The organism is Streptomyces sp. NPDC088817 (genome assembly GCF_044750345.1).
Lineage (GTDB): Bacteria > Actinomycetota > Actinomycetes > Streptomycetales > Streptomycetaceae > Streptomyces.
In genome coordinates this window covers 110,888-224,213 of sequence record NZ_JBIVJN010000004.1, presented here as the reverse complement: position 1 = coordinate 224,213, position 113,326 = coordinate 110,888, and the positions used below count along the sequence as shown (strand labels likewise).

97 protein-coding genes, 1 pseudogene and 1 riboswitch (1 of these 99 only partly in view) are annotated in these 113,326 nt (G+C 72.7%); of the genes and pseudogenes, 66 read left to right on the top strand and 32 right to left on the bottom strand.

Annotation, left to right across the window (positions count from 1 at the left end; all coding sequences use genetic code 11):
- The first annotated feature begins 107 nt into the window (after positions 1 to 107).
- From ACIP4X_RS09495 to ACIP4X_RS09465, 7 genes are all read left to right on the top strand, one after another.
- Positions 108 to 521 (top strand): ATP-binding protein, encoded by a 414-nt coding sequence (locus ACIP4X_RS09495; RefSeq protein WP_401347578.1) that lies wholly within the window; start codon positions 108 to 110, stop codon positions 519 to 521.
- Between the two features lie 30 nt (positions 522 to 551).
- A complete protein-coding gene (locus ACIP4X_RS09490; protein ID WP_358733913.1) occupies positions 552 to 923 on the top strand; it encodes a holo-ACP synthase in 372 nt (123 codons plus the stop codon).
- 71 nt (positions 924 to 994) lie between these two features.
- Entirely contained in the window at positions 995 to 2,431 is a 1,437-nt protein-coding gene (locus ACIP4X_RS09485) for an NAD(P)H-hydrate dehydratase (RefSeq protein ID WP_358733915.1), read from the top strand.
- Positions 2,432 to 2,522: 91 nt separating this feature from the next.
- Entirely contained in the window at positions 2,523 to 3,731 is a 1,209-nt protein-coding gene (gene alr / locus ACIP4X_RS09480) for an alanine racemase (protein ID WP_358733917.1), read from the top strand.
- Positions 3,732 to 3,852: 121 nt separating this feature from the next.
- The gene (locus ACIP4X_RS09475) at positions 3,853 to 5,106 is read left to right on the top strand and encodes an alpha/beta hydrolase (RefSeq protein WP_358733919.1); all 1,254 of its coding nucleotides are present in this window, start codon (positions 3,853 to 3,855) and stop codon (positions 5,104 to 5,106) included.
- Positions 5,075 to 5,626, top strand: a complete 552-nt coding sequence (tsaE, locus tag ACIP4X_RS09470; RefSeq protein WP_358733921.1) for a tRNA (adenosine(37)-N6)-threonylcarbamoyltransferase complex ATPase subunit type 1 TsaE — start codon at positions 5,075 to 5,077, stop codon at positions 5,624 to 5,626. The genes ACIP4X_RS09475 and tsaE overlap by 32 nt, the downstream gene beginning before the upstream one ends.
- A gap of 129 nt (positions 5,627 to 5,755) precedes the next feature.
- Positions 5,756 to 5,944 (top strand): hypothetical protein, encoded by a 189-nt coding sequence (locus ACIP4X_RS09465; RefSeq protein ID WP_358733923.1) that lies wholly within the window; start codon positions 5,756 to 5,758, stop codon positions 5,942 to 5,944.
- A 94-nt stretch (positions 5,945 to 6,038) separates the two neighbouring features.
- Here the strand turns inward: ACIP4X_RS09465 and ACIP4X_RS09460 are convergent, their stop codons facing one another.
- Positions 6,039 to 6,614 (bottom strand): hypothetical protein, encoded by a 576-nt coding sequence (locus tag ACIP4X_RS09460; RefSeq protein WP_358733925.1) that lies wholly within the window; start codon positions 6,612 to 6,614, stop codon positions 6,039 to 6,041.
- 94 nt (positions 6,615 to 6,708) lie between these two features.
- On the opposite strand from ACIP4X_RS09460, the gene tsaB reads away from it, so the two are divergent.
- The 4 genes from tsaB to ACIP4X_RS09440 are packed head-to-tail and all read left to right on the top strand — an operon-like array spanning position 6,709 to position 9,251.
- On the top strand, positions 6,709 to 7,362 hold the full coding sequence (gene tsaB, locus ACIP4X_RS09455) for a tRNA (adenosine(37)-N6)-threonylcarbamoyltransferase complex dimerization subunit type 1 TsaB (protein WP_358733927.1): 654 nt from the start codon (positions 6,709 to 6,711) through the stop codon (positions 7,360 to 7,362).
- A 44-nt stretch (positions 7,363 to 7,406) separates the two neighbouring features.
- Positions 7,407 to 7,889: a ribosomal protein S18-alanine N-acetyltransferase gene (gene rimI / locus ACIP4X_RS09450; RefSeq protein WP_358734099.1), complete on the top strand. Its 483-nt coding sequence runs from the start codon at positions 7,407 to 7,409 to the stop codon at positions 7,887 to 7,889.
- Positions 7,882 to 8,988, top strand: coding sequence for a tRNA (adenosine(37)-N6)-threonylcarbamoyltransferase complex transferase subunit TsaD (gene tsaD, locus ACIP4X_RS09445; RefSeq protein ID WP_358733929.1), 1,107 nt, complete (start codon positions 7,882 to 7,884; stop codon positions 8,986 to 8,988). Before rimI ends, tsaD begins: the two co-directional genes overlap by 8 nt.
- Positions 8,985 to 9,251: a hypothetical protein gene (locus tag ACIP4X_RS09440; RefSeq protein ID WP_358733931.1), complete on the top strand. Its 267-nt coding sequence runs from the start codon at positions 8,985 to 8,987 to the stop codon at positions 9,249 to 9,251. The genes tsaD and ACIP4X_RS09440 overlap by 4 nt, the downstream gene beginning before the upstream one ends.
- A gap of 441 nt (positions 9,252 to 9,692) precedes the next feature.
- Here the strand turns inward: ACIP4X_RS09440 and ACIP4X_RS09435 are convergent, their stop codons facing one another.
- The 4 genes from ACIP4X_RS09435 to ACIP4X_RS09420 are packed head-to-tail and all read right to left on the bottom strand — an operon-like array spanning position 9,693 to position 15,186.
- Positions 9,693 to 12,017: a glycoside hydrolase family 3 N-terminal domain-containing protein gene (locus ACIP4X_RS09435; RefSeq protein WP_401347569.1), complete on the bottom strand. Its 2,325-nt coding sequence runs from the start codon at positions 12,015 to 12,017 to the stop codon at positions 9,693 to 9,695.
- A gap of 58 nt (positions 12,018 to 12,075) precedes the next feature.
- Entirely contained in the window at positions 12,076 to 12,978 is a 903-nt protein-coding gene (locus ACIP4X_RS09430) for an ABC transporter permease subunit (RefSeq protein ID WP_391456047.1), read from the bottom strand.
- 4 nt (positions 12,979 to 12,982) lie between these two features.
- Positions 12,983 to 13,879: a sugar ABC transporter permease gene (locus tag ACIP4X_RS09425; RefSeq protein ID WP_358733933.1), complete on the bottom strand. Its 897-nt coding sequence runs from the start codon at positions 13,877 to 13,879 to the stop codon at positions 12,983 to 12,985.
- On the bottom strand, positions 13,876 to 15,186 hold the full coding sequence (locus ACIP4X_RS09420) for an extracellular solute-binding protein (RefSeq protein ID WP_358733934.1): 1,311 nt from the start codon (positions 15,184 to 15,186) through the stop codon (positions 13,876 to 13,878). The genes ACIP4X_RS09425 and ACIP4X_RS09420 overlap by 4 nt, the downstream gene beginning before the upstream one ends.
- Positions 15,187 to 15,337: 151 nt before the next feature.
- On the opposite strand from ACIP4X_RS09420, the gene ACIP4X_RS09415 reads away from it, so the two are divergent.
- The 4 genes from ACIP4X_RS09415 (at position 15,338) to ACIP4X_RS09400 (ending at position 19,380) form a co-directional block, all read left to right on the top strand.
- Positions 15,338 to 16,366 carry a LacI family DNA-binding transcriptional regulator gene (locus ACIP4X_RS09415; protein WP_358733935.1) on the top strand — a complete coding sequence of 343 codons (1,029 nt, stop codon included), beginning with the start codon at positions 15,338 to 15,340 and terminating at the stop codon, positions 16,364 to 16,366.
- Between the two features lie 94 nt (positions 16,367 to 16,460).
- Entirely contained in the window at positions 16,461 to 17,552 is a 1,092-nt protein-coding gene (locus ACIP4X_RS09410) for an LCP family protein (RefSeq protein WP_358733937.1), read from the top strand.
- Between the two features lie 158 nt (positions 17,553 to 17,710).
- Positions 17,711 to 18,067: a YciI family protein gene (locus tag ACIP4X_RS09405; protein ID WP_358733938.1), complete on the top strand. Its 357-nt coding sequence runs from the start codon at positions 17,711 to 17,713 to the stop codon at positions 18,065 to 18,067.
- A 44-nt stretch (positions 18,068 to 18,111) separates the two neighbouring features.
- A complete protein-coding gene (locus tag ACIP4X_RS09400; RefSeq protein ID WP_358733940.1) occupies positions 18,112 to 19,380 on the top strand; it encodes a sigma-70 family RNA polymerase sigma factor in 1,269 nt (422 codons plus the stop codon).
- Between the two features lie 38 nt (positions 19,381 to 19,418).
- Here ACIP4X_RS09400 and ACIP4X_RS09395 read toward each other — a convergent pair whose 3' ends face one another.
- Entirely contained in the window at positions 19,419 to 20,735 is a 1,317-nt protein-coding gene (locus ACIP4X_RS09395; protein WP_391456056.1) for a THUMP-like domain-containing protein, read from the bottom strand.
- Here ACIP4X_RS09395 and ACIP4X_RS09390 point away from each other — a divergent pair.
- The 4 genes from ACIP4X_RS09390 to groL all read left to right on the top strand — a co-directional run bounded on the left by ACIP4X_RS09390 (position 20,700) and on the right by groL (position 24,876).
- Positions 20,700 to 21,638: a polysaccharide deacetylase family protein gene (locus ACIP4X_RS09390; RefSeq protein ID WP_391456058.1), complete on the top strand. Its 939-nt coding sequence runs from the start codon at positions 20,700 to 20,702 to the stop codon at positions 21,636 to 21,638. The genes ACIP4X_RS09395 and ACIP4X_RS09390 overlap by 36 nt on opposite strands.
- A 26-nt stretch (positions 21,639 to 21,664) precedes the next feature.
- A complete protein-coding gene (locus ACIP4X_RS09385) occupies positions 21,665 to 22,474 on the top strand; it encodes a polysaccharide deacetylase family protein (RefSeq protein ID WP_391456061.1) in 810 nt (269 codons plus the stop codon).
- 337 nt (positions 22,475 to 22,811) lie between these two features.
- On the top strand, positions 22,812 to 23,120 hold the full coding sequence (gene groES, locus ACIP4X_RS09380; protein ID WP_100569792.1) for a co-chaperone GroES: 309 nt from the start codon (positions 22,812 to 22,814) through the stop codon (positions 23,118 to 23,120).
- A 130-nt stretch (positions 23,121 to 23,250) separates the two neighbouring features.
- Entirely contained in the window at positions 23,251 to 24,876 is a 1,626-nt protein-coding gene (gene groL, locus ACIP4X_RS09375) for a chaperonin GroEL (RefSeq protein WP_358733947.1), read from the top strand.
- A gap of 22 nt (positions 24,877 to 24,898) precedes the next feature.
- On the opposite strand, the gene ACIP4X_RS09370 is transcribed toward groL, so the two are convergent.
- Entirely contained in the window at positions 24,899 to 25,291 is a 393-nt protein-coding gene (locus ACIP4X_RS09370) for a hypothetical protein (protein WP_391456065.1), read from the bottom strand.
- Between the two features lie 261 nt (positions 25,292 to 25,552).
- On the opposite strand from ACIP4X_RS09370, the gene ACIP4X_RS09365 reads away from it, so the two are divergent.
- Both ACIP4X_RS09365 and ACIP4X_RS09360 read left to right on the top strand, forming a co-directional pair.
- Entirely contained in the window at positions 25,553 to 25,831 is a 279-nt protein-coding gene (locus ACIP4X_RS09365) for a type II toxin-antitoxin system Phd/YefM family antitoxin (RefSeq protein ID WP_358733949.1), read from the top strand.
- On the top strand, positions 25,828 to 26,085 hold the full coding sequence (locus ACIP4X_RS09360; protein ID WP_112469145.1) for a Txe/YoeB family addiction module toxin: 258 nt from the start codon (positions 25,828 to 25,830) through the stop codon (positions 26,083 to 26,085). The genes ACIP4X_RS09365 and ACIP4X_RS09360 overlap by 4 nt, the downstream gene beginning before the upstream one ends.
- Before the next feature lie 60 nt (positions 26,086 to 26,145).
- Here the strand turns inward: ACIP4X_RS09360 and ACIP4X_RS09355 are convergent, their stop codons facing one another.
- Positions 26,146 to 26,703, bottom strand: a complete 558-nt coding sequence (locus ACIP4X_RS09355) for an ATP-binding protein (protein WP_391456068.1) — start codon at positions 26,701 to 26,703, stop codon at positions 26,146 to 26,148.
- A 291-nt stretch (positions 26,704 to 26,994) separates the two neighbouring features.
- On the opposite strand from ACIP4X_RS09355, the gene ACIP4X_RS09350 reads away from it, so the two are divergent.
- Complete coding sequence (locus ACIP4X_RS09350) at positions 26,995 to 27,468, top strand: hypothetical protein (RefSeq protein ID WP_401347556.1); 474 nt, start codon at positions 26,995 to 26,997, stop codon at positions 27,466 to 27,468.
- A gap of 46 nt (positions 27,469 to 27,514) precedes the next feature.
- Positions 27,515 to 27,859 carry a hypothetical protein gene (locus ACIP4X_RS09345; RefSeq protein WP_391456072.1) on the top strand — a complete coding sequence of 115 codons (345 nt, stop codon included), beginning with the start codon at positions 27,515 to 27,517 and terminating at the stop codon, positions 27,857 to 27,859.
- 506 nt (positions 27,860 to 28,365) lie between these two features.
- Here ACIP4X_RS09345 and ACIP4X_RS09340 read toward each other — a convergent pair.
- The 3 genes from ACIP4X_RS09340 to ACIP4X_RS09330 all read right to left on the bottom strand — a co-directional run bounded on the left by ACIP4X_RS09340 (position 28,366) and on the right by ACIP4X_RS09330 (position 30,708).
- Complete coding sequence (locus ACIP4X_RS09340) at positions 28,366 to 29,073, bottom strand: ester cyclase (RefSeq protein ID WP_358733956.1); 708 nt, start codon at positions 29,071 to 29,073, stop codon at positions 28,366 to 28,368.
- A gap of 83 nt (positions 29,074 to 29,156) precedes the next feature.
- Positions 29,157 to 29,930 carry an SDR family oxidoreductase gene (locus ACIP4X_RS09335; RefSeq protein ID WP_358733957.1) on the bottom strand — a complete coding sequence of 258 codons (774 nt, stop codon included), beginning with the start codon at positions 29,928 to 29,930 and terminating at the stop codon, positions 29,157 to 29,159.
- Between the two features lie 97 nt (positions 29,931 to 30,027).
- Positions 30,028 to 30,708 carry an MOSC domain-containing protein gene (locus tag ACIP4X_RS09330; RefSeq protein ID WP_358733959.1) on the bottom strand — a complete coding sequence of 227 codons (681 nt, stop codon included), beginning with the start codon at positions 30,706 to 30,708 and terminating at the stop codon, positions 30,028 to 30,030.
- A gap of 81 nt (positions 30,709 to 30,789) precedes the next feature.
- Between ACIP4X_RS09330 and ACIP4X_RS09325 the strand changes: the two genes are divergently transcribed.
- The gene (locus tag ACIP4X_RS09325) at positions 30,790 to 31,686 is read left to right on the top strand and encodes a LysR family transcriptional regulator (RefSeq protein ID WP_401347552.1); all 897 of its coding nucleotides are present in this window, start codon (positions 30,790 to 30,792) and stop codon (positions 31,684 to 31,686) included.
- 161 nt (positions 31,687 to 31,847) lie between these two features.
- Here ACIP4X_RS09325 and ACIP4X_RS09320 read toward each other — a convergent pair whose 3' ends face one another.
- A complete protein-coding gene (locus ACIP4X_RS09320; RefSeq protein ID WP_358733963.1) occupies positions 31,848 to 32,177 on the bottom strand; it encodes a WhiB family transcriptional regulator in 330 nt (109 codons plus the stop codon).
- Between the two features lie 381 nt (positions 32,178 to 32,558).
- On the opposite strand from ACIP4X_RS09320, the gene ACIP4X_RS09315 reads away from it, so the two are divergent.
- The 4 genes from ACIP4X_RS09315 to ACIP4X_RS09300 all read left to right on the top strand — a co-directional run bounded on the left by ACIP4X_RS09315 (position 32,559) and on the right by ACIP4X_RS09300 (position 37,111).
- The gene (locus tag ACIP4X_RS09315; protein WP_003948568.1) at positions 32,559 to 33,170 is read left to right on the top strand and encodes a response regulator transcription factor; all 612 of its coding nucleotides are present in this window, start codon (positions 32,559 to 32,561) and stop codon (positions 33,168 to 33,170) included.
- Positions 33,171 to 33,621: 451 nt separating this feature from the next.
- Positions 33,622 to 34,206: a sigma-70 family RNA polymerase sigma factor gene (locus ACIP4X_RS09310; RefSeq protein ID WP_358733965.1), complete on the top strand. Its 585-nt coding sequence runs from the start codon at positions 33,622 to 33,624 to the stop codon at positions 34,204 to 34,206.
- A gap of 172 nt (positions 34,207 to 34,378) precedes the next feature.
- Positions 34,379 to 35,881 carry an IMP dehydrogenase gene (gene guaB, locus ACIP4X_RS09305; protein WP_358733967.1) on the top strand — a complete coding sequence of 501 codons (1,503 nt, stop codon included), beginning with the start codon at positions 34,379 to 34,381 and terminating at the stop codon, positions 35,879 to 35,881.
- A gap of 105 nt (positions 35,882 to 35,986) precedes the next feature.
- A complete protein-coding gene (locus ACIP4X_RS09300; RefSeq protein WP_358733969.1) occupies positions 35,987 to 37,111 on the top strand; it encodes a GuaB3 family IMP dehydrogenase-related protein in 1,125 nt (374 codons plus the stop codon).
- A 73-nt stretch (positions 37,112 to 37,184) separates the two neighbouring features.
- Here ACIP4X_RS09300 and ACIP4X_RS09295 read toward each other — a convergent pair whose 3' ends face one another.
- The gene (locus tag ACIP4X_RS09295) at positions 37,185 to 38,393 is read right to left on the bottom strand and encodes a nucleotide sugar dehydrogenase (RefSeq protein WP_358733971.1); all 1,209 of its coding nucleotides are present in this window, start codon (positions 38,391 to 38,393) and stop codon (positions 37,185 to 37,187) included.
- Between the two features lie 300 nt (positions 38,394 to 38,693).
- Between ACIP4X_RS09295 and ACIP4X_RS09290 the strand changes: the two genes are divergently transcribed.
- From ACIP4X_RS09290 to ACIP4X_RS09255, 8 genes are all read left to right on the top strand, one after another.
- A complete protein-coding gene (locus tag ACIP4X_RS09290) occupies positions 38,694 to 40,400 on the top strand; it encodes a glycerol-3-phosphate dehydrogenase/oxidase (protein WP_358733973.1) in 1,707 nt (568 codons plus the stop codon).
- Between the two features lie 360 nt (positions 40,401 to 40,760).
- Positions 40,761 to 42,890, top strand: coding sequence for a protein kinase (locus ACIP4X_RS09285; RefSeq protein ID WP_401347546.1), 2,130 nt, complete (start codon positions 40,761 to 40,763; stop codon positions 42,888 to 42,890).
- A gap of 177 nt (positions 42,891 to 43,067) precedes the next feature.
- Positions 43,068 to 45,698 (top strand): protein kinase, encoded by a 2,631-nt coding sequence (locus tag ACIP4X_RS09280; protein ID WP_401347543.1) that lies wholly within the window; start codon positions 43,068 to 43,070, stop codon positions 45,696 to 45,698.
- Positions 45,699 to 45,860: 162 nt separating this feature from the next.
- A complete protein-coding gene (locus tag ACIP4X_RS09275; protein WP_358734103.1) occupies positions 45,861 to 47,498 on the top strand; it encodes a protein kinase domain-containing protein in 1,638 nt (545 codons plus the stop codon).
- A gap of 96 nt (positions 47,499 to 47,594) precedes the next feature.
- A complete protein-coding gene (locus ACIP4X_RS09270) occupies positions 47,595 to 49,253 on the top strand; it encodes a serine/threonine-protein kinase (protein WP_401347541.1) in 1,659 nt (552 codons plus the stop codon).
- A 54-nt stretch (positions 49,254 to 49,307) separates the two neighbouring features.
- A complete protein-coding gene (locus ACIP4X_RS09265) occupies positions 49,308 to 51,017 on the top strand; it encodes a protein kinase domain-containing protein (protein WP_391456089.1) in 1,710 nt (569 codons plus the stop codon).
- Positions 51,018 to 51,141: 124 nt separating this feature from the next.
- Positions 51,142 to 52,755, top strand: coding sequence for a succinic semialdehyde dehydrogenase (locus ACIP4X_RS09260; RefSeq protein WP_401347537.1), 1,614 nt, complete (start codon positions 51,142 to 51,144; stop codon positions 52,753 to 52,755).
- Between the two features lie 18 nt (positions 52,756 to 52,773).
- Positions 52,774 to 54,570 (top strand): GMC family oxidoreductase, encoded by a 1,797-nt coding sequence (locus tag ACIP4X_RS09255; RefSeq protein ID WP_358733985.1) that lies wholly within the window; start codon positions 52,774 to 52,776, stop codon positions 54,568 to 54,570.
- Between the two features lie 466 nt (positions 54,571 to 55,036).
- Here the strand turns inward: ACIP4X_RS09255 and ACIP4X_RS09250 are convergent, their stop codons facing one another.
- The gene (locus tag ACIP4X_RS09250) at positions 55,037 to 55,348 is read right to left on the bottom strand and encodes a chorismate mutase (protein WP_358733987.1); all 312 of its coding nucleotides are present in this window, start codon (positions 55,346 to 55,348) and stop codon (positions 55,037 to 55,039) included.
- Between the two features lie 413 nt (positions 55,349 to 55,761).
- On the opposite strand from ACIP4X_RS09250, the gene guaA reads away from it, so the two are divergent.
- The gene (gene guaA, locus ACIP4X_RS09245; protein WP_358733989.1) at positions 55,762 to 57,342 is read left to right on the top strand and encodes a glutamine-hydrolyzing GMP synthase; all 1,581 of its coding nucleotides are present in this window, start codon (positions 55,762 to 55,764) and stop codon (positions 57,340 to 57,342) included.
- A 12-nt stretch (positions 57,343 to 57,354) separates the two neighbouring features.
- On the opposite strand, the gene ACIP4X_RS09240 is transcribed toward guaA, so the two are convergent.
- Complete coding sequence (locus ACIP4X_RS09240; RefSeq protein ID WP_358733991.1) at positions 57,355 to 57,828, bottom strand: pyridoxamine 5'-phosphate oxidase family protein; 474 nt, start codon at positions 57,826 to 57,828, stop codon at positions 57,355 to 57,357.
- A gap of 305 nt (positions 57,829 to 58,133) precedes the next feature.
- Between ACIP4X_RS09240 and ACIP4X_RS09235 the strand changes: the two are divergent.
- The 3 genes and pseudogenes from ACIP4X_RS09235 (at position 58,134) to ACIP4X_RS09225 (ending at position 61,138) form a co-directional block, all read left to right on the top strand.
- Positions 58,134 to 58,935, top strand: a pseudogene (locus ACIP4X_RS09235) (class II aldolase/adducin family protein).
- A 216-nt stretch (positions 58,936 to 59,151) separates the two neighbouring features.
- Positions 59,152 to 60,420, top strand: coding sequence for a hypothetical protein (locus tag ACIP4X_RS09230; protein ID WP_358733994.1), 1,269 nt, complete (start codon positions 59,152 to 59,154; stop codon positions 60,418 to 60,420).
- Positions 60,421 to 60,616: 196 nt separating this feature from the next.
- Positions 60,617 to 61,138, top strand: coding sequence for a DoxX family membrane protein (locus ACIP4X_RS09225; protein ID WP_401347530.1), 522 nt, complete (start codon positions 60,617 to 60,619; stop codon positions 61,136 to 61,138).
- A 36-nt stretch (positions 61,139 to 61,174) separates the two neighbouring features.
- On the opposite strand, the gene ACIP4X_RS09220 is transcribed toward ACIP4X_RS09225, so the two are convergent.
- Both ACIP4X_RS09220 and ACIP4X_RS09215 read right to left on the bottom strand, forming a co-directional pair.
- A complete protein-coding gene (locus ACIP4X_RS09220; protein WP_358733997.1) occupies positions 61,175 to 61,426 on the bottom strand; it encodes a hypothetical protein in 252 nt (83 codons plus the stop codon).
- Positions 61,413 to 62,891 carry a PspC domain-containing protein gene (locus tag ACIP4X_RS09215; protein ID WP_391456099.1) on the bottom strand — a complete coding sequence of 493 codons (1,479 nt, stop codon included), beginning with the start codon at positions 62,889 to 62,891 and terminating at the stop codon, positions 61,413 to 61,415. The genes ACIP4X_RS09220 and ACIP4X_RS09215 overlap by 14 nt, the downstream gene beginning before the upstream one ends.
- A gap of 234 nt (positions 62,892 to 63,125) precedes the next feature.
- On the opposite strand from ACIP4X_RS09215, the gene ACIP4X_RS09210 reads away from it, so the two are divergent.
- Positions 63,126 to 64,415: an ATP-binding protein gene (locus ACIP4X_RS09210; protein WP_100569991.1), complete on the top strand. Its 1,290-nt coding sequence runs from the start codon at positions 63,126 to 63,128 to the stop codon at positions 64,413 to 64,415.
- Positions 64,415 to 65,134 (top strand): response regulator transcription factor, encoded by a 720-nt coding sequence (locus ACIP4X_RS09205; RefSeq protein ID WP_358734001.1) that lies wholly within the window; start codon positions 64,415 to 64,417, stop codon positions 65,132 to 65,134. Before ACIP4X_RS09210 ends, ACIP4X_RS09205 begins: the two co-directional genes overlap by 1 nt.
- 35 nt (positions 65,135 to 65,169) lie before the next feature.
- Here ACIP4X_RS09205 and ACIP4X_RS09200 read toward each other — a convergent pair whose 3' ends face one another.
- Positions 65,170 to 66,234 carry an NlpC/P60 family protein gene (locus ACIP4X_RS09200; RefSeq protein ID WP_358734105.1) on the bottom strand — a complete coding sequence of 355 codons (1,065 nt, stop codon included), beginning with the start codon at positions 66,232 to 66,234 and terminating at the stop codon, positions 65,170 to 65,172.
- Between the two features lie 393 nt (positions 66,235 to 66,627).
- Here ACIP4X_RS09200 and ACIP4X_RS09195 point away from each other — a divergent pair, with 393 nt between their 5' ends.
- Positions 66,628 to 66,981 (top strand): hypothetical protein, encoded by a 354-nt coding sequence (locus tag ACIP4X_RS09195; protein ID WP_358734003.1) that lies wholly within the window; start codon positions 66,628 to 66,630, stop codon positions 66,979 to 66,981.
- A gap of 3 nt (positions 66,982 to 66,984) precedes the next feature.
- On the opposite strand, the gene ACIP4X_RS09190 is transcribed toward ACIP4X_RS09195, so the two are convergent.
- Positions 66,985 to 67,947 carry a tellurite resistance/C4-dicarboxylate transporter family protein gene (locus ACIP4X_RS09190; RefSeq protein ID WP_401347523.1) on the bottom strand — a complete coding sequence of 321 codons (963 nt, stop codon included), beginning with the start codon at positions 67,945 to 67,947 and terminating at the stop codon, positions 66,985 to 66,987.
- 102 nt (positions 67,948 to 68,049) lie between these two features.
- Entirely contained in the window at positions 68,050 to 69,363 is a 1,314-nt protein-coding gene (locus ACIP4X_RS09185) for an NlpC/P60 family protein (protein WP_391456104.1), read from the bottom strand.
- Positions 69,364 to 69,621: 258 nt separating this feature from the next.
- On the opposite strand from ACIP4X_RS09185, the gene pcrA reads away from it, so the two are divergent.
- Entirely contained in the window at positions 69,622 to 72,111 is a 2,490-nt protein-coding gene (pcrA, locus tag ACIP4X_RS09180; protein WP_358734008.1) for a DNA helicase PcrA, read from the top strand.
- 18 nt (positions 72,112 to 72,129) lie between these two features.
- Here the strand turns inward: pcrA and ACIP4X_RS09175 are convergent, their stop codons facing one another.
- Entirely contained in the window at positions 72,130 to 73,695 is a 1,566-nt protein-coding gene (locus ACIP4X_RS09175) for a peptidoglycan DD-metalloendopeptidase family protein (protein WP_391456107.1), read from the bottom strand.
- A 77-nt stretch (positions 73,696 to 73,772) separates the two neighbouring features.
- Complete coding sequence (locus ACIP4X_RS09170; protein WP_358734011.1) at positions 73,773 to 74,639, bottom strand: alpha/beta fold hydrolase; 867 nt, start codon at positions 74,637 to 74,639, stop codon at positions 73,773 to 73,775.
- Between the two features lie 491 nt (positions 74,640 to 75,130).
- Here ACIP4X_RS09170 and ACIP4X_RS09165 point away from each other — a divergent pair, with 491 nt between their 5' ends.
- Positions 75,131 to 75,547, top strand: coding sequence for a cobalamin B12-binding domain-containing protein (locus ACIP4X_RS09165; RefSeq protein WP_141359236.1), 417 nt, complete (start codon positions 75,131 to 75,133; stop codon positions 75,545 to 75,547).
- Positions 75,548 to 75,651: 104 nt separating this feature from the next.
- Here the strand turns inward: ACIP4X_RS09165 and ACIP4X_RS09160 are convergent, their stop codons facing one another.
- Positions 75,652 to 77,280 (bottom strand): DUF5691 domain-containing protein, encoded by a 1,629-nt coding sequence (locus ACIP4X_RS09160; protein WP_391456109.1) that lies wholly within the window; start codon positions 77,278 to 77,280, stop codon positions 75,652 to 75,654.
- Between the two features lie 254 nt (positions 77,281 to 77,534).
- Positions 77,535 to 78,890: an SWIM zinc finger family protein gene (locus tag ACIP4X_RS09155; protein WP_358734015.1), complete on the bottom strand. Its 1,356-nt coding sequence runs from the start codon at positions 78,888 to 78,890 to the stop codon at positions 77,535 to 77,537.
- 133 nt (positions 78,891 to 79,023) lie between these two features.
- Between ACIP4X_RS09155 and ACIP4X_RS09150 the strand changes: the two genes are divergently transcribed.
- The 6 genes from ACIP4X_RS09150 to sucD all read left to right on the top strand — a co-directional run bounded on the left by ACIP4X_RS09150 (position 79,024) and on the right by sucD (position 87,635).
- Positions 79,024 to 80,169 carry an AAA family ATPase gene (locus ACIP4X_RS09150; protein ID WP_391456111.1) on the top strand — a complete coding sequence of 382 codons (1,146 nt, stop codon included), beginning with the start codon at positions 79,024 to 79,026 and terminating at the stop codon, positions 80,167 to 80,169.
- A gap of 120 nt (positions 80,170 to 80,289) precedes the next feature.
- Positions 80,290 to 82,707, top strand: coding sequence for a DUF5682 family protein (locus tag ACIP4X_RS09145; protein ID WP_391456113.1), 2,418 nt, complete (start codon positions 80,290 to 80,292; stop codon positions 82,705 to 82,707).
- Positions 82,704 to 83,888: a VWA domain-containing protein gene (locus ACIP4X_RS09140; protein ID WP_391456115.1), complete on the top strand. Its 1,185-nt coding sequence runs from the start codon at positions 82,704 to 82,706 to the stop codon at positions 83,886 to 83,888. Before ACIP4X_RS09145 ends, ACIP4X_RS09140 begins: the two co-directional genes overlap by 4 nt.
- A 105-nt stretch (positions 83,889 to 83,993) precedes the next feature.
- Positions 83,994 to 85,115, top strand: a complete 1,122-nt coding sequence (locus ACIP4X_RS09135; RefSeq protein WP_391456117.1) for a hypothetical protein — start codon at positions 83,994 to 83,996, stop codon at positions 85,113 to 85,115.
- A 432-nt stretch (positions 85,116 to 85,547) separates the two neighbouring features.
- Positions 85,548 to 86,729: an ADP-forming succinate--CoA ligase subunit beta gene (sucC, locus tag ACIP4X_RS09130; protein ID WP_358734024.1), complete on the top strand. Its 1,182-nt coding sequence runs from the start codon at positions 85,548 to 85,550 to the stop codon at positions 86,727 to 86,729.
- A gap of 21 nt (positions 86,730 to 86,750) precedes the next feature.
- Complete coding sequence (gene sucD / locus ACIP4X_RS09125) at positions 86,751 to 87,635, top strand: succinate--CoA ligase subunit alpha (protein WP_358734026.1); 885 nt, start codon at positions 86,751 to 86,753, stop codon at positions 87,633 to 87,635.
- A 261-nt stretch (positions 87,636 to 87,896) separates the two neighbouring features.
- Here sucD and ACIP4X_RS09120 read toward each other — a convergent pair whose 3' ends face one another.
- On the bottom strand, positions 87,897 to 88,910 hold the full coding sequence (locus ACIP4X_RS09120; RefSeq protein ID WP_391456265.1) for an RNA polymerase sigma factor: 1,014 nt from the start codon (positions 88,908 to 88,910) through the stop codon (positions 87,897 to 87,899).
- Here ACIP4X_RS09120 and ACIP4X_RS09115 point away from each other — a divergent pair.
- Positions 88,893 to 90,725, top strand: a complete 1,833-nt coding sequence (locus ACIP4X_RS09115; RefSeq protein ID WP_358734029.1) for a DUF6350 family protein — start codon at positions 88,893 to 88,895, stop codon at positions 90,723 to 90,725. The two genes, ACIP4X_RS09120 and ACIP4X_RS09115, sit on opposite strands and share 18 nt — an antisense overlap.
- Here ACIP4X_RS09115 and ACIP4X_RS09110 read toward each other — a convergent pair.
- Positions 90,715 to 91,509 carry a hypothetical protein gene (locus ACIP4X_RS09110; RefSeq protein ID WP_358734031.1) on the bottom strand — a complete coding sequence of 265 codons (795 nt, stop codon included), beginning with the start codon at positions 91,507 to 91,509 and terminating at the stop codon, positions 90,715 to 90,717. The two genes, ACIP4X_RS09115 and ACIP4X_RS09110, sit on opposite strands and share 11 nt — an antisense overlap.
- Before the next feature lie 386 nt (positions 91,510 to 91,895).
- On the opposite strand from ACIP4X_RS09110, the gene purN reads away from it, so the two are divergent.
- Both purN and purH read left to right on the top strand, forming a co-directional pair.
- Entirely contained in the window at positions 91,896 to 92,525 is a 630-nt protein-coding gene (gene purN / locus ACIP4X_RS09105; RefSeq protein WP_358734033.1) for a phosphoribosylglycinamide formyltransferase, read from the top strand.
- Positions 92,522 to 94,087, top strand: coding sequence for a bifunctional phosphoribosylaminoimidazolecarboxamide formyltransferase/IMP cyclohydrolase (gene purH / locus ACIP4X_RS09100; RefSeq protein WP_401347511.1), 1,566 nt, complete (start codon positions 92,522 to 92,524; stop codon positions 94,085 to 94,087). The genes purN and purH overlap by 4 nt, the downstream gene beginning before the upstream one ends.
- 78 nt (positions 94,088 to 94,165) lie before the next feature.
- Here purH and ACIP4X_RS09095 read toward each other — a convergent pair whose 3' ends face one another.
- Complete coding sequence (locus ACIP4X_RS09095) at positions 94,166 to 94,897, bottom strand: FHA domain-containing protein (protein ID WP_401347509.1); 732 nt, start codon at positions 94,895 to 94,897, stop codon at positions 94,166 to 94,168.
- Positions 94,898 to 95,011: 114 nt separating this feature from the next.
- The gene (locus tag ACIP4X_RS09090) at positions 95,012 to 95,563 is read right to left on the bottom strand and encodes a hypothetical protein (RefSeq protein ID WP_391456125.1); all 552 of its coding nucleotides are present in this window, start codon (positions 95,561 to 95,563) and stop codon (positions 95,012 to 95,014) included.
- Between the two features lie 273 nt (positions 95,564 to 95,836).
- Here ACIP4X_RS09090 and ACIP4X_RS09085 point away from each other — a divergent pair, with 273 nt between their 5' ends.
- From ACIP4X_RS09085 to ACIP4X_RS09055, 7 genes are all read left to right on the top strand, one after another.
- Complete coding sequence (locus tag ACIP4X_RS09085; RefSeq protein ID WP_358734041.1) at positions 95,837 to 96,691, top strand: bifunctional methylenetetrahydrofolate dehydrogenase/methenyltetrahydrofolate cyclohydrolase; 855 nt, start codon at positions 95,837 to 95,839, stop codon at positions 96,689 to 96,691.
- A complete protein-coding gene (locus ACIP4X_RS09080) occupies positions 96,681 to 97,178 on the top strand; it encodes a DUF3017 domain-containing protein (RefSeq protein WP_358734042.1) in 498 nt (165 codons plus the stop codon). Before ACIP4X_RS09085 ends, ACIP4X_RS09080 begins: the two co-directional genes overlap by 11 nt.
- A gap of 460 nt (positions 97,179 to 97,638) precedes the next feature.
- Positions 97,639 to 99,033, top strand: a complete 1,395-nt coding sequence (locus ACIP4X_RS09075) for a DUF2690 domain-containing protein (RefSeq protein ID WP_401347505.1) — start codon at positions 97,639 to 97,641, stop codon at positions 99,031 to 99,033.
- 449 nt (positions 99,034 to 99,482) lie between these two features.
- Positions 99,483 to 100,472: a malate dehydrogenase gene (locus ACIP4X_RS09070; RefSeq protein WP_401347502.1), complete on the top strand. Its 990-nt coding sequence runs from the start codon at positions 99,483 to 99,485 to the stop codon at positions 100,470 to 100,472.
- 202 nt (positions 100,473 to 100,674) lie between these two features.
- Positions 100,675 to 102,408, top strand: coding sequence for a hypothetical protein (locus ACIP4X_RS09065; RefSeq protein WP_401347500.1), 1,734 nt, complete (start codon positions 100,675 to 100,677; stop codon positions 102,406 to 102,408).
- Positions 102,392 to 102,745 (top strand): hypothetical protein, encoded by a 354-nt coding sequence (locus tag ACIP4X_RS09060; protein ID WP_358734048.1) that lies wholly within the window; start codon positions 102,392 to 102,394, stop codon positions 102,743 to 102,745. The genes ACIP4X_RS09065 and ACIP4X_RS09060 overlap by 17 nt, the downstream gene beginning before the upstream one ends.
- 7 nt (positions 102,746 to 102,752) lie before the next feature.
- Positions 102,753 to 103,670, top strand: a complete 918-nt coding sequence (locus ACIP4X_RS09055) for a hypothetical protein (RefSeq protein WP_401347497.1) — start codon at positions 102,753 to 102,755, stop codon at positions 103,668 to 103,670.
- Between the two features lie 52 nt (positions 103,671 to 103,722).
- Here the strand turns inward: ACIP4X_RS09055 and ACIP4X_RS09050 are convergent, their stop codons facing one another.
- On the bottom strand, positions 103,723 to 104,253 hold the full coding sequence (locus ACIP4X_RS09050; RefSeq protein WP_401347495.1) for a carboxymuconolactone decarboxylase family protein: 531 nt from the start codon (positions 104,251 to 104,253) through the stop codon (positions 103,723 to 103,725).
- A gap of 47 nt (positions 104,254 to 104,300) precedes the next feature.
- Here ACIP4X_RS09050 and ACIP4X_RS09045 point away from each other — a divergent pair, with 47 nt between their 5' ends.
- The gene (locus tag ACIP4X_RS09045) at positions 104,301 to 105,719 is read left to right on the top strand and encodes a PLP-dependent aminotransferase family protein (RefSeq protein ID WP_401347492.1); all 1,419 of its coding nucleotides are present in this window, start codon (positions 104,301 to 104,303) and stop codon (positions 105,717 to 105,719) included.
- A 30-nt stretch (positions 105,720 to 105,749) separates the two neighbouring features.
- Here the strand turns inward: ACIP4X_RS09045 and ACIP4X_RS09040 are convergent, their stop codons facing one another.
- Positions 105,750 to 106,604, bottom strand: coding sequence for a hypothetical protein (locus ACIP4X_RS09040; protein ID WP_401347766.1), 855 nt, complete (start codon positions 106,602 to 106,604; stop codon positions 105,750 to 105,752).
- Between the two features lie 134 nt (positions 106,605 to 106,738).
- Positions 106,739 to 106,827, top strand: a riboswitch (ZMP/ZTP riboswitch).
- Positions 106,828 to 106,857: 30 nt separating this feature from the next.
- Here ACIP4X_RS09040 and ACIP4X_RS09035 point away from each other — a divergent pair.
- From ACIP4X_RS09035 to ACIP4X_RS09025, 3 genes are all read left to right on the top strand, one after another.
- Positions 106,858 to 108,312 (top strand): glycine hydroxymethyltransferase, encoded by a 1,455-nt coding sequence (locus ACIP4X_RS09035; RefSeq protein ID WP_391456141.1) that lies wholly within the window; start codon positions 106,858 to 106,860, stop codon positions 108,310 to 108,312.
- 124 nt (positions 108,313 to 108,436) lie between these two features.
- On the top strand, positions 108,437 to 109,450 hold the full coding sequence (gene trpS / locus ACIP4X_RS09030; RefSeq protein WP_358734056.1) for a tryptophan--tRNA ligase: 1,014 nt from the start codon (positions 108,437 to 108,439) through the stop codon (positions 109,448 to 109,450).
- Positions 109,451 to 109,613: 163 nt separating this feature from the next.
- The gene (locus ACIP4X_RS09025; protein ID WP_401347489.1) at positions 109,614 to 110,195 is read left to right on the top strand and encodes a 2'-5' RNA ligase family protein; all 582 of its coding nucleotides are present in this window, start codon (positions 109,614 to 109,616) and stop codon (positions 110,193 to 110,195) included.
- Positions 110,196 to 110,448: 253 nt separating this feature from the next.
- Here ACIP4X_RS09025 and ACIP4X_RS09020 read toward each other — a convergent pair whose 3' ends face one another.
- Positions 110,449 to 111,213 (bottom strand): decaprenylphospho-beta-D-erythro-pentofuranosid-2-ulose 2-reductase, encoded by a 765-nt coding sequence (locus tag ACIP4X_RS09020; protein ID WP_358734060.1) that lies wholly within the window; start codon positions 111,211 to 111,213, stop codon positions 110,449 to 110,451.
- An 85-nt stretch (positions 111,214 to 111,298) separates the two neighbouring features.
- Between ACIP4X_RS09020 and ACIP4X_RS09015 the strand changes: the two genes are divergently transcribed.
- Entirely contained in the window at positions 111,299 to 112,258 is a 960-nt protein-coding gene (locus ACIP4X_RS09015) for a YihY/virulence factor BrkB family protein (RefSeq protein WP_358734062.1), read from the top strand.
- On the opposite strand, the gene ACIP4X_RS09010 is transcribed toward ACIP4X_RS09015, so the two are convergent.
- Positions 112,206 to 113,326, bottom strand: partial view of a D-alanyl-D-alanine carboxypeptidase gene (locus ACIP4X_RS09010; RefSeq protein ID WP_358734064.1) — the 3' portion only. The gene runs 139 nt beyond the window's last position; 1,121 of the gene's 1,260 nt are visible here — the last part of the coding sequence; its start codon lies off the right edge, out of view — the gene reads right to left on this strand; its stop codon occupies positions 112,206 to 112,208. The two genes, ACIP4X_RS09015 and ACIP4X_RS09010, sit on opposite strands and share 53 nt — an antisense overlap.

The following is a 113,326-nucleotide window of genomic DNA, read 5'->3' as shown; positions in this document are numbered from 1 at the left end:
TACGGGATCGGCTCGCGAGACTTAAACAATTAGCCCTACCTTCGGTCACGCAGCGAACACGCTGCGGAGTCGTCCGCGACCTCTCGCTGCCCGAACGGAGTTGAGCCATGCCCGAAGACGTGTCGGAACCCTGGGAGTACTGCCTCTCCATCCCCAACGACCTCCGTGCCGTAACCGTCAGCCGACGTACCCTCCGGCTGATTCTCACCATGCACGGGCTGATCCGGCTCGTCGACGTGGCCGAGTTGCTCGCGACCGAGTTGGTGTCCAACGCCGTGCGGCACACGAAGGGGCCCGCCGCGCTCCGGCTGCGGTGGGCCGCGGGGGTGCTGCGGATCGGGGTGTGGGACGCCGACCCCGCACCCCCCGAGCCGCCCGTGCCCCTGGAACGCGTGGGCGAGGGGGAGGAAGGACGCGGCCTCGCACTCGTGCGGGCCCGCTCCGACCTGTGGGGCTGGCAGCCCCTGGCCAGAGAGGGCAGCCGCGGCAAGATCGTCTGGTGCGAACTGGCCGCCGCCTGACCCGGGACCGCGCGCCGTAGGGTGCTCCGCATGAGCATCATCGGGGTCGGTATCGACGTGGCCGAGATCGATCGGTTCGCGGCGTCGCTGGAGCGGACGCCCGGGCTGGCGGCGCGGCTGTTCGTTCAGAGCGAGCTGCTGTTGCCCAGCGGGGGGCGCCGGGGAATGGCGTCGCTGGCCGCGCGGTTCGCCGCCAAGGAGGCGCTCGCCAAGGCGCTCGGCGCGCCGGCCGGACTGCTGTGGACCGACGCGGAGGTGTACGTCGAGGACTCCGGCCGGCCGCGGCTGCGGGTGACCGGCACGGTTGCCGCCAAGGCCGCGGAACTGGGCGTCCGCTCCTGGCACGTGTCCCTGAGCCACGACGCCGGCGTGGCCTCGGCCGTGGTGATCGCGGAGGGCTGACACCCACGCGCCACCGCCCCCGTCATCGGTCCGCGTGCGGGACCGTAGGCATCCGGGGCAGACTCGACCGCATGCGTACCGCGTACAGCGTTGAGACGGTCAGGACAGCCGAGCGCGCGCTCATGGCGAGGCTCCCCGACGGCGCCCTCATGCAGCGCGCCGCCGCCGGACTCGCCGCCGCCGGCGCCGACTTGCTCGGGCGGGTGTACGGACGCCGGGTGGTGCTGCTGGTCGGCAGCGGCGACAACGGCGGCGACGCGCTGTACGCCGGGGCCCGCCTCGCCCGGCGCGGCGCCGGGGTCACCGCCGTGCTGCTCGCGCCCGACCGCACTCACGCCGGCGGCCTCGCCGCGCTGCGCCGGGCGGGCGGGAGCGTGGCCGCGGACGGTGCCGCCGAGGAGTCGATCGACCGGGCCGACCTCGTCGTCGACGGCATCGTCGGCATCGGCGGCAAGGGCGGCCTGCGGGCCGACGCCGCGCCGCTGGCCGAGCGCGCGGCACGCTCCGGCGCGGCCGTCGTCGCCGTGGACCTGCCGAGCGGGGTGGAGGCGGACTCGGGGCAGGTGCTGGGCGACGCCGTGCGCGCCGACCTGACCGTCACCTTCGGCACGCACAAGCCGGGGCTGCTCGTCGACCCGGCCCGCGAGTACGCCGGCACGGTCCGCCTCGTCGACATCGGCCTGGACGCCGAGCTGCCCGCCGAACCCGAACTGGAGGCGCTCCAGCACGCCGACCTGGCCGCGCTGCTGCCGCGACCGGCCGCCGAGAGCGACAAGTACCGCCGCGGTGTCGTCGGCGTCGCGGCGGGCTCGGCCCGCTACCCCGGCGCGGCCGTGCTCGCCGTGTCGGGCGCGCTGCGCGGCGGGGCGGGCGCGGTGCGGTACGTCGGCCCGGCCGGGCAGGCCGTCATCGCCCGCTTCCCCGAGACGCTGGTGTCCGACCAGGGCCCGCACAGGGCCGGCCGCGTGCAGGCGTGGGTGGTGGGCCCGGGCGCCGGGGACGACGCGGCCACCGTCGCCGAGGTGCTGGAGACCGACGTACCCGTACTGATCGACGCGGACGGGCTGCGCCTCGCCGACCGCGACGCCGTACGCGCCCGTACCGCACCGACCCTGATGACCCCGCACGCCGGGGAGGCCGCGGCCCTGCTCGGGGTGGCCCGCGAGCAGGTCGAGGGCGCGCGGCTGGCCTCCGTGCGCGAACTCGCCGCCGCCTACCGGGCGACGGTCCTCCTCAAGGGCTCCACCACCCTCGTCGCAGGACCGGACGGCGGCCCCGTACGGGTCAACCCGACCGGCACGTCCTGGCTCGCCACCGCCGGCAGCGGTGACGTGCTGTCAGGCCTCGCCGGTTCGCTGCTCGCCGCCGGTCTCTCCGCCCTCGACGCGGGCAGCGCGGCTGCCTATCTGCACGGACTGGCCGGCCGGCTCGCCGCGCACGGCGCGCCGATCGGCGCCCACGACATCGCGGAGACCATCCCGCGGGCCTGGCGGGACGTGCGCGCCTGAGCCGCCGAGGGCAACGCGGCGGCGCGACCGGGACCGCCACCGACCCGCTTCTCGAATGGCCGTCCGGTGCCTCTGAGACACTGGGGGCGCGATGAACGACACAGCACACCCACGAACGGCGCCGCTGCGTGCCCGTGCCGAAATCGATCTGGCCGCCGTACGGGCCAACGTGCGGGCCCTGCGCGGCCGCGTGTCCGGCGCCGCCGTCATGGCCGTGGTCAAGTCCGACGCCTACGGCCACGGCGCGGTCCCGTGCGCCCGCGCGGCCGTCGAAGCCGGCGCGACCTGGCTGGGCACCGCCACACCCGAGGAGGCGTTCGCCCTGCGCGCGGCCGGTCTCGCACCCGAGCGGGTGCGGATCATGTGCTGGCTGTGGACGCCGGGCGGGCCCTGGCGCGAGGCGATCGAGGCCGACCTCGACATGTCCGTGAGCGACCTGTGGGCGCTGGCGGAGGTCCGCGAAGCCGCCCGGCAGGCCGGCCGTCCCGCGCGCGTGCAGCTCAAGGCCGACACCGGACTCGGCCGCAACGGCTGCCAGCCCGCCGACTGGCCCCGACTCGTCACCGAGGCCCTGCGCGCCGAGGCCGAAGGGCTGATCCGGGTCACCGGACTGTGGTCCCACTTCGCGTGCGCCGACGAGCCGGGCCACCCCTCCATCGCCGCGCAGCTCGGCCTCTTCCGCGAGATGACCGCCCACGCCGAACAGCGCGGTCTGCACCCCGAGGTGCGGCACATCGCCAACTCGCCCGCCGCGCTCACCCTCCCCGAGACCCACTTCGACCTCGTCCGCGCCGGAATCGCCGTCTACGGCGTCTCGCCCAGCGCCGAACTCGGCACCCCGGCCGACTTCGGACTGCGCCCCGCCATGACCCTGTCCGCCTCGCTCGCCCTGGTGAAGCACGTGCCGGGCGGCCACGGCATCAGCTACGGGCACCACTACCTCACCCCCGGCGAGACCACCCTCGGCCTGGTGCCCGTCGGCTACGCGGACGGCATCCCGCGCCATGCGTCCGGCACCGGGCCGGTCCTGGTCGGCGGCAAGTGGCGTACGGTCGCCGGACGGGTCGCCATGGACCAGTTCGTGGTCGACCTCGGCGGCGACGAGCCGGAGACCGGCTCCGAGGCCGTGCTCTTCGGCCCCGGCGACCGCGGCGAGCCCACCGCCGAGGACTGGGCGCAGGCCGCCGGAACCATCGCGTACGAGATCGTCACGCGCATCGGATCGCGCGTCCCGCGCGTCTACGTCAACGAGGAGCCGGACGGGGCAGAGGGCGGGGAGCGGGCCGCGCAGGACGGGTGACCCGCGCGGACACCCGGCCGCGGCACGGCACCGCGCACGGGACGGCGGCACCCTCCGCACCCACCGGGACCGGTGCCGGCCACGGAAGCGAACAGCAGTACGGCAAAAAGAGGAGCGGTACGTGAGCGAGAGCAGTGCGGGGGGCGTCGCGAGGGCCGCCACGAAGGCCGTCGCCTCTGCCGCGGAGACGGCGGGCGGCTGGCGTCGGGTGACCGGCATCGCCGGCGCGGCGATAGGCGTGGTGGCGGCGGGCGCCGCCGCCGGGGTCGCCATCGAACGGATGACCGTCGGCCGCGGCATACGCCGCAAGGCCCGGCTCGCCCTGGACTCCGTGGGCCCCTACGGCGCCCTGCGCGGCACACCGGGCAAGGCACTCGCCGACGACGGCACCGAGCTGCACTACGAGGTCGACGACATCGACCCCGACGCCACCGCGAACCTCGGCCCGCGCCGCCGGCGGCTCTTCGGCCGCAAGGCACCCGCCCCCGTCACCGTCGTCTTCAGCCACGGCTACTGCCTCAACCAGGACTCCTGGCACTTCCAGCGCGCCGCCCTGCGCGGAGTCGTCCGCACCGTCCACTGGGACCAGCGCAGCCACGGCCGGTCCGCCCGGGGGCTCTCCCAGAGCCGCGACGGCGTGGAACTGACCATCGACCAGCTCGGCCGCGACCTGAAGGCCGTCATCGACGCCGCCGCGCCCGAGGGGCCCCTCGTGCTCGTCGGGCACTCCATGGGCGGCATGACGATGATGGCGCTGGCCTCCCAGTACCCCGAGCTGATCCGCGAGCGGGTCGTCGCCACCGCCTTCGTCGGCACCTCCTCCGGACGCCTCGGCGAGGTCAACTTCGGACTGCCCGTGGCCGGCGTCAACGCGGTGCGCCGGGTGCTCCCCGGCGTGCTCAAGGCGCTCGGGCAGCGCGCCGAGCTGGTGGAGAGAGGGCGGCGGGCCACCGCGGACCTGTTCGCCGGCGTCATCAAGCGGTACTCGTTCGCCGGCCGGGACGTCGACCCGGCGGTCGCCCGGTTCGCCGAGCGCATGATCGAGAGCACACCGATCGACGTGGTCGCCGAGTTCTACCCGGCCTTCACCGACCACGACAAGACGGAGGCGCTCGCCCTCTTCGCGGACATGCCGGTGCTGGTCCTGGCCGGGGTGCAGGACCTGGTCACGCCCAGCGAGCACAGCGAGGCCATCGCCGGTCTGCTTCCCGAGGCGGAGCTGGTGCTGGTCCCGGACGCCGGGCACCTGGTGATCCTGGAGCACCCGGAGGTCGTCACGGACCGCCTCGCCGACCTGCTCGCCCGCGCGGGCGCGGTCCCGGCAGGCACTAACGTTGACGGTTATGGAAGCACCAGCAGCACGGCACACCCCTGACCCCGGGTCCGTCGAGATCACCGTCAACGCCCCCGAGCAGATGCGCGAGCTGGGCCGCCGACTGGCCAAGCTGCTGCGCGCGGGCGACCTCGTGATGCTCAGCGGGGAGCTCGGCGCGGGCAAGACCACGCTGACCCGCGGCCTCGGCGAGGGGCTCGGCGTGCGCGGCGCCGTCACCTCCCCGACCTTCGTGATCGCCCGGGTGCATCCCTCCCTGGGCGACGGCCCGCCGCTCGTGCACGCCGACGCCTACCGCCTGTCCGGCGGGCTCGACGAGATGGAGGACCTCGACCTCGACGTGTCGCTGCCGGAGTCGGTGGTCGTCGTGGAGTGGGGCGAGGGCAAGGTCGAGGAGCTGACCGACGAGCGGCTCCAGGTCCTGATCCACCGGGCCGTCGGCACTGCGTCTTCCCGGGGGGAGACCCCCGGACCCCTGGGCACGGACGAGGTGCGGCACGTGACGGTGACGGGCATCGGGGACCGGTGGTCCGCCGTCGACCTGGGCGTTCTGACCGCCTGAGCGCCGGCCGAACTTTCCGACAGGACGTCGGCAAATTCTTGCGCAGGGTGCTCCGGGCGTGGTCACATGGTGTTCAGCCCGTGGTTAGGCGCGCCTAACCACGTCCGCCCCCGGCCCCAGGAGGCGTCCATGTCGGCCATGGAGAACAACGAACAGCGGCAGCGGCACCAGCCGGGGCCGCGGCCGTACACGGTGGGCGGTGTGTCCATGCACGACCTGCTGGCCTCCTGCGCCGCCGCCGAAGCGGTCTCCCGCCCGCCACGCGCCCCGGAGCCCTCGGACCCCCGTACCGCGGAGGAGACCCGCGAAGCGGCGTAACCCGATCGGCTGAGTTCCGGACGAACGGCGCCGGTGGCGGCGTGCCCGCGGACGGTGGGCACTCACGGAAGGCCCCCTCCGGTGACCGGCCGCCTCAGCGGATGACGACGACCTTCTGGCCGATCGTCGCGAACATCCACATCGTCTCGCCGTCCGCGCGGGACTCCCGGATGCCGCCGGTCCTGATCGCCGGGTTGGGCGTGGGCCAGGAGCCGTCCACCGCCGCGCTGAAGCCGATGACCGCCCCGTCCGTGCTGGTGAAGCGCACCACGTGCTCGACGGGGACGCCGTCGGTCCCGGTGATCGCCTTCGAACGGGACACGACCGCGTAGGTCCCCGGCGCCGGGTGGACGTTGCCGGGGCTGACCCTGAAGGTGTTCTGGACCGTCCCGTCCGCGCCGACCAGCCACACCCGGTCGTCGTCCAGCGAGTACACGACCCGCTCGCCCGTTCCCGAGCCCTTGGGCAGAGCGTTCGGGCGCCGCATGTCGCGGGGTGCCTTGGAGGCGCTCGCCGCGTGCGTAGCCTTCGGACCGGGCCGGCCGCTCAGGTTCCGCGGCACGGTCGCCTGCGCCTGGTAGGCGAGGAAGCCGACCGTGAGGACGGCCGCGGCGGTGAGCCCGGCCACGAACCCCGAACTGCTCCGTGCCACGGTCGTCCACCTCCGCATCGGTCGTACCAGCCGTCCCGCGGCGACCGTAGCAGCCGAGATCCGCCCGACCCGGGCGGCCGTGCCGGAGGCGCGGGAGCCGTAGGCTGTTTGCGTGCTCTTGCTCGCTCTGGATACCGCCACCCCCGCCGTCACCGTCGCCCTGCACGACGGCACGGCCGTCATCGCCTCCTCCAGCCAGGTGGACGCGCGCCGGCACGGAGAGCTCCTGCTGCCGGCCGTCGACCGGGTGCTCGCCGAGGCCGGGCTCAAGCTGGACGCCGTCACGGGCGTCGTCGTCGGCATCGGACCCGGCCCGTACACCGGCCTGCGCGTCGGCCTGATGACCGCCGACACCCTCGGACTCGCCCTCGGCGTGCCCGTGCACGGCCTGTGCACGCTCGACGGCCTCGCCTACGCGGCCGACGTCCCCGGCCCCTTCGTCGTGGCGACCGACGCCCGCCGCAAGGAGGTCTACTGGGCCCGCTACGCCGACTCGCGCACCCGGGTCACCGACCCGGCCGTGGACCGGCCCGCCGACATCGCCGACCAGGTCAGCGGCCTGCCCGCGGTCGGCGCGGGCGCGCTGCTCTACCCCGGGACCTTCCCGCAGGCGCACGAGCCCGAGCACGTGTCGGCCGCCGCCCTCGCCTCACTGGCCGCCGAGCGGCTGGCCGCCGGGGAGGAGCTGCCCGCGCCCCGGCCGCTGTACCTGCGCAGGCCGGACGCCCAGGTGCCCAAGAACTACAAGGTGGTCACCCCGAAGTGACGGGACAGACGACGACCGGGTCCGCCCGGTGCGCGCTGCGCGAGATGCGCTGGTGGGACATCGACCCGGTGCTGGAACTGGAGAAGGACCTGTTCCCCGAGGACGCGTGGTCCCGGGGCATGTTCTGGTCCGAGCTGGCGCACTCCAGGGGCCCGGAGGCGACCCGGCGCTACCTGGTGGCCGAGGAGGACGGCCGGCTCGTGGGGTACGCCGGGCTGGTCGCCTCCGGCGGGCAGGGTGACGTGCAGACCATCGCCGTCGCCCGCGACCACTGGGGCACCGGACTCGGCTCCCGGCTGCTGACCGAGCTGCTGCGGGCCGCGACCGCCTTCGAGTGCACGGAGGTGATGCTCGAGTGCCGCGTGGACAACGTCCGCGCGCAGAAGCTCTACGAGCGCTTCGGCTTCGAGCCCATCGGCTTCCGGCGCGGCTACTACCAGCCGGGGAACGTGGACGCCGTGGTGATGCGCCTGTCCGACCCGGCAACCTCCGTCAACGGTGTACAAGGAACCGAGATCCATGACTGACTTGAGGGACGAGCCGCTCGTCCTCGGCATCGAGACCTCCTGCGACGAGACCGGCGTCGGCATCGTCCGCGGCACCACCCTGCTGGCCGACGCGGTGGCCTCCAGCGTCGACGAGCACGCCCGGTTCGGCGGGGTCGTCCCGGAGGTGGCCTCCCGGGCCCACCTGGAGGCGATGGTCCCGACCATCGAGCGCGCGCTGAAGGAGGCGGGGGTCAGCGCCCGGGACCTGGACGGCATCGCGGTCACCGCGGGCCCCGGTCTGGCCGGCGCCCTGCTCGTCGGTGTCTCGGCGGCCAAGACGTACGCCTACGCCCTGGGAAAGCCGCTGTACGGCGTCAACCACCTCGCCTCGCACATCTGCGTGGACCAGCTGGAGCACGGCCCGCTCCCGGAGCCCACGATGGCGCTGCTGGTGTCCGGCGGGCACTCCTCGCTGCTGCTGTCCACGGACATCACCTCGGACGTGCGGCCCATGGGCGCGACGATCGACGACGCGGCGGGCGAGGCCTTCGACAAGATCGCGCGCGTACTGGACCTGGGCTTCCCCGGCGGGCCGGTCATCGACCGGTACGCGAGGGAGGGCGACCCGGCGGCGATCGCCTTCCCGCGCGGGCTGACGGGTCCGCGCGACCCCGCCTACGACTTCTCCTTCTCCGGCCTGAAGACGGCGGTGGCCCGCTGGATCGAGGCCAAGCGGGCGGCCGGGGAGGACGTGCCGGTGCGTGACGTGGCCGCGTCCTTCCAGGAGGCGGTGGTGGACGTGCTGACCCGCAAGGCCGTACGGGCCTGCAAGGACGAGGGCGTCGACCATCTGATGATCGGCGGCGGCGTGGCCGCGAACTCGCGGCTGCGGGCGCTGGCGCAGGAGCGGTGCGAGGCGGCCGGGATCCGTCTGCGGGTGCCCCGGCCCAAGCTGTGCACGGACAACGGCGCGATGGTCGCTGCGCTCGGCGCCGAGATGGTCTCGCGGGGGCGCGCGGCCTCCAGCTGGGACCTGTCGGCGGACTCGTCCCTGCCGGTGACGGATCCCCATGTGCCGGGCACCGGGCACACCCACGACCATGTGCACGAGGTCAGCAAGGAGAACCTGTACCCGTGACGGTGGCGCTGATGTGGGAGGCGCGGGCGGTCGCGGGCCGGGGGGAGGAACTGCTCACCTGGGCGCGGCGGCAGGAACTCGGCGGGCGGCCGCTGCGGCGGGAGACCTTCCGCGCCCCGCAGGACCGGGTGCTCGTGATCACCTGGTGGGACGCGGAGTTCACCGCGGAGCTTCCGGAACTCCCCGAGCCGTCGGGGGACTTGGTCACGCGGGCCGTGCATCGGTGGCGGTTCGAGTCGGTGGGGGACGGCCAGGACGGCTGATTGGCCTCCGGCCCCTCCGGTGGTCTATGATCATCACACGCAAGCGGCCAACTGAGGTTCGCGAGCAGTGCGTTGGTGGTCCAAGGAAAGACGTCCCGCTTCCTGCGGGGAGATGCAGGTGCAAGGCCTGCCCGGCGCTCGACGAAACCCCGCCCCCGGTGTAACCGGGGGCGGGTTTTTGTTTTTGGGGCTCCGGCCCAAACCCCGCTTTCCCACCCTCCCGCCCGTCTCGGTGAGTTGAGTGGTTCGAGCCCGACCCATGGGGCTCCGCTTTTCGGGGCTCCGCCCCGAGCCCGGCCGGGGCTCTGCCCCCGCGCCCCCGCTTCCCTCTCGCCCGTCTCGGTAGGCGCCGGGTGGGCTGGTTTTCAGCCCGTCCGGCGTTTGAGGACGAGGCCGTTCGGGCCGAAGCGGGGGGCCGGGGGCGGTAGGCCCCGGGGTGGGTCAGGGCGTCGGCGAGACTTCTGTCTCGCAGTGCAGGCGGCGCTCCGTGCCGACCTCCCGGACCTGGCCCGTCAGGGTCAGGCGGGCCGTGTGGCGGACGTCCGACGACGAGGCGGCCAGGCGGATTTCCAGGGCGCCCGGTTCGACCACGCGCCGGCCCGTGCGGTCGGTGAACGCGGACAGGTCCGCGTGGAAGCGGAACGTGACCCGGCGGGACTCGCCGGGCTCCAGCTCCAGCCGCCGGTAGCCGATCAGGCGGACGTCCGGGCGGGTCACCGACGCCACCGGGTCGTGCAGGTACAGCTGCACGACCTCCGCGCCGGCCCGGTCACCGGCGTTGCGCACGGTCACGGAGACGTCGTACGAGCCGTCCGTGCCGATCTCCGCGCCGGTCCCGATGACATCGTTGCCCTGGAAGTCCGACCACTCGAACGCCGTGTAGGACCCCCCGTGCCCGAACGGGTACAGCGGGGTCGGGTCCAGGCTGCTCACCTCGCCCGCCAGGCCCAGCGGCGGCTGGAGGTACGTCCACGGCTGGCCGCCGGGCCCGCGCGGCACGCTCACCGGCAGCCGGCCCGAGGGGTTCACGCGGCCCGACAGGACGCCCGCGACCGCCGGGCCGCCCTCCTCGCCCGGGAAGAACGCCTGCACGGCCGCGCCGAGCCGGCCGTCCCAGCGGCCGAGCGCGTAGGGGCGGCCGGTGAGCAGGACGAGGACGACGGGGACACCCGTCTCCACCAGCGCGTCGAGCAGGGCGCCCTGGACGCCGGGCAGCGAGAGGTCCGCCACGTCGCAGCCCTCGCCCGACGTGCCCCGGCCGAACAGGCCCGAGCGGTCGCCTAGGACGGCCACGCACACGTCGGCCTCCCGCGCCCGGGCGACCGCCTCCTCGAAGCCGGAGACGTCGGGTTCCAGGACGTCGCAGCCCTCCGTGAACGTCACCTTCGCGTCGGGCAGTTCGCCGCGCAGGGCGTCCAGCAGGGTGGGGATCTCGATGCCCATGGGCACCTCGGGGTGCTGGGTGCCCACGTGCGAGGGGAAGGAGTAGCAGCCGAGCATCGCCAGGGCGTCCGCCGCCCGGGGGCCGACGACCGCGATCCGGGTGTCGGGGGAGAGCGGCAGCACCCCGTCCGGGTTGGCCAGCAGCACCACCGACTCCTCGGCCACCCGGCGGGCCACGGCCCGGTTCTCCGCCGAGTCCAGGTCGATCGACTCGGCGGGGGTGTCCGCGGCCCAGTCCTCGTCCAGCAGGCCCAGTTCGCACTTCTGGAGCAGGACACGGCGGGCGGCGCGCTCCACCAGGGACTCCGCGACGGTGCCGTCCTGGACCGCCGCGACCAGTTCCTTGCCGTAGCACTTGAGCGTCGGCAGTTCGACGTCGATCCCGGCGGTCAGGGCCAGGTGCGCCGACTCGGCGGGAGTGCCGGCGACCCGGTGCAGGGTCCGCAGGAAGTCGATGGCGAAGTAGTCGGCGACCACGGTGCCGGTGAAACCCCACTGCTCACGCAGGAGTCCGGTGAGCAGCCGCGGGTCCGCGGAGGCCGGTACGCCGTCCGTCTCCGTGTACGCGGCCATCACCGAGCGCGCGCCGCCCTCGCGCAGCGCCATCTCGAACGGCGGGAGGGTGACGTCGGCGAACTCCCGGGTGCCGGCCCGCACCGGGGCCAGGTTGCGGGCGCCCGTCGAGGAGGCGTACCCGGCGAAGTGCTTCAGCGTGGACACGATCCCCGCCGACTCCAGGCCCCGCACGTACGCGCTGCCGATCGTGCCGACCAGGTACGGGTCCTCGCCGACGGTCTCCTCGACCCGGCCCCAGCGCGGGTCGCGGACCACGTCCAGGACGGGCGCGAGGCCCTGGTGCACGCCCACCGAGCGCATGTCCCGCCCGATGCGGCCGGCCATCTCCTCCACCAGCTCCGGATCGAACGTGGCACCCCACGCCAGCGGGACCGGATAGGCGGTCGCACCCCAGGCGGTGAAGCCGGCCAGGCACTCCTCGTGCGCGACCGCGGGAATGCCGAAGCGGCCGGCCTCGGCGATCCTGCGCTGGGCGCGGGCCAGTGCCTGCGCGCCCAGCGCAGGGTCCACGGGGGCGGTGCCGAAGGAGCGGGTGAGCTGGCCGAGCCCGAGGGTGATCAGCTCGTCCCAGTCGTAGTCCGTGTTCATCTGCTGCTGGTGCGGAGCGACGCCGTCGCCGTCCGTCGCGGCGCCCACCCACACGCCGTAGAGCTGGGCGACCTTCTCCGCGAGGGTCATCCGGGAGAGCAGGTCGTCGACGCGGGCGGCGGCGGACAGGGCGGGGTCGCGCCAGGGGGCGGTGGTCATGAAACTCCTGTCGGGTCTGTCACTGAGGGGGGAATCGGCTGCCGCCGGTCGGTCCGGGTCACTTGCCGCCCACTCCCATCAGGCCGCCCACGAGGGCGCGCCGGGCCACCAGGTAGACGGCGAAGATCGGGATGCCGGAGAGGACGACGGAGGCGAGCAGCGCGGGGATGTTCACGCCGAACTCACTGACGTAGTTGAACAGTCCGAGGGTGAGCACGCGCGGGCCGTCGGACTGGGTGAAGATCAACGGGAAGAGGAAGCCGTTCCAGGCCTGGAGGGCGGAGTAGACGACGACCGTGCTGATGCCGCCCTTGGCCATCGGGATGACCAGTTGGAACAGCATCCTGGTGGGGGAGGCGCCGTCCAGCGCCATCGCCTCGTAGAGCTCCTCGGAGATGTCCCGCAGGGTGCCGGTGAGGATGAGCGTCGAGACGGGCATCGCGAACGCCGCCGTCGGCAGGATGACCGCGAGCAGACTGTCGTAGAGTTCCAGCTTGGCGATCATCAGGTAGAGCGGGACGACGACCGCCTGGGCCGGGATCGCGACCCCGAGCAGGAACATGCGGAAGGCCGCGCCCGACCAGAAGCTGCGGGTGCGGACGGCGACGTAGGCGAGCGGGACGCACAGGACGAGGACGATGGCCACCACCGCCGCCGCGACGGTGATCGTGTTGGCGAGGAGATGGCCGAAGCCGTTGTGCAGGACGGTGTTGTAGTTCTCCAGGGTCGGGTGCCTGGGCGGGTCGAGGGCGCTGCCGCCCAGGCTCTCGTCCTGGTGGGTCAGCGACGTCGTGATCATCGCGTAGATCGGGACGATCACGACGATCAGCCAGATCACCGAGCCGAGGCCGGCCAGCGGGTTCGGGCGTTTGGTCCAGTGGCGCCGGCGGTGCGCCGGGGCCGTCCTCACCCCCGCCTCGGAGGCGTCCAGCGGACGGCGTGGCAGCGTATCGTGTGACACCTCGTCACATTCCTTCCCTGGTGCTGCGCATGGCGCCGAAGCCGGTCAGCCGGACCAGCAGCAGCGACAGCGCGGTGGCGGCCACGACGAGGAAGGACGCGATCGCGCTCGCGTAGCCGAAGTCGTAGCTCTTGAAGCCCGCCTCGTACATCAGGTACGGCAGGATCGCGGTGTCCGTCCCGGGGCCGCCCTGGGTCAGGATCAGGACGGTCTCGAAGTACGTGAGCGAGCCGACGATCATCAGCACGCTGGACGTGGTCGCCGTGTTGCGCAACTGGGGCAGGGTGATCGAGAAGAACTGGCGGTAGCGGCCGGCGCCGTCGATGGCCGCGGCCTGGTAGAGGACCTCGGGGATCTGCCGTGCCCCGCCCTGGTAGATCAGGGTGTGGAAGGGGATGAACTGCCAGCCGCCGACGAAGACGATCGCGAGGAAGGCGCCGGACGTCGAGCCGAACGTGTCCGCGTGGATGATGCCGAAGTTCGGGTTGAGCAGGGAGTAGAACAGCAGCGCGATCGCCGTCGAGGACAGCAGGAACGGCGTGAAGAAGATCGCCGACAGTACCGCCCGGTTGCGCTGCCTGCCCGCCGCCCACACGCCCAGCAGCAGCGAGATCACGGTCTGGAAGGTCCAGCTCACGACGGTGAGCAGCACGGTCACCGTCAGGGACTGGGTCAGGCGCGGGTCGTGCAGCAGCTTCTGCCAGTTGGCCAGGCCCACCGGTTCGGGGTCGCCGAGGCCGTTCCACTTGGTGAACGACAGGTAGAGGGCCAGGGCCATCGGCGCGATGGCGAAGAAGGCGAAGAACAGAACGCCGGGCAGGGCCCAGGCGGCGTGCGGGCGACCGGCCCGCACGCCCTGCCCGGGCCTGCCCTTCGTTCCGGTGGAGACCGTCGAACTCACTTCAGCCCCTGGAGCGCGGATACGAACTGGTTCGGGCTCGACTTGCCCACGAACAGCTTGTTGATCTCGGTGAGCATCGGCGTGGCCCAGTTCGGGTCGACCGCCTGGTCCCAGCTCAGGGTGAACGCGGGCGCCTGCTGCACCATCTCGTACTGGAACTTGGCGAACTCGGGGTTGGGGGAGGCGTCCAGCAGCGTGGCCGCGTTGGACGTGGTCGGGATGTCGCCGTTGGCGATCAGCGCCTTGGCGTACTCCTCGGAGGCGCACGTCCGCAGGAAGGCGATCGCCGCGTCCTTGTTGGACGTACGGGAGTTCACCGACCAGTAGTTGGTGGGGTTGCCGACGACGTTGCGGATGTCGCCGGCGCCGCCCTCGTACTGGGGGAACGCGAACCAGCCCAGGTTCTTCTTGGCGAAGTCCGGGAAGACGCCGAGCTGCGTGGAGTACTCCCACGAGCCCATCAGGTGCATGGCCGCCTTGCCCTTGGCGAAGACCGCCGGCGCGCCGTGGTCGTTGTACGCCACCGAGCTGAAGCCCTTGCCGAAGGCGCCGTCGTCGATGAGCTGCTTGACCGTCTGGGCGGCCTTGAGGACGGCCGGGTCGCCCCAGCCGGAGGCGTCGCCGTTCCTGATCTTGTCGAAGACGCCGGGGCCGCCGATGCGGTCGACCAGGTACTCCAGCCACATCAGTTCCGGCCAGACGTCGGCACCGCCGAGCGCGAACGGGGTGACGCCCGCCTTCTTCAGCTTGGCGTTGATGTCGAGCAACTGGTTCCAGGTGGTGGGCGGCTGGAGGTTGTGCTCGGCGAAGACGGTCTTGTTGTAGAAGACCATCACCGGCTGCATGCCGCGCATCGGTATGCCGTAGTTGCGGCCGCCCACGGAGCCGGCCGTGATGATCGAGGGCAGGAAGCCGCTCTTGAGGACCGGGTCGGACTCGATGATGTCGGTGAGGTCGACGAGCTGGTTGGCCTCCTTGTACGCCTTGATGGAGCCGCCGCCCCAGTTGAAGAAGATGTCCGGGGCGTTGGGCGAGCCCATCGCCGTGCGGAGCTTGGCCGGGTAGTCCGAGGCCGGCACCTTCTCCAGGTTGATTCTGCCCTTCGCCTTCTTGGCCTCGGCGGAGGCGTTGAACCGCTTGACGGCGGCGTTCTGCACCTTCACCGCGTCGTCGCCGTACACCATCGCCGTGAGGGTGTCGCCCGAGCCGCCGGATCCGCTGCCGGAGCCGCAGGCGGTCAGTCCGGCGGCCGAGATGAGGGTGGTGGCGCCGGCGCCGAGAAACCAGCGCCTGCTGTAGGACTCCATGTGACGGCACCTCTCACGAATGTCGTGTTCCGATTGTTCGTCTGGCCGAACTCGACTGGTCGAATGTTTCGTATGACCCTTCGAATGTTCCGGGAACCTAAAGCGGTCGAGGGGGTTCGTCAAGAGGTCGCGCAGAGATACGATCGCGACCATGAAGCCGACGAAGACCGCAGGAACGCAGACCGCCACGCTCGCCGAGATCGCCCGCGAGGCCGGCGTGTCGGCTCCGACTGTTTCGAAGGTTCTCAACGGTCGTGCCGATGTCGCCCCGACCACGCGTTCCCGGGTCGAGGAGCTGCTGCGGGCGCACGGCTACCGGCGCAGGCGGGCGGAGGCGACCCGCTCGCCGCTGATCGACGTGGTCTTCCACGAGCTGGAGAGCGCCTGGGCGATGGAGGTCATCCGGGGCGTGGAGAACGTGGCGCGGGACGCGGGGCTGAGCGTCGTGCTCTCCGAGAGCGCGGGCCGGCTCACTCCCGGGCGGACCTGGGCCGACCAGGTCGCCGCCCGCCGGCCGCACGGCGTGGTCCTGGTGCTGTCCGGGCTCGACGAGTCCCAGCGGGCGCTGCTGACCAGCCGCTCCATCCCGTTCGTGGTGATGGACCCGGCGGGCGATCCGGGCGCCGACGTGCCCTCGATCGGCGCCACCAACTGGCAGGGCGGGCTGGCCGCCACCCGGCATCTGGTGGAGCTCGGGCACACCCGCATCGGCGCCATCAGCGGGCCCTCCCGGATGATGTGCAGCCGCGCCCGCGTCGACGGCTACCGGGCCGCCCTGGAGACGGCCGGGCTGCCGGTGGACCCGTCGCTGATCGTGACCGGCGACTTCCACCACGAGGCCGGCTACCGGCTCGGTCTGAGGCTGCTGCGCCGCGAGGACCGGCCGACCGCCGTCTTCGCGGGCAACGACCTCCAGGCGCTCGGCGTGTACGAGGCGGCGCGCGAGCTCGGCCTGCGCGTCCCGGAGGACCTGAGCGTGGTCGGCTTCGACGATCTGCCGGTGGCGCGCTGGGTCGGGCCGCCGCTGACGACCGTGCGCCAGCCGCTGACGGAGATGGCCGAGGCGGCGGCGAAGCTGGTCCTCGACCTCGGGCGCGAGGAGGACGCGCCGGTGGCGACCCGGGTGGAGCTGGCCACGAGTCTGGTGGTGCGCAGCAGCACGGCGGCGCCCGCGAAGTGAAGCCCAAGTGCCCATAGGTTCCGGGAAGATGAGATTTTCCGAAGAAATCGGTCATGGGCGCCTCCCCCTGTCGGGTCCCGCGTGAGTCGGACGTATGTTCCTCCCCGTGAGGGGACACAACAGGGGACATGACAGCGGCCAGGGCGACAACGACAGCGACAGCGGGGACGCGGGCAAAGGCCCCGGCCGGCGGTCACGGGCCCTGAAGGCCGTGGGACTCGGCCTGACGGGTGTCCTGGCGCTGGGCGTCGCGGCGGCGGGCGTCGCGTACTGGCACCTGAACCAGAACATCAAGGGCGTCGACATCAACAGCGCGCTCGGGGACGACCGCCCGCCCAGACCGCTCAGCGCGCCGTCGGCGAACACGGCCGATCTGCCCAGCGGGGCCCTCAACATCCTGGTCCTCGGCTCGGACTCGCGCAGCGGCGCGCAGAACAAGGAACTCGGCGGCGGCGACAGCGAGGGCGCCCGCTCCGACACCGCGATGGTCGTGCACATCGACGCGGGCCGGACCTCGGCCACAGTGGTGAGCATCCCGCGCGACACGCTGGTGACCCGCCCGTCCTGCCCGCTGGAGTCCGGCGGGCACACGGCGGTGGCCGACTACGCCATGTTCAACAGCGCGTACTCGGTGGGCGGTCCGGTGTGCGCGGTCAAGACGGTCGAGTCGCTCACCGGCATCCGCATGGACCACTACGTCGAGATCGACTTCTCCGGCTTCGCGAAGCTGGTGGACGCGATGGGCGGGGTCACCGTCACCACCGAGCTGGACATCGACGACGACAAGAGTCATCTGCACCTGAAGGCCGGCACCCACCATCTGGACGGCACCGACGCCCTCGCCCTGGCCCGCACCCGGTACGGCGTGGGCGACGGCAGCGACCTGGGCCGCATAGGCCTCCAGCAGACGCTGGTCAAGGCGCTGCTGGAACAGGTGTCCGACTCCGGCCTGCTGAACGACCCCGCCGGGCTCTACCGGGTCGCCGACGCGGTGACCGGCAGCCTGACCACCGACACCGGCCTGGACTCGCTGGGCGAGCTGACGACCCTCGGCGAGAGCCTGCGCGGCCTGTCGGCGCAGGACGTGAAGACGGTGACCATGCCGGTGGTGACGGCCCCGTGGAACCCCAACCGGGTGGTGGCGCAGGAACCGGACGCGGCGGACCTGTGGGCGTCGCTGCGGTGACCGTGACCGTTGGCCACGGACCCCTCTGACCTGCTGAAACGCCCTTCGGGAAAAATCTCCGAAGAAATTCCGGGGAGTGTGTCGATTCCGCCGGCTCCTGTTCGACGTACGCGGTGAGAGGCGGGGAGAGGCCCCGCCGGCCGACCGAGGAGTCACCGATGCCGCGTTACCTGTCGCTTGTGAAGATCGACGAGAACACCGTGCCCGCCGAGGGGCCCAGCCCCGAGCTGATGCAGCGGATGGGGGAACTGATCGAGGAGGTCACCAAGGCGGGAGTGATGCTGGACACCGCCGGGCTGATGCCGTCCGCGCACGGCAGCCGGGTGCACTGGGAGGGCGGGCGGATCTCCGTCACCGACGGGCCCTTCACGGAGTCGAAGGAGGTCGTCGGCGGCTACGCGCTCATGCAGTGCAAGGACATGGCGGAGGCCGTCGAGTGGGCCAAGCGGTTCCTCCAGGTGCACGAGGAGTTCTGGACGGTGACCTGCGAGGTGCGCGAGATCACCGAGGGCTGAGTGCTCCTTGGCCCAGGGCCGCCGGGGGTGTTCGATGGTGTGTTGTGGAACAGCGGCACGCCCCCACCGAACCCCCCGGCGCCCCGGAGGCGGACCTCGAGACCGTCTTCCGGCTGGAGTCGCCGCGGGTCGTCGCGGCCGTCGCCCGGATCGTGCGGGACGTCGGCATCGCCGAGGAGCTGACGCAGGACGCAATGGTCGCCGCGCTGGAGCAGTGGCCCCGGGACGGGCTGCCGGCCAACCCCGGCGCCTGGCTGATGACCACCGCCCGGCGCCGGGCCGTCGACCTGGTGCGCCGCCGGGAGCGGTACGCGCGCAAGCTCCAGGAGATCGGCCGGAACCTGGAGACGGTCCCGCCGCCCGAGGAGCCCCCGGCCCCGGACGACATCGACGACGACCTGCTGCGCCTGGTCTTCACCACCTGCCACCCCGTGCTGTCCGCCGAGGCGCGCACCGCCCTCACCCTGCGGCTGCTCGGCGGCCTGACGACGGCCGAGATCGCCCGCGCCTTCCTCGTGCCCGAGCCGACGGTCGCCCAGCGGATCGTGCGCGCCAAACGCCTCCTGGCCGAGCGGAACGTCGCCTTCGAGGTGCCGTACGGCCCCGAGCGCGAGGCCCGGCTCGGCTCGGTCCTCGGCGTCATCTACCTGATCTTCAACGAGGGGTACGCCGCGACGGCCGGCGACGACTGGCTGCGCCCGGGGCTGTGCGAGGACGCGCTGCGCCTGGCCCGGCTGCTGGCCGGCCTGATGCCGAAGGAACCCGAGGCGCACGCCCTGGTGGCCCTGCTGGAGTTCCAGGCCTCCCGCGCCGCCGCCCGCACCGGTCCGCACGGTGAACCGGTGCTGCTCAAGGACCAGGACCGCCGTCGCTGGAACCGTATGCTCATCGCCCGTGGTGTTGCCGCGCTGGCCCGCGCCGACACCACCGGGGTCCCCGGTCCGTACGCCCTGCAGGCTGCCATCGCCGCCTGCCACGCGCGCGCGTACACGTATGAGGAGACCGACTGGCCCGCCATCGTCACCCTGTACGGCCTCCTGGCCGCCCGGTCCCCCTCCCCCGTCGTGGAGCTGAACCGAGCCGTCGCCGTCTCGATGGCGGAGGGACCGGCCCCGGCCCTGGAGATCGTCGACGCCCTGGCCGCCGAACCCGCCCTGCGCGCCTACCACTTGCTGCCCAGCGTCCGCGCGGACCTGCTGGCCCGTCTCGGACGCACCGAGGAGGCGCGCGCCGAGTTCGAACGGGCGGCGTCCCTGGCCCGCAACGAGCGGGAGCGGGAGCTGCTGTCGAGGCGGGCCGCCGAGAACGGCTGAGGGAGCCCCGGCGGGGTGGTCGCCGCCTCCCGCGCGCGTCAGCCCGCCGGGTGGCCGATCAGCATGGCCGGCGCCCCGGCGACCCGGGTGAGGAACACCGTCGCCGCGTTCTTCCCGTGCGGCTTCGGCAGGACCCTTCTGCGCAGTTCCTCGGGCTCCACCGCCGAGCCCCGCTTCTTCACGGTCAGCGTGCCCACCTCGCGCTCCCGCAGCAGCGCCTTGAGCTTCTTGACGTTGAAGGGCAGCCGGTCGGTGATCTCGTAGGCGGTGGCGTACGGGGTGGGGCGCAGCTCGTCGGCGGTCACGTACGCGATGGTCGCGTCGATCAGGCCGCCGTCGAGCTGCTGGGCGACCTCGGCGACCAGATGGGAGCGGACGACGGCGCCGTCGGGCTCGTACAGATAGCGGCCCGGGGTGCGGACCGCGGGGTCCGGCAGGCCGCGGCCGCGCAGGGTGCGCGGGCCGGGCAGCAGGGTGGCCCTGATCAGGCCCGGCTCGGTGCCGAACCACAGCACCGCCTCCTTCACGTCCCCGCCGTCGGAGATCCACTCGGCCTCGGCCTGCGGCGGGACCAGCTCGTGCGGGATGCCGGGGGCGATCTTCAGGGCCGCGCGGGGCGCCCGGAGCGCGGCGCCGACGGCCCAGGACAGCGGCGGAGAGTACGCCTCCGGGTCGAAGATGCGCCCGCCCCGACCGCTGCCCCCTCTGCGGGCCGGATCCACGAACACCGCGTCGTACGCCGCCGTGTCGACCTCCGTGACGTCCGCCTCCCGCACCTCGATCAGGTCCGCCAGCCCGAGCGCCTCGGCGTTCGCGCGGGCCGCGGCGGCGGTCAGCGGGTCCCGGTCCACGGCGAGGACCCGGATCCCGGCGCGGGCGAGGGCGACGGCGTCACCGCCGATCCCGCAGCACAGGTCCGCGACCGAGGTCACCCCCGACTCCCGCAGCCGGCCCGCCCGGTAGGCCGCCACGCTCGCCCGCGTCGACTGCTCCACCCCGTTCGGCGTGAAGAACATCCGCCCCGCGTCCTCGGCCCCGAACTTCGCGGCCGCCCGCTGCCGCAGCCGGGCCTGGCCGAGCGCCGCCGACACCAGTGCGGCGGGGTGCTCACGGCGCAGCCGGGTGGCGACGGCGAGTTCGTCGGCGGGCTCGGTGCCGCGCACCTCGTCGAGGAGGGCGCGGCCCTCGGGGGTGAGCAGCGAGGCGAAGGCGTGGAGGTGGTCGTTCACCGGCTCATTGTGGGCCAGTCGGTGGACGGTGTGCCTCCGGCCGCGGTGTCGCCCCGGGTTCCGGGCGGTGGCCTGCGAGGATCCGGCGCCATGAGGCTTGTAGGACAAAACGATAAAAAGAGTCATGAAAGGTTCCCGAGTCGCAGGAACCGGGTCCGCGGCGGGCTCGCGGTCCTCGCCGTCGCCACACTCGCCTCCGGCTGCGCGGAGCCGGCGGCGCAGGTGCGCCCGGCCCCCGGCCAGCCGCGCCACCAGGCGCCCGCCGCCCCCGCCCCCGGCTCCTACGCCGACCGCCTGCAGCCCTCCGCCGCGCAGCGTGCGGCCACCGCCAGGCGCTGGGGCCTGGAGCAGGTCCCGCTGATCCCCCCGAGGCCGCCCACGAGGAAACTCAGGGCCACCGCCCGCGCCGGTTTCGAGGTCAACCACCAGGAGGACTGGAACCTGCCCCCGGTCTTCACCACGGTCCCCACCAAGGACAAGGTCGTCTTCCTCACCATCGACGACGGAGCGGAGAAGGACCCGGAGTTCCTGCGCATGATGCGGGACCTGAAGATCCCGTACACCGCCTTCCTCAGCGACTACCTGATCAAGGACGACTACGACTACTTCCGGAAGATGCAGGCCTCGGGGGTCACCCTCAACAACCACACCCTGCACCATCCCTACCTGCCGGGCCTCTCCTACGAGGAGCAGCGCCGCGAGATCTGCGACACGCAGGACATCATGGAGAAGCAGTTCGGCAAGCGCCCGAGGATGCTCCGCCCGCCCTACGGCAACTACAACCAGGACACCCTGCGCGCCGCCAAGTCCTGCGGCATCGAGTACGCGCCGATCTGGAACGAGGAGGTCTACGTCGACCACTGGGAGTTCCGCGAGGACGACCAGCGGCTGCGCCCCGGCGACATCGTGCTCACCCATTTCCGCGGCCGCGGCGAGTGGAACGGCACGATGGCCGACGACATGCGCCGCTTCCTGAACAAGGTCACGGCCGACGGGTACGCGGTGGCCCGGCTGGAGGACTACCTGTGAGGCTGCGGCCCCTCAGGCCCCGGAACGTGGCGGTGGCTTTGCTCGCCGCCTCCCTGCTGACCGGCTGCGCCACGTCCGTCGACCCCCTCGAACGGCTCGGCCGCAAGGCGGCGCAGGGCGTACGGTCGCCGAGCCCGGCGGCGGCCGACCAGGCCTACCGGCGCTGGGGACTCAGGGCGCCGCTGCCCGCACCGCCGAAGCCGCCGGCCCGCCCGGCGCACCGCGCCGACGCCGCCCCGTCCGGTGGCCTGCCCGAGGTCGTGGACCGCATCGCCACCTCCGATCCGGTCGTCTTCCTCACCTACGACGACGGCGCGGAGAAGGATCCGCGGTTCGTCGACATGGTCCGTGAACTGCGGCTGCCGGTCAGCATGTTCCTCACGGACAGTGTCGTCGGACCGGGGTACGGGCACTTCGCGCACCTGATGTCGGTCGGCGCGGACCTCCAGAACCACACCCTGGACCACCCCTCGCTGCGCGGACTTCCCTACGCGGGCCAGCGCGCCGAGATCTGCGGCCAGCGGGACAAGATCCGCTCCCGCTTCGGCGTCACCCCCCGCCTCTTCCGCCCGCCCTACGGCAGATACGACACGACGACCCTGCGCGCCTCCGCCGACTGCGGGGTCTCGGCGGTCGTCCTGTGGCGCGCCGCCACGACCGACACCGGCCTGCGCTTCAGCCACGGCCCCCACGAGCTGCGCCCCGGCGACATCCTCCTGGTCGCCTCGGACGACGACGACCTCGACGGCCCACCCCTCCGCGACCGCACGACCCGCCTACTCCGCACCATCCAGGAAAAGGGCCTGACGGTAGGCCGCCTGCAGGACTATCTCTGAGGAGAGTCCGGCAAAAACAGCCCGTCCGGCGCTTGAGGACGAGGCCGTTCAGGCCGATCCGGGGGTCTGGGGGCGACAGCCCCCAGGGACGCCCACACACACCCACAGCACCTCGAACACACGTTCACTCAAGAGGCGCCACCCGCCGACGCGCCGCGAGGCAATTGGCACTCCGCTTGACCGAGTGCTAATCCCGGTCATAGTCTCAGGTCTGGCACTCCCCCCTGGAGAGTGCCAACACAGCGACGGGCAGGTCCGGCACCCGCGACGACGGATCGACCTGGTCGCCACCTCAGACAGTTAACCCCGTGAGATCTCCGAAGGGGGAGGTCGGATCGTGACGACCGCCAGCACCAAGGTTGCCATCAAGCCGCTCGAGGACCGCATCGTGGTCCAGCCGCTCGACGCCGAGCAGACCACGGCCTCTGGCCTGGTCATCCCGGACACCGCCAAGGAGAAGCCCCAGGAGGGCGTCGTCCTGGCCGTGGGCCCGGGCCGCTTCGAGGACGGCAACCGTCTTCCGCTCGACGTGAAGGTCGGCGACGTCGTGCTCTACAGCAAGTACGGCGGCACCGAGGTGAAGTACAACAACGAGGAGTACCTCGTCCTCTCGGCTCGCGACGTCCTCGCGATCATCGAGAAGTAGTTCACCCGCTTCTTCACGAAGACGAAGCAATTCTGCTTGAGCTGCGCCCCTGGCCCCCCGCGACCGATAAGAAGCCGGGCGCCCGGGGCGCAGTGTCTTTCCACCAGATTTCGAGAGGGCTCCCGCTGCCATGGCGAAGATCCTGAAGTTCGACGAGGACGCCCGTCGCGCCCTCGAGCGCGGCGTCAACAAGCTTGCCGACACGGTCAAGGTGACGATCGGCCCCAAGGGCCGCAACGTCGTCATCGACAAGAAGTTCGGCGCGCCCACCATCACCAACGACGGCGTCACCATCGCCCGCGAGGTCGAGATCGAGGACCCGTACGAGAACCTCGGCGCCCAGCTGGTGAAGGAGGTGGCGACCAAGACCAACGACATCGCGGGTGACGGCACCACCACCGCCACCGTGCTCGCCCAGGCGCTCGTGCGCGAGGGCCTGAAGAACGTCGCCGCGGGCGCCTCCCCGGCCGCTCTGAAGAAGGGCATCGACGCCGCGGTCAAGGCCGTCTCCGACGAGCTGCACGCCTCGGCCCGCCCGATCGACGAGAAGTCCGACATCGCCGCGGTCGCCGCGCTGTCCGCCCAGGACCAGCAGGTCGGCGAGCTCATCGCCGAGGCGATGGACAAGGTCGGCAAGGACGGCGTCATCACCGTCGAGGAGTCCAACACCTTCGGTCTGGAGCTGGACTTCACCGAGGGCATGGCCTTCGACAAGGGCTACCTGTCCCCGTACTTCGTCACGGACCAGGAGCGTATGGAGGCCGTCCTCGACGACCCGTACATCCTGATCCACCAGGGCAAGATCTCCGCCATCGCGGACCTGCTCCCGCTCCTCGAGAAGATCATCCAGGCCAACGCCTCGAAGCCGCTGCTGATCATCGCCGAGGACGTCGACGGCGAGGCCCTGTCGACCCTGGTCGTCAACAAGATCCGCGGCACGTTCAACGCCGTGGCCGTCAAGGCCCCCGGCTTCGGCGACCGCCGCAAGGCGATGCTCCAGGACATGGCGGTCCTCACCGGCGCCACGGTCATCTCCGAGGAGGTCGGTCTCAAGGTCGACCAGGCCGGTCTTGACGTCCTCGGCTCCGCCCGCCGCGTCACCGTCACCAAGGACGACACCACGATCGTCGACGGCGCCGGCAACAAGGACGACGTGGTGGGCCGCGTCTCCCAGATCAAGGCCGAGATCGAGAACACCGACTCCGACTGGGACCGCGAGAAGCTCCAGGAGCGCCTCGCGAAGCTGGCCGGCGGCGTGTGCGTGATCAAGGTCGGCGCCGCCACCGAGGTGGAGCTGAAGGAGAAGAAGCACCGTCTGGAGGACGCCATCTCCGCGACCCGCGCCGCGGTCGAGGAGGGCATCGTCTCCGGTGGTGGCTCCGCGCTCGTCCACGCCGTGAAGGTCCTGGAGGGCAACCTCGACAAGACCGGCGACGAGGCCACGGGTGTCGCGGTCGTCCGCCGCGCCGCCGTCGAGCCGCTGCGCTGGATCGCCGAGAACGCCGGCCTCGAGGGCTACGTCATCGTCTCCAAGGTGGCGGAGCTGGAGAAGGGCAGCGGCTACAACGCCGCCACCGGCGAGTACGGCGACCTGGTCAAGGCCGGAGTCATCGACCCGGTCAAGGTCACCCGCTCCGCCCTGGAGAACGCCGCCTCCATCGCCTCCCTGCTGCTCACGACCGAGACCCTGGTCGTCGAGAAGAAGGAAGAGGAAGAGCCGGCCGCAGCGGGCCACGGCCACGGCCACGCCCACTGACGCTCCGCTGAACCGAGCCGCGTCACCGGTGCCCGGCACCCCTTCGGGGGCGCCGGGCACCGGCGTTTGGGCTCCTGCCCCCCGGGGTTCCGATGCCGGGTGCGGCCCGACGGTGGTTGCTCGCGCAGTTCCCCGCGCCCCTTACGGCCGGACCAAGGAAGTGGCTCTTACCGGCGCCGAAGGAGCCGTGCAGGTAGGCGGCGTACGACGCGTTCTTCCGTACCGCGCCGCGCACCAGCTTCAGCGCCTTGTCGAACTCCTCCCGGAGTTGCGGGGTGACCACGTACTCCTCGACCCGCCCCGCCGAGCGTCCGGTGAACCCCTGGGACAGCTCGACCTTGAAGTCGCCGGCGTAGACGTCCTCCTTGATGTCGAGTACGTCCCTCAGCGCGACGGTGTTGGCGCCCCTGGTCATCAGCCGCTCCCGCTCCCCACAGCACACGCCCGGCCACCCCCGCGGCCGGGCTTCCTCGGGACCGGGTCGGTGAACCCGTGCCCCATACAACTCCTCCATATCGTGCCGGCTCGGACCGGGGCAATGGGCCGGGGAAGTATGAGTCCACCCGACTGGTACCAGGAACTTGTACCGGTCGAGTGGTACGGTTCTCCTGTACGAGTCGATACGAGCCTGTACGGGGCGGTACGAGTCCGTGCGGAGTCCTGGAGGAGGGGTCCCATGTCCATCACTGCCAGCGAGGCCCGAGCCAGACTTTTCCCGCTGATCCAGCAGGTCAACGACGACCATGAGCCCGTCGAGATCACTTCCAGGGGCGGCAACGCCATACTGATGTCCGCCGACGACTTCCGTTCCTGGCAGGAGACCGTCTATCTGCTGCGTTCGCCGGCCAACGCCGCCCATCTCATGGCAGCCGTCGCCGCGGACAAGGCCGCCGACACCCCGATGATCACCAAGAGCATGGACGAGCTGGAGGCTCTGGCGGAGGACGGTGAGTGAGGGACGTACGGTTCCGTCCCACCGGGTGGGAGGACCTCCTCTACTGGCAGTCCGCCGACAGGAAGCTGTTCCGCAAGCTCGTGCGTCTGATCGGCGAGATCCAGCGCGATCCCTTCACCGGCATCGGCAAACCGGAGCCGTTGAAGGGCGACCTGTCGGGCTACTGGTCACGCCGGATCGACGACGAGCACCGCCTTGTCTACCGGGCCACGGAGAAGGAAGTCGTGATCATCAAGGCCCGGTACCACTACTGACGTCCAGGTGCCCGGTCTTCCGCCAGCTCGGCCGGAGTCCGGCGCCTTTGTCACCACCGGTCAGATCAGCCCCATCTCCTGGCTCAGGGCGGTGAGTTCATCGGTCGCGGCACGCCGAGCGTGCTCGTCCTCCCCTGGGGAGGTGCGCGGTGCCGGTGCGGCCGGAGCCCCGGGGGCCACGACGGCCCAGACCGTCTTGCCGGGGGCGCCGGGCCGCGGGATCGTGCCCCACTCCTTGGCGAGGGAGGCGACGAGGAGGAGCCCCCGGCCGCCGTCCTCCCCGGTTCCGGCGTCCCGTACCGCGGGCAGCCGCTCACCCCGGGCATCGCTCACCTCGACGCGTACACAGCCGCCGCTCTCCCTGCTCGGCCGCAGTTCGGCGTCCCGGCCCGGAACCAGGCCGTGGGTGGCGGCGTTCGCGGCCAGCTCGGCGACGACCAGCTCCACGGCGTCGTGGGCGGGTGCGCCGTAGCCCCACCCCCAGGCGTCCAGCTGGTGGGAGGCGAGACGCCGGGCGAGCCGGGCGCCGCGCGGGGAGGCGGTGTAGCGGAGGGTGAGGACCGGCTGCTCGGCGGCCGGGGGCAGCGGCGGGCGCTGCCGGTCGTGGGTGGTCGTCATGGGTCGAAGATCTCGTGCCCGGACCCGTTGCCACCAGGAACGACGCCCGTACGGCAGGGGTCCGTCGTAGCCGGGCCCGGACGTGTAGGGCCTGTCGGGGCGCCGGGCCGACAGGCGGGCACACGACCGGGAGCAGGGGCCGCTGTGGTCCTCGGGCCTGCAAGATCCGAAACGGCGCAAAATCTCCCTTGTCCGGGCACAACGGCGCATGATGCGGTGAACGCGGCCTGGAGGCAAGGCCCACGAGACCGTGACCCCGCTGACCACGGGGTCATTTCACGAGGGGGACATGTGCGTCTCAACGTTTTCCGCGCGTTATACGCGGCACTGGCCGCCGCCATCACCACGTCGGCTCTGCTGATGCCGGCCGGCTCCGCGTCCGCCGCACCCGATCCGAGCGGAAGGGCCATCGGCGTCGCCGCCGACAGTATCGATGCCACGTGCAAGAGTCACAACCGCAACTACATCGTCCGGAAGTACTACCGCGGGCCCCGGCTCTACACGCTGCGGTGCGGTACCCAAACGTGGGGGTGGAAGCACATCAAGGCGCGCCATGGCTGGAACAACACCATGGACAGGAAGATAAGCACTGCCATCTGGTCCGGGGAGCCCAATGGACGTGGCGGGTTCTCCACCTACCAGAACACCTGCCCGCGCATCGAGAAGTTCCGCACGATCATCGGCACTCCGGCCGGGACCAACGACCTCCTGACCGCCTACAAGGTTGACCAACCCGCCGTCGCATCCGCTGTCGCCAGGTGCTGACGACTGAGTTGGAGCCGCAGTCGTCGCTCAGGGAAGGGGTGAGCTCATGACGACTCAGACGCCGGCCGAGCAGGCCCTGGCTCGTTCGTACACCACTGGTGACCGCAGCGTCAGGTTCAACATCGAAGATCTGTCGGTCGACCACCGCCCGAACGGTCATGCGGTGCTGACGTACCAGATCACCGTGGAGCGCCAGGGCCGCCAGGACGAACGGTGGGCCGTCACCCTCCCTTGGGAGGACAGGTCCTTCGCAGACGTCTTCGTCTCGCCCGCCCCCGATCCTGAAAGGCTTCAGCAGCTCGTGCACCTCGTCCACGCGCTGCTGGAGGAGTGGTGGGACACCAAGGCCCACAACCGGCAGTCGGCCAAGATGGGACGCCGACTGTTCTGAAGCCGTGGGTTTCACGGCCCGAACCCGCCCGGACCCCGCACCCTGAGAAGGGTGCGGGGCTCGGTCGCTATGGCGTTGCGCAGAGCGGGCAGAGGCGTTCGTCGCCGACGGGACGGAAGAGGCGCGGCTGCACATGGCCGCCTTCGCACTCGCGGGTGCCAGTCAGCCGGGCCGACAAGCGGGCGACCGGGCTCGGAAGGCTGGGCTCGGAAGCCGGAGCGGGAGTGGGTTCCCGTTGCTCGGTGGCGGGCGGCACGTCGCGGAGGGGGTCTGCACGGTGAGCAGTGTCGCTCCGACGGCCCAGTGCTCCAAGGCCGTCGGGGCAGGAATGTGCCGACGGCGGTGGCGATGCGGCTGTATCCGGTGCCACCGACCGCGCTCGCCCGGATCTGGGAACAGCTCGTTCGGGTGGATCCCTTGGAGCAGTGCCGCCGGCCTGCCCCTGGCCTGGCGCTACGCCGGGTGCCGCCGTCCGCTTTCGTGCCACCCGGTGAGCCTTGTCCTTACTACTGCTCCAACTCGTCAAGCGCCCCGAGCTGTTGCAGCAGTCCCAGTTGGTCGTGCTGCCACCACAGCTCGGTGATCCTGCCGTTGCCGCCGAAGCGGAAGACGGTCATGCCGGTCATGGTGACCCGCTTGCCGGTGGGCGCGATGCCGAGGAACTCTCCCCGGTGCGTGGCGGTCCAGGTCCAGCGGGCGCAGACCCGGTCGCCCTGCGCCATCAGGTCCTCGACCGTGAAGGAGGCGTCGAAGGCGTCGCGCCACATGCGGAAGTCGCGGCGGATGGCGTCCAGGCCGATGGTGACCTGGGGGTTGACGGGATCGTGGCTGTGGCAGTCCTCGTCGATCAGGTCGTTGAGCGGCGGCAGCTCACCGGCGGTCGTCAGGGTGCCGTAGAAACGGCGTACGACGGTCGCGCCGAGCGGCTCGTCCCGGACGACGTCCAGGTCCGTGAAGGTGGGCAGCTCGTCGCAGAGGGCGATCAGGCCCCGGAAGATCTCGTCGGTCTCCGGCAGGTTCGAGGTCCGCATCGCCTCCTCGTACGACGGGAACTCCACCAGTTCGACGACATGGGCCCCGTCCGAGCGGTCCTTGCCGACGACCGCGTGCGTCGCGGTCCGCCTGCCCCCGGTCTTCTCCACCCAGCTGTCCAGCAGCCGGTTCATCTCCTCGAACCGGCTCGTCCTGCAGTCGATGAGCTGTACGAAGGTCATGACGCGCCTCCGGTCCCCTGGCCCGGTCCGGTTTTCCGTCGCTGCCATTCTTCCACCGGGGCGCCTCCGTCACCTCCGTACCGTCACCGCGGTCCGTACTTGCGGCCCGTCTTCGAGGTGATCCCGCCCAGCAGGCCGCGCGGCGTCACCTTCACCAGGCCCATCAGCGCCTTGTACCGCGGGTCCGGGATGGACAGGGTCTTGCCGTGGGCCAGGTCCGTCAGCGCCGCCGCGACCAGCTTGTCCGCGTCCAGCCACATCCAGTTCGGGATGTTGTCCGTGCCCATGCCGGCCCGCTCGTGGAACTCGGTGCGCACGAAGCCGGGGCACAGCGCCATCAGCCGTACGCCGCTGCCGGCCAGGTCGCGCGCCGCGCCCTGGGTGAACTGCACGACCCACGCCTTCGACGCGCCGTACGTGCCGCGCGGCACGAAGGCGGCCACCGAGGCCACGTTCACGACCCCGCCCCGGCCGCGCTCGCGCATCGCCGCGGTCGCCGCCGACGTCAGCCGCAGCACCGCCTCGACGTGCACCTTGATCATCCTGAGTTCGTCGGGCATCGACACGTCCAGGAAACGGCCCTTGTTGCCGAAGCCCGCGTTGTTGACCAGCAGGTCCACGGGGTCCTTGCGGTCGTCCAGCCGGGCGGCGACCGCCTCGATGCCCGCGTCCGTCGCCAGGTCGGCCGTCAGCACCTCCGCCTCGATGCCGTGCCGGTCGTGCAGTTCGGTGGCCTGCTCCGTCAGGCGGGCGGTGTCGCGCGCCACCAGCACCAGGTTGTGCCCGTCGGCCGCCAGCCGCCGCGCGAAGGCGGCGCCGATGCCCGCGGTCGATCCCGTAATCAGAGCCGTTGTCATGCCGAAAGATTAGTGGCCCCCGGCGCGTTGTCCCGATCTCTGCACAGGCCCTCCCGATCGGTGATGCCCACGTGTCGGCCGGGACGATGACAGCCGGTCAGCCCGCGTATTCGCGCGCGTACTTCCGGGCGGCCGCCAGCGACTCCGGGTGCAGCGCCGTACCCGCCGCGAGCAGCCGGGGCAGCAGCGGGCGCTCGGTCGTCATGGCCCGGAACTGCAGGCCCACGGTCACGTCGTGGTCCGGGCGGTGCACGATCTCGACGGGGTCGCCCGCCCGGATCTCACCCGCCTCCAGCACCCGCAGATACGCGCCCGGCGCCGCCCTGCGCGTGAACCGCTTCACCCATCCCTTCTCACCCAGATGGCCCTGGAAGGTCCGGCAGGGGATCCGGCTGCTGGTGACCTCGAGGAGCACCGAGGGGCCGAGCGGCGAGCCGATGCGCCAGCGCTCGCCGATCCGCGCGCCGGTGATGTCCAGGCCGAGCGTGGTGAGGTTCTCGCCGAAGGCGCCGTTGGCCAGCGTCCGGCCCAGTTCGCGCTCCCACTCGTCGAGGTCCTCGCGCGCCACCGCGTACACCGCCTGGTCGTCGCCGCCGTGGTGCCGCGTGTCGCACACCGCGTCCCCGGCCAGTCCGCTCGCGCCGACCCCCTTCGGCCCGGGCGCCGACACCTCGACCGGCCCGTCCGCGGGCCGCTTGCCGATGCCGGTCACACCGTCCGGCTGGTCGGTGTACGGAACGGCCTCGGCGCGGCCCAGGTTCACAGACAGAAGCTTCATGCGGGCACGGTAGGCGAGCGGCGGTCAAAGTGTCGACGCGATAAACCGCCGTCCGCCCAAGTTTCACTTATGCTCGTAGGTGTGATCGAGGCTCGTCATCTCCGTGTGCTGCGTGCCGTGGCCACCACCGGCTCCTTCTCCGCGGCGGGGCGCGAGCTGGGCTGCACCCAGCCCGCCGTCAGCCAGCAGATGAAGGCCCTCGAAGCGGCCGTCGGCACCCCGCTGCTGGTCCGGACCGGCCGCGAGATGCGCCTGACTCAGGCAGGCGACGCGCTCGTCCGGCACGCCACCGGCATCCTCGCCGGGCTCACCGCCGCCGAGGAAGAGATCGCCGCCATCGCCGGGCTGCGGGCCGGGCGGGTACGGCTCGTCTCCTTCCCGAGCGGGAGTTCCACGCTCGTGCCCACCGCGCTCGCCGCGCTGCGCGCCGCGCACCCCGGCACCCGGGTGTCCCTGGAGGAGGCCGAGCCGCCCAGGTCCGTCGAACTCCTGCGCCAGGGCGACTGCGACGTGGCCCTCGCCTTCCGCTACGAGGGGGCCGCGGACGCCGCCGAGTGGGAGGACCTGGTCGTACGGCCGCTGCTGACCGACCGGCTCGTGGCCCTGGTGCCCGAGCGGCACCGGCTGGCCCGTGCGGAGTCCGTGGCCATCGGTGACCTCGCGGGCGATCCCTGGATCGCGGGCTGCCCGCGCTGCCGCGGTCAGCTGGTCCAGGTGTGCGAGGGCGCCGGCTTCACGCCCCGTATCGACTTCGCGACCGACGACTACCCGGCGGTGGTCGGTCTGGTGGGCGCGGGACTGGGGGTCGCCGTCCTGCCCCAGCTCGCGGTCGAGTCGGTACGGCCCAGGGGCGCGTGCACCGTGGAGCTGGAACCTGCGGTGCGGCGGGAGATCGTCGCCCTCACCCTGCCCGACCTGGCACAGGTGCCGGCGGTGGCGGCGACGCTGGCGGAGCTGGTGCGGGCCGGGGCCCGCTGACACAGGCCGGGCCGGCACAAGGGAAACCGGGGTCCGGGGTCAGTGATCGGGATCGGCGAGCGGGCGGTCGGCGGATCGGGGTATCGCGAGGGCACGCGTGACGCGTGCCCTGCTGCGGCTCTCCTGCGGTTGTCTGCGAACGGATGAGAAAAAACGTTCCTTCAGTTGTCGGAGGCGGTGTCCCCGCTGGTCGACGACGCCGACACCAGCCGGTTCCGTGCCCGCCCCATGAGCTCCTCGCGCTCGTCCTCGGTCAGGCCGCCCCACACTCCGTACGGCTCGCGCACCGCCAGGGCGTGTGCCGCGCACTCCGCACGGACCGGGCACCTCATGCAGACCTCCTTGGCCGAGTTCTCTCGAGCGCTCCGAGCCGCCCCGCGCTCGCCCTCGGGATGGAAGAAGAGCGAGCTGTCGACCCCGCGGCAGGCAGCCAGCAACTGCCAGTCCCACAGGTCCGCGTTCGGTCCGGGAAGGCGGGAGAAATCTGCCATTACGTGACCCCTTGTAGCCGTTCGTGGCGGATACGGTGCCACCGACCGTACATCTCCGATCTAAGGAGATGAAAATATGACTCATTGCGAATCTAGCCCTAGACACCTAGAAACGGGAACAAAAGAGGCTAAATGGGGCATAGCTTGTGGTGAAAAGTTGAGGGTCTGACGTTCATGTCTGCTCTGTGTCCGTTCCCTCACGTAGAGTGCCGAAGACGGCGTACAGCCCCGTAACTCTTTCGAGTGACCGTCGTTGAGAGTGCGGAGGCGGTTGAGAACACAAGCGCTCGGGCGGGCGTCCGAGACGGTCGACCGCACAGGTGACGATTCCGTACCAGCCTGGAGGCTCAAGGTGACGCGCATCAGCTGCGGAGGACGGCCATGACATCCGTCCTCGTCTGTGACGACTCCCCGCTTGCCCGAGAGGCGCTGCGCCGCGCGGTCGCGACCGTGCCCGGCGTCGAGCGTGTGACGACGGCGGCCAACGGCGAGGAAGTCCTCCGCCGCTGGGGCGCCGACCGCTCCGACCTCATTCTCATGGACGTGCGCATGCCCGGTCTGGGCGGTGTCGAGACCGTCCGGCGCCTGCTGTCCGCGGACCCCGGCGCGCGCATCATCATGCTCACCGTCGCCGAGGACCTCGACGGCGTGGCGCTCGCCGTGGCCGCCGGCGCCCGTGGCTACCTGCACAAGGACGCCTCCCGTGCGGAGCTGCGCGCCACCGTGACGCAGGCCCTCGCCGACCCCACCTGGCGGCTCGCCCCGCGCCGGCTGCGCTCGGCCGAGATGGGCGCCGCGCCCACGCTCACCGCGCGGGAGATCCAGGTCCTTGAGGGTATGAGCCACGGCCGCTCCAACGCGGAGATCGGCCGCGAGCTGTTCCTCTCCGAGGACACCGTCAAGACCCACGCCCGCCGGCTGTTCAAGAAGCTCGGCGCGTCGGACCGCGCACACGCGGTGGCCCTCGGCTTCCGCTGGGGCCTGGTCCGCTAGGACCCGTGCGGATCCCGGTCGGGCCACCCCGCACCGGCGTACCGGAACGCGACGCCACCCCCACGCGCGGCGACGAGCGTGGGGGGTGTCCGGCCGGCCGGTCGCGCGGCCGCGCCGCCCGCACGTCCCCGCACGGGTCCCGCTCCCCGGTCCCGGGCGGCCGGGAGACGGCAGGCGGCCTTCGCGGTCCTGTGGGAACGTGGGCCCGGAATGCGCGTGACGTGCAATACCGGATCGCGGACGCCGGTGGCAAAGCGCCCCGCCGGACGCCCGCTGCTCGTTTCGTCGCGGATGACGCATCCTTGAGGGTGTGGAGTTCCTCGCGGACGAGTTGGTCGAGCGGAAGGGGAGGGCGCAGGGGATGAGCTTCGGCGCACCTGCTCATAACGCTTCGGTGCACAACCACGAAGGCGGTGCCACGGACCGGACGACGTCAAGGCACCATGGACCGATGCGCGACGACCAGGCACTTGCCCAAGGGGCGATCGGTGCGCTCGTCCACCGCGCCGTCGACGGCGACGAGCAGGCCACGCACGATCTGCTCGCCCGTGTCCACCCGCTGGCGCTGCGCTACTGCCGCACCCGGCTGTCCCGGCTCCCGGGCGACGCCCGGCACTTCGTCGAGGACCTCGCCCAGGAGGTCTGCGTCGCGGTCCTGCTGGCCCTGCCGCGCTACAAGGACACCGGCCGCCCCTTCGAGGCCTTCGTCTTCGCCATCGCCGCCCACAAGGTCGCCGACCTCCAGCGCGCCGCCATGCGCCACCCGGGCTCGACGGCCGTGCCCTCGGACGAGATGCCCGAGCGCCCGGACGACTCGCTCGGCCCGGAGGAGCGCGCCCTGCTCAGCAGTGACGCCGAGTGGGCCAAGAAGCTGCTGGCCAGCCTCCCGGAGAACCAGCGCGAACTGCTGCTGCTGCGCATCGCCGTGGGCTTGACCGCGGAGGAAACGGGACAGATGTTGGGAATGTCACCCGGAGCGGTCCGGGTGGCCCAGCACCGCGCGCTCAGCAGGCTGCGCGCCCTGGCCGAACAGTAGGCGGCCGTCCCGGCCGTCCCGCCCTTCCCTCACCGCCCCGGATGAACGCGCACCAGGCCCTTTCCGTACGAACGCACGAAGCGGGAGGCCGCCCGGAACCGTGGAATGAGAGAGGCGCGCTTCCCGTTAGCATGGACATCCGCACCGATCAAGGCCATTTGGGGAAGGTGTCATGACTGCCAACGTCGACGGAGTGCCCGGGAAATTCGCGACACTCGGGCTGACCTACGACGACGTGCTCCTCCTGCCGGGCGCATCCGAGGTGCTCCCCAACGCGGTCGACACATCGTCCCGTATCTCCCGCAACGTCCGGGTCAACATCCCGCTGCTCTCGGCGGCGATGGACAAGGTGACCGAGTCCCGGATGGCGATCTCGATGGCCCGGCTGGGCGGCGTGGGCGTGCTGCACCGCAACCTGTCGGTCGAGGACCAGGTCAACCAGGTCGACCTGGTCAAGCGGTCCGAGTCCGGCATGGTCACCGACCCCATCACGGTGCACCCGGAGGCGACGCTCGCCGAGGCGGACGCGCTGTGCGCCAAGTTCCGCATCAGCGGTGTGCCCGTCACCGACCCGGCCGGCAAGCTGCTGGGCATCGTCACCAACCGCGACATGGCCTTCGAGTCCGACCGCAGCCGCCAGGTGCGCGATGTCATGACGCCGATGCCGCTGGTCACCGGCAAGGTCGGCATCTCCGGCGTCGACGCCATGGAGCTGCTGCGCAAGCACAAGATCGAGAAGCTGCCGCTGGTCGACGACGCGGGCATCCTCAAGGGCCTGATCACCGTCAAGGACTTCGTCAAGGCGGAGCAGTACCCGAACGCGGCCAAGGACTCCGAGGGCAGGCTGCTCGTCGGCGCCGCGGTGGGCGCGAGCCCCGAGGCCCTGGAGCGTGCCCAGGCGCTCGCCGGGGCCGGGGTGGACTTCCTGGTCGTCGACACCTCGCACGGCCACAACAGCAACGCGCTGAGCTGGATGTCGAAGATCAAGTCGAGCGTGTCCGTCGACGTGATCGGCGGCAACGTCGCCACGCGCGACGGCGCGCAGGCCCTGATCGACGCCGGTGTCGACGGCATCAAGGTGGGTGTGGGCCCCGGCTCGATCTGCACCACGCGTGTGGTCGCCGGTATCGGCGTCCCTCAGGTCACCGCCATCTACGAGGCGTCCCTCGCCGCCCGCGCGGCGGGCATCCCGCTGATCGGCGACGGCGGCCTGCAGTACTCCGGCGACATCGGCAAGGCCCTCGCCGCCGGCGCCGACACGGTCATGCTGGGCAGCCTGCTCGCGGGCTGCGAGGAGTCGCCCGGCGAGCTGCTCTTCATCAACGGCAAGCAGTTCAAGTCCTACCGGGGCATGGGCTCGCTCGGCGCCATGCAGTCCCGCGGCCAGGCGAGGTCGTACTCGAAGGACCGCTACTTCCAGGCCGAGGTCGCCTCCGACGACAAGCTCGTGCCCGAGGGCATCGAGGGCCAGGTGCCCTACCGCGGCCCGCTGGCCAACGTCCTGCACCAGCTCGTCGGCGGTCTGCGCCAGACCATGGGCTACGTGGGCGCGGCCACCATCGAGGAGATGGAGTCCAAGGGCCGCTTCGTCCGGATCACCTCGGCGGGCCTGAAGGAGTCCCACCCGCACGACATCCAGATGACGGTCGAGGCGCCGAACTACAGCAGCAAGTAGGCGGCACGCCGTGCAGGGCGGCCCCGGAAGCCTCCGGGGCCGCCTTTGCCATGGGTGTCGGCGATACTGGAAGACGCTGCAACGCATCAGGGAAAGGCCACAGACGTGACTGAGATCGAGATCGGGCGCGGCAAGCGCGGCCGCCGGGCGTACGCCTTCGACGACATCGCCGTCGTCCCCAGCCGCCGTACGCGGGACCCGAAGGAGGTCTCGATCGCCTGGCAGATCGACGCCTACCGCTTCGAGCTGCCCTTCCTGGCCGCTCCCATGGACTCGGTCGTCTCCCCGGCCACGGCCATCCGCATCGGCGAGCTGGGCGGCCTGGGCGTGCTCAACCTCGAGGGCCTGTGGACGAGGTACGAGGACCCGCAGCCGCTGCTCGACGAGATCGCCGAGCTGCCCGCCGAGGTCGCGACCGGCCGCCTCCAGGAGATCTACGCCGCTCCCATCAAGGAGGAGCTGATCGGCGCGCGGATCAAGCAGGTGCGCGACGCGGGCGTGGTCACCGCCGCCGCGCTCTCCCCGCAGCGCACCGCCCAGTTCTCCAAGGCCGTCGTGGACGCGGGCGTGGACATCTTCGTCATCCGCGGCACCACGGTCTCGGCGGAGCACGTGTCGTCCTCGCACGAGCCGCTGAACCTCAAGCAGTTCATCTACGAACTCGACGTGCCGGTGATCGTCGGCGGCTGCGCCACCTACACCGCGGCCCTGCACCTGATGCGTACCGGCGCGGCCGGTGTCCTGGTCGGCTTCGGCGGCGGTGCCGCGCACACCACGCGCAACGTGCTCGGCATCCAGGTCCCGATGGCCACCGCGGTCGCCGACGTGGCCGCCGCCCGCCGCGACTACATGGACGAGTCCGGCGGCCGGTACGTGCACGTGATCGCGGACGGCGGCGTCGGCTGGTCCGGCGACCTGCCCAAGGCGATCGCCTGCGGCGCCGACTCCGTGATGATGGGCTCCCCGCTGGCCCGTGCCACCGACGCGCCCGGCAAGGGCCACCACTGGGGCATGGAGGCCGTCAACGAGGAGCTGCCGCGCGGCCGGAAGGTCGACCTCGGCACGGTCGGCACCATCGAGGAGGTCCTCACCGGTCCCTCGCACATCCCCGACGGCTCGATGAACTTCTTCGGCGCCCTGCGCCGCGCCATGGCCACGACCGGCTACAGCGAGCTCAAGGAGTTCCAGCGCGTCGAGGTGACGGTGGGCGACTCCCAGCACAAGCGCTGACCCACGCGCCCAGGGCCCGCGAAAAGGGGCCCGGCCGTCCGCCCGAGCGGATGGCCGGGCCCCTTTTCGCCGCTCACAGCCGGTGCGCCGCCCCCGTGGGCGCGGCCCCGCGGGTGTCCAGGAGCAGCTGGGCCTTCACCGAGAGGCCCTGGAGGTCGTAGGTGCGGTGTTGCTGGAGCAGGATCGTCAGGTCGGCGTCGGCCACCGCCTCGTACAGGCAGTCCGCGCGGGGCACGGGCCGGTCGCGGACGCTCCACGCGGGCACGTACGGGTCGTGGTAGCTGACCGAGGCGCCGAGGCCGGTCAGGCGGACGGCGATCTCCTCGGCGGGCGTGCCCTGGAGGTCGGCGAGGTCGGCCTTGTACGTGACGCCGAGCAGCAGCACCCGGGCGCCGCGGGCCGACTTGCCGTGCTCGTTCAGCAGGGCGGCCGCGCGCTGGACGACGTAGCGCGGCATGCGGCCGTTGACCTGCTCGGCGAGTTCCACCATGCGCAGCCCGCAGCCCGCGTGCCCGGCCAGGTCCTGCGGGAGGCCGTGGCCGCCGACGCCGGGGCCGGGGCGGAAGGCCTGGAAGCCGTACGGCTTGGTCTCCGCGCAGCGCACGACGTCCCACAGGTCGACGCCCAGGTCGTGGCAGAGCACGGCCATCTCGTTGACCAGGGCGATGTTGACGTGCCGGTAGTTGGTCTCCAGGAGCTGGACCGTCTCCGCCTCGCGCAGTCCACGCGCACGTACCACCTTGTCGGTCAGCCGCCCGTAGAAGGCGGCAGCCGACTCGGTGCAGGCCGGGGTGAGTCCGCCGATCACCTTGGGCATGTTGGCCGGGGTGATCTCGCGGTTGCCGGGGTCGACGCGGCTGGGCGAGTAGGCGAGGTGGAAGTCGCGGCCCGCCCGCAGCCCCGAGCCGTTCTCCAGCAGCGGGAGCAGGAACTCCTCCGTCGTCCCGGGGTGTGCGGGCGACTCCAGGATCACGGTGGTGTGCGGGCGCATGTGCCCGGCGAGCGCGCGGCCGGCGGACTCCACCTGGCTCAGGTCGAACCCGCCGTCCGCGCCCCGCGGGGTCGGCGCGCAGATCACCGCGGTGCGCACCCGGCCGAGTTCGGCCGGGTTGGTGGCCGGGCGGAAGCCCTCCGAGAGCATCCGGCGCAGTTCGGCGGGGCTGAGGGAGCCGGACTCGTTCCCGGTGCGGTACCCGACGGTGGGGATGCCGGCGGAGACGGCGGCCTGGGCCAGGGGCAGGCCGAGCGGGCCGAGTCCGATGACGGCGAGATCTGCGGGCATGGCGTGGGCCGTCCTTCCCAATAACCGAGGCGTGGCGGGCCCGCAAGTCCTGTGGACAGGACGAGCGAGCGCAATGTCAGACTAGGAGTAAATATGACCGTTATGCGGGATTGACCAGCGTGTTTCTCGGTGAGCCCCCGGAGTTGTCCACAGGCCGGGGGCCACTGGTGGCTGAAGGCGGGCAACCCGGTCAGAATTTGGGCATGGGGAGGAGGCGGGGGGACACGCTAGAGGCATGGGGGATGGGAACGGGCTTCGCCCGACGGGTGCGGCCGGCGCGACCGACAGCGGGAGGCAGCGGTGAGGACAGCGACACTGGGGCCGGCGCAGCGCGCCGAGGCACTGGCGCACATGGCCGAGCGGGAGCTGGACATCCTGGTCGTGGGCGGAGGCGTGGTGGGCGCCGGCACCGCCCTGGACGCCGTCACCCGCGGTCTGTCCACCGGCATCGTGGAGGCGCGTGACTGGGCGTCGGGCACGTCGAGCCGGTCCAGCAAGCTGATACACGGCGGACTGCGCTATCTGGAGATGCTCGACTTCGCGCTGGTCCGGGAGGCGCTGAAGGAGCGCGGCCTGCTGCTGGAACGCCTCGCGCCTCATCTGGTCCGCCCGGTGCCGTTCCTCTACCCGCTCCAGCACCAGGGCTGGGAGCGCCTGTACGCGGGGTCGGGCGTCGCTCTGTACGACGCCATGTCGATGGCCCGCGGCCACGGCCGGGGACTGCCGCTGCACCGTCACCTGACCCGCCGTCACGCCCTGCGGTTGGCTCCCTGCCTGCGCAAGGACGCCCTGGTCGGCGCCCTCCAGTACTACGACGCGCAGATGGACGACGCCCGCTTCGTGGCCACCCTGGTGCGCACGGCGGTGTCGTACGGCGCGAAGGCCGCCAACCGGGCCCGGGTCACCGGATTCCTGCGCGAGGGCGAGCGGGTCGTCGGCGCGCGGGTGCGGGACGTGGAGGGCGGCGGCGAGTACGAGATCCGCGCCAAGCAGATCGTCAACGCCACCGGGGTGTGGACCGACGACACCCAGGCGATGGTGGGGGAGCGCGGTCAGTTCCACGTCCGGGCCTCCAAGGGCATCCACCTCGTCGTGCCCAAGGACCGCATCAACTCCAGCACCGGGCTGATCCTGCGCACCGAGAAGTCCGTGCTCTTCGTGATCCCCTGGGGCCGGCACTGGATCGTCGGCACCACCGACACCGGCTGGGACCTCGACAAGGCCCACCCGGCCGCCTCCAGCGCCGACATCGACTACCTCCTGGAGCACGTCAACTCGGTGCTCGCGGTCCCGCTCGGCCGCGACGACGTGCAGGGCGTGTACGCCGGCCTGCGGCCGCTGCTGGCCGGCGAGTCCGACGCCACCAGCAAGCTGTCGCGCGAGCACACGGTGGCCCATCCGGTGCCCGGCCTTGTCGTGGTCGCGGGCGGCAAGTACACGACGTACCGGGTGATGGCCAAGGACGCCGTCGACGAGGCGGTGCGCGGGCTCGACATGCGCGTCGCCGACTGCGTCACCGAGGAGATCCCGCTGCTCGGTGCCGAGGGCTACCCGGCCCTGTGGAACGCGCGGGCGCGCATCGCCGCCGAGGCCGGACTCCATGTGGTGCGCGTGGAGCACCTGTTGGGGAGGTTCGGGTCGGCGGCCCGGGAGGTGCTCGCCCTCGTCGCCGAGGACCCGACGCTGGGCGCTCCCCTCAAGGCGGCCGACGACTATCTGCGCGCCGAGATCGTCTACGCCGCCTCCCACGAGGGCGCCCGGCACCTGGACGACGTGCTGACCCGGCGCACCCGCATATCCATCGAGACCTTCGACCGGGGCACGCGCAGCGCCCGGGAGGCCGCCGAGCTGATGGCGCCGGTGCTGGGCTGGGACAAGGACCAGATCGAACGGGAGGTCGAGCACTACGAGAAGCGGGTGGAGGCCGAGCGGGAGTCGCAGCGCCAGCCCGACGACCTCACGGCCGACGCGGCCCGGCTGGGAGCGCCGGACATCGTGCCGTTGTGATCGCGCCGGTCGCCGTTCGCGCGCCTGCCGGTCGTGCGGTGGCGGGCGGGTCCGCCGGTGGTGGCGCCGTGAATCCGCCGATCGTGCCGTTATGAACCCGCCGGGGACCGGACCGCGCTCCCGCACGAGACGCAGGACACGCACGACACGTGCCGTGGACGTCCGGCGCAGATTATGGCCGGAATGGTCCGAAGGGTCGGCACCCATGGCTTCCGTGTTGTCACGGCCCGTCATTCCCGCGCGTACGACGAGCCGTTCGGCCGCGCCCCCGGAGTGTTCCGAGGGGGCCCCTGGGCGTCGCGTACTCGTCGGGTGAGTGACAATGGAGGCTCTGTCAGGGCGGGTTGCATGAGGGGACGCATGTCGGACGCGGAGCGGGCGGGAACACCCCGCCAGGACACTCGTCAGGACTCTCTGCAGGACAGGAGCGAGCGTCTTCTCGCCGGGCGCTACCGCCTGGGGGACGTGCTCGGCCGCGGAGGCATGGGCACGGTGTGGCGGGCCGAGGACGAGACCCTTGGCCGGACCGTCGCCGTCAAGGAGCTGCGGTTCCCGTCGAACATCGACGAGGACGAGAAGCGCCGCCTGATCACGCGCACGCTGCGCGAGGCCAAGGCGATCGCGCGCATCCGCGACACCAGCGCGGTGACCGTCTTCGACGTGGTCGACGAGGACGACCGCCCGTGGATCGTCATGGAACTCGTCGAGGGCAAGTCCCTCGCCGAGGCCATCCGCGAGGACGGGCTGCTCACGCCGAGGCGGGCGGCCGAGGTCGGGCTCGCGGTCCTCGACGTGCTGCGCTCCGCGCACAGCCAGGGCATCCTGCACCGGGACGTGAAACCGTCCAACGTGCTCATCGCCGAGGACGGCCGGGTCGTCCTCACCGACTTCGGCATCGCGCAGGTCGAGGGCGACCCCTCCATCACCTCCACCGGCATGCTCGTCGGCGCCCCCTCCTACATCTCCCCGGAGCGGGCCCGCGGGCACAAGCCCGGACCGGCGGCCGACCTCTGGTCGCTCGGCGGCCTGCTGTACGCGTCGGTGGAGGGCACGCCGCCGTACGACAAGGGCTCGGCGATCGCCACCCTGACCGCGGTGATGACCGAACCGCTGGAGGAGCCGCGAAACGCCGGTCCGCTCAGGGACGTCATCCACGGCCTGCTCAACAAGGACCCGGACGAGCGGCTCGACGACGCGGGCGCCCGGGCCATGCTCAAGGCCGTCGTCGACGCGCCCGAGCCGAAGGACCCCGAGCCGGAACTGCCCGCGGACGCGACCAAGGTCGTCCCGCTGCCCGCACAGTCGGACGGGCGTTCCCGCAAAGGCGGTTCGGCGTCCTCCGGTTCCGGTTCGGGTTCCGGAGGCAGGCGGGGCGAGGAGGCGGGCGACCGCCTTCGCGGCGCGCTGCGCTCGGTGCGCAAGGCCGCCGTGGTGGCGAGCCCCGCGGCAGCAGCGGGGGCCGGTGGCGAGTCGGCGTCCGGCGGCACGGGCCAGGCGGGCCCCGGCTCCGCGAGCGGTTCCGGAGCGGAGCCTGGCGCGGACCGGACACAGAACGCGTCCGCCTCGGGGAGCGGCGCCGGCGGCGCGCAGGCGGGACGGCCCGGTTCGGGCTGGCCCGTGATGACCCCGCCGGACCTGGACCTGCCGCCGCGCCCGGCGCCCAAGGCGTCGCTCACCGACGTGGTGCCGCGGCGCACGCTCGTGATCGTCGCGGTGGTCGTGGTACTCGCGGTGGTCGGCGTCGTGCTCGCCTTCACGCTCGGCGGTGACGACAAGGGCGGCGACGACAAGAACGCGGCCGGCCGCACGGCCCCCACCGCGGGCTCGTCCGCGGGCCCCTCCACCAAGAAGGACGAGAGCGGCGAGGCCTCCAAGGGCCAGGACGGGTCCGGCTCCGCGACGGAGCCCGACGGCTCCGGCGGCTCACCGGCCACGAACACCGACGCCGGCACAGCGGGCAAGGGCTCCGGCACGGACTCCGGTTCCGGCTCCGGTTCCGGCTCCGGTTCTGCTTCCGATTCCGGCTCCGGAGGCGACCGCTCCGGTGACGACGGCGCCGCCGTGGCGAGGACGTACAAGGGCGCGCAGGGCTTCTCCATCGGGCTGCCCGAGGGCTGGAAGTACGCGAGCACCGACTCCGCGGGGGTCCGCTTCACCGGCCCCGACGGACAGCGGCTGCTCGTCGCCTGGACGACCACGCCCAAGGGTGACCCGGTGGCCGACTGGACCAACCAGGAGAGGTACATGGTGCGCTCCCAGTACCAGCGGGTGCGCATAGAGGCGGTGGACTACCGCGGCTGGAACACCGCCGACTGGGAGTTCACCTACGTCGAGGGCGGGACCAAGTACCGCAGCATAGACCGCGGTTTCGTGGTGAACGACCACCTCGGGCACGCGCTGATGTACAGCGCGAAGGCCGCGATGTGGGACGGCGACCTGCGCAAGAGCACCTGGAAGACGCTGACCGAGACCTTCCGGCCGAAGAAGTAGTGAGCGGAACGGTCCCGCCGCCCGTCCCCGGGGTTCCGGGTTCGGGGCGGCGAGATCTGGCATCCCGTCAATGCGGCTTGCCTCCGGCACGTATCGTGAGTGATTGCGGACCGTAAGCATCGGGAACGGGACGCGAGGCGAACGGAATTGACCGACCGTGCGGCCGGGGGAGGCAACGTGGACGACTATGCGGGCCGGGTTCTCGCCGACCGCTACCGCCTGCCGCTGCCCCCGTCCGACGAGTACGAGCTGACCGAGACCCGGGCCTTCGACACCTACAGCGGGCAGGAAGTCCTCCTGCGACAGGTGCCGTTGCCCGAGGTGGTCGAGGCGGAGGTGCTCGACGCGGACGGCCTGCCCGACGGCTTCACCGCGCGCGACGGAGGCTCCCGGCGCGGGCCGGTCCGTACGGGCCGTTCGGCGGGCGAGGCCCGGGGCGCGCGTGCGGCGACGCGGCGGCCCGCCGATCCGGCGGTGCGGCGGGCGGTCGAGGCCGCGCAGGCCGCGGCCCGGATACCCGACCATCCCCGGCTCGACCAGGTCTTCGACGTGTTCGCGGAGGGCGGCTCGTTGTGGGTCGTCAGCGAACTGGTCGCCGCCCGGCCCCTGGCCGCGCTGCTCGCCGAGAATCCGCTGTCGCCCTACCGGGCGGCCGAGGTCGCCTCCGACATCCTCATGGCGCTGCGGGTGCTGCACGCCCACGGCTGGGTGCACCGCAACATCACCGCCCGCACGGTCCTCGTCTGCGACGACGGCCGCGTGATGCTGACCGGCCTCGCGGTCGGCGCGGCGGAGGAGGCCCTGTGCGGGTACGACCCCGTCCCGCCCGAGGACGACGGGGACGACAACGATCCGGGCGGCGCGTCCGGCACGCCGGGCGGTCCCATGGGCCCCGGCGGCACGGCCGGTGGGGCGGGTGCGACGGGCTTCGCCGGACTCACCGAGGTCACCAGTGGTCAGGGCTTCGGAGGCGGGACCGGCGCGGACACCCCGACGGTGGATCCCGAGGCCGCGCGGCGGGCCGCGATCGAGGCGCGGGCGGCCGGACCGTTGCCGCTGCCCGGCCCGGACGCGGGGCCCGGCGCGCCGGGCGCGCCCGCGCGGCGGACGCCCCAGACCGGCGGGGACATCAGGGCGGCACGGGCCGGAGCGATCGCCGCGTACCGCGCCGGCGCGCGGGCGGCCGCCCGGGTGCAGGAGGCGCAGCAGAGCGCGCGCGCCGAACTGCCCGGCGCGCGCACGCCCGTCGAGGGCGAGACGCGGCCCGCCGGGAGCACCACCCCTCCGCCGGGCCAGATCGCCGATCCCTACGGCGTCCGGCCCCCCACCCACAACGGCACCGCCGCCCACCCCGGAGCGGCCACACCCCTGCCGCCCGCACCCGCCGCCGACGCCCGCGGCCCGCGCCCGGCGCTCGCCGCGGGACCCGGAGCCACGCCGGGCCACGTCGTGCCCGCGCAAGGGCGCGGTGAGCCCGGCGCGGGCTCGGCGGACGACGCCGGGGGCGTACCGGCCCGTTGGGGCGACCTCGCGGCCGGCGGTCCCGCGCGGCGGGGGCCCGCCACCGCGCTGGCCGCCGAGCGGGCGCGGCAGGCCCGGATGGCCGTGGTGGGGCCGGTGACCGAGCGCTGGGCGCCGGAACAGGCCGGGCCCGTGCACGAGAACTGGCAGCTCGCCGCGCCCATCGGCCCGGCGACCGACCTGTGGGCGCTCGGGGCGCTGCTCTTCCGGGCGGTGCAGGGACACGCGCCGTACCCGGAGGAGTCCACCGCCGAGCTGGTGCAGATGGTGTGCGCCGAGCCGCCCGCGTACGCGGAGGAGTGCGGGCCGCTGCGCCCGGTCGTGGAGTCGCTGCTGCGCCAGGACCCCACCGAACGCATCGACTTCGAGGAACTGAGCGGCTGGCTGCGCTCACTGGTGCGCTCCGCCCCCGAGCCGGAGGCCGGCGTCCACGTCATCGCCGCCCCGCCCGCCGACCCCAGCAGGCTGCCCGTCGTACGGCGCCGCGGCGAGCTGGTGCGCAGGCGGCGGGCGGGGCTGCCCGCCACCCACGCGCGGCACAGACGGCAGACGGGTTCGCCGCGGAACCTGGGCCGTACGCTGCTCCTGCTCATCCTGCTGCTGATGGCCGCCGCCGTCGCCTACGCCGTGCTGTTCATGCCGAAGGCCGACCGCGACGGCACGGGCGCCGGCGACCGCACCGGAACCGCAGGCGAGGCGAGCCCCGCCCCGACTCCCTCGGACGGCGGTGGGAGCGGCGCCCCGCAGCCCGGCGGTTCCTCCACGGCGGACGACGACCCCTCGAAGCCGTCCGGTTCGGCCGAGGCCGAGACGCAGACGACCGCGCCGGACGCCGCCGACGGCTTCACACTGCGCAAGGACCCCGCCGGCTTCCAGGTCGCAGTCGCCAAGGACTGGACCCGTACGCCCGGGAACAACCAGCGGCAAGTGATCTACTCCCAGGGCTCGTTCGAGCTGATCGTCGTGCCCGGGCGGGACACCGCGGCGGCCTTCGGCAGCGACCCGATGGTTTACCAGCGGGAGAAGGAGCGCGAGTTGCAGGCCTACCGCGACTCGAGCTGGGCCACCTCCTCGGGTCTGCGGACCACTCAGGTCGGCGGACGGACCACGGCCGAGGGGCAGTTCACCTGGACGGACGGGAGCGGACGGCAGCTGTACGTGCGCAACCTGGCCGCCCTGATCGACGGCAAGTACCACGTGGTGCAGGTACGCGGGCCCGAGTCGCAGCGGGACCGGGTGACCACGCTGTACGAGCAGGCCTCGGCGACGTACCGGTACACCGGCTGAACCGGCGCGACCGCCGGAACCGCCCGAACTGCCGGAACCGCGCCCCCGCCGGGGAGCGACAACCGTCACAGTGGGGCTCTCCTGGGACCCCGCTGGTTCCCAGCCGGGGGGCCGGTCCCTACGCTGAGCCTGTCAAGACCACTGCGGGGAAACGTGAATCAGATGCAGGGCCTGCTCCTCTCGGGCCGCTACCGGCTCGCCGACGCCATCGGCAGCGGCGGCATGGGCCGGGTGTGGCGCGCGCACGACGAGGTGCTGCACCGGGCCGTCGCCATCAAGGAGTTGACCGCCGCGCTCTACGTCGCCGAGAGCGACCAGGAGGTGCTGCTGGCGCGTACCCGGGCAGAGGCGCGCGCGGCGGCACGGATCAACCACTCCGCCGTCGTGACGGTGCACGACGTGCTGGAGCACGACGGCCGCCCGTGGATCGTGATGGAGCTGGTCGAGGGCCGCTCGCTGGCGGACGCGCTCAAGGAGCGGGACCGCATGGACCCGGCGGAGGCCGCCCGGATCGGTCTGTGGGTGCTGCGCGCCCTGCGCGCCGCGCACGCCGCCGGGGTGCTGCACCGCGACGTCAAGCCCGGCAACGTGCTGCTCGGCGAGGACGGCCGTGTCCTGCTCACCGACTTCGGCATAGCCCAGATAGAGGGCGACACCACCATCACCCGCACCGGCGAGGTCGTCGGCTCGGTCGACTACCTGGCCCCCGAGCGCGTCCGCGGCCACGATCCGGGACCGGCCTCCGACCTGTGGGCGCTGGGCGCCACGCTCTACACGGCGGTGGAGGGCCTGTCCCCGTTCCGCCGCACCTCACCGCTGAGCACCATGCAGGCGGTCGTCGACGAGGAGCCGCGCGAGCCGCGGCACGCCGGCCCGCTCGCCCCGGTCATCACCGCCCTGCTGCGCAAGGACCCGGCCGATCGGCCGCAGGCCGAGCAGGCCGAGCAGATGCTCGCCGAGGCCGCCGAGGGCCGCAGACCGAGCAGCGCGCAGGCGTACGTGCCCACGCAGGCGGCCGGACTCCACCCGGAGACCGCCGCGCCCGCCGACGCGTATCCCGCCTCGGCGTCCTGGCCGCAGGCCACGACCCCGTACCCGGCGCCCGCGCAGGCCGTCACCGGACCCGTGCCGCAGCACGCCCCGGTCCGGATGCCCAGGCGCCGCCGCACCCTGATCCTGGTCGTGGCCCTCGCCGCGCTCGTCGGCGGCGGCAGCGCCCTGATGCTGCAGAAGTGGGACCAGGACCGGCGGCAGGTCCCCGAGACCTCCCAGTCGACCCCGCCGCCGGAGACCACCACGCCCTCCCCGACCACCGACGCCTCGGGCGGTCTCCCGGACGGCTGGGTGCGCGTGCGCGACCCCTACGGATTCAGCCTCGCCGTCCCCGACGAGAGCTGGCAGCGGCAGGAGTTCGACGCGGCGACCCACCAGGTCGACTACACCCCCGACGGCGGCAGGCACTTCATCCGCGTCGCCATGGAGGACACGCCGGACTTCGCGACCGGTCACGAGCACCAACTCGACCTGGAGCAGCAGCTCCAGCGGCTGGTCGACTACCGGAGGGTGACCCTTGAGGCGAACACCTACCGCGACCGCCCGGGCTCCCTGTGGGAGTACAGCTGGACGGCCCTGGCGAAGGACACGCCGTTCCCCGGCCCGCGCCACGCCATCGAGGAGACGTACTTCTCCCGTGACGGCGTCGAGTACGCGATCTACATGTCCGCGCCGGAGGAGGACTGGCCGCGCACGCGGGAGCAGTTCAAGACCGTGCTCCAGAGCTGGCAGCCGACCGCCGGCTGACCCCCGGCCGCCCCCCGCCGCCGACTCTCGGCCGGGCCGCGTCGTTGGCCGGTCGACGCCCCAGAAGCGGGCGAACTCTGCGGCATGATGGGGCGTATGGGGATCGAGGGGGACGACTTCCGTGTCGTCGCGGGCCGTTACCGCCTGGAGGCGAGGCTCGGCCGCGGGGGCATGGGCATCGTGTGGCGGGCCACCGACCAGCTCCTCGAACGGCGGGTCGCGGTCAAGGAACTCCCGCTGGACGAGACCCTGTCCGACGGGGAGGCCGCGCTCCAGCGGAAGCGCACCCTGCGAGAGGCCCGCGCGGTAGCCCAGTTGCGGCACCCGCACATCGTCGTCGTGCACGACGTCGTCGTCGAGGACGAACGCCCGTACATCGTCATGGAGTTGATCGACGGCGGCTCGCTGGCCGACCGGATCGCCGCGCGCGGCCCGGTGGACGCCGCCGAGGGCGCCCGCATCGGCGTCGCCCTGCTGGGCGCGCTGCGCACCGCGCACGCCGCCGGTGTCCTGCACCGGGACATCAAGCCGGCCAACGTCCTCGTCGAGTCGGGCACCGACCGGATCGTGCTCACCGACTTCGGCATCGCGCGGATGACCGGCGCGACCACGCTCACCGAGACCGGGACCTTCGTCGGGTCACCGGAGTACACCGCTCCGGAGCGGATGTCCGGGGCCGGGACCGGGCCGGAGTCCGATCTCTGGTCGCTCGGCGCGCTGCTGTGCGCCGCGCTGAGCGGCGAGTCGCCGTTCCGGCGCGACTCGCTCGGCGGCGTCCTGCACGCGGTCGTCTCCGACGAGATCCGGCCTCCCGCGCAGGCCGCGCCGATCCTGCCCGTCGTGCGCGGGCTGCTGGAGCGCGATCCGGACCAGCGGCTGACGGCGGCCGAGGCGGAGCGGATGCTGCGCGCCTTCCTCGAGTCGGGCCGCACGCCGGAGCCGTTGGTTCCCCATACGCCGACGCAGAGCGACGTGCCCGTAACCTCCCACGCGCCCGCTCCGGCGCAGACCGACCCCTCCTCCCGGGCGCCCGCCCGGTACCCCACCCGGAACGTGCTGGTCGCCGCGCTGCTGGTGGCCGCGACGGCCGGGGCGGGCGCGTCCGCCGTGGCGTTGCTGGTGCGGGGTGGTGGCAACGACGGTGGGATGCCGACGAGTTCGGCCCCGCACACGCCCGAGGACGCCACGGACGGCAGCACCTCACCGCCTGAAACGCCGTCACCGCCGCCCGGCTCGCTCCCCGTCCCGGTCTCCACGGTCACCGTCACGGGATCCGCCCCGCCCGCCGCCGAGGAAGCGGTGCCCTCGGGCCACCACCTGGTGCACGACCCGGCCGGCTTCTCCGTCGCCGTACCGGACGGCTTCACCCGCGAACCGCAGGGCGAGCGGGTCTTCTACCTGTCACCCGGGGAGACCTTCCGCCTCGGCATCAAGGTGGCCCGGCCGGAGGACGGAGGCCCGCTCGCGGTGATGCGGCGCGCCGACGCCGCGGGACCGGACACCAACCCCGGCTACCACGCCGGCCGTGTCACCGCCACCACCCACCGCGGACACCCGGCCGCGCTCTGGGAGTTCACCTGGAACGGCTTCAGCGCGGCGGAGGGCCCGCGGCGCACGTACGACCTGTGCTGGGAGCAGGACGGGCGGATGTACGACGTGTGGGTGTCGGCGCCGGTCGGCAGGGTGCGCGAGGCCAAGGAGCACTTCGACGTCGCGGTCGGCGCTTTCGACGTACGGCAGGTCACGGGTCGGTGACCGGACACGCCTCTTGCTGGAGTCGGCGGAGGGGGTCGCGATATGGATGGACCCATGAGCAATCACGGGGGCGCCCAGTACGGGGCCGACGATCCGACGACCTTCGCCCTGCAACCGCCCGACCCGCAGGCGCGGGTGCCCCACCCGCAGAGCCCGTACGCCGCCTCCGCACCGGGCGGCGGGGACGGGCAGCCGCAGGGACCCACACGCGTGGAGCCGCAGAGCACCGCCCCCGGGCAACCGGAGAGCGCTGCCGTGCAGCCGCCGGAGCCCGGCACCGGCCGGCTGATCGGCGGGCGCTACCGGCTGCTCGCCAAGCTCGGGCACGGCGGCATGGGGACCGTGTGGCGGGCCAAGGACGAGACGGTGGACCGCGAGGTCGCCGTCAAGGAGCCCCGCGTCCCCGACCACGTTCCGGAACGGGAGCGGGCCAACGCCTTCGAGCGCATGCGCCGCGAGGCCCGCGCCGCCGCCCGGCTCGACCACCCCGCGGTCGTCGACGTCCACGACGTGGCCGTCGTCGACGGGCAGCCGTGGATCGTGATGGAGCTGGTGCGGGGCCGCTCGCTCGGCGCCGCGCTCCAGGAGGGCACCCTGGACGCCCGCGAGGCGGCCCGGATCGGTCTGGAGGTGCTCGGCGCGCTGGAGGCCGCGCACGCCGCGGGCATCCTGCACCGGGACGTCAAGCCGGACAACATCCTGCTCGGCCGGTACGACCGGATCGTCCTCACCGACTTCGGCATCGCCCAGATCGAGGGCGAGACCAACCTGACCGACACCGGCGGCTTCGTCGGCTCACCCGAGTACATCGCGCCCGAACGGGTGCTGGGGCAGCGTCCCGGCCCGGCCTCCGACCTGTGGTCGCTCGGCGTGGTCCTGTACGCGGCCACGGAGGGCGTCTCCCCGTTCCGCCGCAGCAACACCCCGGCCACCCTCCAGTCGGTCCTCAACGCCACGCCTGCCCCACCGGCCGCCGCGCAGGGCCCGCTCGCCGAGGCCGTCACCGGCCTGCTGCACAAGGATCCGGCGCACCGGCCGCCCGCCGCCCGGGTGCGCGCCCTGCTGGAGGCGGCCGTCGCGCCGCCCGTCCCGACACCTACGCGCGTGGTGCGGTACGCCGAGGGCGCCCCCGGCGGGCCGCGCGGCCTCCGGCTCGGGCGCGGGGCATGGCTCGGGCTCGGCGCGGCGGTCGTCGCGGCCGCGGTGACGGCGTACGTCCTGATCGCCCACCCGTTCGCCGGCCCGCTGCCCGAGGACTGGGCGACCCACCACGAGAACGACGTCGCCGCGACGATCGCCGTGCCGAAGGACTACCAGCGGCAGGTGCCGGACGGGAAGAACGACAAGAAGCACTGGGTGACCTACAGCGACTGGAGCGGCGGCATCACGGTCGGGCTGCGCCTGCTGAGGAAGTCCGAGGAACCGGAGCGCACCATCAAGGACTCCGCCGCCGCCCAGATGTACGACGACCTCGGCACCTTCAAGCAGTCCGGCAGCTACGAACTCGACATGCCCCAGAACCCGGTGACCCACCCGAAGGAGTCCACGTACCGCGGCAAGCAGGCGGCGGAGAACACGGTCGTCTACACCACCGACGACAGCACGCACCCGATGCCGCGCGAACTGCGGCTGTTCTACTACAAGACCGCCGGGGGCGACCTGTACAAGCTCACCGTCGGCTACCCCGGCAAGGGCGACTTCACCGAACGCGGCCGCGAGGTGGCAGGTGCGGTGATCGCCAACCTGGACCTCGACGATCTGTGACAAGGCCCTGATCAGCGCGTTCGTTGCCAGTGATCACTGGCGCGCTGTGAGCACTCGGTGAATCCCGTGAATCCCTATTACTGACGGGTACACAAAGCCGCCCGACCGGCATACCCTGCGCGTCATGACGGACGCGCAGGCCCCGGCGAAGACCGGCACCAATCCCCAGGCCCCCGCCCCCGCGGGGGCCCGCACCGCCGACGACGTGGTGACCCCCGAGCTGGTCGCCCGGCTCACCAAGGGCGTCGCCGGGTCCGGCCGCACCGCCAACCACACGCCGTTCACCGGCGACAAGCTCGCCGACCTGCCCGAGTCCACCCCCGAGGACGTGGCCCGCGCCTACGAACGGGCCCGTGCCGCCCAGGCGGTGTGGGCCCGGGTCCCGGTACGGCGGCGGGCGGCCGTCCTGCTCGACTTCCACGACCTGGTGCTCGCCCGCCAGGCCGAGGTGCTCGACCTGATCCAGCTGGAGACCGGCAAGGCCCGCCTGCACGCGCACGAGGAGGTGCAGGCCGTCGCCGTCGCGGCCCGGCACTACGGCCGCCGCGCCGCCGCCTATCTGAAGCCCAGGCGGCACACGGGCGCCATCCCCGTCCTCACGCGCGTCACCGAACTGCGCCACCCGCGTGGGGTGGTGGGCCAGATCGCCCCGTGGAACTACCCCCTGGAGCTGTCCGTCGGCGACGCGCTGCCCGCCTTCGTCGCGGGCAACGCGGTGGTCATGAAGCCCGACACCGAGACCTGCCTGACCGCGCTGTGGGCCCGCGACCTGCTCATCGAGGCCGGGCTGCCCGCCGAGGTGTTCCAGGTCGTCCTCGGTGAGGGCCCGGTCGTCGGCCCCGAGGTGGTCAGGCACGCCGACTACGTCTCCTTCACCGGCTCCACCCGCACCGGACGCGAGGTCGCCCAGAGCGCCGCCGCCCGGCTGGTCGGCGTCTCCCTCGAACTCGGCGGCAAGAACGCCATGCTGGTGCTCGCGGACGCCGACATCGAGAAGGCGGTCGCCGGGGCGGTCCGCGCCTGCTTCTCCTCCGCCGGCCAACTGTGCATCTCCATCGAGCGGCTGTACGTCCACGAGGCGGTCGCGGACGCGTTCCTCGACCGGTTCGCCGCCCGTACGCGGGCGATGCGGCTCGGCACGTCCCTGGCCTACGGCGCCGACATGGGCTCGCTGGTCGGCGAGCGGCAACTGGCCACCGTCACCCGGCATGTGGAGGAGGCCGTCGCCAAGGGCGCCAAGGTGGTGGCGGGCGGCGTCGCCCGCCCGGACATCGGCCCGTACTTCTTCGAGCCCACCATCCTCGACGGCGTCGAGGACGCGATGGCCGTGTGCACGGAGGAGACCTTCGGCCCGGTCGTCTCCGTCTACCGCTTCACGAGCGACGACGAGGTGATCGAGCGCGCCAACTCCACGCCGTACGGCCTGAACGCGTCCGTCTGGACGAAGGACGCCCGCCGCGGCCGCGAGGTCGCCGCCCGGCTGCGCACCGGCACCGTCAACATCAACGAGGGCTACGCACCCGCCTACGGCAGCGTCCAGTCGCCGATGGGCGGCATGAAGGACTCGGGTCTCGGCCGCCGGCACGGCTCCGAGGGCATCCTCAAGTACACCGAGGCCCAGACCGTGGCCCACCAGCGGCTGCTGCCCATGGCCCCGTCGCTAGGCATGGACGACGAGGGTCACGCGGCGTTCATGACCCGCAGCCTGAGGCTGATGAAGGCGTTCCGTCTCCGCTGAACGCACCGAGGAGAACACGTGTCTCAAGACGGCCATGGCTACGACTACGACGTCATCGTCGTGGGCTCGGGGTTCGGCGGGTCGGTCTCCGCGCTCCGCCTGACCGAGAAGGGCTACCGCGTCGGCGTCCTGGAGGCGGGCCGCCGCTTCACCCGCGCGACCCTGCCGAGGAACTCCTGGGACCTGAAGAACTACCTGTGGGCCCCGAAGCTCGGCATGTACGGCATCCAGCGCATCCACCTGCTCGGCAACGTCATGGTGCTGGCCGGCGCGGGCGTCGGCGGCGGCTCCCTGAACTACGCCAACACCCTCTACGTACCGCCGAAACCCTTCTTCGACGACCCCCAGTGGCGGGACATCACCGACTGGCAGGACGAGTTGAAGCCGTACTACGACCAGGCGCGACGCATGCTCGGCGTGCGGCTCAACCCGACGACGACCCCCTCCGACGTCCATCTGAAGGCCGCCGCACAGCGGCTGGGCTTCGGCGACACCTTCCACATGGCGCCGGTCGGGGTGTTCTTCGGCGACGGTGAGGACGCCGACGGCACGACGACGGCGAAGGCGGGCGAAGAGGTCGCCGACCCGTACTTCGGCGGGGCCGGACCGGACCGCAGGGCCTGCACCGAGTGCGGCGAGTGCATGACGGGCTGCCGGCACGGCGCCAAGAACACCCTGAACGAGAACTACCTGTACCTGGCCGAGAAGGCGGGCGCGGTGGTCCACCCCATGACGACGGTGGTGTCGGTCACGGACGACTCACGCGGCGGCTACGCGCTCGCCACGCTTCCCACCGACGACAGGAAGAAGGGCGCCGGCCGCCTGTTCACCGCGCGCAGGGTGGTCCTGGCGGCCGGCACCTACGGCACCCAGACGCTGCTGCACCGCATGAGGGAGAGCGGTCGGCTGCCCCATCTGTCCGCGCGGCTGGGTGAGTTGACCCGTACCAACTCCGAGGCGCTGGTGGGCGCCCAGACCGGCGACCGGCGCTACCGGAAGGCGACCGGGAAGCCGAGGGCGGACTTCACGCGCGGAGTCGCCATCACGTCCTCCGTCCACCCCGACGAGAACACCCATATCGAGCCGGTCCGCTACGGCAAGGGCTCCAACGCGATGGGCGGCCTGTCGATCCTCCAGGTCCCGTACGCCGAGGGCTCGTCCAGGGTGGCGGCCTGGCTGGCCAACGCCGCCCGCCACCCCCTGCTCGTCCTGCGCTCCCTGTCCAACCGCCGCTGGTCGGAGCGGACCATCATCGGCCTGGTGATGCAGTCCCTGGACAACTCCCTGACCACGTACCTGAAACCGGACGGTGTCGGCAGGGGGCTGCTCACGGCCCGCCAGGGTCACGGCACGCCCAACCCCCAGCAGATCAGGGCCGCCACGGAGGGCGCCAGTGCGCTCGCCGCCGAGATCAACGGCTTCGCCGGGTCCAACGTGGGCGAGCTGATGGGCACTCCGCTCACCGCCCACTTCCTCGGCGGCTGCCCGATCGGCGCCTCGCCCGAGACCGGTGTCATCGACCCGTACCACCGCCTCTACGGCCACTCCGGCATCTCGGTCGTCGACGGCGCCGCGGTCTCGGCGAACCTGGGGGTGAACCCGTCGCTGACCATCACCGCGCAGGCCGAGCGGGCGATGTCGTACTGGCCCAACAAGGGCGAGGCCGATCCGCGTCCGCCGCAGGGGGCCGCCTACGAGCGTCTGCGGCCGGTGGAACCACGGCATCCGGCGGTCCCGGCGGACGCCTTCGGCGCGCTGAGGCTGCCGTTCCTGGGGATGCCGCCGGTGCCGCCGAAGAAGTCCCGAACCGGCTGAAGGGCCGGGAAGGGGCCTCGGGAAGGAGCCCCGGGGAAGAGAGAGGACCTGCACCCCCCTCCTGGCACAGGTCCTCCTCCGTCCGCTGATGTGACAAGGGGAGGCCGGGAAAGGTTGCGCGCGAGCCGGTGGGTTTCCTGTGTGTCCTGCATCACATCTCCGGGGTTCCGTATCCGCGCGCGCAGAAGAAGGGCCCCCGCGGCCTCGGGCGGCGGGGGCCCTTCTCTCTGTCCCGGGCGGCCGGCCCCGGGCGTCCCCGGAACCGGCCGTTCAACTGGGTGACCGGGCTGCTGTCCCCTGCCGTCCGGTCACTTCCTGGAGCGAGGTCCCACGACGCACGGCACGATCCGCACGCCTCATCGCTCCGGAGATCCACGCGTGGTTCTTGCGGGCCCGCCCCTGGCTGGCACGGACACCGGGACAACGAGGCGGCCCGCGCGACGGTCACGCGCCGTACGGGTGAGAGTCAGACCCTGCCCCGGCACAGCTCCAGCAAGGTCATCGCCAGGGTCGTGCCCGGCTTGCCCAGGGCGTCCCTGTAGTGGCCGAGGATCTCCATCTCGCGGGAGAGGTTCACCCGCCGGCCCCCCGAGGCGATACGGGTCTCCTGGATCACCGCGGAGACAGCCATCCGTTCCTGGATCAGGCCGATGATCCGGTCGTCGAGGGCGTCGATGCGCTCCCGGGCTCCGGTGATCACGTGCGCGGCCTCGTCGGTGCGGGCGCCGCTCTTGGCGGTGGCGGCTGGGGTCTGGGTCTGCGCTGCGGTGGCGGTCATCGCGGGGCTCCTCGGTGATGTCGGACGTGGTGCCCCGGCGGACAAGGACCACAACGCCAGGCGCCCCGGACCTTGTCGGCCCGGGGCGCCTCGGAAGTCGCTTGTCAGTGGCTCAAGCAGCACGACCATGGCAGCCGGTGGGCCGGTCGCCATAGGTAAACAGGAAGGTCGTCTGCGCGAGCATGCTGCCAGTATGCCGCGCCCGGGCGTGGCATCCAACACGGTTCGCATGATGAGACGAGCCGAGACGAGCGGTGGACGGGCCCTCGGCGCGGGTCCGGGACGTGCGGTCACCGGGCAGGGGACTCCGGGCCCGGCCTCCGGGCGCCGGTCTTCGGGCGCCGGGGAGGCACCCGCGACCACCTCGGTAGAATCGATACACACAAGGACCCCCCGACGCCGGAAGGCACCCCGTGTCATCAGCGACCCCCGCTGCCGCCGCCCCCGACACCGTCCTGGTCGTCGACTTCGGCGCGCAGTACGCCCAGCTCATCGCCCGTCGCGTCCGCGAGGCACGGGTCTACAGCGAGATCGTGCCGAGCTCCATGCCGGTTTCGGAGATGCTCGCCAAGAACCCGGCGGCGATCATCCTGTCCGGCGGCCCCTCCTCGGTGTACGAGGAGGGCGCCCCGCGCCTCGACCGCGCGATCTTCGAGTCCGGCGTCCCCGTCTTCGGCATGTGCTACGGCTTCCAGCTGATGGCGCAGGTCCTCGGCGGCACCGTGGACAACTCCGGGGCCCGCGAGTACGGCCGCACCGGACTGGTCGTCTCCAAGCCCTCCTCCACCCTCTTCGAGGGCACCCCGGCCGACCAGGACGTGTGGATGTCGCACGGCGACGCCTGCTCCGCCGCCCCCGAGGGCTTCTCGGTCACCGCCTCCACGGACGTCGTCCCGGTCGCCGCGTTCGAGAACGACGAGAAGAAGCTGTACGGCGTCCAGTACCACCCGGAGGTCATGCACTCCACGCACGGCCAGCAGGTCCTCGAGCACTTCCTCTACCGCGGTGCGGGCCTCGAGCCGAACTGGACCACCGGCAACGTCATCGACGAGCAGGTCGCCGCCATCCGCGAGCAGGTCGGCGACAGGCGGGCGATCTGCGGGCTGTCCGGGGGCGTGGACTCCGCGGTCGCCGCCGCACTCGTGCAGAAGGCCATCGGCTCCCAGCTGACCTGCGTCTACGTCGACCACGGCCTCATGCGCAAGGGCGAGACCGAGCAGGTCGAGAAGGACTTCGTGGCCGCGACCGGCGTGCAGCTGAAGGTCGTCGACGCCGAGGAGCGCTTCCTCACCGCACTCAAGGGGGTCAGCGACCCCGAGGAGAAGCGGAAGATCATCGGCCGCGAGTTCATCCGCGTCTTCGAGCAGGCACAGGCGGAGATCATCGCGGACGAGGGCCCGGCGGTGGAGTTCCTCGTCCAGGGCACCCTCTACCCGGACGTGGTCGAGTCCGGCGGTGGCACCGGCACCGCGAACATCAAGTCGCACCACAACGTCGGCGGCCTGCCCGAGGACCTCGAGTTCAAGCTCATCGAGCCGCTGCGCCAGCTGTTCAAGGACGAGGTCCGCATGGTCGGCCAGGAACTCGGCCTGCCCGACGAGATCGTCCAGCGCCAGCCCTTCCCGGGCCCCGGCCTCGGCATCCGGATCGTCGGCGAGGTCACCAAGGAGCGCCTGGACCTGCTGCGTGAGGCCGACGCCATCGCCCGCGAGGAGCTGACGGCGGCCGGCCTCGACCGTGAGATCTGGCAGTGCCCGGTGGTCCTGCTCGCGGACGTGCGCAGCGTCGGCGTCCAGGGCGACGGCCGCACCTACGGCCACCCGATCGTGCTGCGCCCGGTCTCCAGCGAGGACGCCATGACCGCCGACTGGTCGCGGCTGCCCTACGACGTGCTGTCGAAGATCTCGACCCGCATCACCAACGAGGTCCGGGACGTCAACCGCGTGGTCCTCGACGTGACGTCGAAGCCGCCGGGCACCATCGAGTGGGAGTGAGCCCGCTCCGGTCTACGTCCGCCTGAGAGTCCGCACCGGCTCTCCGGGCTTCCAGACCCGTACGACCAGATAGGCGTCGTCCTCGACGCTGGTCCGTACGACCTCCGTCAACTCGGTGCGGAAGAGGTGGAACGGCTGCGGCGGTTCCACCTCTTTCACGTACGCGCCCTTCACCTCGGGATCCTCCACCTCGACCGCCCGCCCGGCGATCCGCGCGTCACCGCCGGCCATCGCGGTGTCCGGCCCCGGATTCGCCTGCAGCGCGAACCTCGGATCCCGGCGCAGGTCGAGCGCCTTGAGCGAGCCCGGCATCATGCCGAGCCACAGCTCGCCGTTCAGGAAACGCACCTCGAGGCCCGTGGTGCGCGGGGAGCCGTCCCGGCGCAGGGTCACCAGGACGTGGTGCGGGAACGCCCCGAACCGCCGCTCGACGGTCGCGGCCATGTCGGGTTCCGCGGCGGCGAAGGCCGCCCAGTTCGTTGCCATGCCGCGAGTGTGGCGCGGATGGCCGACATCCTCTGTCGGGTTTTCGGGGGCGTTCTGCGCGGGGTCTGCGTCGTAATAGGCGTACAGGTGGGGGCGGCCGGCACGTGAGTGGGCACGGGTGGCCGTGTGGGCGCGGGCGGGCGCGGGTGGTCGGCGCGCGGGCGGGGCGCCGTCGGTGGTGTTCGGCGGCATCCGGCCGCGGCGCCGGTGTGCTCCCCGGCATCTTCACCGCACGGCGCTCGTATCCCGGCCCGTTCGGCGGTAGCTTCCGGCTCGTACGTCGTCGATCCAGCGACGGAGGTCCCATGCACGGCGCCGCCCCCACCCCGCCCCCGCCCCTGCCCACCGAGAAGCTGCGGTTCGCGATGCCGCCGCGGCACGAGTCGGTGGACGACGAACGCCGGTACCGCAAGGAGCGGCTCGCCGGGCGCGCTGCGGATCTTCGGCCGGTACGGCTTCGAGGACGGCGTCTCCGGCCACATCACCGCCCGCGACCCCGATTTCAGCGACTGCTTCTGGGTCAACCCCTTCGGGATGCCGTTCAAGCACGTCACCGTGAGCGACCTGGTGCTCGTCAACCAGGACGGGCAGGTGCTCCAGGGCCGTCACCACGTCAACCAGGCCGCGTTCACCGTGCACGCCCAGGTGCACGCCGCCCGCCCGGACGTCGTCGCCGTCGCCCACTGCCACTCCGTGCACGGCCGCGCCCTGGCGGCGCTCGGGGATCTCCTGGACCCGATCACCCAGGAGAGCTGCGCCTTCTACGAGGACCACGCCGTCTACGGCTCCTACACCGGCGTCACCGTCGACGCGGAGGAGGGGCGCCGGATAGCGGCCTCGCTGGGCTCGCGCAAGGCGCTGGTGCTGCGCAACCACGGACTGCTGACGGTCGGCGACTCGGTGGACGCCACCGCCTGGTGGTTCCTGGCCATGGAACGCTCCTGCCAGGTGCAGCTGACCGCCCGGGCGGCGGGCCGGCCGGTCCTGATCGACCACGAACCGGCGGTCGCGACCCGGGAGCAGCTCGGCGGCGACCTGGTGGCGTGGATCAACTACCAGCCCCTGCGGCAGGACATCAGCCGCAGCGAACCCGACCTGCTGACCTGAGCCCTTCGGAGTATGGGACATCTCAGGACATCTCGCCGTCCCTGCCGGGATTCGCGCAGCCGGGTGCGGCCGAGTCAACACGGCGTTCCCGGCTTCACCCGCGCGGACTGGACCTGACGAACGCGAGCGGGGCGGTATAGGGCACAATTCGCTTTCTGCGTGGGGGTGTTGTTGTCGCGGCGGGGCCGCGGGATCCGGGGAAGGCGGGCGTCGGGCGTGGCGGTGCAGGAGGCGAGAGGCGTGGGTGCCCACGGGGGCGGCTGCACCTGCGGGGACTGCCCGCACGGGGCGCGTGCGGGACACCGGCAGGCTGTTGCCGCGTTCCTTCACAAGCGGGACGAGTTCGCCGCGGGCCACGGCCTGCCGGCGGCGGTGGCGCACTCGGCGTCGGCCTCCCGGCAGTGGGTGTCGGAGGAGCTGACGCAGTCCGCGGAACTCGTCGCCGAGCGGGGGCGGGCCGAGGGCGAGGCATGGCTGGCGCGGCTGTGGCGCTGGACGGCGTACACGGTGTGGGCGGTGGTCGTCCTGCTGCTCCTGGTGCAGGCGCTGACCGCGGTCGGCGTGGGCTGGAGCACCGCCCGGACGGCGGGACTGCTGGCGGCCGTCCTGGTGGCCGGGGCGCTGACGGCCGCCTCCTGGCTCCACCGGGCGCGCGGCGGGGCGCTCGCCCCGGTCATCGGCGAGGACAACCGGCTGTCCACCTCCCGCGCGGTGGCCGCCGGCTGGGTGCTCTTCGTCGCGTACGCGGTGCTGGTGCTGGCGGGCCGGCTCGCCGCGGCCTCGGACCACGCCGAGCGCGATGCCCTGATCGCCGGGCTGGACCTGGCCCGCGGCGCCGGTGTGGTCACCGTGCTCGCCGTGGTGTGCGGAATCGCGGTCCTGGTACGGCGGGTGGTCGGGCTGCGGGTGCTGGGGCAGCGGCTCCAGAAGGTGCGCGCGGACCGGCCGCGGGCGGCCGACCTGCTGACCGACGACGCGGGACGCGGCGCCTTCACGGACATCCAGTACGTGGTCATCAGCGCCGTCGCGCTGGTGTTCGCGGCGGTGCGGCTGGCCCGGCGCCCCGACCAACTGCCCGACCTGCCGTGGGGGCTGGCGGTGGTGGTGCTGGTGTCGGCGGCGACCTACCTGGCGGGCAAGTACGCGGACGGCGGCCGGCCGGTCGTCCTCTCGGTGGTCCGGGCCCGGGAGGCCGGGGACCTGGACGCGCCGATCCGGACCGGCGACGACATCGAGATCCGGGGCGCAGGGTTCGTCCCGCCGGGTGCCCAGGGAGCCGACCGGCTGGCCCGTATGAGGGTCCGCATCGGCCCGGTCAACGTGCACGTGCCCCTGGTCCCGGTCGCGGGCGGCTTCAGCAACCCCACGGACGCGGCGTTGACGGTGCCCGTCCCGGCGGACGTGGAACCGGGCCGGGTCGAGGTGCAGGTGGTGACGGCGGCCGGTGTGGAGACGAACCGGTACACGATCGACGTGACGGAGTGACGGCGGGCGACACCTCCGGCGGATCGGGCACGATGGTTTTGCGGAGGGCCGTCAGTACTCCGACTCCTTGGGACGCATGACCCGAAGTCACGCGGAAGCCGGAAAAACCTCTCCGTGGGATTGAGCGGGCCCCGCCGCGCATACGTATGGTCGATTGAGGGGCACATACGACGGCGGTGAGAGGCGGCTCGCAGCGATGACCCACGTTCGTACGGAGACCCGGATCATGCAGGCTGAACCGAACCGAACCTGGCGGGACACAGCGGCCCGCTACGCCCTCCTGCCCCTCCGCGTCTTCCTCGGGGTCACCTTCGTCTACGCCGGCCTCGACAAGCTCACCTCCAGCGGCTTCATGCGGGCCACCGGCCCCGGGTCGATCGGCGAGACGATGCGCGCCGTCCGTGACTCCTCCGCCGTCCCGGCCCTGGTCGACCTGGCCCTGAAGAACCCGGTCGGCTTCGGCTACGCCATCGCCTTCGCCGAACTGGCCGTCGGCCTCGGCACCCTGATCGGTCTGCTGGGCCGCCTGGCCGCGCTCGGCGGCGCGCTGATCTCCCTCAGCCTGTGGCTCACGGTCAGCTGGGCCACCACCCCCTACTACTACGGCAACGACCTCGCCTATCTGATGGCCTGGCTGCCCCTCGTCCTCGCCGGCGCCCCGATGCTCTCCGCCGACGCCGCGCTGCGGGCACGGCGACGGCGAGGGGCGGGGGAGTAGCGACAGCACGGCGGCGGGTGGGGGAGTGGTGACGGCTCAGCCCGTCCCTCTCGTTCCCGCTGCCGTTCCCGCTCCGCCGGGAGTCCGGCGGGTGTCCCGGCCCCTGCGCACGGCCCTGTTCACCACCCCCGCCGCACCGCCCAGGCACAGGCCGCCGACGACCATCGGGACCAGCAGGAACCACGGGACGTGCCAGGCACCGGCCGCGTCTCCCGCGTAGACCACGCCCGCGCCGGTGAGGAAGACACCGGACACCAGCCTCCCCGGCTGGAACTCATGGCGCAGCACGGCTGACCTCCACCTGTCCCATCCCGACGTGGAGTCTGAGGTCCACGGTCCCGGCGTTCTTGCCGCCTGCGGTCGCGGGCAGCGTGACCTGCTGGTGCCGCCCCGGAGCGACGTCCACGTCCTGTGCGGAGTCGCCCGGCAGCTGGATGTCGCCGAGCCCCACATCGATGTTCGCCCGCACGGCCACACCCTCGGGCACGATCACTCGCAGTCGGCCCGCCCCCACCTGCGCCTTCGTCGTCACCGTCGCTCCCTTGCCGAGGTGTATCCGGGTCAGGTCCAAGATGCCCTCCCCGGTGCCGAGGCGGTACTCGGGCCGTACGTCCGCCGTCGCCGCGGGCTGCCAGGTGCGGTGCCCCCACTGCGTGGTGATGTCCTTCGGAAGGGCCGTGGAAGCGGCGAGCAGCGCCGCGGTGACCAGGGCCAGGAATATCGAACCGAAGCCCGTCCGCCCCAGGAACGCGCTCACCGCCATGCCCAGGCCGAAGACCGCGAGCGCGCAGGCGAGGCCGGCCTGGAGGCTGGTGCCCAGGGCGTGGGTGTCCCAGGTCAGGCGGGCGCCGAGGGTGCCGGCGGCCAGGGCCAGCAGGAACACCCAGCCGCCGATCCCGTGAGGGCGGGCCGGCTCGGTGCGTACGGGACGCGCGTACGCGCCGCCGTGCGTGCCGACGCGTGCGCCGAGGCCGATGTTGACGGCGGCGGAGACGTCCCGCACGTCCCGGCCGTCCCGACGGCCCCGGTCGTTCCGGTCGCGCGCGTCCTGGGGACCCCACAGATAGCCCGTGCCGCCGACGTGGGTGCCGTCCTTGACGATCGGGTCGCGCCACCAGGAGGCGTGGAGGGTGGGCACCGGCGGCGCCTGGGCCTCCGGCGGGGCGTCGGCGACGGCCTGGGCTGCGAGTGGGTCGGGGCCGGGTGCCCCGCGGTGCTGCGACCAGTACCCGGCGCCGGCGAGGAGCAGGGACAGGACGACGCCGAAGGTCAGCACGCTGCCGTTGCCCAGCATGGACAGGAAGACCCCGCAGCCGACCAGCGCGAACAGCACGGCCGCGAGCGCCGGTCCGTCCACCCGGCCGGTGAGGAGCTTGCGCACCTCGTTCTCGTCCTCGTCGTCGTACGGCACGAAGAGCCAGGCGAAGCCGTAGAAGATGAGGCCTATGCCGCCGGTCGCCGCCAGCACGGCCAGCGTGATCCGGAAGATCACCGGGTCCATGTCGCACTGCCGGCCCAGACCGGCGCAGACGCCGCCGATCATCCGGTGCGCCCGGTGCCGCCGGAACTTCAGCACGCCCTCGGGGCCGTCCGGCCCGGTGTCGGCGTCGAGGCGCGCCCCCGGCGTCGCCCCCGGTCCGTGCTCCGCACCCGCACCCGCGCCGGGCACGGCGTCCCCTGGTCCGGTGCCCGGGGACGGGCCCGGACCGGAGCCGGGCTCGGGCCCCTTCGCGGTGTGCTGGTGATTCGTCATGCGTCCATGGTGACGGGCGTGCGGTCGTGGCGGGAGCCGGGACGACCCTGGGCGAACCCTGATTCGCCCCTGAGCCGCGGCCGGGGATGCGTTCGACCGGCCCCCGGGCCGCGCTCCGGGTGCCTGCGAGGAGCGGGTCGGAGAGCGGGTCGGAAGCACAGGGGCGGAGATCAGGGGAGTCTAGGGGGCGGACCCTGATGCTCCCGCACCGCCGGGCGTGTGACCATCAGTGGCATGCCGGAAGCCGCAGCAGCGCCCCTCGACGACCCGCGGCCGCCGCGCAAGCTCTACCGCAGCAGCGACGGACGCTGGCTCGGCGGAGTGGCGCGGGGCCTCGCCGGGCACCTCGGGCTGCCCGTCGTCTGGGTGCGGCTGGTCTTCGTCGGCCTGTTCATGGCCGACGGCCTCGGCGCCCTGGTGTACGCGGCCTTCTGGTTCTTCGTGCCCCTCGGCGTCGGAGGCGTCGGCGACCAGAAGCCGCCGTCCCTCGTCACCACCGAGACCTCGCCGGACGGCCGCCGCAGAATCGTCGCCCGCAAGCCGGACAAGGGCCAGATCGTCGCCCTGCTCCTCATGGTCGTCGTGGCGATGGTCTTCGTCGGCAGCGTCAATCCGGGCAACGGGGCGAAGGCCTACCTCCTGCCGGCCGTCCTGGTCGCGGCCGGTGTCGCCCTGGTCTGGCGCCAGGCGGACAACGCCCGCCGGGCCCGCTGGGTCGAGGTCGGCCGCCGCCGCCGTACGCTCACCCTGGCCCGCGCCGGCGCGGGCGTCCTGCTGGTCACGGCCGGCGTCTCCGCCATCTTCGTGATGCAGGGGTCCGCCGCCCACCTGGGCTCGGTCCTCCAGGCGGCGCTCGCCGTCCTGGTCGGCATAACCCTGCTCGCCGGCCCCTACCTCGTGCGCATGACCCAGGACCTCTCCGAGGAGCGCCTGATGCGCATCCGGGCCCAGGAGCGGGCCGAGGTCGCCGCCCACGTCCACGACTCGGTGCTGCACACCCTGACCCTGATCCAGCGCAACGCGGAGAACGCGGGCGAGGTGCGCCGCCTCGCCCGCGCCCAGGAGCGCGACCTGCGGGCCTGGCTCTACAAGCCGGAGGGCAACGGCAAGGACGAGGCCGACGAACCGGCCACCCTCGCCGAGGCGGTCAAGCGCAACGCCGCCGAGGTCGAGGACAAGCACGGCGTCCCCATAGAGGTGGTCGTGGTCGGCGACTGCCCGCTCGACGACCGGATCGGCGCCCAGATGCAGGCCGCGAGGGAAGCCATGGTGAACGCCGCCAAGTACGGTGGCGAGGGCGGTGCCGTCCAGGTCTACGCCGAGGTCGAGGGCAGGACCGTCTTCGTGTCCGTCCGGGACCGCGGACCCGGCTTCGACCTCGACGCGATACCCGCCGACCGGATGGGCGTCAGAGAATCGATCATCGGCCGTATGGAGCGCAACGGGGGGACGGCCCGGCTGCGGGCCGTGCCGGACGGCGGCACTGAGGTCGAGCTGGAGATGGAGAGGGCGGAGAACACGTGATGAGCGACCCGACCGAGGCGAACGGTACGGCGGGAGCGGGGACGGCGGGGGCGGGCGGGCGGCATGTGCGCGTGGTCCTCGTCGACGACCACCGCATGTTCCGCACCGGGGTCCAGGCCGAGATCGGCCAGACCGAGGAGACGGGCGTGGAGGTCGTCGGCGAGGCCGCGGACGTCGACCAGGCCGTCACGGTCATCACCGCGACCCGGCCCGAGGTGGTCCTGCTCGACGTCCACCTGCCCGGGGGCGGCGGAGTGGAGGTGCTGCGGCGCTGCGCCGCGCTGACCGCCGACGCCGAGCGGCCCGTCCGCTTCCTCGCGCTGTCCGTGTCGGACGCGGCGGAGGACGTGATCGGTGTGATCCGCGGCGGAGCGCGCGGCTATGTGACGAAGACGATCACGGGCACCGACCTGGTCGACTCGATCTTCCGGGTCCAGGAGGGCGACGCCGTCTTCTCCCCGCGCCTGGCCGGCTTCGTCCTCGACGCCTTCGCCTCCACCGACGCCCCGCCGGTCGACGAGGACCTCGACCGCCTCACCCAGCGCGAGCGCGAGGTCCTGCGGCTCATCGCCCGCGGCTACGCGTACAAGGAGATCGCCAAGCAGCTCTTCATCTCCGTCAAGACGGTGGAGTCCCACGTCTCCGCGGTGCTGAGGAAGCTCCAGCTCTCCAACCGCCACGAGCTGACCCGCTGGGCGACGGCACGCCGGCTGGTGTGACCTTCGCCGGCGCGCATCCGGGCCCCCGAGGTCCCTCATGCCACCCGGGTCGCCCCCGCGAAGGGCATCTGGTCGATCGGGGCCAGGCGGACCGGGGCCGAGGGGTTCGGGGCGTGGATCATCTGGCCGTTGCCGACGTAGAGGCCGACGTGGCTGACGCCGGAGTAGAAGAAGACCAGGTCGCCGGGGCGCAGGTCGGACCGTGGGACACGGCGGCCCGCGTTGATCTGGGCGTAGGTGGTGCGGGGCAGCGCGACCCCGGCGGAGCGGTAGGCGGCCTGGATCAGGCCCGAGCAGTCGAAGGCGTCGGGCCCGGTCGCGCCCCACACATAGGGGCTGCCGAGCTTCCGGTAGGCGTAGGCGACGGCCGTCGCCGCGCGGCCACCGGGGACGGTGACCGACGCCGGGTCACCGACGAGCGGCTCCCGGGCGCCGGAGCCGTGGCGGGTCGCGTGCTCCATGTCCCCGCCCTGGGCGATCGCGGCGCGCTGCTGCGGGGGCAGTCCCGCCAGCAGCCGCCGGGCCTCGTCCAGTTTGGTGGTGACCGTCTTCTTCTGCCGCCGCAGTTCCGCCTGCCGCGAGCGCAGCGAGGTCAGCTCGATGCGCGCGTCCCCCCGCAGCCGGCCGATCTCCCGTAGCTGTCGGCGCACATCGGACACGGCGGCTGTCTGCCGGATGCCGGCCCGCTCGGCGAACTCGGCCCCGTCCAGGTACTGCCGGGGGTCGTCGGACAGGATGAGCTGCACCACGGGGTCGATCCCGCCGTCCCGGTACTGTGCCGCGGCGATCGTGCCCAGCGCGTCGCGGGCGGTGTTCAGCTTCTGCTGCCTGCGGGCGGCCTCGTCGCCCAGCTCCCTCAGCCGCTTCTCGGCCGTGTCCGCCTTCTCCCTCGCCCCGTCGTACTTCTCGGTGGCGGTCTCCGCCTCCCGGTAGAGCCTGTCCACCGAGGCCTTGATCTGCTCCGACGCCGGCCGCGGAGCGGCGTGCCCGGTGCCGTCGAAGCCGGTCGCCGTCGCGGCGCCCGCGAGGGCGATCGTGGCGGCCGTGCGGACGGTGCTCCCGCCGAGCGAGCGCTGTCGGAGCCTGCGGTGCGCTGCCACCTGGAGCGTCACGTCCCTTCTGCCGCGGAGGCGGGGTCCTGGTCCGGCGGCGGGCCGCACAGGGGAGCGGCCGGCCGCCGGACCTCTCGGCGGTGGTGTCCGGCCGCCGCCCCTGGTCCGGGCGGCGGTGAAGCCGGTCACCTGGGGGAGGAGCTAAGTCGCTCGGTGCCCGCCCGGTGAGGTCTTGTACGGAAGTGGCGCCAGGGGATCACCCGCTGACCGCATGTGACCGCGAATCGGTTCCGGATACGCCGCCTTCGCGCGCTGCGATGACCGATGCGGGAGTTTTCGGGGCATTCGGGCCGGGCGAGGTGCTATGGGTCGCATATATGCGGATGCCCTGGGACGGGCCGGTGCCGGGGGCGGGGAGGCCGCTGGTTAGGCTCCCGAGTCATGGACGTACTCATCCATCTCTTCGTCGGTCTGCACATCGTCGGTATCGCCGCGCTGCTCGGCGGCTTCCTCACCCAGATGAAGGCGATGGGCCGGGGCACGGCGCGGTTCGTGCCGGCGATGCTGCACGGCGCGCTGACCATGCTGGTCACCGGCGTGGTCCTGGTCGGCCTCAACCAGGCCCAGGGTCACCACGTCGACAACATCAAGATCGGCGTGAAGCTGGCGCTGCTGATCGTGATCCTCGGCCTCGTCTACGTCAAGCGGGACGACGAGAAGGTGGACAAGGGCCTGTTCGGCCTGGTGGGCCTGCTCACCGTGGCGAACATCTTCATCGCCGTGCTCTGGACGTGACGGTCAGCGCAGCGCCCTGAGCTCCGTGCGCGCGTCCAGGACCGCGCCCGCGGCGACGGCCAGCCACGCCGCCACCGCGATCCACAGCAGCACCTCCCCGAGCCCCCGCGACGGGACGTTCGCGGCGGTCGCGACGGACACGCTCGCCGCAGCCGTCATGCCCATCGGGAACACGGTCGACCAGCGGCGCACGTCGTAGTGCGGCCGGGGCCGTACCAGTTCGGCGACGACCAGGACGGCGTACCAGCACAGGTCGAGCACGAGGAGTGCCAGGGTCACCGTCCGCAGGACACCGCTGTCGTCGGCGTCCCAGAGGTACCTGCCCGAGCCGGCGGTGACCAGACGCGCGCCGGCGAGTGCCGAGATCGCCAGTGCGCCGGCCGCGATCCAGTGGTCCCCGTGCCCTTCGAGCAGCTGCCGCAGGTCGAAGCAGCACAGCGCGAAGACGTACAGCGCGAGCCCGATCCAGAACAGCACCAGCGCGGCGTACGCCGGCCAGGCCACCCCCTGCTCCTCGGCCAGCGTGGCGGCGAGCACGGCCAGGCCCTCGGTCGCCACGCAGCTCAGGAACACCGCGCCGGGCATGGGCCGCCGTGAGCTGCGGACCACCAGCACCAGCAGCCCCGGCCACAGGACGAAGGCAAGCGCGAGCAAAGCCTCCGCGAGGGTCTGCCATCCCAGCGCCGAGAAACGGGTCCCCAGCACGGTCGTCGCCGCGACGGCGGTGAGGGCGCCCGGCGTCCCGGCCTCCCTGATCCACCGCGCCCGGTCGCCCAGCAGCCGCAGGACGAAGTCCGCCGCCAGCGTCAGCCAGGCGAGGCAGGCCACCGCCAGGATCAGGCGGGACAGCAGCTCGTAGCCCGTCAGATGCAGGGCGACCGACACGATGCCGGTGGCCATCACGGCGGCACCGGCCGCCGGAGGGCGCTGCGCCAACCAGGCGCGCATGGGTGAGGTGCCGGGCATGGCCCGATGCTAAGGAGCTTCGCGCGCCCGTGCGCGGGGCACGCGCGCGGGCGCGCACAAAAACCGGCCCGCCGACAGCCGGCCGGACGGGACGCGCCGCCCTCAGGCCGGCCGCACCACGCGGTGCGCCGCCGATGCGCCGTCGTGGTGGACAGACTCCTCGCGGACGCGGTCGCCGGGCCTCGGCGCGTGGATCAGCACGCCGTCACCGGCGTAGAGGCCGACGTGCTCCGCGTCGTCGAGGAAGGCGAAGAAGACGAGGTCGCCGGGCCGGGCCTCGGCGAGCGGGACCGCCGTACCGGCCTGTGCCTGGTCGCGGGCCGCTCGGGGCAGCGTGACACCCGCGGCCTTCCAGGCGGCCTGGGTGAGACCGGAGCAGTCGTACGACCCCGGACCCGCCGCCCCCCACACGTACGGCTTGCCGAGCTGTTCACGGGCGAAGGCGAGGGCCTGATCGGCCCGGGTGGCAGCCGTGGGACCGGACGACCATCCCGGGAACGTGCCGGTCGCCTGCTCCGTGAGCGGACCAGGCGTCTGTTCCGTGAGCACGCCGGGCGTCTGTTCCGGGAACACACCGGACGCGTGTCCCGAAAACATGCCGGGCGCCTGCTCCGGGGGCATGCCGGACGCGTGCCCTGGGGACATGGCGGCCGTCTGCTCTGGGGCCATGCCGGGCGCTTGCTCCGGGAACACGCCAGGTGTCTGCTCCGGGAACACGCCCGTCGTGTGCTCCGGGAACACGCTGGCCGGGGAGCCGAGGGGCGCGCCGTCGGGCTGGGGAGGGAAGGCGGTGGTGGTCTGCGGGTGCTCCGTCGCCTGCGGACGGGGCGCGGGCTCGGTCGTGGGGGGCGCCTCGTGCGCGTGGTGCGCCGACAGCAGTACGCGCGCGTGTGCCAGCTTCCGCTGGACGGCCGCCTTGGCCGCCGCGATGTCGTGCTGCTGCTCGTCCGGCGGCTCGTGAAGGACCGGTGCCGTGGTCCCGGGCGCGGGCGGACGCGCGCCCGGGCCGTCGGCCAGGCTTTCGCGGCGTACGTTCAGGCGGCCGATCAGCTGGGCCTGGTCGAAGTAGCCCTGCGGGGTCTCGGCGAGCAGCAGGGCGGCGGTCTCGGGGGTGCCGTCACCGCCGCGGTTCGGGGCCGCCGTGAAGGACCCGAGCATGTCGCGGGCCCTGCCGAGCATCTCGGTGCGCTTGGCGACGTCGTCGAGGAGCGCGGCGACCAGTCCGCGCTGCCTCGCCCCCTTCTTCTGGGCGCCGTCCTTCTCCGCGGTGTCCCTCCGCGCGGTGGACGACCCCGCCCGGCCGTACAGGTAGTCGAGCTTCCTCTCGATCTCCTCCGGGCTCGGCCCGGCGCCGTCCGCCCCGCGCGTGCCCGGTCCGGGCGCTGCGGCGGGCCGCGTGCTGCTGTGCGACGCCAAGGGAGGCGACTCCTTCCATCGTCCGCCTGCCGGCCGGCCGTCGAGGGCGGGTTGCGTGGAGGCCGCGTCGTCAGGTGAGTCCCCCGGTGACGATCTTGCGGTCAGACCGCACGCTAACCAACTTGTGTGGCGTGTGTGAAGGTTGGTGCGAGGTATGTCCGATACGTTTTCGTGACCTTCGTCTCGGCCCCCGTCGAGGGGGTCATCTTTCCGGGGCGGCCACGGGTTGTCGGTGGGGCGCCCTAGACTCGTAGAGCGATGAGCAGCCTCTTTGACGACAGCTTCCTGGCGGATCTCCAGGCCCCCCGCGGCCACGAGGAGGAGCCCCCGCCGCCGCCCGAGGACGATCACGCTCCGGAGCCGGTTCCGGACGATCTGTTCGGCGGGAAGTTCGACGTGCCCCCGGACCGGGACGCCTACTACCGCGACGGTGCGCACCGGCCGGTCGTGGACGCGGCCGCGCTCCTGGAGGGGCTGAACGACAACCAGCGCGCGGCCGTCGTGCACTCCGGCTCCCCGCTGCTCATCGTGGCCGGCGCCGGCTCCGGCAAGACCCGTGTGCTCACGCACCGGATCGCGTACCTGCTGGCCGATCGGGGCGCCCACCCCGGCCAGATCCTGGCGATCACCTTCACCAACAAGGCCGCCGGCGAGATGAAGGAGCGCGTCGAGCAGCTCGTCGGACCGCGCGCGGGCGCGATGTGGGTGATGACCTTCCACAGCGCGTGCGTGCGCATCCTGCGCCGGGAGAGCAAGAAGCTCGGTTTCACGTCCTCCTTCTCGATCTACGACGCGGCCGACTCCAAGCGCCTGATGGCCCTGGTCTGCCGCGACCTGGACCTCGACCCCAAGCGCTACCCGCCCAAGTCGTTCAGCGCCAAGATCAGCAACCTCAAGAACGAGCTGATCGACGAGGAGGACTTCGCCGCCCAGGCCACCGACGGCTTCGAGAAGACCCTCGCCCAGGCCTACGCCCTCTACCAGTCGCGGCTGCGCGAGGCCAACGCCCTCGACTTCGACGACCTGATCATGACGACGGTCAACCTGCTGCGCGCCTTCCCGGACGTGGCCGAGCACTACCGCCGCCGCTTCCGGCACGTCCTGGTCGACGAGTACCAGGACACCAACCACGCGCAGTACGCCCTGGTGCGTGAGCTGGTCGGCACCGCCGAGCACTCCCCGGACGTGGCCGACGTGCCGCCCGCCGAGGACGAGCTGCGACCGGCCGAGCTGTGCGTGGTCGGCGACGCCGACCAGTCGATCTACGCCTTCCGCGGCGCGACCATCCGCAACATCCTCCAGTTCGAGGAGGACTACCCGGACGCGACGACGATCCTGCTGGAGCAGAACTACCGCTCCACGCAGACGATCCTGTCCGCCGCCAACGCGGTCATCGAGCGCAACGAGTCCCGCCGCCCCAAGAACCTGTGGACCAACGCCGGCGCGGGCGCCCGCATCACGGGCTACGTCGCCGACACCGAGCACGACGAGGCGCAGTTCGTCGCCGAGGAGATAGACCGGCTCACGGACGCGGGCGAGGCCAAGGCCGGCGACGTCGCCGTCTTCTACCGCACCAACGCACAGTCCCGTGTCTTCGAAGAGATCTTCATCCGTGTCGGCCTGCCCTACAAGGTCGTCGGCGGCGTCCGCTTCTACGAGCGCAAGGAGGTCCGGGACGTCCTGGCCTACCTGCGGGTCCTGGCCAACCCCGAGGACTCCGTCCCGCTGCGCCGCATCCTCAACGTGCCCAAGCGGGGCATCGGCGAGCGCGCCGAGGCGATGATCGACGCCCTCTCCCAGCGGGAGAAGATCAGCTTCCCGCAGGCGCTGCGCCGCGTCGACGAGGCGTACGGCATGGCCGCGCGGTCCACGAACGCGGTCAAGCGGTTCAACACGCTGATGGAGGACCTCCGCACGATCGTCGAGTCCGGCGCCGGACCGGCCACGGTCCTGGAGGCGGTCCTGGAACGTACCGGCTACCTGGGCGAGTTGCAGGCCTCCACCGACCCGCAGGACGAGACCCGTATCGAGAACCTCCAGGAACTCGCCGCCGTCGCCCTGGAGTTCGAGCAGGAGCGCGGCGAGGGGGAGCCGGTCGCGCTCTCCGACTTCCTGGAGCAGGTCGCCCTGGTCGCCGACTCCGATCAGATCCCGGACGAGGAGGACGGCGACGGCGTCATCACCCTGATGACCCTGCACACCGCCAAGGGCCTGGAGTTCCCGGTGGTCTTCCTGACCGGCATGGAGGACGGCGTCTTCCCGCACATGCGGGCCCTCGGCCAGACCAAGGAGCTGGAGGAGGAGCGGCGTCTGGCCTACGTCGGCATCACGCGCGCGCGGGAGCGGCTGTACCTGACCCGCTCGGCGCTGCGCAGCGCCTGGGGCCAGCCGTCGTACAACCCGCCCTCCCGGTTCCTGGAGGAGATCCCGACGGCGCACGTGGACTGGAAGCGTACGGGCGGCTCGGGCTTCGCGTCCTCCGGTCCGGCGTCCTCGGTGGCGGCCTCGCTGTCCTCGTCCCGCTCCCGCTCGTCGGCGTCCGGGGCTTCGGGCTTCGCCACCCGCCGCACCTCGGAGAAGCCGGTGGCGGCCCTCGCCGTCGGAGACCGGGTCACGCACGACCAGTTCGGCCTGGGCACGGTGGTGGCCGTCGCGGGCACGGGCGACAAGGCACAGGCGACGATCGACTTCGGCGACGGCAAGGCGAAGCGGCTGCTGCTGCGGTACGCGCCGGTGGAGAAGCTGTAACGAGGGCGGGGGCGGGGCCTACGTCGGGTCGAGGCCGTGGCTGCGCAGCCACGGCAGCGGGTCGATGGGCGACCCGCCCGCGGGCCTGACCTCGAAGTGCAGGTGCGGGCCAGTGGAGTTGCCGGAGTTCCCGGAGTACGCGATCGGATCTCCGGCCTTCACCGTCGTACCGGAGGGGACCCGGTAGCTGGAGAGGTGGCAGTACCACGTCTCCGTGCCGTCCATCGCGGTCACGATCATCATGTTGCCGTAGGCGCTGTTCCACTGGGTGCGGACCGTGCCGTCGGTGGCGGCCAGCACCGAGGTCCCGTACGACACGGGGAAGTCGATGCCGGTGTGCACGGACATCCAGTTCACGCCGGCCTGGCCGAAGTAGGCGCTGAGGCCCCTCTGCAGGACGGGGACGGCGAACTTGGGGCGCAGCCGCTCCAAGCGGGCCGCCTCCTCCGCCGCCTTCTTCTTCTCGGCGTCCTGCTGCGCCTTGAGGTCGATACGCTCCTGGTACCGGCTGGCCCGGTCGGCGAAGTCGTTCGCCCCCGCGGACACGCTCAGCAGCTGGGTGTCCAGCTTGTTGTTGGCGGTGGACGCCTTGACCGGATGCGCGTCGGGCGTGGCCGCCGCGTTGTCCTTGCCGTCCTCCGTCAGCCCGCCCACGGAGGCCGCGGCGATTCCGGCGACACCCATCACGCAGACCGAGGGCACGGCCACCGTGAGCAGTGCGGAGCGCTTGGCCGGGGAGCGGCGCCGGGAGCGGCCCGCGGCCCGGGAGACCGTTCGCGGAGTGGGAGGCGGGGCGGGGGTGACTTCTTCCTCGTCGTCGAGCAGCGGCGGCGCCGCGTCCGGCTCGGCGGTGGCGGCCGGTTCCTCGTCCGCCAAGTCGTCCTGCGGCTGGTGCGGTTCGGGCGTGTCGAAGTTCTCGGCCACCGTGGTGGTGACGTCGCCGTTCCACTGCGTGGCGTCGTAGGCGCCGGTGTCGAAGGCCTGCGTGTTCCAGTCCCACTGCCGGGTGGCGTCGGCGGCGGCCGTCTGGTCCGGCTGGAGCCAGGTGTGCGCGTCCCACTGGCCGCTGGTGTCGACCGGGCCGGACTGCGGTGGGACGGAGGCCAGTTGCTGCTGGTAGCCCGTCGCCCAGGCGGTGGCGTCGTACGCGCCGGTGTCGTAGGCGGTGTGGTGCTGGGTCGCGTACGGGTCGTAGTCCGGGCTCTGGTGGCCGTTCGCGGACCAGCCGGCGGTGTCGTACGTCCCCGTGGTGTGCGCTTCGGCGGCCGTGAAACCGTCGTGGAGCGGGGCGGCGGCGTAGTCCGCCGCGGCGTACGTGCCGGTGTGGTAGCCGGTGGCGCCGTAGTCGCCGTAGGAGGTGAAGTCGCCGTACGCGGCTTCCTGTCCGTTGTACGACGCGCAGGGCGTCGAGGCGGCATCGGAGGCCGGGGCCGGGGCGGTCGCGCTCCCCGACGGGTGACGGTCGTTCACCAACTTCTCTTTCGCCTCGACAACAGGGGCTGGCAGAGCAGTGCGGCGACTGTACCCGGCGGTATGAGGGCGCGACAATCTTCCGCAGGTTTCCCCGATGCGGGAAACGGGCATTCAGCCGTGTTTCGCCGGTGTGTGGAGACGGCTTTAACTTTGTGTTCGAGCCGCGTTCGATCCCAAGCGGCCGGTCGTCAGGCGACGGTCACTCCGCCGGTGCGCTTGGCGGTCGGGTCCCCGGGCCGTGCGGTGTCGAGGACCTGTCGTATTCCGGTCGCCACGGCGGGGTGCAGCGGCAGGGCGAGATGTCCGATTCCGCTCACCTGGATGTTCTCCACCTTCAGGTCGGGGTGGTGGATGCAGGCCGACTCCAGCGGATCCATCAGGTGGTCGAGGTCGCTCCAGAAGCTGACGAAGTGCGTACTGCAGCCCGGCGCGGGGCGTGACAGCTCCTCGATCAGCTCGGAACCGGGGCGCATCTGCCGCACGATCGGATGGGCGTTGGCCAGCGGCGCGACCCGGGTGCCGGAGTGCGGGGTGCCGAGGGTGACGAGGGTGCGGACCCGCAGGTCGCCGCCGAGCCGCTGCACGTAGTAGCGGGCGATCAGTCCGCCGAGGCTGTGCCCGACCACATCGATCTGCCTGCTGCCGGTGCGCTCGCAGATCTCCTCTATGTGCCGGCCGAGCAGTTCGGCCGCGGTGCGGATGTCGCAGGTCAGCGGCGAGTAGTTCAGGGACTCCACGCGCTGCCTGCCGTGCTGGGCGAGGCTGCGGCGCAGCAGGACGAACACCGAGCGGTTGTCGATGAACCCGTGCAGCAGCACGACCGGCGGCTTGGCCTCGGTCGGCAGCTGGGCGGGGCCGTCGGGCTCCGAGAGCGCGCCGGAGGCGGCGCGGCGCTCCTGGACGATGCCCGAGGGATAGAGCAGGAGATGGCCCGCGAGGATCGCGAGCTCCAGGGCGGTCGCCTTCAGCAGAGCCAGTGAGAGCCCCGCCAGCCTGCACGGCAGCAGGCACCGGCAGAGCGGGAGAATGGGGTCCGCGACCCTGGTGACCTTCATGGCCGACCTCCTGTCGGCACGCTGGAGGACGGCCCTGTCCCCCGTGTGCCCTCGTGGGCAGTCGCGGTGGGGACGGCCGGCCGGGCGGGCTCCGCCCTGCTGTGTCCCACCGGTCCCGGGTGCCCTTCCTGCCCTCGCCGATACGTCGCACCACCGCGGCGCGCGGCCTGCGGCGCGGTGGTGCGACGACCTCGTTGCGGCTCCCGTCGTGTTCGCTCCCGCAGTGGTCCGCGCGCCGCGGCACGGGAGTGCGGCGCCCGGGCCGCGCGGACGGGGAACGGTGCGCGGCCTGCGGGTCCCCCTTGCCCGGTGAACTCGGGGGTGTGTCCCACCATGTGATTTCCCCCTCCCTCCACGTCGTGAAACTGCCGGGTGCGGGATGCTGGCGATAACGTTCGTTCACTTACCCGGCCGGTGTGGTGCGGGGTGTCCGTGCCATGTGTGCGGTACTTGTCGGTACGGATGGATGTAGTCGCTTCATGGAGGCAGTGATGGGTGTGGCAGCCGGTCCGATCCGCGTGGTGGTGGCCAAGCCGGGGCTCGACGGCCACGATCGGGGCGCCAAGGTGATCGCGCGGGCCCTGCGCGACGCCGGTATGGAGGTCATCTACACCGGGCTCCACCAGACCCCGGAGCAGATCGTGGACACGGCGATCCAGGAGGACGCCGACGCGATCGGCCTGTCCATCCTCTCGGGCGCGCACAACACCCTGTTCGCCGCGGTGATCGAACTGCTCAGGGAGCGCGACGCGGAGGACATCGTCGTCTTCGGCGGCGGCATCATCCCGGAGGCGGACATCCCGCCGCTCAAGGAGAAGGGCGTCGCGGAGATCTTCACCCCGGGCGCGACCACCCAGTCGATCGTCGACTGGGTCAGGGCGAACGTCCGCCAGCCCGCCGAGGCGTAGGGGCGCGGGCGGCTCCCGCGGGATCACCCGGCGCCGGCCGGGTGCGAGCGGCCCGCCCTGGGGGCGCGGCCCCCGGGGAGACCCGTCCTCACCCGGAGCGGGACTCAGCCGGTTCGCGCTCCCTCCAGTTCCCCGGCCATGGCGGAGCGCAGCCGCAAGGTCGTCACGAGCCGCTGGAATGCCTCCGCCCAGTACCCTCCGGCCCCCGGCGACGCGTCCTCCGCCTCGTCGGGAACCGCCAGCAGTCCGTCGAGCCGACTCGCCTCCGCGGGATCCAGGCACCGCTCGGCAAGCCCCATCACTCCACTGAAACTCCATGGGTAACTCCCTGCGTCCCGCGCGATGTTGAGCGCGTCGACCACCGCCCGCCCGAGCGGTGCCGCCCACGGCACCGCGCACACCCCGAGCAGTTGAAACGCCTCGGGCAGTCCGTGTGCCGCGATGAATCCGGCCACCCAGTCGGCCCGCTCGGCGGCGTTCAGCGTGCCGAGCAGCTTGGCGCGCTCGGCCAGGGACACCGCGCCGGGACCGTCGGCGTCGGAGGCCGCGGGCGCCCCGAGCAGCGCCCGCGCCCACTGTGCGTCCCGCTGCCGCACCGCCGCCCGGCACCAGGCGGCGTGCAGCTCGCCCTGCCATCCGTCCGCGACCGGCAGGGCCACGATCTCCCGCGGTGCCCGCCCGCCCAGCCGTCCCGGCCAGGTCGCGAGCGGTGCCGCCTCCACCAACTGGCCCAGCCACCAAGATCGTTCGCCGCGCCCTGCCGGAGCCTTGGGGACGATCCCGTCGCGCTCCATGGCCGAGTCGCACTCGTGCGGTGCCTCGACGACGATCGTCGGTGTCCCGCGCGTGGGGTCGACGGCCACGCAGGAGCGGGCCCGCGCCGCCATCCGCGAGGCGAGCGCGGATCCGGGCAGCGCCGAGAGCAGCTCCGCGGCCGTGGACCGTACATTGCGGCTGCGGTCGGCCAGGGCCTCCTCCAGGAACGCCTCGTCGTCCGGGCCGAGCCCCGTCCGCAGGGAGTCGAGGAACATCAGCCGGTCCTCGGCCCGCTCGGTGGCCCAGGAGCCGGTGAGCAGTTCGCGTGCGGCCGCGGGCCTGCGCGAACGTATCGACGCCAGCAGCGCGACCCGCTCCGCGAAGAGACCCTCCTCCCACAGCCTCCGGACGCGGTCGGTGTCCTCGCAGCCGTCCGGCGCGGCGGCGGCACCCGGGGCCGCGCGCAGGGCGAACCGCCAGTCGGGGTTCAGCCCCGCCAGCCACAGTGCGCGCGGGCCGCCGAAGGTCAGTGCGGCCGGGCGCAGATCCGTGCGGCCCCGCGCGGCGTCCAGCAGGGCGGGCAGCGCTTCCGGGCACGGGGCGTACCCATGGGCGTTCGCCGCGGCGAGCCACTGGGGCAGCAGTTCCATCAGGTCCGGTGCCGTGCCCCTGCGGCCGCCCGCCGTACCCGGCCGGTCGGCCAGCAGCATGGCGAGCCTGCGGGCCGCGGCCGCGGGCAGCGGCGGACGCGGATCCTTCGGTGCGGGCTCCGGGCGCCGGGCCGCCTGAGCGGGGCGCAGCCCCGCGCGCCGCCGCACGGTCTGCACGGCGGCGGCGTCGAGCAGCGCCACCGGCGCCGTCCGTCCGGGCGCGCCGGCCGGGGGCGTACGCCGGTCCGTGCCGAGCAGGGCGGTGGTGACCAACTCCTCCCAGGCGCCCGTGGCGGGCGCCTCCGGCGGGGTGGAGGTCCTGATCATGAGCTTCCTTTCCGTGACCGGCTGCCCGGGAGTGGTTGAAAGGTCACATGGACCGGGTTTCCCCTGGGGTGGAACAAATGCGTGGTGCGGAAGAGAAAACATATTCAGATGGGATACTCTCTGACATTTTGCGCCTTTTGGGTGAAAGGTTCCCGCTGTGTCGGCAGTGCCCCGCGCGGCGCGGTGACGTCACTCCTTTGCCGGACATTCCGAGCCCGCTGCCAGGGCGGATGTCACCCATGGTTGATGCAGCATCAGCACAGTGTCACTATTTCTCCCTCGTCCTGCGGCCAGGCGGTCAGCGGAGTGAAGCCCCGGTGGCCGCATTCGCCGAAGACCGTGACCGGCGCGCCGCCCGACAGGGCGACCAGCCGCCACAGACCCGGACGCGTCCGGGCCGCGCGCGTGACGGGCAGCGCGGAGCCGGAGGCGGCGTCGGCCAGCTGCCAGGACTCGCCGTCCGGGACGGGTACGACCCCCCGCAGCGTCACCGGAACCGACTCCAGCCACGGATCGTCCCGCAGCGCCGAGCCGTAGCGGGCGGCCGCCTCCGCAGTCGTCACACCCGGCGGACGCATCCGGGTGGGCGCCGGGGACCCGAACCGCTCGCCCAGGGCCGCGCGCGGCTGTCCCGCGCCCGGATGGGAGGACACCTCCGCCTCCAGCGTCAGCCCCACCGGCAGCGCCAGCTCCGGGGCCCGGCCCGCCGCGCCGTAGGAGAGCAGCAGAGCCGTACGCCCGGAGTCGGCGCCGTGCAGCCAGATCCTGCGCGTGGTCAGCCTCGCGTCCGCGGTGTCGTACTGGGCGAGGACCAGCCAGCGGTCCCGCACCGCGGGCCCCTCCGCGGAGGCGGGCAGGCCCACCCGGGAACGGACCGTCGCCGCCAACGCCTCCGGCAGCCGCTCGCGGCCCAGCCAGCCCTGGCCCAGCAGGTGCAGCAGCGCGCACTCCTCCAGCAGCCGCACCGGCCAGCCCGGCCCCGACGACGGCACTGCCCCCAGCTCGCGCACCCGTCCGGCCAGCCCGGGAGCCTGCGCGTCGACCATGCGGGCCGCCGTCTCCTCCCACAGTCCGTACCCCGCCTGTTCGGCCGGGGCCAGACCGCCGCGCAGCAGGTCGGCCAGACGCTGCTCCAGCTCCGTCACCCCCGCGGTGATCCGCTCGGCCCGGCGCTCCGCCCTGCGCAGCGCCGCCCCCGGATCAGCGGCACCGGCGGCCGGACCCGCGGCCCCCTCCGACCGCTTCCGCGCCGCCCCCTCCCCTCGGGCCGCCAGCCACTGCCCGGCCCAGTCGGGCGCCTGCCCGGACGGCACCGCGCCGTCGTCGCCCGTCCACAACAGCAGCAGGCCGAGCGCGTGCTTGCACGGGAACTTCCGGCTCGGACAACTGCACTTGTACGCCGGCCCGGCACCGCCCGCGAGGTCGACGACCGTCCGGTACGGCCTGCTGCCACTGCCCTTGCACAGCCCCCACACCGCCCCCTCGTCGGAACACCCCGCCCCGGACCACGGCCCGGCCGCGCCGAGTTTGCTTCCCGCTTTGCGCGACGCGGCGTCAGGCGCCAGTGACAGCACCTGGTCCGCGCTCCAGCGCACCCCCTGCTGAGTCATGCCATCGAAGGTAGGTCCTGCCACTGACAATCGGCCTGGCGAGCCTGTTTGCACAGGTCAGAGCGCGTTGTCAGTGCCGTGGTGCACGGTTGGGGACAGATCCGAACCGGCCGAGCTGGAGGGGACCTCAGCCATGTCTGTGTCCGTCGTACCGACACCCGTCGCACCGCGCCAGAACCACTCCGCGCCCGCGAACACACCGGAGGCGCTGCGCCCGCACGCCGAGCACGCCTTCGCGGCCGAACTGGCGGCGCTCGCCGCACACGACGACCGTCCGCGCCCCGCCCGCTGGAAGCTGTCGCCGTGGGCCGTCGCGACCTACCTCCTCGGCGGCACGCTGCCGGACGGCACGGTGATCACTCCGAAGTACGTGGGCCCCCGCCGCATCGTCGAGGTCGCGGTCACCACCCTCGCCACCGACCGTGCCCTGCTCCTGCTCGGGGTGCCGGGCACGGCGAAGACCTGGGTGTCCGAGCACCTGGCCGCCGCGGTCAGCGGCGACTCGACGCTGCTGGTCCAGGGCGCGGCCGGCACTCCGGAGGAGGCGATCCGCTACGGCTGGGACTACGCGCGGCTGCTGGCGCACGGCCCGAGCCGCGACGCCCTCGTGCCCAGCCCGGTCATGCGGGCCATGGCGCAGGGCATGACCGCCCGGGTCGAGGAGCTGACCCGCGTCCCGGCCGACGTGCAGGACACGCTGATCACGATCCTGTCCGAGAAGACCCTGCCGATCCCGGAGCTGGGTGAGGAGGTGCAGGCGGTCCGCGGCTTCAACCTGATCGCCACCGCCAACGACCGCGACCGCGGGGTCAACGACCTGTCCAGCGCCCTGCGCCGCCGGTTCAACACCGTGGTGCTGCCCCTGCCGGAGAGCCCCGAGGCCGAGGTCGACATCGTCGCGCGCCGCGTCGACCAGATCGGCCGCTCCCTCGACCTGCCGGGCGTCCCGGACGGGGCCGACGAGATCCGCCGCGTCGTGACCGTCTTCCGCGAACTGCGCGACGGCGTCACCACCGACGGCCGGACGAAGCTGAAGGCGCCCAGCGGCACCCTGTCCACCGCCGAGGCGATCTCGGTGGTCACCGGCGGCCTCGCGCTGGCGGCCCACTTCGGCGACGGCGTGCTGCGGGCCGGTGACGTGGCCGCCGGAATCCTCGGCGCCGTCGTCCGCGATCCGGCGGCCGACCGCGTCGTCTGGCAGGAGTACCTGGAGACCGTCGTCCGCGAGCGCGACGGCTGGAAGGACTTCTACCGGGCCTGCCGGGAGGTGAGCGCGTGAGCGGCACCGGACGGCCGGCCCACGGCGGACGCCCGCCGGCCGGCACGGCGTGGACCCGCGCCGACGACGAGCCCAGCTGGACCGGAGGGCGAGGACGAGGGAGGACGAGGAGGGGACGGCGTGAGGGGAGTTGAGGGAGCCGGGGGACGGCCGCCCGGCGCGGGGCCGCTGCTGCTCGGGGTCCGGCACCACGGACCGGGATCCGCACGCGCGGTGCGGGCCGCGCTGAAGGCGGCAGGGCCGCGGGTGGTGCTGATCGAGGGCCCGCCGGAGGCGGACGCGCTGATCCCGCTCGCCGCCGATCAGGACATGCGACCGCCCGTCGCGCTCCTCGCCCACGCGGTGGACGAGCCCGGCCGTTCGGCTTTCTGGCCGCTGGCCGGTTTCTCGCCCGAGTGGGTCGCCATCCGCTGGGCACTGGAGCACGACGTCCCCGCCCGCTTCATCGACCTGCCGGCCACGCACACACTCGCGTGGGGCGCGGGCGATGTCGGTCCGTCCGCGGACAGCGGCGCCGACGCGGAGGGCTCCGCGGTGGAGGGGACCGCGGAGCCCCCGGAGCGGGCGTGCCCGGACGAGGCCCCGCTGCGCGTCGACCCGCTCGCCGCGCTCGCCGAGGCCGCCGGGTACGACGATCCCGAGCGCTGGTGGGAGGACGTGGTCGAGCACCGGGGCGTCGGTGAGGGCGATGCGTTCGCCCCGTTCCTGGTGCTGGAGGAGGCCATGGGCGCGCTGCGGGAGGCGTACGACAGCGGGGAGGACCACCGGGATCTTGTGCGCGAGGCGTACATGCGCCTTCAAGTGCGGGCCGCGCAGCGTGAGTTCGGGGACGGTGTCGCCGTGGTGTGCGGGGCCTGGCACGTGCCCGCGCTGCGGCGGAAGGCGACCGTCGCGGCCGACCGGGCCCTGCTGAAGGGACTGCCCAAGGTCAAGACGGACATGACCTGGGTGCCCTGGACCCACCGCCGGCTGTCCCGGGCCTCCGGGTACGGCGCGGGCATCGACTCGCCCGGCTGGTACGCCCATCTGTTCGACGTGCCTGACCGGCCCGTCGAGCGGTGGCTGACCAAAGTGGCCGGACTGCTGCGTGCGGAGGACCGGATCGTCTCCTCCGCGCACGTCATCGAGGCGGTGCGGCTGGCGGGGACGCTCGCCGCGATGCGCGGCCGCCCGCTGCCGGGCCTGAGCGAGACGACGGACGCGGTACGCGCCGTGATGTGCGACGGCTCCGACGTGCCGCTGGCCCTGATCCACGACAGGCTGGTCGTCGGGGACGTGCTGGGCGCGGTGCCGGAGGCGGCGCCCGCGGTCCCGTTGCAGCGCGATCTGGCCCGGCTGCAACGGCGGTTGCGGCTCAAACCGGAGGCGTCGGAGCGGGAGCTGGCGCTCGACCTGCGCAAGGAGACCGACGCCGGGCGCAGCAGGCTGCTCCACCGGCTGCGGCTGCTGGGCGTGGGCTGGGGGGAGCCCACGGCCTCGCGGGGCGGCACCGGTACGTTCCGCGAGACCTGGCGGCTGCGCTGGGAGCCCGAGCTGTCGGTGCGCGTCGCCGAGGCCGGGGTGTGGGGGACGACCGTACTGGCCGCGGCGACCGCCAGGGCGGAGGCGGACGCCCTGGCCGCGCGGACCCTCACGGAGGTCACCGCGCTCGCGGAGCGCTGCCTGCTCGCCGAACTGCCCGACGCGCTGCCCGTGGTCATGCGGGTGCTCGCCGACCGGGCGGCGCTCGACACGGACGTCGGACACCTCGCCCAGGCGCTGCCGGCCCTGGTCCGCTCCCTGCGCTACGGGGACGTGCGCGGCACGGACACCGAGGCGCTGGCCGGGGTGGCGGCCGGCCTGGCCGCGCGGATCTTCGTCGGCCTGCCCCCGGCCTGCGTCGCACTGGACGCGGACGCGGCCGAGGCGACGCGGCGCCACGTGGACGCCGTGCACGGCGCGGTCGCCCTGCTCGGCGACACCCCCAGCGCCGGACACGGCGACCTGCGCGCCCGCTGGCACACCGTGCTCCGGACCCTTTCCGGACGGGACACCGTCGCCGGGGTGCTGCGGGGACGCGCGGTGCGGCTGCTGCTGGACGACGGGGAGGTCGAGCAGGAGCAGGCGGCGCGGCTCATGGGCCTCGCGCTGTCGCCGGGCACGCCGCCGGCTAACGCGGCCGCCTGGATCGAGGGCTTCGTCGGCGGTGGGGGCGGGATGCTGCTCGTGCACGACGAGCGGCTGCTCGGACTGGTCGACGACTGGCTGACCGGCGTGCCGGCGCAGGCGTTCACGGACGTACTGCCGCTGCTGCGGCGCACCTTCTCGGCGTACGAACCGGGTGTGCGCAGAACGCTCGGCGAGCTGGTCCGGCGCGGTCCGGGGCAGGGCGGCGGCGGGGCGGGGGGCCCGACGGGCGGTGTGCCCGGCTTCGCCGAGGAACCCGACCAGGAGCGCGCGGACGCCGTACTGCCCGTGCTGCGGCTGCTGTTGGGCCTCGACGGCCCCGGTCCCGGCGGGGAGAAGCCGGGCAACGAGCTTGCGGGAGTGGGCGGATGAGCGGGGGAGAGGGGCACGACGTGACGGACGTGGTCCAGGAGCGGCTGCGGCGCTGGCGGCTCGTGCTCGGCGGCGGCCCGGCCGACGGCACCGGATGCGTGCTGTCGGGGCGGGACGCGGCGATGGACGGCGCGCTCGCCGCGCTCTACGGAAAGGGGGACAGGCCGCCGGCGGGACGGACGGGGCGGGACCGTTCGGCGGGACTGGGAGGCTCGGCGCCCTCGGTGGCGCGGTGGCTCGGGGACATACGCACGTACTTCCCGTCCTCCGTGGTGCAGGTCATGCAGCGGGACGCCATCGACCGGCTCGGGCTGGCCACGCTGCTGCTGGAACCGGAGATGCTGGAGGCGGTGGAGGCGGACGTGCACCTCGTCGGCACCTTGCTCTCGCTCAACAAGGCGATGCCGGAGACGACGAAGGAGACGGCCCGGGCCGTGGTGCGCAAGGTCGTCGAGGACCTGGAGAAGCGGCTGGCGACCCGTACCCGGGCCACGCTCTCCGGCGCCCTCGACCGAAGCGCGCGCGTCACCCGGCCGCGCCACCACGACATCGACTGGAACCGCACGATCGCGGCCAACCTCAAGAACTACCTGCCGGAGTACCGGACGGTCGTGCCCGAGCGGCTGATCGGCTACGGCCGCGCGTCGCAGTCGGTGAAGAAGGAGGTCGTCCTCTGCGTCGACCAGTCGGGGTCGATGGCGGCGTCCGTCGTGTACGCCTCCGTGTTCGGGGCGGTGCTGGCGTCCATGCGGTCCGTCAGCACGCGGCTGGTCGTCTTCGACACGGCGGTCGTCGACCTCACCGACCAGCTCGACGACCCGGTGGACGTGCTCTTCGGCACCCAGTTGGGCGGCGGCACGGACATCAACCGGGCGCTGGCGTACTGCCAGTCGCGGATCACCCGGCCCGCCGAGACGGTGGTCGTGCTGATCAGCGATCTGTACGAGGGAGGCATACGCGACGAGATGCTGAAGCGGGTCGCCGCGATGAAGGCGTCCGGAGTGCAGTTCGTGACGCTGCTCGCGCTCTCCGACGAGGGCGCCCCCGCCTACGACCGTGAGCACGCGGCGGCTCTCGCGGCGCTCGGGGCACCGGCGTTCGCCTGCACGCCCGACCTGTTCCCGGAGGTGATGGCGGCGGCGATCGAGAAGCGGCCGCTTCCGATACCGGACGCCGTGTGACATTGGCCGCCCACCGGTCGGAGAGGGCTTGCGCACCCTTGGGAGCGCCGTGCGAGGATCGACGCCCCAACATCCTTGTCGCCGCACGGGAAGTACCGCCCTCTCTTGACCTGGCCAGCAGTCCTGCCCGCTGCCGCTCTGCGCGCGACGCGTACGGCGGCGGGACGGCGCGCGCTGCGACTGGGGCTGCTGGTGGGGCTGTTGTTCGCCCTCGGGCTCGTCTGCGGGCAGCAGGCGACGGCGGCGGAGGGCGGACCGGCGGCACGGTCGAACGAGACGGCGACCGCGCCGGTGCGGACACCCGCGTCCGCGCCTTCGTCCGGCGTCCAGTCCGTCGTCGAGCGGGTCGTCAAGCCGGTTGCCGAGCCGGTTGTCCAGCCGGTTGTCGGGCCCGTGGTCGAGCGGGTCGTCAAGCCGGTTGCCGAGCCGGTTGTCCAGCCGGTTGTCCAGCCCGTCCTCGACGGTGTTGTGCGGCCAATGGTCGAGCCGGTCGTTGAAGGTGTCGTGCGGCCGGTGGTCGAGCCGGTCGTCGACTCGGTGGTTCGGCCCGTCGTGAAGCCCGTCGTCGAACCCGTCGTGGGCGTGGTGGTCGGGTCCGTCGTCCGGCCGGTCGTGAAGCCGGTCGGGGACGTGGTCGGTGCTGTGGTCGGCGGGGCGGCCGGGGCGGGGCCCGAGGAGCCGGTGGTGCCTGCCGCGCCTGCCCTGCCTGTTGTGCCCGGCCTTCCGGCGCCGACGCCATTGCCGTTGCCGTCGGAGCCGCAGTCGGATCCCGTTGCCCCGGCTCCGGAGGCTCAGTCGCGGCAGCCGGCCGGGAGCGCGGCCCCGACCCCGTCCAGCGGACACATCAGCACGCCCAACGCCCGTACGGCGCACGGCGTTACCGCGTCCTCCACACCTCACGCCCCCTACGGCCCCCGTTGCGCAGCAGAAAGCGCAACCGCCGGGCTCGGCGGCGCCACCGCGCACATCCAAAGCCACCCCGCACCCGGGCCCGGCCTCGTCGCCCCGCTCACCCGGCTCCCCGCGCAGCACGGCCCCGCCGATGGTGCGGACGGGGTGCTCGGCGACCACGCGGCGGCCGACTCCGGTACCTCGCGGCACGGTGACGCGCAGGCCGTCACGCTGCCCGAGCGGGCCCCGCTGCGGCTGGTGCCCGGCGCCGCGGCCCGGACGGCAGCGGCCGGCACCCGGGACCGGTACCGGACCGTACCCGTCTTCCCCGGCTGACCGGACGCGGAGAGCACCCGACTCCGCGGGCCCGGTGGACCCGGACGGCTGAAAGCCGTCGGTCCGTCCGGCCGTGCCGCACGGGACCTCGCGGAAGGGCAGGCCGATTCCCATTGGGGTGGGGATCACCAGCCCTCGGCCCCTCGGGGCTGTACGAGGGGGCCTCACCCGGCGAACCCCAGCCCGGTGAGGCCCCCGCTTCAACGGCACGCCGTGCCAGAGAGCGCGGCATCATGTGACAGGTATCACCGCTCAGGTGTGAGCCTCGATTTAGGACACCCCCGTAAGCGGGGATAACCTGCGAGACGGACATGCCGCGCGCTCGGACACCGTGTGCGCCTTCCCTGTGACCCAGAGCGGACGTCACGTTGCCCTTCGCGGCACGCCCACGCATCCAACGAACCGCGAGATCACTGATAGGGACGGAAGCGCGTGGACCTGTTCGAGTACCAGGCGAGGGACCTCTTCGCCAAGCACGGTGTACCGGTGCTGGCCGGTGAAGTCATCGACACGCCTGAGGCGGCGCGCGAGATCACCGAGCGGCTGGGCGGCAAGTCGGTCGTCAAGGCCCAGGTGAAGGTCGGTGGCCGCGGCAAGGCCGGTGGTGTCAAGCTGGCCGCCACTCCGGACGAGGCCGTCGCGCGCGCGACGGACATCCTCGGCATGGACATCAAGGGCCACACGGTCCACAAGGTCATGCTCGCCGAGACCGCTCCGGAGATCCTCGAGGAGTACTACGTCTCCTTCCTCCTCGACCGCGCCAACCGCACCTTCCTCTCCATCGCCTCGGTCGAGGGCGGCATGGAGATCGAGGAGGTCGCGGCCACCCGCCCCGAGGCCGTCGCGCAGATCGCGATCGACGCCATCGACGGTGTGGACCGGGCGAAGGCCGAGGAGATCGTCGCCGCGGCCAAGTTCCCGGCCGAGGTCGCCGACAAGATCGCCGACGTCCTGGTCAGCCTGTGGCAGGTCTTCGTCAAGGAGGACGCCCTCCTGGTCGAGGTCAACCCGCTCGCGAAGGTCGCCTCCGGCGACGTCATCGCCCTCGACGGCAAGGTGTCGCTGGACGACAACGCCGAGTTCCGTCACCCGGAGTTCGAGGAGCTGCACGACAAGGCTGCCGCGAACCCGCTGGAGGCGGCCGCCAAGGAGAAGAACCTCAACTACGTCAAGCTCGACGGTGAGGTCGGCATCATCGGCAACGGCGCGGGTCTGGTCATGTCGACCCTGGACGTCGTCGCCTACGCCGGTGAGGCCCACAAGGGCGTCAAGCCGGCCAACTTCCTCGACATCGGCGGCGGCGCTTCCGCCGAGGTCATGGCGAACGGCCTGGAGATCATCCTGGGCGACCCGGACGTGAAGTCCGTCTTCGTCAACGTGTTCGGCGGTATCACCGCGTGCGACGCGGTCGCCAACGGCATCGTGCAGGCGCTGGAGCTGCTCGAGTCCAAGGGCGAGGAGGTCACCAAGCCGCTGGTGGTACGTCTGGACGGCAACAACGCCGAGCTGGGTCGCCAGATCCTGGACGACCGCAACCACCCGCTGGTACAGCGTGTGGACACCATGGACGGCGCGGCCGACAAGGCCGCCGAGCTGGCTGCTGCCGCGAAGTAAGGGACGAGGTCACAGAACACCATGGCTATCTTCCTCACCAAGGAATCCAAGGTCATCGTCCAGGGCATGACCGGCTCCGAGGGCCAGAAGCACACGCGTCGCATGCTCGCCTCGGGCACGAACATCGTCGGTGGCGTGAACCCGCGCAAGGCGGGCCAGAGCGTCGACTTCGACGGCACCGAGGTACCGGTCTTCGGCACCGTCAAGGACGCCATCGACAAGACCGGCGCCGACGTCACGGTCATCTTCGTGCCGGAGAAGTTCACCAAGGACGCGGTGATCGAGGCGATCGACGCCGAGATCCCCCTCGCGGTGGTCATCACCGAGGGCATCGCGGTGCACGACACGGCCTCCTTCTGGGCGTACGCCGGGAAGAAGGGCAACAAGACGCGGATCATCGGCCCGAACTGCCCTGGTCTGATCACGCCGGGTCAGTCGAACGCGGGCATCATCCCGGCCGACATCACCAAGCCGGGCCGGATCGGTCTGGTCTCGAAGTCGGGCACGCTGACGTACCAGATGATGTACGAGCTGCGGGACATCGGCTTCTCCACCTGCGTGGGCATCGGCGGTGACCCGATCATCGGCACCACGCACATCGACGCGCTGAAGGCGTTCCAGGACGACCCCGACACCGACCTGATCGTGATGATCGGTGAGATCGGCGGCGACGCGGAGGAGCGGGCGGCGGCGTTCATCAAGGAGAACGTGACGAAGCCGGTCGTCGGCTACGTCGCGGGCTTCACCGCGCCGGAGGGCAAGACCATGGGCCACGCGGGCGCCATCGTCTCGGGTTCCTCGGGCACCGCGCAGGCGAAGAAGGAGGCCCTGGAGGCCGCCGGCGTCAAGGTCGGCAAGACCCCGACCGAGACGGCCAAGCTGGCTCGCGGCATCCTCGGCAGCTGAGCACCGGCCGCCCTCGGCGGCTGAGTTCTCCGGAGCCGGTCCGGTGGGCCCGTCCCCAGATGGGGGCGGGCCCACCGGCGTTTCCGTGAACGCGCCCACCGGCGTTTCAGGTCGACCGCCGGCCGTTCCGTGAGCGGACCCGCAGGCGCTCCGTGAGCGGGCCGGTCTGCTTTTTCCGTGAGCGGGCCGGTCGGCGTTTCCGTGAGAGACCCGAGTCGGCGTTTCCGTGAGCGGGCCGGCCGCACGGGCGGACCGGCCCGGTCATCTGGCGCCCGGAGACAGCCGCTCCGGTCCGCCCGCCGCCTCCTTCCTCAGCTCGGCGCGCAGTTCGAGCGCCTCCGGCGGGAGCGGGCCGAGCATGCCCTGCACCGGCAGCCCCTGGATCGCGTGCCCGGGGGACACCGGGGCCAGGTAGTGCGTGGGCGCGGTGCGCAGGGTGAGCGTCGTCGCGCCGATGATGGTGGCCGTGAAGGCGATGGCGGACCGGGTCCAGAACCGGGTCCGGCGTTCCCCGGTCGTGCGCACGCCCACCGGCTCGCCCGCCCCGAGACGTTCCGTCGAGGCCAGTCGGACCAGCCGCCGGTGCAGCTCCGCGGGGTCGGCCAGCTCGGGGAGGCGCGCGGCGAGCGCCTCGCGCGCGTGCGTCAGCCGGTTCGCCGTGGCCGGGGTGCTCGCCTCCGTCTCCGCCGCCGTCTCGGGCAGATCGAGGCCGACCCCGTCGTAGAGCACGAGGGTGCGGCGGTACGACGGCGGGATCAGCAGCAGGGCGCGTTGCAGCGCGCGGTCCTCGGGGTCGGACGGCGGGTCGGGGGTGCGGCCCCGCCGGCGGAAGCGGTGCCAGGGGGACAGCGCGTACTCGTACACCGCCGCCCGCATCCAGCCCGCCGGGTCCCGGTCGTGCGCCACCTCCGGCCAGCGCTGCCAGGCCAGTTGGAAGGCCTGGTCCACGGACTCGCGGGCCCGCTCGTGCCGGCCCGTGAGCAGATAGGCCTGCCGTACGAGGGCGGGGGCGCAGAACGCGTACAGCGCGTCGAAGGCCTGAGTGGGCGTCAGCGCGGTGTCCGCCTCGTCGATGGCCTGATCCCGCGTCAGGGAGCGGGTGGCGCCGGAGCGTCGGTCCTCCGTGGGGGATGGCAGCAGGTTCGCATGACTGTTCGTCATGATGCGTCCCTCCGTGTGAATAGGCACATAATCGTATATTGGGTGACACGGCGGAGGTTCGCCTGTTGCGCCAGGAAAGCGTGTGCCGTTGGGAGCATGGAGGCCGTGATCCAGACGACCCGCCGACGTTCCCCGCTGTCGCGTCTCCGCACCCGCCTGAGGGACCGCTCACCCGGCCTCGGAGCCGGGTTCCTGAGCGGTGCGGTCGCGGCGGGCCTCGGACTCGGCTCGTTCGCCGTGCTCGTCGTCGTCCTGTGGATCAGCTCGCCGTATCCGGACAGCGGACCCGGCGGCGCGCTGCACGTCGCCGCCGCGCTGTGGCTGCTGGCGCACGGCTCCGAACTGATCCGAACCGAAACCCTCACAGGGGTTCCCGCGCCCGTCGGCGTGACCCCGCTGCTGCTGGTCGCGCTGCCCGTGCTGCTGGTGCACCGGGCGGCCCGGGACACGACCGACGGGGGCGACGGCGGGCCGCTCGTCCCTCCGCACACCACCTGGGCGGGCGTCGTCCTCGGCTACCTCGCCGTCGGATCCGGCGCCGCCGCGTACGCGGCGGGCGGTGCGCTGCGGCCCTCCTGGGCGTGGGCGGCGGTGTGCGTACCGCTGGTCACCGCGGCGGCCGCGGGCAGCGGCGTGTGGACGGCGTACGGCTGCCCCCGCGCCCCCCTGGAACGGGCGCTGCGCCCGCTGCCGGGCGGTGTCCGGCGGCTGCTCCTCGGACCTGGCCCGCGGGCGCGCCTCGGTGCCGCGGCGCGGGCGGCGGGCGCCGGGGCCATGGTGTTCGCCGGCGGCGGGGCCGTGCTGCTCGCGGCGTCGCTGGTGGCGCACGCCGGGTCGGGCCAGCGGGCCTTCCTCGAGCTGACCGAGGGCTGGTCGGGGCGGTTCGCCGTGCTGCTGCTGTGCCTGGCGCTGCTGCCGAACGCGGTGCTGTGGGCGGCGGCGTACTCCGTCGGCCCCGGTTTCGCGCTGGGCGCCGGTCATGTCGTCGGTCCGCTGTCCTCCGCCCCGGCCCCGCTGCTGCCGTCCTTCCCGCTGCTCGCCGCGGTACCGGACCCCGGTCCCGGCACCGAGCTGAACTGGGCGACGGCGTCGGTGCCGGTGGCGGCGGGGCTGACGATGGGCTGGTTCGTGGCCAGGGCGGCGGTGAGGGAGGAGCGGGGCGACCGGGAACGGGACGGCGGCGACGCGCGCACGGGCCTGCGGGCCTGGTCGTGGCGGCGCACGATGGCCGGTGCCGGGCTGGCCTGCCTGCTGTGCGCGGCGGCCCTTGGGGCGCTCGCGGCGCTGGCAGGCGGTCCGCTCGGGGACGCCGCGCTCGCCCGGTTCGGGCCGGTGGGGTGGCAGGTGGGCGCGGCGGCGCTGGTGTGGACCTCGCTGGGGGCCGTGCCGACGGCGGTGGTGCTGCGGGCGTGGCGCTGCCGCTCGGTCCGGGTGCCGACGGGTCTCGCGGCCGGGCCGAAGACCGGCGAGGCCGGGGCGGGCACCACCGTCACGGTGCCGCGGCCGTCGGCCGCCGAAGCCGTGCGTGCGCGGGTGAGCAGGTGGGGCCTGCTCCTGCGGGCGAGGGCCCCGAAGCCCCGGTCCCCGCAGCCCGCCCCTGTGCCCGTTCCCTACGACGACCTGCTGGAGCCGTACGACGTCCTGCTCCTCGACCCGCCGGTGCCGGGAGCCCTCTCCTGGCACGAGGACGCGACCGCAAGCCAGACGCTCCGGCCCGCGCCCAAGGAAGCGGCGGCGGACACGCAGGCAGCGCGGGAGGCCGCGGCGGGGGAGGGGGACAGCGACCCGAAGGGAACCGCGGAGCCGGTGGAGCCCCCTCCGGCCCCGGGCTGGTCGAACCCGGTGGCCCCGCACGCCCGGCAAGAGCCGTCGGCGCAGGACCCCGGAGCGGAGGAACCTCCCGAGCCGGACGCCCCCGTCAGTCGCTGATCCCCAGCATGCCCCGCAGCTCCTGCGGCAGATGCTGGTCGCAGGACTGCTTGGCCTCGTTGGTGAGGGCGTCGTTCACGCACGAGTAGTAGTCGCGGTAGACGATCTGCGCCGTGAAGTTCGCGGCGACCAGGACGAGCGCCAGGGACGCGGTGACCAGACCGCTGACCGCGGCCGTCGTCTGCGGGCGGCCCGCGGGGGCCGGGTTGTCGGGGTCCTGCGCGCGCGGCCTGGCGCGCAGCGAGCCGATGCCCCAGTGCAGGGAGAGCGCGCCCAGCAGCAGGGCCACGTACGGCCAGCCGAACAGGGCGAAGAAGAAGCCCCACATGCCGCACAGCAGGGCGTACCGCGCGCGGCGCTGGGCGGGGTCGGTGGGGTCCCAGCGCGGGCCGGGGCCGCCGCCCGGGTTCTGCGGGCCGCCGGGCCGCTGCGGGCGTTCGCCGAAGCCGCTGCCGGAGCGGCCGGGCTGACGGTCGCTCCACTGGCTGCCCCAGTGGCCGCGGCCTTCGCCGGACCCGCCGGACCCGCCCTCGGACGAGGCGTCACGGCCGGACTGGGGGCGGGGCTGCCACGGGCGGTCGGGGGTGCCCTCCGGCGGCGGTGCGAAGGGGTTGTCGTCCGGGGTGGCGCTGCCGCGTCCGGCGCCGTCCCGCCCGTCCTGGGACCGCCCGTCCGAGGACGCGTCCGCAGGCGAGGACGGGCGCTCCCGCAGCAATACGGCACCGCGCCGCCCTCCCGCCGGCTGCGGAGGGAGCGTGGAGAGTCGCAGGCTGCGGTCCGGCATCAAGTGAGCGTCTTCCCCTTGGTGAGTCACGGATGGTCTGGCACGAATGGTCTGGCACAACTACGGGTCCGGCACGTCCGGTCGGGCGCGGAGGGTCCGGCACGACCGTGCCGGCACGGATCCTTCCGGTGCTGAGCATCCCCCCGAGTGCGCTGGGTGCCCACGGTCCGGGGTCTCTCACCGCGTCAACGCACGGTGCGTGCGCTGCGTTCCCGAACCGGCTCCTCCCAGACGCTACCTTCCGGCCACGCCCCCGTCCCATGGGGGCCGTCCGATGTGCCGGTATCGTTGCTGACGGTCGGCCGCTTCGTAGGCTTCCCCGTATCCGGAAGCGTGAAGCATTCGTACGACCGTACAAAACAGCTTCCCCGAGAAAGGGCCCCATCGTGGCCGCCAAGCCCGTGGCCAAGCGCCTCGTCGTGCTGGTCTCCGGATCAGGCACCAATCTTCAGGCGCTCCTCGACGCGATCGCCGACGAGGGAGTCGGGGCCTACGGCGCCGAGATCGTCGCCGTGGGTGCCGACCGCGACGGCATCGAGGGGCTGGCGCGCGCGGAGCGCGCCGGGCTGCCGACCTTCGTCCGGAGGGTCAAGGACTACGGCACGCGCGAGGAGTGGGACGCGGCGCTCGCCGAGGCCGTCGCCGCCCACGAGCCCGACCTCGTCGTCTCCGCCGGGTTCATGAAGATCGTGGGGAAGGAGTTCCTCGCGCGGTTCGGCGGGCGGTTCGTCAACACGCACCCCGCCCTGCTGCCCAGTTTTCCCGGGGCCCACGGTGTGCGGGACGCGCTCGCGTACGGCGCCAGGGTCACCGGCTGCACCGTCCACTTCGTCGACGACGGCGTCGACACCGGCCCGATCATCGCCCAGGGCGTGGTCGAGGTCCGGGACGAGGACGACGAGAGCGCGCTGCACGAGCGCATCAAGGAAGTCGAGCGAAGGCTGCTCGTCGAGGTCGTGGGGCGGCTCGCCCGCAACGGCTATCGCATCGAGGGACGAAAGGTAGTTATCCAGTGACCGCCGAGAGCAACAAGCGGCCCATCCGGCGCGCGCTCGTCAGCGTCTACGACAAGACCGGCCTGGAGGAGCTCGCGCGCGGGCTGCACGAAGCCGGCGTCGGACTCGTCTCCACCGGCTCGACCGCCGCCCGGATCGCCGCGGCCGGCGTGCCCGTCACCAAGGTCGAGGACCTCACGGGCTTCCCCGAGTGCCTGGACGGCCGGGTCAAGACCCTGCACCCCAAGGTGCACGCCGGCATCCTCGCCGACCTGCGCCTGGAGGACCACCGGCGGCAGCTCGGCGAGCTGGGCGTCGAGCCCTTCGACCTCGTCGTGGTCAACCTCTACCCGTTCCGCGAGACCGTCGCCTCCGGTGCCTCGCCCGACGAGTGCGTCGAGCAGATCGACATCGGCGGTCCCTCGATGGTCCGCGCCGCCGCCAAGAACCACCCGTCCGTGGCCGTCGTCACCAGCCCGGACCGCTACGCCGACGTCCTCGCCGCGGTGCAGGACGGTGGCTTCGACCTCGCCACCCGCAAGCGTCTCGCCGCCGAGGCCTTCCAGCACACGGCCGCCTACGACGTGGCCGTCGCCTCCTGGTTCGCCTCCTCCTACGCGCCCGAGGACGACTCCTCCTTCCCCGACTTCCTCGGCGCCACCTACGAGCGGAAGAACACCCTCCGCTACGGCGAGAACCCGCACCAGCCCGCCGCCCTCTACACCGGCGGGCCGGTCGGCGGCCTCGCCGAGGCCGAGCAGCTGCACGGCAAGGAGATGTCGTACAACAACTACACGGACACGGACGCCGCCCGCCGTGCCGCGTACGACCACGACGAGCCCTGCGTCGCGATCATCAAGCACGCCAACCCGTGCGGCATCGCGGTCGGCGCGGACGTCGCCGCGGCGCACCGCAAGGCCCACGCGTGCGACCCGCTGTCCGCGTTCGGCGGGGTGATCGCGGTCAACCGCCCGGTCAGCAAGGAGATGGCCGAGCAGGTCGCGGAGATCTTCACCGAGGTCATCGTCGCGCCGGACTACGAGGACGGTGCGCTGGAGGCCCTCGCCAAGAAGAAGAACATCCGGGTGCTGAAGGCCCCGGACGGCCCGTGCGGGCGGGTGGAGGCCACGCACATCGACGGTGGCGTGCTGCTCCAGGTCACCGACCGGCTCCAGGCCGACGGCGACGACCCGGCCCACTGGACCCTCGCCAGCGGCGAGGCGCTGCCGGCCGAGGAGCTGGCCGAGCTCGCCTTCGCGTGGCGGGCCTGCCGGGCGGTCAAGTCCAACGCGATCCTGCTCGCCAAGGACGGCGCCTCGGTCGGCGTCGGCATGGGCCAGGTCAACCGCGTCGACTCCTGCAAGCTGGCGGTCGAGCGGGCCGGCGCCGAGCGGGCCGAGGGCTCCTACGCGGCCTCGGACGCGTTCTTCCCGTTCCCGGACGGCCCCGAGATCCTCATCGCCGCCGGTGTCCGCGCGATCGTCCAGCCGGGCGGCTCGATCCGCGACGAGCAGGTCGTCGAGGCCGCGCAGAAGGCGGGCGTGACGATGTACTTCACCGGGACCCGCCACTTCTTCCACTGACACCTTTTCCGCTGATCGGCGAGCGCCCCTGACGACCGCGGCCTCCGGCCCTCTCCATGAGAGGGCCGGAGGCCGCGCTCACGCCTGGCCCGCGAGGAGGGCCAGGTCGTCCTCGCGCACCAGGTCGAAGCGCAGGGCCAGGGAGACCAGCGACTCCTTCTTCCCGTTGAGCCGGGGGCCGGTCCCGGCGGTCTCCGGGCCGGGCTTCAGCCGCAGCTTCACGGCCAGGTAGTCGATGTTCCACTGCACCGAGGTGCGGGACGCGGCCGGCCAGGCCGGGCGCAGCCGCTCGACCACCTGGTCGACGGTCGGCGCGGCGGCGTGCGGGTCCCCGCGCAGCCTCGGTTCGCACAGGGCGGCGAGCACCGCGAAGTAGCGCTTGCTGCGGTCCACGGAGAAGGCGGGCGCCGTGGGTTCGCCGTCGGTTCGGTCCGCGCCGCTCAGATAGTCGTGCCGCGGCGCCCACACCTCGATGGGCAGCAGGTCCCCGGCCGCGGCCAGCACGATCCGGGAGAACCCGAAGGGCACCGGCGCGTCCAGTCGCCCCGGTGCGACCTTGATGTGCTCGCCCGCGCCCTCCGGGTTCTCCACGACGTACGTGTGGCGGGCGGAGAGGTTGCTCAATATCCAGAACGCCCCGTGCGCGGTGATCTCACCGGCGCGGCGGGACACCCCGTCGTGCGCGATCACCAGGTCGTTGTCCGGGGCGGAACGCCCGAAGGCGAGGCGCTCGCAGGGCGCGAGCCGGAACCGGGTGCTGTGTCGTCCGTCCCCCGTGGACGGCGGAGGTAACACGATGATGCTGTACAAGGTGCGTCTCCCCGTGCCTGACGGCTACGGCATCCAGACCAGGGCGACGCACCAGGGCCGTGTCCCACTTTGTGTGGTTCCGGCATGGCCCTCGGAGTAATTGGCGCGAACTGTTCAGTAGCTGGGGCGGTTGAACCAGGCGCTGCCGGCCTTGTTGGCGCAGAAGACGATGATCAGAATGCCCAGGGCGAGGCTGACCAGCGACAGGACGTTGCCGCTCATCAGACTCAGCAGGCTGAACAGGAGGACGAACGAGCTGTACACGATCGCGGAGACGCGCACGCCGCCACGCCCGGTGGAAAACTTCACGCCGGTGAAGATCGCCCAGAACGCGAACGCCAGCATGACGATGCCGACGACGACGATGACAACCGTGCCGATGCTCACCGCCCTGTCCACGTCCGCGGCCGAAAAGTCTTTCTTGTCCGAGAGGGTTTCCCTGATCTTGTCGGCGAACCACTGGTGCGCCACGAGCATCGCCACGCCGCCCAGTGCCTGGAGACCGCCGAGCACGAACAGCATCACGCGGGCGGCCCTCACCGTGCCCGGCATGGTCTGCGGCGCCGGTACGCCGTAGGGCTGCTGCACGGGCGGGGCCTGCGGATAGCCGTAACCGGGCTGCTGCTGCGGTGCGCCGTAGGGGTTGTTCGAGTCGCCGTGACTCATGGCGGTTGCCTCCTCCGTTCATCAGGTGCGGGGACGCGCGGCACCGTACGGAGGAGAGTTCACAGAAGAGCGGTCCGTCCCCCCGAAGAGCTGCCCGCGGCACTGCGGTCATCATGGTTCTTTACCGGCGACTTACTTGTCCACCCGCATTCCGCTTGTGTTGTGCAAGTGCAACATCACCGATCAGGACGGACGGGGGTGCCGGACGGCGACGGAGCGGGCGGGGACCTCCCGGATTGGAACCCGGCGCCGGTCATCCGCGAGGATAAGGACATGACCGCCCAGATTCTCGATGGCAAGGCCACCGCAGCCGAGATCAAAACCGATCTGACCGCCCGCGTGGCGGTGCTGAAGGAGAAGGGCGTCACGCCCGGCCTCGGCACGATCCTGGTCGGGGACGACCCCGGCAGCCGGAAGTACGTCGCCGGCAAACACCGTGACTGCGCCCAGGTCGGCATCGCCTCCATCCAGCGGGAGCTGCCGGCCACGGCGACCCAGGAGGAGATCGAGGCGGTCGTCCGGGAGCTGAACGAGGACCCCACCTGCACCGGCTACATCGTCCAGCTGCCGCTGCCCAAGGGCATCGACGAGAACCGCGTCCTGGAGCTGATGGACCCGGACAAGGACGCGGACGGCCTGCACCCGATGAACCTCGGCCGGCTCGTCCTCAACGAGCCCGCCCCGCTGCCCTGCACCCCCAACGGCGTGCTGACGCTGCTGCGCCGCCACGGCGTGGAGATCAAGGGCGCCGAGGTCGTGGTCGTCGGACGCGGCGTGACCATCGGCCGCCCGATGCCGCTGCTGCTGACCCGGCGCAGCGAGAACGCCACGGTGACCCAGTGCCACACCGGCACCCGTGACCTGTCCGCGCATCTGCGCCGGGCGGACATCATCGTCGCCGCGGCCGGCTCCCCGCACCTGGTCCGCGCCGAGGACGTCAAGCCCGGCGCGGCCGTCCTCGACGTCGGTGTCTCCCGCAACGCCGAGGGCCGGATCGTGGGCGACGTCCACCCGGACGTGGCCCAGGTGGCCGGCTGGCTGTCCCCGAACCCGGGCGGGGTCGGCCCGATGACCCGGGCCCAGCTGCTGGTGAACGTGGTCGAGGCGGCGGAGCGCAGTGTCGGCTGAGGTGGAGGGCACCGGGCGGGAGACCGCTCCCGCGGAGCCGGAGACAGAGGTACGCGACCCGATCGGCGTCGTGGACGCCACGGGCAGGGCGCGCCGGGGCACACGCCGCTTTCCGCTGTTCACCCGGGACACCGCGCGACCGGAGGGCGGCGGCCGGGCCGCGCCCGGCGGCGCCCCGGCACCCGCCCGGCAGTGGCCGCTGCTGGCGGTGCTGGGCACGGTGGGGCTCGGGTTGCTGATGACCGCCTTCGACGCGTTCAGGGTCGGTCTGCTGCTGATCGGCCTCGCGCTGCTCGCCGGGGCCGGACTGCGCTGGTTCCTGCCCCGGGTCGGCATGCTCGCGGTCCGCTCCCGTTTCACGGACATCGTCACCTTCGGCGTGCTGGGCTGCGCCATCGTCCTGCTGGCGCTGATGGCCCAGCCGAGGCCCTGGCTGGAGATTCCGTTCCTGGACGACGCGCTGCACTTCACCGTCCGCAACGGCTAGCGCGCGGCGGCCCGTCCTCTCCCCCGAGTCAGGACGGGCCGCCGCCGCGACCAACCCTCCTGCACGATGAGCGGGCTGTTCAACGCCTGTCCGTGCGCTGTGGCACGGAAGTGACCGTTCCGCTACGGTGTCCGCGCTCTGCCACAGGACCCCGGTCCCGGCTTCGACCGAGGAGTCGGGTACCGCTGCGACGCATGAGGTCACGTCAGGATCCGGTATGTGCCGAAGTGTCGACAGAGCCTGTCATCCGGCTGTGACCGTCCGCCCGTCGGGCTAGCGTGGGCAGTCGCACCGGGCGCGCGCGTCGGCCCGAGTGCTTCCGTGCGCCCCGGGGGCGGGACCTGAGATCCTGGCGGGGCGCGCTCCTGTGGGTAACGAGAACTGGGCAGTGGGAACAGGGAATCGGCACAGGTGTCACGCGCGGGGAACAACCAGCACGTACCGGGGGGAAGGGGAAGCGATGCCTCGTTGGAAGGCCTTGCCCGATGAACTCGATCCGCAGATCAGGGAGTTCGCGAGTCAGTTGCGCAGGCTCGTGGACCGAGGCGGTCTGAGCGTCGCGGCGCTCGCCGATCGCACGGGTTACAGCAAGACGTCCTGGGAGCGGTATCTCAACGGACGGCTCCTGGCACCCAAGGGCGCGGTCGTCGCGCTCGCGGAGGTCACCGGCACCAATCCGGTCCACCTCACGACCATGTGGGAGCTGGCCGAACGGGCCTGGAGCCGCGCGGAGATGCGCCACGACCGGACCATGGAGGCCATTCGGATAGCCCAGGCGCGGGTCGCGCTCGGGGAGGCCGGCGCCGAGGTGGGCGGGGGGAAGGCCGTCCGCAGGAACGGCACCGCGACGGCGGACCCGGGGAGCGCGGGTCCGGCGGGCGCGTCCCCCGCGGTGCCCGCGCAGCCGACGGCGTCCGACGCCGACGCCCGCGAGGGTACGGCGCGGAAGGCGCCGCCGTCCCCGGAGGACGCCGTGGCGACGGCTTACCTCCCGGCCACCGCACCCGGGCCCGCCGCTCCCGGCGCCGGTCCGGACTCCGACCGCTCCGCCTCCGACGCCCGCCCCGACCCGACCGCGGGAGCCACCGGAGCCGGTTCGGGCTCCGGCTCCCAGACGTCGACGGGCGGCAACTCCTGGGGGCTCGCCGGTTACCGCGGACCGTCCCGCACGGGCGGCCGCGCCTCCGAGGCCAAGGCGCCCGCGTCCGGCGACGCCGGGCCGGCCGCCGGACTCACGAGCCCGCAGCCCGTGGTCTCCCCCGGCTCCTGCGCCCAGAGCGACCCCGGCGGCCCGTACACCCCGGCGTCCCCGGGCCAGTACGGGGAGCCCCCGCGCTCTTCCCGCCCCGCTCCGTCCGGCGGCGGGGGACGGAAACGGCAGGTGCTGATGTTCCTCGCGGGTGCGGCCAGCTCCCTGGCCGTGATCGGCGCCGTCTTCCTCCTCACCGGCGGCGGGGACGGCAAGAACGCCGCGGACGCGACCAAGTCGCCCTCCCCCTCCGCCGACGTCAGCCTGCCGCCCGGCGTCAAGTGCGTGGCGGACGGCTGCACCGGCAAGGACGCCGAGGCCATGGGGTGCAGCGGCAACCTGGTGAGCACGGCCGAGAGCGTCACCGTCGGCGCGACCCTGGTCGAGGTCCGCTACAGCAAGACCTGCGGCGCCGCCTGGGCCCGTATCACCCGGGCCGTCCAGGGCGACGAGGTCCGGGTCACGGTCGGCTCGCGCACGGAGCGCGGCACCCTCGCGGCGGACGGCGAGACGATCGCGTACACGCCCATGGTCGCGGTGCGGGACGCGACGCAGGCCAAGGCATGCGTGACGCTGGCGTCCGGACTGACGGGGTGCACCGGCTAGTGCCGTGCCGGGGCGTCGCGAGCCGGTGAACCTTTCCGGTCGCAGCACTGGAGACGCCCTGGGAGGCCACCGTGGCGGTGGGGGCCGTTCGGATGACGAGTCGCACGGGGCAGGTGTGGGGGCCGCCGAACCGGGCACGCGGACAGTACCCCCACGGGAGTCCGGTTCTCCGGCAACCCCCATACGGCGGCCGCCCTCGTCCCTCCTCTCCCGGACGGGCGGCCGCCTCTCCCACGTCACCGGGACACTCTGTGGGCCGGGCCACAGGGGCCCGGCCGTCCGAGATCCCGGAGAGGCGATAGCCTGACGGCTGGATCTCTCTTGACGCCAAGAGATCGATCATCCGTTGAGTGATCGGTCATCGCGGCGCCGCCGGTCAGCGGCCGGCGGCGGGATCCCGCACCCCGGGGCAGGGACGCCCCACCGCCAGCTGTCATACGGAGAACGCCATGACCCGCACTCCCGTGAACGTCACCGTCACCGGCGCGGCCGGCCAGATCGGTTACGCCCTGCTCTTCCGCATCGCCTCCGGCCAGCTGCTCGGCGCGGACGTGCCGGTCAAACTGCGCCTCCTGGAGATCACGCCGGCGCTGAAGGCCGCCGAGGGCACGGCCATGGAGCTCGACGACTGCGCGTTCCCGCTGCTTCAGGGCATCGACATCAGCGACGACCCGAACGTCGCCTTCGACGGTGCCAACGTCGCCCTCCTCGTCGGCGCCCGCCCGCGCACCAAGGGCATGGAGCGCGGCGACCTCCTCGAGGCCAACGGCGGCATCTTCAAGCCGCAGGGCAAGGCCATCAACGACCACGCCGCGGACGACATCAAGGTCCTGGTTGTCGGCAACCCGGCGAACACCAACGCGCTGATCGCCCAGGCCGCCGCCCCGGACGTGCCGGCCGAGCGCTTCACCGCGATGACCCGTCTGGACCACAACCGCGCGCTCACCCAGCTCGCGAAGAAGACGGGTTCCACGGTCGCCGACATCAAGCGCCTGACCATCTGGGGCAACCACTCCGCGACCCAGTACCCGGACATCTTCCACGCCACGGTCGCCGGCAAGAACGCCGCCGAGGTCGTGAACGACGAGAAGTGGCTGGCCGAGGACTTCATCCCGACCGTCGCCAAGCGCGGCGCGGCCATCATCGAGGCCCGCGGCGCCTCGTCGGCCGCCTCCGCCGCCAACGCGGCCATCGACCACGTCCACACCTGGGTCAACGGCACCGCCGCGGGAGACTGGGCTTCCATGGGTATCCCGTCGGACGGCTCCTACGGCGTCCCGGAGGGCCTGATCTCCTCCTTCCCGGTCACCTGCAAGGACGGCGCGTACGAGATCGTCCAGGGCCTGGAGATCAACGACTTCTCCCGCGCCCGCATCGAGGCCTCCGTCAAGGAGCTGGAGGAGGAGCGCGACGCGGTCCGCTCCCTCGGCCTCATCTGAGCCACCGAGCCCGTCCGCAGGGCCCCGTTCCGGTTCCGGCCGGAGCGGGGCCCCGCGTGTCGGCGCCCGCGTACGCCGGTGCGGCCCGTGTCACCGCGGTGCCCACTTGACAATCCGCTTCCCGCGCGGCTTTCCGCCCCCCTATGCTGATGGACCATCAGTTCCTTCGAACTGAGGACCGTTCACACCTCGGGGGAGTCGCGTGAGCACCGTATCCGTGCCGCACCAGTCGCAGCCGCCGCCCCCGGACGCGTCCCCGCCCGTGCCGCCGTACGCCAGCGAGGCCACCCGGCTGCTGTGCGCGGGTGCCTACCTGGACACCGAGTACCGGAACCGGGTCATCGACGAGCTGTACGTCAACGAGCAGCGCCTCTGTGCGCCTTCGCCGGGCTTCGACGCGGCGCGGGTCCTGGCCCACGCCCTGCGTGCGCGACGTCTTGAACTGGCCTGGGACGGAGCCATCCTCGGACTGTGGGTGGTGGGCGCCGTGCTGACCGGTTACTGGCTGCTGCTCTTCCTCGTCCCGGGCGTCCTACTGGCCGTCGCCACCCTGCTCAGGGGCAGGAGCGACAACCCGCCGCTGTACCGGCGCGTACCCGCCTGGTTCCTGCGGTGGTACAGCCGTATCGGCCTCGCCTGGTGCTTTCTGCTGACCTTGTTCGTCGCGTTCTTCGGTGGTGGCCCCTTTTCCTCGGGCAGGTCGGGGTACTACGACGAGTACGGGACGTCGGGCGCCTCACCGGCCGACCTGCTCACCCCGTTCGAGGTCCAGGCGATCGTTCTCCGTCTGCAGGCATGGTTCTCGCTCGCCGTCCTCGTGCTCATCGCCCTCTGCCTCGCCGCCCGGCGCAGCCAGGTCTCCCGGGCGTTGCTGGCGGAACTCTCCCCTCAGCGCTTCCCGGACGCCGCGAGCGATCCGGCGCTGCGGGCCGAGGGCGGACGGTTCCAGCGGCTGGCCGGGCGTGTCCTCGCCGAACAGCACCAGCAGTTGGTCATGTATCACGAGGCCCGCCCGTTCTGCGGGGCCGGAACCGCGCACGACACCTGGGTGCTCGCCGTCGAACTGCGCCCCGACCGCATGAAGAAGCAGCGACCGCTGAGCAACAGGGCGGTCCTGGAGACCGTCCGCCCCCTGCTGGAACAGCTCCGCGAATCGGCGACGACCGCCGCCTTCCCCGTGCGCGACCGGCTGCGCCGCCTCGAGATCGGCGAGTACGTCTTCCTGCCCGTCGAGGGAATGCTGCGCCGCGAGGACGCCCCGTACGATCCGCAGGCCTTCGAGAGCCACCGGATGCGCGCGGCCGAGGAAGGAGCCGAGAAACGGAGGCACTTCCTGTGCGCGCGGGTCGACGGCTGGGAGGGGGAGCTGATCGTCAGTGTCTTCGTCCGCGTGCACACCCAGGGCCGGATGCTCATGCTGGAAGTCGCCCCGCACGTACTGAACCCGGTGCGCCAGGAGTTCAAGGACGCCGACCGCACCGCTCACCGCTACAACCGCAACACCCTGCTCGGCAAGGCCGCCTACGCCGTGCCGCGGGTACCGGTGTCCCCGGGCATCGCCCTGTTCGGCCTGGGGCGGATGATCCGTTTCGGCTGGCGGCTGCTGACGTCCGGCAACGCCGGCGCGCTGCCCGAGGGCCCCGCCCTGTCGGTGCGTGAGCTGGGGTCGGCGCCGGAGGGATCGCTGTTCCAGCAGATGGACGTGGACCGCTATCTGCGCACGATCCAGGACCGGATCGCGCACGGCGTGCGCGCCGCGCTCGCCGACGCCGGGTACCAGACCGACGAGTTCGTCCAGAAGATCGTCAACATCAGCAACGGCGGCGTGAACATCGACTCGGTGGAGAGCTCCACCTTCGCCGTCGGTTCGCATGCGACCGCAAGCAGCGGCACCGAGCCGCGGAAGGGAACGGGCAGCGATGACCGACCCGCATGAGCCGAACGTGACCATGGGGAACGTCTCGGGCAGCACCTTCGCCATCGGCAGCCACGCCAGCGCGGTCGGCCACCACGGCGCGGGACCGCAGCGCGACGAGGCCACCGAGCAGCTGCTGGCCGCGGTGCGCGAGCTGCGCGCCGACCTGACCCGGGTGCGCGGCACCGAGCAGACCGCCGCGCTGGACGCCGAACTGGCCGGTACGGACGAGGAGATCACCACAACGGGCCAGGCCGGCCCGTCCCGGCGTGAGCGACTGCGCGCGCTGCTCGCCGACTCCCAGTCCCTGCTGAACGTCCTCGCCTCCGCGGGTGCCGTGGCGGGACTGCTGGGGTGAGAGCGCGATGAGCGGGGGACAGCGTTACTGGAACGAGGAGACCCAGCGCTGGGAGGACGGCACCCGGGACGTGGCACCGGCGACCCCGCCGCCGCCCGCCCGGCCGGTGCACATGCCGGCATGGCCGCCGGTCGAGGTCCGCGATCCCGACGCCGAGGCACCCACCGGCACCTGGCCCGCGGCGCCCCCACTCCCACCCGCGCCCCCGCCCGCGCCCGGCGGGCACAGCCGCCGCACCGCCTGGACGGTGATCGGCGCGGCCGCCGCCGCGGGCGTGGCCGTCGCCCTGGTGGTGACCCTCGGTCTGGGCGGCGGGAGCAACGACGGCAACCGGGTGGCCGCCACGACGAGCGGCCCGCCGGTCGTGTCCGAACCGCCCCCTGCCACGTACACCTCACTGGAACCGGACACCGAAACGCCGTCGCCGTCGGCCGACGAGCCGCCCGCCGGCTACACCGTCCACGACGATCCGGAGGGCTTCCGCATCGCCGTGCCCGACGGCTGGCAGCACCAGCGGTCCACCGTGCCCTCCCAGTACGGCATGGACATCGTCAACTACCGTGATGACACGGGCCGTCACCGGCTCCAGGTGTACGAGGTGCAGGAGGCCTCCCCGGACGCGTCGTTCGACCTGTACCTGTCCGATCAGGTGCCCAAGCCCCGGGGATTCCGGAAGCTCTCCCTGGTGAACCTGGACAGCGGCGACTTCACCGGCTCCCGGCTGGAGTACCTGGCCGACTCCCTCAAGGGCGAACCGGACATCGGCACCTGGTACGTCGTGGACGAACGCTTCCAGGCCGCCGACGGCAGGCTGTACGCGCTCGCCTCCTACGGGCCCGAGTCCGACGGCCGCCAGGACGAGCAGGAGGTCCTCAGCACGGCGCTGGACTGGTTCTGCCCCTCCGCCGCCACCTGCGAGGACTGACCCGCCGCCGCCCCGGGGGCCGGCCGCCCGGCCGGCCCCCGGGGCGGGGCCGTCACTTGTACTGGCCGGACGTGTAGTGGCCCGGGACGGCGCGGGTCGTCACACCGAACCGGTTCCAGGCGTTGATCACCGTGATCGAGGCGATCAGATGGGCCAGCTCGGCCTCGTCGAAGTGCGCGGCGGCCCTCTCGTACACCTCGTCGGGCACGAAGCCGTCGGTGAGGACGGTGACGGCCTCGGTCAGCTCGATCGCGGCGAGCTCCTTCTCCGAATAGAAGTGCCGCGACTCCTCCCAGGCGGCCAGCTGCACGATCCGCTCCACGCTCTCGCCGGCCGCGAGCGCGTCCTTGGTGTGCATGTCCAGGCAGAACGCGCAGTGGTTGAGCTGCGAGGCACGGATCTTGACCAGCTCGCGCAGCCGCGGATCGAGGCCCTGGCCCGCGGCCGCGTCAAGTCGGACCATCGCCTTGTAGACCTCGGGGGCGTGCTTGGCCCACTGCATGCGGGGCTCGTGCTCGGGCGCGTACGCGGGTGCGCCGTCGGTGGTGTCCACGGGTTCGCCGGTGTTCGTCGTCGTAGCCATACGTCCGACCCTATGAGCGAAGCAGCCCAGGAGTATGGTCCATTTCCATGGCGGAATCATGGGCCATTCCGGGCCTGGACCTGCATCTGGAACCAGCCGGACCCGGCGTGCGCCGCGGCCTCACCGACGCGCTGCGCGAGGCGGTCCGCGGCGGCCGCCTGGCCCCCGGAACCCGGCTGCCCTCCTCCCGCAGCCTCGCCGCCGACCTGGGCATCGCCCGCAACACGGTCGCCGACGCCTACGCCGACCTGGTCGCCGAGGGCTGGCTCACCGCCCGCCAGGGCTCCGGCACGCGCGTGGCCACACGGGCACCCGCCTCGCCGTTCGCGCCGTCGCCGAGCACGGACGCCCGGCGGCCCGGCCCGGCCCTGCGGCCCCGCGAACGCCCCCGCCCCGTCCACGACCTCGTCCCCGGCACCCCGGACCTCGCCTCCTTCCCCCGCACACAGTGGCTCAAGGCCGCCCGCCACGCCCTGGCCACCGCCCCCTACCACGCCCTCGGTTACGGCGACCCGCGCGGCCGCCCCGAACTGCGCACCGCCCTGGCCGGCCATCTCGCCCGGGTCAGGGGCGTCCGCACCGACCCCGACCACCTGCTGGTGTGCGCGGGCTTCTCGCACGGACTGCGGATCCTCGGCATGGTGCTGCGGGCCCGCGGCGTCACCACGGTCGCCGTCGAGTCGTACGGCCTCGACGTGCACTGGGACATCCTGGCCCGCGCGGGCCTGCGCACCCGCCCCCTGCCCTTCGACGGACTCGGCACCGTCACCGGCGACCTGACCGGACCCGGAGCGGTCCTGCTCACCCCCGCCCACCAGTTCCCGATGGGCGTGCCCCTGCACCCCGACCGGCGCGCGGCCGTGACCGACTGGGCCCGGCGCACCGGCGGCCTGATCCTGGAGGACGACTACGACGGCGAGTTCCGCTACGACCGCCAGCCCGTCGGCGCGCTCCAGGGACTCGACCCCGACCGTGTGGTGTACCTGGGCACGGCGAGCAAGTCCCTGGCCCCCGGACTGCGCCTCGCCTGGATGGCCCTGCCCCCGTCCCTCATGGAGGAGGCCACCGCCGCCAAGGGGCCCTCCGACACCTGCGGGGTGCTGGACCAGCTGACGCTCGCGGAGTTCATCACCTCCGGCGCCTACGACCGCCATGTGCGCGCGGCCCGGCTGCGCTATCGGCGCCGCCGTGACGCCTTGGTCGAAGCCCTCGCCACCCGCGCGCCGGACGTCCGCCCCACCGGCATCGCCGCCGGTCTGCACGCCGTGCTGCGCCTGCCGCCCGGCACCGAACCCGCGGTGGTCCAGGCGGCCGCCTGGCAGGGCCTCGCCCTTCACGGACTGTCCCGCTTCCGCCATGAGCAGGCCGCCGTGGCACCGCTGGACGCGCTGGTCGTCGGCTACGGCACCCCACCGGACCACGCGTGGGCGGGCGCCCTGGACGCCCTGTGCCGGGTGCTGCCCTGACGGTCCGCCGGACGGCCCGTCGAGCGGTCATCACGCCTTCGTGGCGGGCAACTCCTCGACCGGCCCCCGCTCGACCGGCGCCTCCCCGAACCGCGCCAGCGCCAGGGCGCCCGCCACCGCCACCGCGAAGCCGAGCACCGCGAGCCAGGCCAGGCCCTCGCGGGTGCGGTCGCCCAGCCACACCACCCCGACGGCCGCGGGGCCGATCGTCTCGCCGATGACCATGCCCGCGGTGGGCGTGGTCACCGAACCGCGCTGGAGCGCCGAGGTCAGCAGCAGGAAGGCGGCGCCTCCGCCGATGAGCAGCGCGTAGGCCGCCGGGTTGGTGAACAGCGCCGACGGGGCGAGCGAGTCGATCAGCCGCACCGTCACCTCGACCACGCCGAAGCCGAAGCCCGCTCCCAGGCCGAGCAGCAGGGCGCGGGAGCGCTCGGGCAGACGCCCCGCGACCGCCCCGAGCAGCAGCACGGCCAGCGCCGCGCCGAGCATCGCCCACCTCAGCGCCGCCGAACCGTCCTCGTGGCCCTCCGTGCCCGAGGCCAGTCCCAGCATGGCCAGACCGGCGCAGACGACGCCCACCGCCGACCACTCCAGCGAGCTGAGCCGCACCCGCAGCAGCCGGGACGCGGTCACCGCCGTCACCGCGAGGCTGGCGGCGAGGGCCGCGCCGACCACGTAGATCGGCAGCGAGCGCAGGGCCGCGATCTGGAGCAGGAAGCCGAGGCCGTCCAGGCCCAGGCCCGCCAGATACCGCCACTGCCGCACCGCCCGCAGCAGCAGCGCCGCCTCCCCGCCCCCGCCGGTGTCCGCCGCGGCGCGCGCGGCGATGGCCTGGAGCACCGTCGCCGTCCCGAAACACACCGCCGCACCGAGCGCACACACCATTCCGAAGAGCACGAGGCGACTCTAGGGGAGTGAGGCGTCCGCGCGTCGCCCGATCCGGGACGCCGGTCCAGCGGCCGGTTCTCGCTCGCATGGCGGACACGCGAACGGTGCCGCGGGGTGGTCCCGGTAGGCTGACGGCGGGCCGTGACTGGCGCGCTGGGATGGGACCGACCATCGGGGAGCGGCCCGAGCGGAAAGTGTGCCGTGCGCCTGGGCCGTAACGTGAACGCCGATGCCACGTCCGGAGGTCCCGATGCCTGAGAACACCGCGCCCCTGTCCAACGAGTCCACCGCCTTCCGTGCCGCCCTCGACGTGATCCGCGCCGTCGAGCCGCGCGTGGCCGACGCCATCGGCCAGGAGGTCGCCGACCAGCGCGAGATGCTCAAGCTGATCGCCTCCGAGAACTACGCCTCCCCGGCCACCCTGCTGACCATGGGCAACTGGTTCAGCGACAAGTACGCCGAGGGCACCGTCGGCCGCCGCTTCTACGCCGGCTGCCGCAACGTCGACACCGTCGAGTCGCTGGCCGCCGAGCACGCGCGGGAACTCTTCGGCGCCCGCCACGCCTACGTCCAGCCGCACTCCGGCATCGACGCCAACCTCGTCGCCTTCTGGGCCGTCCTCGCCCAGCGCGTGGAGGCGCCCGCCCTGGAGAAGGCCGGGGTCCGCCAGGTCAACGACCTCTCCGACGCGGACTGGGCCGAGCTGCGCCGGGCCTTCGGCAACCAGCGCATGCTCGGCATGTCCCTGGACGCCGGCGGCCACCTCACCCACGGCTTCCGCCCGAACATCTCAGGAAAGATGTTCGACCAGCGCTCCTACGGCACCGACCCGGCCACCGGCCTCCTCGACTACGAGGCCCTGCGTGCCTCCGCCCGCGAGTTCAAGCCGCTGATCATCGTCGCCGGCTACTCCGCCTACCCGCGCCTGGTGAACTTCCGGATCATGCGCGAGATCGCGGACGAGGTCGGCGCCACGCTCATGGTCGACATGGCCCACTTCGCGGGACTGGTCGCCGGCAAGGTCCTCACCGGCGACTTCGACCCGGTCCCGCACGCCCAGATCGTCACCACCACCACCCACAAGTCCCTGCGCGGCCCGCGCGGCGGCATGGTCCTGTGCGACGACTCACTCAAGGACCAGGTCGACCGGGGCTGCCCGATGGTCCTCGGCGGTCCCCTCCCGCACGTCATGGCCGCCAAGGCCGTCGCCCTGGCCGAGGCCCGGCAGCCCTCCTTCCAGGACTACGCCCGGCGCATCGTCGACAACTCCCGCGCGCTCGCCGAGGGCCTGACGCGCCGTGGCGCCACCCTCGTCACCGGCGGCACGGACAACCACCTCAACCTGATCGACGTCGCCTCCTCCTACGGCCTCACCGGCCGCCAGGCCGAGGCCGCGCTGCTCGAGTCCGGCATCGTCACCAACCGCAACTCGATCCCGGCCGACCCCAACGGCGCCTGGTACACCTCCGGCATCCGCATCGGCACCCCCGCGCTGACCACGCGCGGTCTGGGCACCGCCGAGATGGACGAGGTCGCCGCCCTGATCGACCGCGTCCTGACGGCCACCGAGCCCGGCACCACCGGCAAGGGCACCCCCTCCAAGGCCCAGCACGTCCTCGACCCGAAGATCGCGGACGAGATCTCCCACCGGGCCACGGACCTCGTGGCGGGCTTCCCCCTCTACCCGGAGATCGACCTCGGCTGACCCGCCCCCGCAGGGGACGCGGAGGCCCCGGGACCCGCGGGTCCCGGGGCCTCCGCGCGCACCGGTTCCCATCTGTTTCCGGCCGGTTCCGGATCGGGCTCCCTTACCTGAGAGAATGGTGAGCATGGCGACTGACCGACCCCGCGTGCTCTCAGGAATCCAGCCCACCGCCGGATCGTTCCACCTCGGCAACTACCTCGGCGCCGTACGCCAGTGGGTGGACCTTCAGGAGTCCCACGACGCCTTCTACATGGTCGTCGACCTGCACGCGATCACGGTCCCGCAGGACCCGGCCGAGCTGCGGGCCAACACCCGGCTCGCCGCCGCCCAGCTGCTGGCCGCCGGGCTGGACCCGGCCCGCTGCACGTTGTTCGTCCAGAGCCACGTCCCCGAGCACGCCCAGCTCGCCTGGGTCATGAACTGCCTCACCGGCTTCGGCGAGGCCGGCCGCATGACCCAGTTCAAGGACAAGTCCCTCAAGCAGGGCACCGACCGGACCACCGTCGGCCTGTTCACGTACCCGATCCTCCAGGTCGCGGACATCCTGCTCTACCAGGCCAACGAGGTGCCGGTCGGCGAGGACCAGCGCCAGCACATCGAACTCACCCGCGACCTCGCCGAGCGCTTCAACGGCCGCTTCGGCCAGACCTTCACCGTCCCGGACGCGTACATCCTCAAGGAGACGGCGAAGATCTACGACCTCCAGGACCCGACGATCAAGATGAGCAAGTCGGCGTCGACGCCGAAGGGCCTCATCAACCTTCTGGACGACCCGAAGGCCACCGCGAAGAAGGTCAAGAGCGCGGTCACGGACACCGACACCGTCATCCGCTACGACCCGGAGACCAAGGCGGGCGTCAGCAACCTCCTGACGATCTATTCGACGCTGACCGGGGCGGGTATCGGCGAACTGGAGGAGAAGTACGCCGGCAAGGGCTACGGTGCGCTCAAGACGGAGCTCGCCGAGGTCATGGTGGAGTTCGTGACGCCGTTCCGGGAGCGGACCCAGCAGTACCTGGACGACCCGGAGACCCTGGACTCGATCCTGGCCAAGGGCGCGGAGAAGGCGCGCGCGGTCGCGGCGGAGACCCTCTCCCAGGCGTACGACCGGGTGGGTTTCCTGCCCGCCAAGCACTGAGGCGCACCACCGCACACGCGCACCGCGGGGCAGAGCGCTGCACATCACTACGGCTGCGTCTGCCCCCAACGGTGCGGTGGTCGTACAGTCATAGCCGGACGGCGGTGACGAAACGGCTGAGAACGAAACAGAAGAACACATCCGGCACGACGAAGGAGACGACGTGGGGACCGTAACGATCGGCGTGTCGATCGCGGTCCCGGAGCCCCACGGCAGCCTGCTCCAGCAGCGGCGCGCGGGCTTCGGCGACGCCGCGGCTCACGGCATCCCCACGCACGTCACCCTGCTCCCGCCGACGGAGGTCGACTCCGCGGAGCTGCCGGCCGTGGAGGCCCATCTGACGGAGGTGGCCGCGGCCGGGCGCCCCTTCACCATGCGGCTGGCCGGCACGGACACGTTCCGGCCCCTGTCCCCGGTGGTCTACGTGCGGGTCGTCGAGGGCGCCGAGGCGTGCGCGTGGCTGCAGAAGCAGGTCCGCGACGCCTCCGGGCCGGTGGCGCGCGAACTCCAGTTCCCCTACCACCCGCATGTGACGGTGGCGCACGGCATCGACGAAGCGGCGATGGACCGCGCCTTCGAGGAACTCGCCGGGTACGAGGCCGAGTGGCCGTGCACCGGGTTCGCCCTGCACGAGCAGGGTCCCGACGGGGTGTGGCGCAAGCTGCGCGAGTTCGGCTTCGGCGGCAGCACGGTGGTGCCTCCGCAGGCGGCGCCCGTGGACCGCGGCACGCTGCCCGCCCGCTAGTGCCCCGACAGGCGACGTTCGCCCCGTCGCGACGCCCGGCACTCCCCCAAGCTCTTCGAGCAGGGGGGACCCCCACTCGCCGCACCGGCCGAAAGCCCAAGTACATCCAGTACGAGGACTTCTGGCCGGCACACCGAGAGCACGCACCGGACGCCGCTCCTTCACGGGCAAACGTTGCCTGCCGCGGCACTAGACACCCCCCGGCGGACCGGGACGGCCCCCGCACGCCGGCGAACGAACACCGCACGGACCGCTACAACGGCAGCCGCCGGTACACCGCGCGCGGCAGATGCCGCAGCACGGTCGTCACCACCCGGAGCACACCCGGCACCCACACCGTCTCCGAGCGCCTGCGCAGGCCGAGTTCGACGGCGGTGGCGACCTGCTCCGGAGTGACGCTGAAGGGTTCGGGCTCGCGGCCGGCGGTCGCCCGGGAGCGCACGAATCCGGGGCGTACGACCATGACGTGCACCCCGGTGCCGTACAGCGCGTCGCCCAGGCCCTGGGTGAAGGTGTCGAGGCCGGCCTTGCTCGAGCCGTAGATGAAGTCCGCGCGGCGGGCGCGTTCGCCGGCGGCCGAGGAGAGCACCACCAGCGAGCCGTGCCCCTGGTCCTGCAGGCCCTGCCCGGTCACCAGGCCCGCGGACACCGCCCCGGTGTAGTTCGTCTGCGCGACCCGAACCGCGTTCAGCGGCGCCCGCTCGTCGTACGCCTGGTCGCCGAGGACGCCGAAGGCCAGCAGCACCAGGTCGACCCGGCCCTCGGCGAAGACCTTGCCGAGGACCGTCTCGTGGGAGGCGCAGTCCAGCGCGTCGAAGGGCACGGTGCGCACCTCCGCCCCCAGGGTGCGCAGATGCCCGGCGGCCTCCTCCAGGGCCGGTGAGGGGCGGCCCGCCAGCCAGACGGTTCGGGTGCGGCGGGCGATCAGGCGGCGCACGGTGGCCAGGGCGATCTCGGATGTGCCGCCGAGGACGAGCACGGACCGGGGAAGACGCGAGAGACCGGGGGCATCCTTCACGGCAGACGACTGTATCGTCCGGTTATGCGTGTTTTGGCGCAGAAACGCGGTGTTCACGTCGCCGCGGAGCGGGCACAGTCGGATCATGGACTGGCTGAAGAAGCTTCCCGTCGTCGGGCCGTGGGTGGCCCGCCTGATGACCACGCACGCGTGGCGGTCGTACGAACGTCTGGACCGGGTCAAGTGGTCGCGGCTGGCCGCCGCCATGACGTTCATCAGCTTCATCGCGCTGTTCCCGCTGCTGACGGTGGCCGCCGCGGTCGGCGCAGCCACACTCAGTCCGCAGCGGCAGCACACGCTCCAGAACAAGATCGTCCAGCAGTTCCCGGGCCTGGGGCAGCAGTTGGACATCAGCGCGCTGGTGCAGAACGCCGGCACGGTCGGGCTCATCGCCGGTGCCGCCCTGCTGCTGACCGGCGTCAACTGGGTCGCCCAGACGCGGGACTGCCTGCGCGCGGTCTGGGAGCTGCCCGACCCGGAGGAGAACCCGCTGATGGGCAAGGTGAAGGACGCGGGCGTCCTGATCGGCCTCGGCGGCGCGATGCTGGTCACGCTCGTCGTGTCCACCATCGCCTCGGCCGCCGTCGGCTACATCTCCCGGGAGATCGGGTTGGCCGAACACGGCTGGGGCAGCGTCCTGTTGCGGATCCTCGCGTTCGCGGTCGCCGTGCTGGCCGACTTCCTGGTGCTGCTGTACGTCCTCACCCTGCTGCCCGGCGTCGAGCCGCCGCGCCACCGGCTGCTGGTCGCCGCGCTGCTCGGCGCGGTCGGCTTCGAGCTGCTGAAGCTGATGCTGAGCGGCTACATCCAGGGCGTGGCGGCCAAGAGCATGTACGGCGCCTTCGGGGTCCCCGTCGCCCTGCTGCTGTGGATCAACTTCACGTCCAAGCTGGTCCTGTACTGCGCCGCCTGGACGGCGACGCAGAGCGGTGCGGACGACGGGAGCGGTGCGCCCGGCGAGGACGGGGGCGGCGACGGCCGGGCCGTCGATCTCAGGGGCGGGTCCGGCGGCGCATCAGGTCCGGCAGCGGCCAGCGGCGGTTGACCAGGAACGCGCCGCCCGCGAGTAGCACCAGCACGCCACCTGCGATTCCCAGGGCGATCCCCGCGCCGCTGGAGCCGTTCCGGACGGACGCGTGCGCCATGGCCGCGGAGGACGAGCCGTCGTCGGTCCGGCCCGCGGAGGGCTCGGAGCCCGGCTGCGCCTTCGCCTCGGCGGCGCTCCTGGGCGGCACCAGCTCGCCCACCGGGCGTGCCTTGTCCAGGGCGGCGAAGCCCCAGTCGAAGAGCTTGGCGGTCTCCTTGTAGACCTCGTTGTGGTCCGGCTTGTTCGGGTTCATCACCGTCACCAGCAGCACCCGGCCGTCGCGCTCGGCGACGCCGGTGAAGGTGGCTCCCGCGTGGGTGGTGTTGCCGTTCTTCACCCCGGCGATGCCCGGGTATACCGAGATGTCGTAGTCGCCGCTCAGCAGCCGGTTGGTGTTCTGGATCTCGAAGGAGCCGCGGGAGGTCTTGCCCTTCTTGTTCTTCCTGGTCTCGCCCGGGAACGAGGCCCGCACGGTCGAGCAGTACTCGCGGAAGTCCTTCTTCTGCATCCCCGAACGGGCGAACAGCGTGAGGTCGTAGGCCGACGAGACCTGGTGGTCGGCGTCGTAGCCGTCGGGGCTCACCACGTTGGTGTCGAGCGCCTGGAGTTCCTGCGCGTGCGCGTTCATGTCCTCCACGGTCGCCTCTATGCCGCCGTTCATCGCGGACAGCACGTGCACGGCGTCGTTGCCGGAGCGGAGGAACACGCCCAGCCACAGGTCGTGGACCGTGTAGGTCTCGTTCTCCTTGATGCCGACCAGGCTGGAACCGGCGCCCACGTCGGCCAGGTCGGCCGGGACGACCTTGTGCGTCTGCGTCCGGGGGAACTTCGGCAGCACGGTGTCCGCGAACAGCATCTTCAGCGTGCTGGCCGGGGGCAGCCGCCAGTGCGCGTTGTGCGCGGCGAGCACCGCGCCGGACTCGGCGTCGGCCACGATCCAGGAGCGGGCGGTGAGGTCCTTGGGCAGCACGGGGGCGCCGTTGCCGAGGTCGACCTGTGTGCCGGGCAGACCCAGGCGGGCGCCGC

Excerpts from the sequence above, each read along its gene's own strand:
- ACIP4X_RS09485 (WP_358733915.1), top strand. The coding sequence starts at position 995 with ATGCGTACCGCGTACAGCGTTGAGACGGTCAGGACAGCCGAGCGCGCG.
- ACIP4X_RS09055 (WP_401347497.1), top strand. The coding sequence starts at position 102,753 with ATGAGCGGGGGACAGCGTTACTGGAACGAGGAGACCCAGCGCTGGGAG.
- ACIP4X_RS09395 (WP_391456056.1), bottom strand. The coding sequence starts at position 20,735 with ATGACTCTTTTTATCGTTTTGTCCTACAAGCCTCATGGCGCCGGATCC.
- pcrA (WP_358734008.1), top strand. The coding sequence starts at position 69,622 with ATGAGCAGCCTCTTTGACGACAGCTTCCTGGCGGATCTCCAGGCCCCC.
- trpS (WP_358734056.1), top strand. The coding sequence starts at position 108,437 with ATGGCGACTGACCGACCCCGCGTGCTCTCAGGAATCCAGCCCACCGCC.
- ACIP4X_RS09285 (WP_401347546.1), top strand. The coding sequence starts at position 40,761 with ATGTCGGACGCGGAGCGGGCGGGAACACCCCGCCAGGACACTCGTCAG.
- ACIP4X_RS09460 (WP_358733925.1), bottom strand. The coding sequence starts at position 6,614 with ATGCGGAGGTGGACGACCGTGGCACGGAGCAGTTCGGGGTTCGTGGCC.
- ACIP4X_RS09295 (WP_358733971.1), bottom strand. The coding sequence starts at position 38,393 with ATGCCCGCAGATCTCGCCGTCATCGGACTCGGCCCGCTCGGCCTGCCC.
- ACIP4X_RS09225 (WP_401347530.1), top strand. The coding sequence starts at position 60,617 with ATGACCCACGTTCGTACGGAGACCCGGATCATGCAGGCTGAACCGAAC.
- ACIP4X_RS09420 (WP_358733934.1), bottom strand. The coding sequence starts at position 15,186 with ATGGAGTCCTACAGCAGGCGCTGGTTTCTCGGCGCCGGCGCCACCACC.
- ACIP4X_RS09190 (WP_401347523.1), bottom strand. The coding sequence starts at position 67,947 with ATGCCCGGCACCTCACCCATGCGCGCCTGGTTGGCGCAGCGCCCTCCG.
- ACIP4X_RS09435 (WP_401347569.1), bottom strand. The coding sequence starts at position 12,017 with ATGACCACCGCCCCCTGGCGCGACCCCGCCCTGTCCGCCGCCGCCCGC.
- ACIP4X_RS09075 (WP_401347505.1), top strand. The coding sequence starts at position 97,639 with ATGCCTCGTTGGAAGGCCTTGCCCGATGAACTCGATCCGCAGATCAGG.
- ACIP4X_RS09315 (WP_003948568.1), top strand. The coding sequence starts at position 32,559 with ATGACATCCGTCCTCGTCTGTGACGACTCCCCGCTTGCCCGAGAGGCG.
- ACIP4X_RS09155 (WP_358734015.1), bottom strand. The coding sequence starts at position 78,890 with ATGACTCAGCAGGGGGTGCGCTGGAGCGCGGACCAGGTGCTGTCACTG.
- groL (WP_358733947.1), top strand. The coding sequence starts at position 23,251 with ATGGCGAAGATCCTGAAGTTCGACGAGGACGCCCGTCGCGCCCTCGAG.
- ACIP4X_RS09085 (WP_358734041.1), top strand. The coding sequence starts at position 95,837 with ATGACCGCCCAGATTCTCGATGGCAAGGCCACCGCAGCCGAGATCAAA.
- ACIP4X_RS09340 (WP_358733956.1), bottom strand. The coding sequence starts at position 29,073 with ATGACCTTCGTACAGCTCATCGACTGCAGGACGAGCCGGTTCGAGGAG.
- ACIP4X_RS09035 (WP_391456141.1), top strand. The coding sequence starts at position 106,858 with ATGCCTGAGAACACCGCGCCCCTGTCCAACGAGTCCACCGCCTTCCGT.
- ACIP4X_RS09465 (WP_358733923.1), top strand. The coding sequence starts at position 5,756 with ATGTCGGCCATGGAGAACAACGAACAGCGGCAGCGGCACCAGCCGGGG.
- ACIP4X_RS09090 (WP_391456125.1), bottom strand. The coding sequence starts at position 95,563 with ATGAGTCACGGCGACTCGAACAACCCCTACGGCGCACCGCAGCAGCAG.
- ACIP4X_RS09070 (WP_401347502.1), top strand. The coding sequence starts at position 99,483 with ATGACCCGCACTCCCGTGAACGTCACCGTCACCGGCGCGGCCGGCCAG.
- ACIP4X_RS09490 (WP_358733913.1), top strand. The coding sequence starts at position 552 with ATGAGCATCATCGGGGTCGGTATCGACGTGGCCGAGATCGATCGGTTC.
- ACIP4X_RS09415 (WP_358733935.1), top strand. The coding sequence starts at position 15,338 with ATGAAGCCGACGAAGACCGCAGGAACGCAGACCGCCACGCTCGCCGAG.
- ACIP4X_RS09195 (WP_358734003.1), top strand. The coding sequence starts at position 66,628 with ATGGACGTACTCATCCATCTCTTCGTCGGTCTGCACATCGTCGGTATC.
- ACIP4X_RS09345 (WP_391456072.1), top strand. The coding sequence starts at position 27,515 with ATGACGACTCAGACGCCGGCCGAGCAGGCCCTGGCTCGTTCGTACACC.
- ACIP4X_RS09270 (WP_401347541.1), top strand. The coding sequence starts at position 47,595 with ATGGGGATCGAGGGGGACGACTTCCGTGTCGTCGCGGGCCGTTACCGC.
- ACIP4X_RS09115 (WP_358734029.1), top strand. The coding sequence starts at position 88,893 with ATGGAGGCCGTGATCCAGACGACCCGCCGACGTTCCCCGCTGTCGCGT.
- ACIP4X_RS09015 (WP_358734062.1), top strand. The coding sequence starts at position 111,299 with ATGGACTGGCTGAAGAAGCTTCCCGTCGTCGGGCCGTGGGTGGCCCGC.
- ACIP4X_RS09175 (WP_391456107.1), bottom strand. The coding sequence starts at position 73,695 with ATGCCCGTTTCCCGCATCGGGGAAACCTGCGGAAGATTGTCGCGCCCT.
- ACIP4X_RS09370 (WP_391456065.1), bottom strand. The coding sequence starts at position 25,291 with ATGACCAGGGGCGCCAACACCGTCGCGCTGAGGGACGTACTCGACATC.
- ACIP4X_RS09045 (WP_401347492.1), top strand. The coding sequence starts at position 104,301 with ATGGCGGAATCATGGGCCATTCCGGGCCTGGACCTGCATCTGGAACCA.
- ACIP4X_RS09040 (WP_401347766.1), bottom strand. The coding sequence starts at position 106,604 with ATGGTGTGTGCGCTCGGTGCGGCGGTGTGTTTCGGGACGGCGACGGTG.
- ACIP4X_RS09365 (WP_358733949.1), top strand. The coding sequence starts at position 25,553 with ATGTCCATCACTGCCAGCGAGGCCCGAGCCAGACTTTTCCCGCTGATC.
- ACIP4X_RS09260 (WP_401347537.1), top strand. The coding sequence starts at position 51,142 with ATGACGGACGCGCAGGCCCCGGCGAAGACCGGCACCAATCCCCAGGCC.
- ACIP4X_RS09265 (WP_391456089.1), top strand. The coding sequence starts at position 49,308 with ATGAGCAATCACGGGGGCGCCCAGTACGGGGCCGACGATCCGACGACC.
- ACIP4X_RS09160 (WP_391456109.1), bottom strand. The coding sequence starts at position 77,280 with ATGATCAGGACCTCCACCCCGCCGGAGGCGCCCGCCACGGGCGCCTGG.
- ACIP4X_RS09050 (WP_401347495.1), bottom strand. The coding sequence starts at position 104,253 with ATGGCTACGACGACGAACACCGGCGAACCCGTGGACACCACCGACGGC.
- ACIP4X_RS09330 (WP_358733959.1), bottom strand. The coding sequence starts at position 30,708 with ATGAAGCTTCTGTCTGTGAACCTGGGCCGCGCCGAGGCCGTTCCGTAC.
- ACIP4X_RS09275 (WP_358734103.1), top strand. The coding sequence starts at position 45,861 with ATGCAGGGCCTGCTCCTCTCGGGCCGCTACCGGCTCGCCGACGCCATC.
- ACIP4X_RS09390 (WP_391456058.1), top strand. The coding sequence starts at position 20,700 with ATGAGGCTTGTAGGACAAAACGATAAAAAGAGTCATGAAAGGTTCCCG.
- tsaE (WP_358733921.1), top strand. The coding sequence starts at position 5,075 with ATGGAAGCACCAGCAGCACGGCACACCCCTGACCCCGGGTCCGTCGAG.
- ACIP4X_RS09335 (WP_358733957.1), bottom strand. The coding sequence starts at position 29,930 with ATGACAACGGCTCTGATTACGGGATCGACCGCGGGCATCGGCGCCGCC.
- tsaD (WP_358733929.1), top strand. The coding sequence starts at position 7,882 with ATGACTGACTTGAGGGACGAGCCGCTCGTCCTCGGCATCGAGACCTCC.
- ACIP4X_RS09410 (WP_358733937.1), top strand. The coding sequence starts at position 16,461 with ATGTTCCTCCCCGTGAGGGGACACAACAGGGGACATGACAGCGGCCAG.
- ACIP4X_RS09165 (WP_141359236.1), top strand. The coding sequence starts at position 75,131 with ATGGGTGTGGCAGCCGGTCCGATCCGCGTGGTGGTGGCCAAGCCGGGG.
- rimI (WP_358734099.1), top strand. The coding sequence starts at position 7,407 with ATGCGCTGGTGGGACATCGACCCGGTGCTGGAACTGGAGAAGGACCTG.
- ACIP4X_RS09140 (WP_391456115.1), top strand. The coding sequence starts at position 82,704 with ATGAGCGGGGGAGAGGGGCACGACGTGACGGACGTGGTCCAGGAGCGG.
- ACIP4X_RS09060 (WP_358734048.1), top strand. The coding sequence starts at position 102,392 with ATGACCGACCCGCATGAGCCGAACGTGACCATGGGGAACGTCTCGGGC.
- ACIP4X_RS09405 (WP_358733938.1), top strand. The coding sequence starts at position 17,711 with ATGCCGCGTTACCTGTCGCTTGTGAAGATCGACGAGAACACCGTGCCC.
- ACIP4X_RS09240 (WP_358733991.1), bottom strand. The coding sequence starts at position 57,828 with ATGGCAACGAACTGGGCGGCCTTCGCCGCCGCGGAACCCGACATGGCC.
- alr (WP_358733917.1), top strand. The coding sequence starts at position 2,523 with ATGAACGACACAGCACACCCACGAACGGCGCCGCTGCGTGCCCGTGCC.
- ACIP4X_RS09250 (WP_358733987.1), bottom strand. The coding sequence starts at position 55,348 with ATGACCGCCACCGCAGCGCAGACCCAGACCCCAGCCGCCACCGCCAAG.
- ACIP4X_RS09215 (WP_391456099.1), bottom strand. The coding sequence starts at position 62,891 with ATGACGAATCACCAGCACACCGCGAAGGGGCCCGAGCCCGGCTCCGGT.
- ACIP4X_RS09310 (WP_358733965.1), top strand. The coding sequence starts at position 33,622 with ATGCGCGACGACCAGGCACTTGCCCAAGGGGCGATCGGTGCGCTCGTC.
- ACIP4X_RS09210 (WP_100569991.1), top strand. The coding sequence starts at position 63,126 with ATGCCGGAAGCCGCAGCAGCGCCCCTCGACGACCCGCGGCCGCCGCGC.
- ACIP4X_RS09150 (WP_391456111.1), top strand. The coding sequence starts at position 79,024 with ATGTCTGTGTCCGTCGTACCGACACCCGTCGCACCGCGCCAGAACCAC.
- sucD (WP_358734026.1), top strand. The coding sequence starts at position 86,751 with ATGGCTATCTTCCTCACCAAGGAATCCAAGGTCATCGTCCAGGGCATG.
- ACIP4X_RS09495 (WP_401347578.1), top strand. The coding sequence starts at position 108 with ATGCCCGAAGACGTGTCGGAACCCTGGGAGTACTGCCTCTCCATCCCC.
- ACIP4X_RS09110 (WP_358734031.1), bottom strand. The coding sequence starts at position 91,509 with ATGCCGGACCGCAGCCTGCGACTCTCCACGCTCCCTCCGCAGCCGGCG.
- ACIP4X_RS09170 (WP_358734011.1), bottom strand. The coding sequence starts at position 74,639 with ATGAAGGTCACCAGGGTCGCGGACCCCATTCTCCCGCTCTGCCGGTGC.
- guaB (WP_358733967.1), top strand. The coding sequence starts at position 34,379 with ATGACTGCCAACGTCGACGGAGTGCCCGGGAAATTCGCGACACTCGGG.
- ACIP4X_RS09205 (WP_358734001.1), top strand. The coding sequence starts at position 64,415 with ATGAGCGACCCGACCGAGGCGAACGGTACGGCGGGAGCGGGGACGGCG.
- ACIP4X_RS09320 (WP_358733963.1), bottom strand. The coding sequence starts at position 32,177 with ATGGCAGATTTCTCCCGCCTTCCCGGACCGAACGCGGACCTGTGGGAC.
- ACIP4X_RS09355 (WP_391456068.1), bottom strand. The coding sequence starts at position 26,703 with ATGACGACCACCCACGACCGGCAGCGCCCGCCGCTGCCCCCGGCCGCC.